The organism is Nakamurella alba (assembly GCF_009707545.1).
Lineage (GTDB): Bacteria > Actinomycetota > Actinomycetes > Mycobacteriales > Nakamurellaceae > Nakamurella > Nakamurella alba.
Genome location: NZ_WLYK01000001.1, coordinates 1203639 through 1317294, shown reverse-complemented (window position 1 = coordinate 1317294; position 113656 = coordinate 1203639). Strand labels below are relative to the sequence as shown.

The 113656-nt window shown below is 70.6% G+C and carries 111 protein-coding genes and 4 tRNA genes (2 of these 115 only partly in view); 51 read left to right on the top strand and 64 right to left on the bottom strand.

Annotation, left to right across the window (positions count from 1 at the left end):
* A protein-coding gene (gene pepN / locus GIS00_RS05910) for an aminopeptidase N (protein ID WP_154767333.1) crosses the window boundary here: on the top strand, nt 1-899 show its 3' portion. 1687 nt of this gene lie to the left of the window's left edge; the window shows 899 of its 2586 coding nt (coding positions 1688-2586); its start codon lies off the left edge, out of view; its stop codon occupies nt 897-899.
* 118 nt (nt 900-1017) lie between these two features.
* On the opposite strand, the gene GIS00_RS05905 is transcribed toward pepN, so the two are convergent.
* The 3 genes from GIS00_RS05905 to GIS00_RS05895 are packed head-to-tail and all read right to left on the bottom strand — an operon-like array spanning nt 1018 to nt 3072.
* Nucleotides 1018-1458, bottom strand: coding sequence for a DUF5130 family protein (locus GIS00_RS05905; RefSeq protein ID WP_322097560.1), 441 nt, complete (start codon nt 1456-1458; stop codon nt 1018-1020).
* A 4-nt stretch (nt 1459-1462) separates the two neighbouring features.
* Entirely contained in the window at nt 1463-1690 is a 228-nt protein-coding gene (gene ctaJ, locus GIS00_RS05900; protein WP_196073139.1) for an aa3-type cytochrome oxidase subunit CtaJ, read from the bottom strand.
* The gene (locus tag GIS00_RS05895) at nt 1687-3072 is read right to left on the bottom strand and encodes an MFS transporter (protein ID WP_322097726.1); all 1386 of its coding nucleotides are present in this window, start codon (nt 3070-3072) and stop codon (nt 1687-1689) included. The genes ctaJ and GIS00_RS05895 overlap by 4 nt, the downstream gene beginning before the upstream one ends.
* Nucleotides 3073-3695: 623 nt before the next feature.
* On the opposite strand from GIS00_RS05895, the gene GIS00_RS05890 reads away from it, so the two are divergent.
* The gene (locus tag GIS00_RS05890) at nt 3696-3848 is read left to right on the top strand and encodes a hypothetical protein (protein WP_154767331.1); all 153 of its coding nucleotides are present in this window, start codon (nt 3696-3698) and stop codon (nt 3846-3848) included.
* A 314-nt stretch (nt 3849-4162) separates the two neighbouring features.
* Here the strand turns inward: GIS00_RS05890 and GIS00_RS05885 are convergent, their stop codons facing one another.
* Nucleotides 4163-4747: an HNH endonuclease gene (locus GIS00_RS05885; protein ID WP_322097559.1), complete on the bottom strand. Its 585-nt coding sequence runs from the start codon at nt 4745-4747 to the stop codon at nt 4163-4165.
* Between the two features lie 164 nt (nt 4748-4911).
* Between GIS00_RS05885 and GIS00_RS05880 the strand changes: the two genes are divergently transcribed.
* From GIS00_RS05880 to GIS00_RS28830, 3 genes are all read left to right on the top strand, one after another.
* On the top strand, nt 4912-5301 hold the full coding sequence (locus GIS00_RS05880; RefSeq protein WP_322097558.1) for a globin: 390 nt from the start codon (nt 4912-4914) through the stop codon (nt 5299-5301).
* Nucleotides 5302-5436: 135 nt separating this feature from the next.
* Entirely contained in the window at nt 5437-6390 is a 954-nt protein-coding gene (locus GIS00_RS05875; protein WP_154767329.1) for an alpha-amylase family glycosyl hydrolase, read from the top strand.
* 367 nt (nt 6391-6757) lie between these two features.
* Nucleotides 6758-7861, top strand: a complete 1104-nt coding sequence (locus tag GIS00_RS28830; protein ID WP_154767328.1) for a polysaccharide deacetylase family protein — start codon at nt 6758-6760, stop codon at nt 7859-7861.
* Between the two features lie 21 nt (nt 7862-7882).
* On the opposite strand, the gene GIS00_RS05865 is transcribed toward GIS00_RS28830, so the two are convergent.
* From GIS00_RS05865 to GIS00_RS27310, 6 genes are all read right to left on the bottom strand, one after another.
* Nucleotides 7883-8518, bottom strand: a complete 636-nt coding sequence (locus GIS00_RS05865; protein ID WP_154767327.1) for a hypothetical protein — start codon at nt 8516-8518, stop codon at nt 7883-7885.
* A 3-nt stretch (nt 8519-8521) separates the two neighbouring features.
* The gene (locus GIS00_RS05860; RefSeq protein WP_322097557.1) at nt 8522-8938 is read right to left on the bottom strand and encodes an acyl-CoA thioesterase; all 417 of its coding nucleotides are present in this window, start codon (nt 8936-8938) and stop codon (nt 8522-8524) included.
* A 53-nt stretch (nt 8939-8991) separates the two neighbouring features.
* Nucleotides 8992-13992, bottom strand: coding sequence for an NAD-glutamate dehydrogenase (locus tag GIS00_RS05855; protein WP_154767326.1), 5001 nt, complete (start codon nt 13990-13992; stop codon nt 8992-8994).
* A gap of 389 nt (nt 13993-14381) precedes the next feature.
* Complete coding sequence (gene ettA / locus GIS00_RS05850; RefSeq protein WP_322097555.1) at nt 14382-16061, bottom strand: energy-dependent translational throttle protein EttA; 1680 nt, start codon at nt 16059-16061, stop codon at nt 14382-14384.
* A 220-nt stretch (nt 16062-16281) separates the two neighbouring features.
* Nucleotides 16282-16791, bottom strand: coding sequence for a single-stranded DNA-binding protein (locus GIS00_RS05845; RefSeq protein ID WP_196073138.1), 510 nt, complete (start codon nt 16789-16791; stop codon nt 16282-16284).
* Nucleotides 16792-16942: 151 nt separating this feature from the next.
* Nucleotides 16943-19060 (bottom strand): cytochrome c oxidase assembly protein, encoded by a 2118-nt coding sequence (locus tag GIS00_RS27310; RefSeq protein WP_154767324.1) that lies wholly within the window; start codon nt 19058-19060, stop codon nt 16943-16945.
* Nucleotides 19061-19164: 104 nt separating this feature from the next.
* Here GIS00_RS27310 and GIS00_RS05835 point away from each other — a divergent pair.
* Nucleotides 19165-19238, top strand: a tRNA-Arg gene (locus GIS00_RS05835).
* Between the two features lie 155 nt (nt 19239-19393).
* Here GIS00_RS05835 and GIS00_RS05830 read toward each other — a convergent pair.
* Nucleotides 19394-19663, bottom strand: coding sequence for a hypothetical protein (locus GIS00_RS05830; RefSeq protein ID WP_154767323.1), 270 nt, complete (start codon nt 19661-19663; stop codon nt 19394-19396).
* Between the two features lie 80 nt (nt 19664-19743).
* Between GIS00_RS05830 and GIS00_RS05825 the strand changes: the two genes are divergently transcribed.
* The 4 genes from GIS00_RS05825 (at nt 19744) to GIS00_RS05810 (ending at nt 21619) form a co-directional block, all read left to right on the top strand.
* Nucleotides 19744-20118 carry a hypothetical protein gene (locus GIS00_RS05825; protein ID WP_154767322.1) on the top strand — a complete coding sequence of 125 codons (375 nt, stop codon included), beginning with the start codon at nt 19744-19746 and terminating at the stop codon, nt 20116-20118.
* 17 nt (nt 20119-20135) lie between these two features.
* Nucleotides 20136-20528: a DUF7878 domain-containing protein gene (locus GIS00_RS05820; protein WP_154767321.1), complete on the top strand. Its 393-nt coding sequence runs from the start codon at nt 20136-20138 to the stop codon at nt 20526-20528.
* 188 nt (nt 20529-20716) lie between these two features.
* Nucleotides 20717-21088, top strand: a complete 372-nt coding sequence (locus tag GIS00_RS05815; RefSeq protein ID WP_154767320.1) for a hypothetical protein — start codon at nt 20717-20719, stop codon at nt 21086-21088.
* A gap of 189 nt (nt 21089-21277) precedes the next feature.
* Nucleotides 21278-21619 carry a hypothetical protein gene (locus GIS00_RS05810; RefSeq protein WP_154767319.1) on the top strand — a complete coding sequence of 114 codons (342 nt, stop codon included), beginning with the start codon at nt 21278-21280 and terminating at the stop codon, nt 21617-21619.
* Nucleotides 21620-21893: 274 nt separating this feature from the next.
* On the opposite strand, the gene GIS00_RS05805 is transcribed toward GIS00_RS05810, so the two are convergent.
* Entirely contained in the window at nt 21894-22349 is a 456-nt protein-coding gene (locus GIS00_RS05805) for a hypothetical protein (protein ID WP_154767318.1), read from the bottom strand.
* Between the two features lie 38 nt (nt 22350-22387).
* Between GIS00_RS05805 and GIS00_RS05800 the strand changes: the two genes are divergently transcribed.
* Nucleotides 22388-22699: a hypothetical protein gene (locus tag GIS00_RS05800; protein ID WP_154767317.1), complete on the top strand. Its 312-nt coding sequence runs from the start codon at nt 22388-22390 to the stop codon at nt 22697-22699.
* Between the two features lie 185 nt (nt 22700-22884).
* On the opposite strand, the gene GIS00_RS05795 is transcribed toward GIS00_RS05800, so the two are convergent.
* Both GIS00_RS05795 and GIS00_RS05790 read right to left on the bottom strand, forming a co-directional pair.
* Nucleotides 22885-23751 (bottom strand): EamA family transporter, encoded by an 867-nt coding sequence (locus tag GIS00_RS05795; protein WP_154767316.1) that lies wholly within the window; start codon nt 23749-23751, stop codon nt 22885-22887.
* Nucleotides 23751-24614, bottom strand: a complete 864-nt coding sequence (locus GIS00_RS05790) for a MurR/RpiR family transcriptional regulator (protein ID WP_154767315.1) — start codon at nt 24612-24614, stop codon at nt 23751-23753. Before GIS00_RS05790 ends, GIS00_RS05795 begins: the two co-directional genes overlap by 1 nt.
* A gap of 122 nt (nt 24615-24736) precedes the next feature.
* Between GIS00_RS05790 and GIS00_RS05785 the strand changes: the two genes are divergently transcribed.
* Nucleotides 24737-25156 carry an SMI1/KNR4 family protein gene (locus GIS00_RS05785; protein WP_196073137.1) on the top strand — a complete coding sequence of 140 codons (420 nt, stop codon included), beginning with the start codon at nt 24737-24739 and terminating at the stop codon, nt 25154-25156.
* 105 nt (nt 25157-25261) lie between these two features.
* On the opposite strand, the gene GIS00_RS05780 is transcribed toward GIS00_RS05785, so the two are convergent.
* Both GIS00_RS05780 and GIS00_RS05775 read right to left on the bottom strand, forming a co-directional pair.
* Nucleotides 25262-25843 (bottom strand): DinB family protein, encoded by a 582-nt coding sequence (locus GIS00_RS05780; protein ID WP_230312797.1) that lies wholly within the window; start codon nt 25841-25843, stop codon nt 25262-25264.
* A 51-nt stretch (nt 25844-25894) separates the two neighbouring features.
* Nucleotides 25895-26200: a hypothetical protein gene (locus GIS00_RS05775; protein ID WP_154767313.1), complete on the bottom strand. Its 306-nt coding sequence runs from the start codon at nt 26198-26200 to the stop codon at nt 25895-25897.
* 111 nt (nt 26201-26311) lie between these two features.
* On the opposite strand from GIS00_RS05775, the gene GIS00_RS05770 reads away from it, so the two are divergent.
* From GIS00_RS05770 to GIS00_RS05760, 3 genes are all read left to right on the top strand, one after another.
* On the top strand, nt 26312-26722 hold the full coding sequence (locus GIS00_RS05770) for a hypothetical protein (protein WP_154767312.1): 411 nt from the start codon (nt 26312-26314) through the stop codon (nt 26720-26722).
* Nucleotides 26723-26905: 183 nt separating this feature from the next.
* The gene (locus GIS00_RS05765) at nt 26906-27442 is read left to right on the top strand and encodes a DUF305 domain-containing protein (protein ID WP_230312795.1); all 537 of its coding nucleotides are present in this window, start codon (nt 26906-26908) and stop codon (nt 27440-27442) included.
* Between the two features lie 114 nt (nt 27443-27556).
* Nucleotides 27557-28720 carry an MFS transporter gene (locus GIS00_RS05760; RefSeq protein ID WP_322097553.1) on the top strand — a complete coding sequence of 388 codons (1164 nt, stop codon included), beginning with the start codon at nt 27557-27559 and terminating at the stop codon, nt 28718-28720.
* On the opposite strand, the gene GIS00_RS05755 is transcribed toward GIS00_RS05760, so the two are convergent.
* Nucleotides 28706-30346, bottom strand: coding sequence for an HNH endonuclease (locus tag GIS00_RS05755; RefSeq protein WP_154767309.1), 1641 nt, complete (start codon nt 30344-30346; stop codon nt 28706-28708). The genes GIS00_RS05760 and GIS00_RS05755 overlap by 15 nt on opposite strands.
* A 541-nt stretch (nt 30347-30887) precedes the next feature.
* A complete protein-coding gene (locus tag GIS00_RS05750) occupies nt 30888-31586 on the bottom strand; it encodes a TetR/AcrR family transcriptional regulator (protein ID WP_154767308.1) in 699 nt (232 codons plus the stop codon).
* 88 nt (nt 31587-31674) lie between these two features.
* Between GIS00_RS05750 and GIS00_RS28335 the strand changes: the two genes are divergently transcribed.
* Genes GIS00_RS28335 through GIS00_RS05730 form a run of 4 tightly spaced genes read left to right on the top strand, consistent with a single transcriptional unit; the run spans nt 31675 to nt 37434 of the window.
* The gene (locus GIS00_RS28335) at nt 31675-35037 is read left to right on the top strand and encodes an Ig-like domain-containing protein (RefSeq protein WP_196073136.1); all 3363 of its coding nucleotides are present in this window, start codon (nt 31675-31677) and stop codon (nt 35035-35037) included.
* A gap of 38 nt (nt 35038-35075) precedes the next feature.
* The gene (locus tag GIS00_RS05740; protein ID WP_154767306.1) at nt 35076-35891 is read left to right on the top strand and encodes a CoA transferase subunit A; all 816 of its coding nucleotides are present in this window, start codon (nt 35076-35078) and stop codon (nt 35889-35891) included.
* Nucleotides 35888-36664: a hypothetical protein gene (locus GIS00_RS05735; RefSeq protein ID WP_154767305.1), complete on the top strand. Its 777-nt coding sequence runs from the start codon at nt 35888-35890 to the stop codon at nt 36662-36664. The genes GIS00_RS05740 and GIS00_RS05735 overlap by 4 nt, the downstream gene beginning before the upstream one ends.
* On the top strand, nt 36661-37434 hold the full coding sequence (locus GIS00_RS05730) for an SDR family oxidoreductase (protein WP_154767304.1): 774 nt from the start codon (nt 36661-36663) through the stop codon (nt 37432-37434). The genes GIS00_RS05735 and GIS00_RS05730 overlap by 4 nt, the downstream gene beginning before the upstream one ends.
* Before the next feature lie 23 nt (nt 37435-37457).
* Here the strand turns inward: GIS00_RS05730 and GIS00_RS05725 are convergent, their stop codons facing one another.
* Nucleotides 37458-37910, bottom strand: coding sequence for a VOC family protein (locus tag GIS00_RS05725; protein ID WP_154767303.1), 453 nt, complete (start codon nt 37908-37910; stop codon nt 37458-37460).
* 156 nt (nt 37911-38066) lie between these two features.
* On the opposite strand from GIS00_RS05725, the gene GIS00_RS05720 reads away from it, so the two are divergent.
* The 5 genes from GIS00_RS05720 (at nt 38067) to GIS00_RS05700 (ending at nt 44391) form a co-directional block, all read left to right on the top strand.
* Entirely contained in the window at nt 38067-39761 is a 1695-nt protein-coding gene (locus GIS00_RS05720; protein ID WP_154767302.1) for an AMP-binding protein, read from the top strand.
* A 31-nt stretch (nt 39762-39792) separates the two neighbouring features.
* Nucleotides 39793-40851, top strand: coding sequence for an LLM class flavin-dependent oxidoreductase (locus tag GIS00_RS05715; RefSeq protein WP_154767301.1), 1059 nt, complete (start codon nt 39793-39795; stop codon nt 40849-40851).
* Complete coding sequence (locus GIS00_RS05710) at nt 40848-42035, top strand: acyl-CoA dehydrogenase family protein (protein WP_230312794.1); 1188 nt, start codon at nt 40848-40850, stop codon at nt 42033-42035. The genes GIS00_RS05715 and GIS00_RS05710 overlap by 4 nt, the downstream gene beginning before the upstream one ends.
* Before the next feature lie 72 nt (nt 42036-42107).
* On the top strand, nt 42108-43751 hold the full coding sequence (locus GIS00_RS05705) for a class I adenylate-forming enzyme family protein (protein WP_154767300.1): 1644 nt from the start codon (nt 42108-42110) through the stop codon (nt 43749-43751).
* Between the two features lie 28 nt (nt 43752-43779).
* Nucleotides 43780-44391 (top strand): TetR/AcrR family transcriptional regulator, encoded by a 612-nt coding sequence (locus GIS00_RS05700; protein ID WP_154767299.1) that lies wholly within the window; start codon nt 43780-43782, stop codon nt 44389-44391.
* On the opposite strand, the gene GIS00_RS05695 is transcribed toward GIS00_RS05700, so the two are convergent.
* Nucleotides 44388-45404 (bottom strand): MBL fold metallo-hydrolase, encoded by a 1017-nt coding sequence (locus GIS00_RS05695; RefSeq protein WP_154767298.1) that lies wholly within the window; start codon nt 45402-45404, stop codon nt 44388-44390. The two genes, GIS00_RS05700 and GIS00_RS05695, sit on opposite strands and share 4 nt — an antisense overlap.
* Entirely contained in the window at nt 45401-46204 is an 804-nt protein-coding gene (locus tag GIS00_RS05690) for a sugar phosphate isomerase/epimerase family protein (RefSeq protein WP_154767297.1), read from the bottom strand. Before GIS00_RS05690 ends, GIS00_RS05695 begins: the two co-directional genes overlap by 4 nt.
* 67 nt (nt 46205-46271) lie before the next feature.
* On the opposite strand from GIS00_RS05690, the gene GIS00_RS05685 reads away from it, so the two are divergent.
* Nucleotides 46272-47861: an AMP-binding protein gene (locus GIS00_RS05685; RefSeq protein ID WP_196073135.1), complete on the top strand. Its 1590-nt coding sequence runs from the start codon at nt 46272-46274 to the stop codon at nt 47859-47861.
* Nucleotides 47854-48618, top strand: a complete 765-nt coding sequence (locus GIS00_RS05680) for an enoyl-CoA hydratase/isomerase family protein (protein ID WP_154767295.1) — start codon at nt 47854-47856, stop codon at nt 48616-48618. Before GIS00_RS05685 ends, GIS00_RS05680 begins: the two co-directional genes overlap by 8 nt.
* On the opposite strand, the gene GIS00_RS05675 is transcribed toward GIS00_RS05680, so the two are convergent.
* A complete protein-coding gene (locus GIS00_RS05675; RefSeq protein ID WP_154767294.1) occupies nt 48593-48958 on the bottom strand; it encodes a DUF4286 family protein in 366 nt (121 codons plus the stop codon). The two genes, GIS00_RS05680 and GIS00_RS05675, sit on opposite strands and share 26 nt — an antisense overlap.
* On the bottom strand, nt 48955-50022 hold the full coding sequence (locus GIS00_RS05670; RefSeq protein WP_196073134.1) for a CaiB/BaiF CoA transferase family protein: 1068 nt from the start codon (nt 50020-50022) through the stop codon (nt 48955-48957). Before GIS00_RS05670 ends, GIS00_RS05675 begins: the two co-directional genes overlap by 4 nt.
* A gap of 199 nt (nt 50023-50221) precedes the next feature.
* Between GIS00_RS05670 and GIS00_RS05665 the strand changes: the two genes are divergently transcribed.
* Nucleotides 50222-50926, top strand: coding sequence for a TetR/AcrR family transcriptional regulator (locus tag GIS00_RS05665; RefSeq protein WP_196073133.1), 705 nt, complete (start codon nt 50222-50224; stop codon nt 50924-50926).
* 14 nt (nt 50927-50940) lie between these two features.
* Here the strand turns inward: GIS00_RS05665 and GIS00_RS05660 are convergent, their stop codons facing one another.
* Nucleotides 50941-51756, bottom strand: a complete 816-nt coding sequence (locus tag GIS00_RS05660; RefSeq protein ID WP_196073132.1) for an enoyl-CoA hydratase/isomerase family protein — start codon at nt 51754-51756, stop codon at nt 50941-50943.
* A 23-nt stretch (nt 51757-51779) separates the two neighbouring features.
* Nucleotides 51780-53336, bottom strand: coding sequence for an acyl-CoA carboxylase subunit beta (locus GIS00_RS05655; RefSeq protein WP_154767290.1), 1557 nt, complete (start codon nt 53334-53336; stop codon nt 51780-51782).
* Between the two features lie 104 nt (nt 53337-53440).
* Between GIS00_RS05655 and GIS00_RS05650 the strand changes: the two genes are divergently transcribed.
* The 5 genes from GIS00_RS05650 (at nt 53441) to GIS00_RS05630 (ending at nt 60685) form a co-directional block, all read left to right on the top strand.
* Nucleotides 53441-55210: an acetyl/propionyl/methylcrotonyl-CoA carboxylase subunit alpha gene (locus GIS00_RS05650; RefSeq protein WP_154767289.1), complete on the top strand. Its 1770-nt coding sequence runs from the start codon at nt 53441-53443 to the stop codon at nt 55208-55210.
* Nucleotides 55211-55292: 82 nt separating this feature from the next.
* Nucleotides 55293-56966 (top strand): class I adenylate-forming enzyme family protein, encoded by a 1674-nt coding sequence (locus tag GIS00_RS05645; RefSeq protein ID WP_154767288.1) that lies wholly within the window; start codon nt 55293-55295, stop codon nt 56964-56966.
* Nucleotides 56963-57337: a nuclear transport factor 2 family protein gene (locus tag GIS00_RS26820; RefSeq protein ID WP_196073131.1), complete on the top strand. Its 375-nt coding sequence runs from the start codon at nt 56963-56965 to the stop codon at nt 57335-57337. The genes GIS00_RS05645 and GIS00_RS26820 overlap by 4 nt, the downstream gene beginning before the upstream one ends.
* Before the next feature lie 55 nt (nt 57338-57392).
* Entirely contained in the window at nt 57393-58763 is a 1371-nt protein-coding gene (locus GIS00_RS05635) for a phytoene desaturase family protein (RefSeq protein ID WP_154767286.1), read from the top strand.
* A gap of 8 nt (nt 58764-58771) precedes the next feature.
* A complete protein-coding gene (locus GIS00_RS05630; protein ID WP_154767285.1) occupies nt 58772-60685 on the top strand; it encodes an oxidoreductase in 1914 nt (637 codons plus the stop codon).
* A gap of 35 nt (nt 60686-60720) precedes the next feature.
* Here GIS00_RS05630 and GIS00_RS05625 read toward each other — a convergent pair whose 3' ends face one another.
* Nucleotides 60721-61833 carry an LLM class flavin-dependent oxidoreductase gene (locus tag GIS00_RS05625; RefSeq protein ID WP_154767284.1) on the bottom strand — a complete coding sequence of 371 codons (1113 nt, stop codon included), beginning with the start codon at nt 61831-61833 and terminating at the stop codon, nt 60721-60723.
* 63 nt (nt 61834-61896) lie between these two features.
* Here GIS00_RS05625 and GIS00_RS05620 point away from each other — a divergent pair, with 63 nt between their 5' ends.
* Nucleotides 61897-62385 (top strand): VOC family protein, encoded by a 489-nt coding sequence (locus GIS00_RS05620; protein ID WP_196073130.1) that lies wholly within the window; start codon nt 61897-61899, stop codon nt 62383-62385.
* Here GIS00_RS05620 and GIS00_RS05615 read toward each other — a convergent pair.
* From GIS00_RS05615 to GIS00_RS05575, 9 genes are all read right to left on the bottom strand, one after another.
* A complete protein-coding gene (locus tag GIS00_RS05615) occupies nt 62382-63269 on the bottom strand; it encodes an alpha/beta fold hydrolase (RefSeq protein WP_154767282.1) in 888 nt (295 codons plus the stop codon). The two genes, GIS00_RS05620 and GIS00_RS05615, sit on opposite strands and share 4 nt — an antisense overlap.
* Nucleotides 63266-64345, bottom strand: a complete 1080-nt coding sequence (locus GIS00_RS05610) for an LLM class flavin-dependent oxidoreductase (RefSeq protein ID WP_154767281.1) — start codon at nt 64343-64345, stop codon at nt 63266-63268. The genes GIS00_RS05615 and GIS00_RS05610 overlap by 4 nt, the downstream gene beginning before the upstream one ends.
* A 13-nt stretch (nt 64346-64358) precedes the next feature.
* Complete coding sequence (locus GIS00_RS05605) at nt 64359-65081, bottom strand: ABC transporter ATP-binding protein (RefSeq protein ID WP_154767280.1); 723 nt, start codon at nt 65079-65081, stop codon at nt 64359-64361.
* Nucleotides 65065-65835: an ABC transporter ATP-binding protein gene (locus tag GIS00_RS05600; protein WP_154767279.1), complete on the bottom strand. Its 771-nt coding sequence runs from the start codon at nt 65833-65835 to the stop codon at nt 65065-65067. Before GIS00_RS05600 ends, GIS00_RS05605 begins: the two co-directional genes overlap by 17 nt.
* A complete protein-coding gene (locus GIS00_RS05595; RefSeq protein ID WP_322097551.1) occupies nt 65832-66770 on the bottom strand; it encodes a branched-chain amino acid ABC transporter permease in 939 nt (312 codons plus the stop codon). Before GIS00_RS05595 ends, GIS00_RS05600 begins: the two co-directional genes overlap by 4 nt.
* Complete coding sequence (locus GIS00_RS05590) at nt 66767-67657, bottom strand: branched-chain amino acid ABC transporter permease (RefSeq protein ID WP_322097550.1); 891 nt, start codon at nt 67655-67657, stop codon at nt 66767-66769. Before GIS00_RS05590 ends, GIS00_RS05595 begins: the two co-directional genes overlap by 4 nt.
* A gap of 64 nt (nt 67658-67721) precedes the next feature.
* A complete protein-coding gene (locus GIS00_RS05585; RefSeq protein WP_154767278.1) occupies nt 67722-68903 on the bottom strand; it encodes an ABC transporter substrate-binding protein in 1182 nt (393 codons plus the stop codon).
* 177 nt (nt 68904-69080) lie between these two features.
* On the bottom strand, nt 69081-69503 hold the full coding sequence (locus GIS00_RS05580) for a MaoC family dehydratase (RefSeq protein ID WP_154767277.1): 423 nt from the start codon (nt 69501-69503) through the stop codon (nt 69081-69083).
* Nucleotides 69500-69958: an FAS1-like dehydratase domain-containing protein gene (locus GIS00_RS05575; protein WP_154767276.1), complete on the bottom strand. Its 459-nt coding sequence runs from the start codon at nt 69956-69958 to the stop codon at nt 69500-69502. The genes GIS00_RS05580 and GIS00_RS05575 overlap by 4 nt, the downstream gene beginning before the upstream one ends.
* 65 nt (nt 69959-70023) lie before the next feature.
* Between GIS00_RS05575 and GIS00_RS05570 the strand changes: the two genes are divergently transcribed.
* On the top strand, nt 70024-70791 hold the full coding sequence (locus GIS00_RS05570; protein WP_154767275.1) for an SDR family NAD(P)-dependent oxidoreductase: 768 nt from the start codon (nt 70024-70026) through the stop codon (nt 70789-70791).
* Between the two features lie 22 nt (nt 70792-70813).
* Here the strand turns inward: GIS00_RS05570 and GIS00_RS05565 are convergent, their stop codons facing one another.
* Both GIS00_RS05565 and GIS00_RS05560 read right to left on the bottom strand, forming a co-directional pair.
* On the bottom strand, nt 70814-71956 hold the full coding sequence (locus tag GIS00_RS05565; protein ID WP_154767274.1) for an FG-GAP repeat domain-containing protein: 1143 nt from the start codon (nt 71954-71956) through the stop codon (nt 70814-70816).
* Between the two features lie 14 nt (nt 71957-71970).
* Entirely contained in the window at nt 71971-73167 is a 1197-nt protein-coding gene (locus GIS00_RS05560) for a low temperature requirement protein A (RefSeq protein ID WP_154767273.1), read from the bottom strand.
* A gap of 244 nt (nt 73168-73411) precedes the next feature.
* Here GIS00_RS05560 and GIS00_RS05555 point away from each other — a divergent pair, with 244 nt between their 5' ends.
* Nucleotides 73412-74179: an SDR family NAD(P)-dependent oxidoreductase gene (locus tag GIS00_RS05555; RefSeq protein WP_154767272.1), complete on the top strand. Its 768-nt coding sequence runs from the start codon at nt 73412-73414 to the stop codon at nt 74177-74179.
* Between the two features lie 14 nt (nt 74180-74193).
* Entirely contained in the window at nt 74194-74922 is a 729-nt protein-coding gene (locus GIS00_RS05550) for an SDR family oxidoreductase (RefSeq protein WP_322097549.1), read from the top strand.
* Nucleotides 74923-75285: 363 nt separating this feature from the next.
* Here GIS00_RS05550 and GIS00_RS05545 read toward each other — a convergent pair whose 3' ends face one another.
* Both GIS00_RS05545 and GIS00_RS05540 read right to left on the bottom strand, forming a co-directional pair.
* Nucleotides 75286-76101 (bottom strand): acetolactate synthase large subunit family protein, encoded by an 816-nt coding sequence (locus GIS00_RS05545; protein ID WP_322097548.1) that lies wholly within the window; start codon nt 76099-76101, stop codon nt 75286-75288.
* Nucleotides 76102-76192: 91 nt separating this feature from the next.
* Entirely contained in the window at nt 76193-77920 is a 1728-nt protein-coding gene (locus GIS00_RS05540) for a helicase HerA-like domain-containing protein (RefSeq protein WP_154767270.1), read from the bottom strand.
* An 88-nt stretch (nt 77921-78008) separates the two neighbouring features.
* Between GIS00_RS05540 and orn the strand changes: the two genes are divergently transcribed.
* The 3 genes from orn to GIS00_RS05525 are packed head-to-tail and all read left to right on the top strand — an operon-like array spanning nt 78009 to nt 80299.
* On the top strand, nt 78009-78602 hold the full coding sequence (gene orn / locus GIS00_RS05535; protein ID WP_322097547.1) for an oligoribonuclease: 594 nt from the start codon (nt 78009-78011) through the stop codon (nt 78600-78602).
* Between the two features lie 58 nt (nt 78603-78660).
* On the top strand, nt 78661-79290 hold the full coding sequence (locus tag GIS00_RS05530) for a HEAT repeat domain-containing protein (RefSeq protein ID WP_154767269.1): 630 nt from the start codon (nt 78661-78663) through the stop codon (nt 79288-79290).
* 7 nt (nt 79291-79297) lie between these two features.
* Nucleotides 79298-80299 (top strand): MerR family transcriptional regulator, encoded by a 1002-nt coding sequence (locus tag GIS00_RS05525; protein ID WP_322097546.1) that lies wholly within the window; start codon nt 79298-79300, stop codon nt 80297-80299.
* A gap of 3 nt (nt 80300-80302) precedes the next feature.
* Here GIS00_RS05525 and GIS00_RS05520 read toward each other — a convergent pair whose 3' ends face one another.
* From GIS00_RS05520 to trpS, 4 genes are all read right to left on the bottom strand, one after another.
* The gene (locus GIS00_RS05520) at nt 80303-81307 is read right to left on the bottom strand and encodes an LCP family protein (protein WP_154767268.1); all 1005 of its coding nucleotides are present in this window, start codon (nt 81305-81307) and stop codon (nt 80303-80305) included.
* 117 nt (nt 81308-81424) lie between these two features.
* Nucleotides 81425-82468: a hypothetical protein gene (locus GIS00_RS05515; protein WP_154767267.1), complete on the bottom strand. Its 1044-nt coding sequence runs from the start codon at nt 82466-82468 to the stop codon at nt 81425-81427.
* 386 nt (nt 82469-82854) lie between these two features.
* A tRNA-His gene (locus GIS00_RS05510) sits at nt 82855-82930 on the bottom strand.
* Nucleotides 82931-83009: 79 nt separating this feature from the next.
* Entirely contained in the window at nt 83010-84086 is a 1077-nt protein-coding gene (gene trpS / locus GIS00_RS05505) for a tryptophan--tRNA ligase (RefSeq protein WP_154767266.1), read from the bottom strand.
* Nucleotides 84087-84359: 273 nt separating this feature from the next.
* Here trpS and GIS00_RS05500 point away from each other — a divergent pair.
* The 6 genes from GIS00_RS05500 (at nt 84360) to GIS00_RS05475 (ending at nt 88977) form a co-directional block, all read left to right on the top strand.
* Nucleotides 84360-84432, top strand: a tRNA-Lys gene (locus GIS00_RS05500).
* An 88-nt stretch (nt 84433-84520) separates the two neighbouring features.
* Complete coding sequence (locus tag GIS00_RS28330; protein WP_196073129.1) at nt 84521-85285, top strand: VOC family protein; 765 nt, start codon at nt 84521-84523, stop codon at nt 85283-85285.
* Between the two features lie 206 nt (nt 85286-85491).
* Nucleotides 85492-85974 carry a DoxX family membrane protein gene (locus GIS00_RS05490; RefSeq protein WP_154767265.1) on the top strand — a complete coding sequence of 161 codons (483 nt, stop codon included), beginning with the start codon at nt 85492-85494 and terminating at the stop codon, nt 85972-85974.
* A gap of 108 nt (nt 85975-86082) precedes the next feature.
* Nucleotides 86083-87081 (top strand): META domain-containing protein, encoded by a 999-nt coding sequence (locus GIS00_RS05485; protein WP_154767264.1) that lies wholly within the window; start codon nt 86083-86085, stop codon nt 87079-87081.
* A gap of 75 nt (nt 87082-87156) precedes the next feature.
* The gene (locus tag GIS00_RS05480; RefSeq protein ID WP_154767263.1) at nt 87157-87918 is read left to right on the top strand and encodes a hypothetical protein; all 762 of its coding nucleotides are present in this window, start codon (nt 87157-87159) and stop codon (nt 87916-87918) included.
* Nucleotides 87919-87975: 57 nt separating this feature from the next.
* Entirely contained in the window at nt 87976-88977 is a 1002-nt protein-coding gene (locus GIS00_RS05475) for an META domain-containing protein (RefSeq protein WP_154767262.1), read from the top strand.
* A gap of 22 nt (nt 88978-88999) precedes the next feature.
* Here the strand turns inward: GIS00_RS05475 and GIS00_RS05470 are convergent, their stop codons facing one another.
* Nucleotides 89000-89251, bottom strand: coding sequence for a hypothetical protein (locus GIS00_RS05470; protein ID WP_154767261.1), 252 nt, complete (start codon nt 89249-89251; stop codon nt 89000-89002).
* Between the two features lie 50 nt (nt 89252-89301).
* Complete coding sequence (locus GIS00_RS05465) at nt 89302-92517, bottom strand: S8 family serine peptidase (RefSeq protein ID WP_154767260.1); 3216 nt, start codon at nt 92515-92517, stop codon at nt 89302-89304.
* A gap of 116 nt (nt 92518-92633) precedes the next feature.
* Between GIS00_RS05465 and GIS00_RS05460 the strand changes: the two genes are divergently transcribed.
* Nucleotides 92634-93455, top strand: coding sequence for a DUF1206 domain-containing protein (locus GIS00_RS05460; protein ID WP_154767259.1), 822 nt, complete (start codon nt 92634-92636; stop codon nt 93453-93455).
* A gap of 3 nt (nt 93456-93458) precedes the next feature.
* On the opposite strand, the gene GIS00_RS05455 is transcribed toward GIS00_RS05460, so the two are convergent.
* The 3 genes from GIS00_RS05455 to GIS00_RS05445 form a co-directional block, all read right to left on the bottom strand.
* Nucleotides 93459-94796, bottom strand: a complete 1338-nt coding sequence (locus GIS00_RS05455; protein WP_154767258.1) for an amidohydrolase family protein — start codon at nt 94794-94796, stop codon at nt 93459-93461.
* Nucleotide 94797: 1 nt separating this feature from the next.
* A complete protein-coding gene (locus GIS00_RS05450) occupies nt 94798-96183 on the bottom strand; it encodes an Ig-like domain-containing protein (RefSeq protein WP_154767257.1) in 1386 nt (461 codons plus the stop codon).
* Between the two features lie 181 nt (nt 96184-96364).
* Nucleotides 96365-96586 carry a DUF3618 domain-containing protein gene (locus tag GIS00_RS05445; protein WP_322097545.1) on the bottom strand — a complete coding sequence of 74 codons (222 nt, stop codon included), beginning with the start codon at nt 96584-96586 and terminating at the stop codon, nt 96365-96367.
* Between the two features lie 68 nt (nt 96587-96654).
* Between GIS00_RS05445 and bcp the strand changes: the two genes are divergently transcribed.
* Nucleotides 96655-97131, top strand: coding sequence for a thioredoxin-dependent thiol peroxidase (gene bcp, locus GIS00_RS05440; protein ID WP_154767256.1), 477 nt, complete (start codon nt 96655-96657; stop codon nt 97129-97131).
* A gap of 58 nt (nt 97132-97189) precedes the next feature.
* Nucleotides 97190-97263, top strand: a tRNA-Leu gene (locus GIS00_RS05435).
* A gap of 10 nt (nt 97264-97273) precedes the next feature.
* Here the strand turns inward: GIS00_RS05435 and GIS00_RS05430 are convergent.
* The 5 genes from GIS00_RS05430 to GIS00_RS26810 all read right to left on the bottom strand — a co-directional run bounded on the left by GIS00_RS05430 (nt 97274) and on the right by GIS00_RS26810 (nt 100162).
* Nucleotides 97274-97729, bottom strand: coding sequence for a hypothetical protein (locus GIS00_RS05430; RefSeq protein ID WP_154767255.1), 456 nt, complete (start codon nt 97727-97729; stop codon nt 97274-97276).
* An 81-nt stretch (nt 97730-97810) separates the two neighbouring features.
* Nucleotides 97811-98107 (bottom strand): hypothetical protein, encoded by a 297-nt coding sequence (locus GIS00_RS05425; RefSeq protein ID WP_154767254.1) that lies wholly within the window; start codon nt 98105-98107, stop codon nt 97811-97813.
* Between the two features lie 53 nt (nt 98108-98160).
* Complete coding sequence (locus GIS00_RS05420) at nt 98161-98487, bottom strand: hypothetical protein (RefSeq protein WP_154767253.1); 327 nt, start codon at nt 98485-98487, stop codon at nt 98161-98163.
* Between the two features lie 89 nt (nt 98488-98576).
* A complete protein-coding gene (locus tag GIS00_RS05415) occupies nt 98577-99656 on the bottom strand; it encodes a lipocalin-like domain-containing protein (protein ID WP_154767252.1) in 1080 nt (359 codons plus the stop codon).
* Complete coding sequence (locus GIS00_RS26810) at nt 99653-100162, bottom strand: sigma-70 family RNA polymerase sigma factor (RefSeq protein ID WP_196073128.1); 510 nt, start codon at nt 100160-100162, stop codon at nt 99653-99655. Before GIS00_RS26810 ends, GIS00_RS05415 begins: the two co-directional genes overlap by 4 nt.
* A gap of 130 nt (nt 100163-100292) precedes the next feature.
* On the opposite strand from GIS00_RS26810, the gene GIS00_RS05405 reads away from it, so the two are divergent.
* Complete coding sequence (locus GIS00_RS05405; RefSeq protein WP_196073127.1) at nt 100293-100955, top strand: hypothetical protein; 663 nt, start codon at nt 100293-100295, stop codon at nt 100953-100955.
* Between the two features lie 156 nt (nt 100956-101111).
* Complete coding sequence (locus GIS00_RS05400; RefSeq protein WP_154767249.1) at nt 101112-103640, top strand: DUF222 domain-containing protein; 2529 nt, start codon at nt 101112-101114, stop codon at nt 103638-103640.
* A 234-nt stretch (nt 103641-103874) separates the two neighbouring features.
* On the opposite strand, the gene GIS00_RS05395 is transcribed toward GIS00_RS05400, so the two are convergent.
* On the bottom strand, nt 103875-104843 hold the full coding sequence (locus GIS00_RS05395) for a 2-hydroxyacid dehydrogenase (RefSeq protein ID WP_154767248.1): 969 nt from the start codon (nt 104841-104843) through the stop codon (nt 103875-103877).
* Nucleotides 104844-104949: 106 nt separating this feature from the next.
* Here GIS00_RS05395 and GIS00_RS05390 point away from each other — a divergent pair, with 106 nt between their 5' ends.
* Nucleotides 104950-106005, top strand: coding sequence for an enolase C-terminal domain-like protein (locus tag GIS00_RS05390; RefSeq protein WP_154767247.1), 1056 nt, complete (start codon nt 104950-104952; stop codon nt 106003-106005).
* Here the strand turns inward: GIS00_RS05390 and GIS00_RS05385 are convergent.
* The 10 genes in view from GIS00_RS05385 to GIS00_RS26805 are tightly spaced (at most 51 nt apart) and all read right to left on the bottom strand, a layout consistent with a single transcriptional unit that may run on beyond the window.
* The gene (locus GIS00_RS05385; RefSeq protein ID WP_154767246.1) at nt 106002-106844 is read right to left on the bottom strand and encodes an amidohydrolase family protein; all 843 of its coding nucleotides are present in this window, start codon (nt 106842-106844) and stop codon (nt 106002-106004) included. The two genes, GIS00_RS05390 and GIS00_RS05385, sit on opposite strands and share 4 nt — an antisense overlap.
* Nucleotides 106837-107160 (bottom strand): L-rhamnose mutarotase, encoded by a 324-nt coding sequence (locus GIS00_RS05380; protein ID WP_322097544.1) that lies wholly within the window; start codon nt 107158-107160, stop codon nt 106837-106839. The genes GIS00_RS05385 and GIS00_RS05380 overlap by 8 nt, the downstream gene beginning before the upstream one ends.
* Before the next feature lie 4 nt (nt 107161-107164).
* On the bottom strand, nt 107165-107920 hold the full coding sequence (locus tag GIS00_RS05375) for an SDR family NAD(P)-dependent oxidoreductase (RefSeq protein WP_154767245.1): 756 nt from the start codon (nt 107918-107920) through the stop codon (nt 107165-107167).
* 1 nt (nt 107921) lies between these two features.
* Complete coding sequence (locus GIS00_RS05370) at nt 107922-108764, bottom strand: fumarylacetoacetate hydrolase family protein (protein WP_154767244.1); 843 nt, start codon at nt 108762-108764, stop codon at nt 107922-107924.
* Entirely contained in the window at nt 108761-109906 is a 1146-nt protein-coding gene (locus tag GIS00_RS05365) for a mandelate racemase/muconate lactonizing enzyme family protein (protein ID WP_322097543.1), read from the bottom strand. Before GIS00_RS05365 ends, GIS00_RS05370 begins: the two co-directional genes overlap by 4 nt.
* Entirely contained in the window at nt 109903-110976 is a 1074-nt protein-coding gene (locus tag GIS00_RS05360) for an aldose 1-epimerase family protein (protein WP_322097542.1), read from the bottom strand. The genes GIS00_RS05365 and GIS00_RS05360 overlap by 4 nt, the downstream gene beginning before the upstream one ends.
* Nucleotides 110973-111722, bottom strand: a complete 750-nt coding sequence (locus GIS00_RS05355; RefSeq protein ID WP_154767242.1) for an SDR family NAD(P)-dependent oxidoreductase — start codon at nt 111720-111722, stop codon at nt 110973-110975. Before GIS00_RS05355 ends, GIS00_RS05360 begins: the two co-directional genes overlap by 4 nt.
* Nucleotides 111719-112810: a type 2 periplasmic-binding domain-containing protein gene (locus GIS00_RS05350; protein WP_154767241.1), complete on the bottom strand. Its 1092-nt coding sequence runs from the start codon at nt 112808-112810 to the stop codon at nt 111719-111721. The genes GIS00_RS05355 and GIS00_RS05350 overlap by 4 nt, the downstream gene beginning before the upstream one ends.
* Nucleotides 112811-112821: 11 nt before the next feature.
* Nucleotides 112822-113553, bottom strand: coding sequence for a FadR/GntR family transcriptional regulator (locus GIS00_RS05345; protein WP_154767240.1), 732 nt, complete (start codon nt 113551-113553; stop codon nt 112822-112824).
* A 51-nt stretch (nt 113554-113604) separates the two neighbouring features.
* Nucleotides 113605-113656, bottom strand: partial view of a sugar phosphate isomerase/epimerase family protein gene (locus GIS00_RS26805; protein ID WP_196073126.1) — the final stretch only. 827 nt of this gene lie beyond the right edge of the window; the window shows 52 of its 879 coding nt (coding positions 828-879); its start codon lies beyond the right edge, outside the window — the gene reads right to left on this strand; it ends in the stop codon at nt 113605-113607.

Here is a 113656-nt window from a genome sequence, read left to right as displayed (position 1 = left end):
CTGCGATCGCCCGGGTCGGTGACGTGGCCGACTCGCTGCCGAGAACGCTGCTGTGGTCGGCGGTCTGGGAGATGGTGCGGGACGCGCGGATGCGGGCGCGGGACTTCGTGGCGATGGCCGTCGGCGGCCTGGGCACGGAGGACCTGATCGGCGTGGTGCAGCGGGTGTTGTCGCAGATCCACCTCGCCGTCGGCTCCTACGCCGACCCGGAGTGGTCCGCCGCCGAGGGCTGGCCGGCCTACACCTCGACCTTGCTGGAGATGGCCCGGACCGCCGAGGAGGGCAGCGATCTGCAGCTGGCCGCGGTGAACGCACTGGCCTCGGCGAAGCTGGACCCGGCGACGGTGGCGATCGTGCAGGGCTGGTGGGACGGCTCGGCGCCGCTGCCCGGCCTGACCGTGGACACCGACCTGTCGTGGACGCTGCTCGGCGCCCTGGTCGCGCACGGCGCGGCCGGCACCGCGGAGATCGACGCCGCGGAGCAGGCGGACTCCACCGCCTCCGGGCAGCGGCGGGCGACCACAGCCCGGGCGCTGGTGCCGACCGCGGAGAACAAGGAGGCCCTCTGGGAGCGGCTGATGCGCGACGACGGGATGGCCAACGCCCTGCAGGACGCCTCGATCGCCGGCTTCTCGCACCCGGCCCAGGGTGAACTGCTGGCGCCGTTCACCGAGCGGTACTTCGCGATCGTCGATGAGGTCTGGTCCCGCCGGAGCGTCGAGGTGGCGCAGAAGGTGGTGGTCGGCCTGTACCCGCGCTGGTCGGTCACCGACGCGACCGCGGCCGCGGCACTGGCGTGGGAGCAGGGCGAGCACCCGTCGGCGCTCCGCCGGCTGGTCTCCGAGGGCCGGTCCGGCACCGAGCGGGCCCTGCGCGCCCGGGCCGCCGACCGGGCCTGACACCCCGACGTACCGACCGAGGACTTCCACCGACAACGGCAAGGAGCCCGGCACCCCAGGTGGGGCGCCGGGCTCCTGTCGTCGTGTCGGCCGGGGGCGCGGGCCGGGAAGGCCGGTACTACCAGCCGGACCGTTCCGGCAGGATGCCGGCCTGGTCGGCGAGGGTGCGGATGCCGTTGGTCAGGGCACCGAGCAGGTCGCCGTCCGCGGCCCGGGAGACCACGTTGAGCACGGCCAGCCGGGAGCCCCGGTCGGTGAGCCGGCGGGCGGCGGCGGCACCGGTGACGATCTCCACGGCGCGCTGCCCGGGCGAGATCGCGACCAGCACGGCATACGGCGCGTCGGCGCCGAGCCCGTCCAGCAGCGACTCCGCGGTGGCCCGGGTGTCGGTGCCGAGATCGCCGAGGTAGGCCGAGAACCGCAGCCCGGTCGCGGTTTCCGCGGCGGCGATGACCTCGTCCAGCAGGACCAGGCCGTGCGACTCGAGCGGGAGGTCGGTGTACCCGACCGGCCCGACGGTTGCCGGCTTCCAGGGGGTGACGGCCTGGGTGGCGGCCACTACCTCACCATGTGCCACGTGCGCCTCCCTTGGCGTCGTCGGATCCGGGGGCGTCGACGGCGAGCACCGGGGTGTCGCCGGCCCACCACTGCGGCGGGTAGTCCCACGCCTGGCCGGGGGTGTAGCGGGGGCGGGCCTTGGCCCGGTTCGGCAGCACGGTGAAAGCCGCGATGCCGGCGTAGATGACCAGCGGGCCTCCCACGAAGACCGCGACCGTCTCGAGAATCGTCACCCGTGCACGCTATCGGACGGCGGCAACGGCCGGAAGAAGGACCGGCCCGCACACGCCGCCGTGACCAGCATCGCCCCGCCGGCCACCAGGAACACCGCCTGGACACCCCAGAGGTGCCCGATCACGCCGCCGAGGACGTTGCCGACCGGCGCCGCCCCGAACGCCACCACCCGGAACGCCGAGGACACCCGGGCTGCCATCTCGACCGGGGTGCGACGCTGCCGCCGGGTCGCCGACAGCACGTTCCAGGTCACCCCGGAGGCGCCGATCAGCAGGTAGCAGGCCCACCCGGTCACCGGGTGCGGGAGCAGACCCATCAGCACGATCCCGGACCCGGTGGCGACGATCGCGGTGACCATCAGCGGGCCCTGCCCGAACCGGTCGGCCCACCGGCCGACGAACGGGGCGGTGACGAGGATCCCGACCGACATCGCCACCAGCAGCGTCGGGTAGAGCTCCGGGGACAGTCCGAGGTCCTCGGTCGCGTAGAGCACCAGTACGCCGTCCTGGGCCGCGACCGCGGCGGCCAGCACCGCGACGGTGATCACCAGGGTGCGCAGCACCGGGTCGGCGAAGAGCCGGCGGAGTCCCTCGCGGATCTCCCCCGTGAGCGGCCCGCGCACCGGTGCCGCCCGCCGGTGCCGGGGGCCGGTCGGCAACCCCACGGGCAGATCGGTCGGTAGGTTCGTCGGTGGATCTGTGGGCGGGGCCGTGGGCACGGCGGTCGGCAGCGCCGCGGCCCGCTGCAGTGAGGACAGCACGCGGTCCTCGGCAGTGGTCCGGCCGGCCCGGATCCGCCCGACCACCACCGCCGCGACCGCGAACGCCGCGGCGGACAGCGCGAACGGGATCCACCCGGCGACCACGAAGGTCACACCGGCGACGAGCGGGCCCACCAGGTCCAGGGCCACGGTCTCCACGACGGCGAACCGGGTGTTCGCCTTCTCCAGCTGGGCCTGCGGGACGATCCGCACGATCATCGTCTGCGCCGCGCCGTCGGCGAAGGTCTCCGCGGCCGTCAGCACGAACCCGAAGGCGCACAGCACCGGGATGCCGTACCAACCGGTCTCCACGGCGACGACCAGGCCGAGGGTGCAGAGGGCGCGGACCACGTGCGCGACCCGGATCGCGACCACCGCCGACATCCGGTCCACCAGCGCCCCGGCCGGCACCGCGACCAGCAGCCAGGGCAGCGAGGTGAAGGCGGCGACCGCGGCCACCGCCCCGGGCGTCGGCGACACCCAGGCCGCGAGCAGCGGCAGGGCCACCATCCGCAGCCCGTCGCCGGTGAGCGAGGAGAACCAGGCGAGCAGCAGCCGCAGGAAGTCACCAGGCAGCGCCGCCGGCGGGGCGGTGGCCCCACCGGGACCGGTGAGCCGCACCGTCAAGGCCAGACCTCCACCGGGAAAGGGACTCGCTCGCGCGAACAGGACACTCGGGACGAAACGCTACCGGTGGATCTCACCCGGCCGGAATGTGCGTCCGAATGATCCTGGAACCTCGGCGCAGTTCCCGCGACACGCTTACCGCAACCGCGTCCGCCGATCAAGAGTGGGGCGCTGACCCTGCGACCGATGGTCTGCCCGGGACCACCGGAACGCCACACGGCGCGCGCACGCAGCGTCCACAGCGAAGCTTTGGACAGCTGTCAAAAAATCGTTCGGGTGAACTTGGCCGAAGATCTGGCGCGGCGTCAGAGTGATTCAAAACGAAGGCCAGGAATGGCAAGGGCGGCGCCACCGATTCGGCCTCAGAAACAATTACGTTCCGTGACAAACACCAGGCAGCACAAACGGAACCCCTGTCCCGAGCCACCTATGATTATGCCCGGAGCCGGCGGAAATCGCGCCGAATCGTCCACCAGGACAAGCATTCTGGTCAAGCCGGGGGTTCACCAGGACCAACGGCCACCGGCTCCGGGCCATCGAAGTCCAGCCTTGTCCTACTGGTCACTCTCCGCAACAGCGCTCGACCGCTGGTGCACCCCCACGACAGGAGTCCTCTCATGAACGCCGCCCGTAACCTCGTTTCCGCCGCCGCTTTCGATCTCGCTTCCGGCGAGGGCGTTCACTCGAAGGTGGATCGCGGGATCCGCATGGGCCGTGGCATCCGCATGGGCCGCGGGATCCGCATGGGCCGTGGCATCCGCATGGGCTGATCTCCCACCGGAGATCCTTACCGCCGGCTGATCGCGTCGCCGGCGGCACGGCAGAAGTGCGCCGTGCCAAGGGAACTGATCACGACGGCCGTCGGACGACCGGCGCCGCAACGGATTCCGACCCCTGACGCAGCGAGCACCACCGTCCCACCTCTGCTCCACCCTGTCTGCGCGCATGCCTCCCCGATGTCCTTCCGATCCCGGTCGGGCAGCTGCGGACCATGCGCCGGCATCGTCACGTTCCGCAGCCCGAGGGGTCCGCGAAAGCCGACGGCAGCGGTCCCCCGGCCCCGTCAGGCCGGGTCGTACAGCCCTCAGGCAGCGGTCTGCAGCCAGGGCTGCCAGGCCGGATCGGCCTCCTCGCCCCACCCGATGCGCAATGCCCCCACCCGACGCGGTGGCGCGGGCGGCATCGGCAGGGACCATCCCAGTTCGGCGAGCAAACGGTCGGCCTTGCGCGCATTGCACCGCACGCAGCAGGCGACGCAGTTCTCCCAGGAATGTGCACCGCCGCGGCTGCGCGGAACGACGTGATCGATCGTGTCCCCCGGCGCCCGGCAGTAGGCGCATCTCCGACGGTCCCTGCGTAGCACCCCGGCCCGGGTGACCGGGAACGTCGCGACGTAGGGCACGCGCACGTAGCGGTGCAGTCGTAGCACCGCCGGCACCGCCAGCGCGACCGACGGCGCCCGCACCGGCTCGGCACCGTCCCGCTCGAGCACGCACTCGGCCTTGCCGGCCAGCACCAGCACCAGGGCCCGCCGCCCCGCCACCACGGCGAGCGGCTCGTGCGTGGCGTTCAGCAGCAGTGCCCGCAACTCCGTGGAACGGACGCCGGCGCCCGGGGTCTCCGCAGACTCCACCGGCTCCACCGTCTTCGCGGCCACGTGTCCAGCCACCCCGCACCTCCAGCCTCGTGCCGGAACCACCAACGGCACCAGTAGACATGTCCACAGCCTCCGGGGCCAGACAATTGTGCTGTTCGGGACACGTGTCCGGGATGAGCGCCGCGACCGGGACAGGGGCGGGCGGCGCCCTCGTCCGCACGGGGGAGAATGGACGGGTGAGTGCAGCGCAGTCGTTCTACGACGAGATCGGTGGCCGACCCGCCTTCCACACCCTGGTGGCGAGGTTCTACGACGGCGTCCGGGCCGACCCGGTGCTGCGCGACCTCTACCCGGAGGAGGACCTCGGCCCGGCCGAGGTCCGGTTGCGGATGTTCCTCGAGCAGTACTGGGGCGGGCCACGCACCTACTCCGAGCAACGCGGACATCCGCGGCTGCGGATGCGGCACGCACCCTTCCGGATCGGCCTCGCCGAGCGCGACGCCTGGCTGAAGGCGATGGCCGACGCCATGGACTCCATCACGCTCTCCCCGGAGCAGCGCGCCACACTGTGGCAGTACTTCGTGATGGCCGCCGACAGCATGGTGAACTCGCTGCACGACGTCTGAGCATCGCAGGCCACACAGTCGGCCGTATCGGTTCACCCGCAACCGTTCTCGGTCGGGTGGCCCCGTCACCGACCGACGTTCGGGTCCGTCCGGAGTGGAACGGGCGACCTCGCTGCGGTGGCAGGATCGGATCCTGTGAACAGCACCGCACCCGTGACGCCGCATGGCGGAGCCGGGAGCGGGAACATTGCGCCACCGGAGTCCGACGCCCTGCTGGGGTACGTGGTGGTGCTCCCCGCGTTCCACGACGGCGACGGCGACGGCATCGGGGACGTCACCGGGCTGATCTCCCACCTCGGCTACCTCGAACTGCTCGGTGTCGACGGGGTCGATGTGATCGGCGCCCCCGACGACAGCTGGACCGCTGCCCTGCAGCGACACGGGCTGGTCGCGCTCACCGCCCCGGACCGCCCCGCCGACCTCGGGGCGCAACCCTTCGACGCCGACCGGTTGCGTGTGGCCATCCGCGCGGAGCTGGCCGGCGGCCCGGCGCCCACCTGGACGCTGAGTACCGCCGGTGACGGCAGGCTCGCGAGCCGCTGGGACGACCGGGATCTCGGGGAGCGGCGGGCCCGTGCCGGTCTGCTGGTCGTGCTCGCCCTGCCCGGCCGGGTGCGCCTGCTGCAGGGCGACGAACTCGGCCTGCCGGTGTTCGCGGTGCCGGACGGTCCGTACGCCGAGTCGGTGCGCCCCTTCGGCCGCCCCGACGTCCTGGTCCCGATGCCGTGGGACGACACCGAACCGGGCACCGGCTTTTCCGTGGCCGGCGGGCCCGCGCCGGCGTTCGGGCACCGGCACGTGGTGGCCGCCCAGCTGGAATCGCCGACCTCGACGCTGACCCTGCTGCGCCATGCCGTCGAGGAACGATCGCATCGGCCGTCCCTGCCGCCGGAGCGGATCGAGTGGTACGGGGCTCCGGACCACTGCTTCGCCTTCCGCGGTGCGGACGGCGGGATCATCTGCGTCCTGAACACCGGTCCGCACCCGGTCCCGCTGCCGCCCGGCGACCCGATCCTCACCTCCGTGCCGCTGGACGATCTCGGCCGGCTTCCCGGCGACGCCGCCGCCTGGCTGGCGCCCGTCCCCTGAGTCGACCTGATCGGCTCCGATGCGCCGCCGGTAGGCCCACTCCCCGATCCGCCGCCGGCCCGCCCGCGCCCCGATCGGCCGCCGACTGGCCCGCTGCCCGATCCGCCGCCGACTGGCCCCCTCTCCGATCCGCCGCCGGTAGCCACTCCCCGAACCGACGTCGGCCGGTTCTGCCCGCCGGTCCGGCCGCACCGTTCAAGACTCACCCGATCCAGCCCGACCCGATCCGGATGATCACCGATCCGGTTGATCACCGATCCCCGGTGATCAACATCGGCGCGGCAGCCCTACGGTCCACCAGTCCCTCCGTAGCCTGTGACCAACGGGACTGATGTGACAGAAGTGATTCCAGCGAAGGGTGTGACAGGTGAGACGAACCTCGGTGGTGCTCGCCGTGCTGGCCGCCGTCACCGCCGTTGTGCTCGGCAGCACCGTCACCGTGCTCGCGGTCGGCCGCACCGCGGACGCGCCGATCGTGCTGCCGCAGGTACTGGACAGCACGCCCGGCAGCAGCACCGAGGCCGGGGCGGGTACCGATCAACCTTCCAGCAGTGACCCGGCGGCGCCCACCTCGTCCGTCGTGGTCACCGTGCCCGCCCTGACCATCGGCACCGTCCCCACCGAGACCGACACCGAGACGTCCACACCTGTCACACCGTCCACCTCTGCACCCACCGCCACCCCGCCGTCCACCTCTGCGCCGTCCACCTCTGCGCCCACCACCACCGCACCGACCACCACCGCACCGGGCATGACCGCTCCGAAGACCACGACGACCGCTGCGCCGACGACCACCGCGCCGACGACCGCGAAGGCTCCCACCACCACGACCACCACCCCCGCCGGGCCGCTCCCCCGGCAGTACCAGCACCTGATGGGCTGGGTGGACGGCGGCAAGGTGGTCAGCCTGACGTTCGACGACGGACCCGGCCCGCAGACCGGGAAGGTGCTGGACATCCTGGAGCGGTACGGGATCACCGCGACGTTCTGCCAGATCGGCGAGCAGATCGCCGACTACCCGGGCACCGAGCAGCGGATCGCCCAAGCCGGGCACACCCTGTGCAACCACACGTGGGACCACGACATGCAGCTGCCCGGCAAGCCGGTGGCGGTGATCGACCGGGAGATCCAGCGGACCCAGGACGCCATCAAGGCGGCGACCGGCCAGGAGCCGGCCTACTACCGGGCACCGGGCGGCGACTGGGGGCACACCGATCTGCTGCGCCAGCGGCTCGCGCACTTCCGCACCCTGCCGCTGGCCTGGGCGGTCGACTCCGAGGACTGGCAGAAGCCGGGCGTCGCGCAGATCGTCGACAACGTGCTGAGCACGGTCACACCGGGGTCGATCATCCTGATGCACGACGCCGGCGGCGACCGGTCCCAGACCCTGGCCGCCCTGCCGAAGATCATCGAGAAGCTGCAGGCGCAGGGCTACACCTTCGTCGCGCTGCCGCAGGACCCGCGCCGCTGAGAGGTCAGGCCCTCGACGGTTTCAGAGCGCGAACAGCAGCGGCAGCGCCGCGTGCCGCCGCCGCACCACCGCCCCGAAGCGGGCGTCCAGCCGGACCCAGGCGTCGGTGGCGCTGATCCGGATGACCTCGCCGCGGGTGGGCGGCGCGAACCCCATGCCGGACAGCGCGAACAGCGTCCGCATGGTGATCACCACCGACATCCCGTTGCCCTGCACGGTCATCACCTCGCTGTCCAGCAGCGCGGTGCCGGCGCCGCCGGCCGGACCCGGGTTGGCCCGGGCGCGCGCCACCCCGTCGTCGGACAGCCGGCCGATCACCTCGGCGGGGATGGTGTCCACGGCGACCCAGCCGGCGACCGGCGGCAGCTGTGCCCGCCAGGCGGCGTCGACCGCAGGTCCGGGATCGACGGTGCCGTCCCGGACGACCGCGAGCGCGGACAGCAGGTTGCCGGCGTGCACGGTGACGTCGCGCGGCTCCAGCGTGCCGGTGACCGCGCGGGTGGCCAGGGTGTCGAACGGCGTGGTCGCCCACAGCCGGACCAGGTCGCCGTCGGCGCGCAGTCGCACCGGGCCCTGGTTGTCCCAGCGCGCGGCGCGTCCGGCGAAAGCGGCGGCGTCGTCGCGGTCGGCGGTGGTGGCGGGGGTGAACGCAGCCATGTCTCAGGTCCCCAGGTAGCCGGCGAGGAAGCCGCGCTCGTTCTCGTCCCAGCGCCGGGGCCGCATGCCCTCCAGGTCCATCGGCACCAGCTGGGTGGACGCGGTGACGGCGAGGACGTCGTCGGCGTGCACCAGGTAGTCGATGGTGGTGGACACGGCGCGCAGCTCGGTCACGCCCATCGAGACCGTGACGGTCTCGCCGAAGGTGATCGGCCGCAGGTAACGGATCTCCAGCCGTGACACCACGATCCCGTCGGTCAGCCGGTTCGCCCCCTGCTTCGACGCCTCGGTGAACAGCCAGTCCACCCGCGCCTCCTCCAGGAGGGTGGCGGTGCGGGCGTTGTTGACGTGCCCGAACGCGTCGAGATCGGACCACCGCACGCGCACGGTGGTGGAGTAGCGCAGGCCGGTGCTCGTCACGGGCGTTCATCCTGCCAGGTGCAGGCCACGGTGCCGGACCGCGCCGCCGGCGGTCAACCGATCAGCGTGCGCACCTCGCTCGCCGCCACCGACAGTGCGGCCAGGTCGCCGGCCGAGCCGGCCGCGATCTGACCGAGGGTGCTGCGCGCTCGCGCGAGTGCACCGGCCTTGCGCACCTCCCATTCCCGGATCCGCTCCAGGGTGTCGGCATCGTCCGGGGTGGCGGTCAACACGTCCGCGGTGAGCAGCCGCATGGACCGGTAGAGGTCGTCCCGCAGCGCCTGCCGGGCCAGCGCGTGCCAGCGGTCGCCGCGCTGCAGCGCGGTCACTGCGGACAGCAGCTGGTCGAAGTCCATCCGGGCGGACAGCTCGTAGTAGAGCTCGGCCGTCCGCACCAGGTCCCGGCCGCTGTCCCGGGCGACGTCCGCGATGTCCAGCGCCGAGTAGGTGTACAGCGAGTAGGCGATCCGGTTGGCCAGGTCGGCGGGCGCGTCCAGGGCGACCAGCTTCGCCGCCTCGGCGCGCACGTTCTCGTGCTCGACGCCACGGACCAGCCGCGGCATTTTCGGCGCCAGTTCGGCGACGGCGTCGCGGTAGCGATCGATCTCGGCCGGCACGTCCAGCGGTCGGGGTCGGTTCGCCAACAGCCAGCGCGCCGCCCGGTCCAGCAGCCGGCGCACCTCCAGGAACAGCGTGTCCTGGGAGGATGCCGGGATCCGGTTGTCCTCGGCCGCGATGTCCCGCCACAGCTCGCGCAGCCCGAACACCTCGGTGACGACGCGGTAGGCGCGAACCGCGTCGGTCGGGTCGGCCGCGATTTCCTCGCCCAGCCGGAAGGCATAGGTGATCCCGGCACCGTTGACCACCTCGTTGACGGTCATCGTGGTGACGATCTCCCGGGCCAGCGGGTGCGCCTCGATCGCCGCGGCCTCGTCCCCGCCGCGCATCGCGGTCGGGAAGTAGTCGGAGATGTCGCCGGCGAAGGCCGGGTCGTCGGGCAGGTCGGAGGCCAGCACCGCCTCGGACAGCGCCGACTTGACGTAGGCCAGCAGCACCGAGAGCTCCGGGGAGGTCAGCGATTCGCCGGCCGCCGTTCGCGCCTCGATCTGCGCCCGGCTGGGCAGGTACTCCAGCGCCCGGTCCAGCCGGCCGGCCGCCACCAGCGAGTCGATCAGCCGGGCGTGCACCGAGAGCATCGGCACCGCATGGTGTCTCGACACCCCGAGCACCCGGTTCTGCGCGGTGTTGTCGGCCAGCACCAGGTGGGCGACCTCGTCGGTCATCGACGCCAACAGCTCGTCGCGCTCTTCCATCCCGAGCTGCCCGGACGCCAAAGCCGGCTGCAGGGCGATCTTGATGTTCACCTCGTGGTCGGAGGTGTCGACACCGGCGGAGTTGTCGATGGCGTCGGTGTTGATCCGGCCACCGGCCCGGGCGAACTCGATCCGGCCGAGCTGGGTGACACCGAGGTTGCCGCCCTCCCCCACCACCTGCACACGGAGTTCGCCGCCGTTGACCCGGACGGCGTCGTTGGACTTGTCGCCGGCCGCGGTCTGCGGCTCGGTGGACGCCTTCACGTACGTGCCGATGCCGCCGTTCCACAGCAGCTGCACGGGGGCCAGCAGCACCCGGCGGATCAGGTCCACCGGGGCGAGAGAGGTGACATCGTCCTCGATCCCGAGCGCGGCGCGCATCTCACCGGTGATCGGGATCGACTTCGCGGTGCGCGGGAACACCCCGCCGCCGGCCGAGATCAGCGACGTGTCGTAGTCGGCCCATGACGAGCGTGGCAGGTCGAACAGCCGGCGCCGCTCGGCGTAGGACGTGCCCGCGTCCGGGGTCGGGTCGACGAAGACGTGCCGGTGGTCGAAGGCGGCGACCAGCCGGATGTGCTCGGAGAGCAGCACGCCGTTGCCGAACACGTCGCCGGACATGTCGCCGACACCGACGACGGTGAAATCCTGCTCCTGGGTGTTGATCCCGAGCTCGCGGAAATGGTGCTTGACCGACTCCCAGGCGCCGCGGGCGGTGATGCCCATCGCCTTGTGGTCGTACCCGACGCTGCCGCCGGAGGCGAAGGCATCGCCCAGCCAGAAGCCGTAGTCGGCGGCCACCCCGTTGGCGATGTCGGAGAAGGTGGCGGTGCCCTTGTCGGCGGCGACCACCAGGTACGGGTCGTCGGCGTCGTGCCGGACGGTCCGCTCCGGCGGCACGATCGCGCCGCCGACCCGGTTGTCGGTGAGGTTGAGCAGGCCGGCGATGAACTGCCGGTAGCAGGCGACACCCTCGGCCTGCAGCGCCTCCCGGTCTGCTGCCGGGTCGCCGGTGGTGGCCGGTGCCTGCTTCAGCACGAAACCGCCCTTCGCGCCGACCGGCACGATCACCGCGTTCTTCACCTCCTGCGCCTTGACCAGACCCAGGATCTCGGTGCGGAAGTCCTCCGGCCGGTCGGACCAGCGGAGCCCGCCGCGGGCGACCGGGCCGAACCGCAGGTGCACGCCCTCGATCCGCGGCGAGTACACCCAGATCTCAAATGCCGGAACAGGTTTCGGTACGCCGGGGATCAGCTGCGGGAGCAGTTTGAAGGTCAGGCAGGTCCGGGGTCCGCCGTCCTCGCCGACCCGGAACGCGTTGGTGCGGGCGGTGGCCGTGATGAGGGCCAGGAACTGGCGCATGATCCGGTCGGCGTCCAGGCTGGTCACCGCGTCCAGGGCGGCGGTGATCCGGTCGGTGACCTCGGAGGCAGCGGCGAGCCGCTGCGGCCCGGCGGTGGCGTTGCCGTCGTCGTCGGCGAACCGGTCCGGGTCGAACCGGATCGCGAACAGCTCGGCCAGGTCGGTGGCGATCTCCGGGTAGCCGGCCAGCACCTGCTCGAGATAACCCTGGGTCCAAGGGGTCCCGATCTGCCGCAGGTAGCGGGCGTAGGCCCGGAACACCGCAACCTGGTGCCAGTCCAGCCCCGCGGCCAGCACCAGGTTGTTGAACCCGTCGACCTCCGCCCGGTTCTGCCACGCGGCGATGAAGGCATCGGACAACCGGGCCCGCACCACGCCGATCTGGTCGCCGACCGGCAGCTTCGCCGCGTCGAAGCGCAGGCCGAAGTCGTAGATGCGGGCCTTGGTGCCGTCGGAACGCCGGACCTCGTAGGGCTTCTCGTCGATGACCTCGGCGCCCAGGCTCTGCAGCACCGGCAGCGCCCGGGACAGGGTGACCCGGGCACCGGCGACGTACAGCTTGAGCCGCCGCTCGTCCGGGGCACGGTCGCCGCCCTCGCGGACGGAGAACTGCAGGGCCAGGTCGTCCGGCCCGGTCAGCGCGTCCAGGCGCTCCAGGTCGGTGACCGCCTCATCGACGGAGTAGTCCTCCTTGTAGGACTCGTCGAAGGCCTCGGCGTAGCGGTTGAGAGCGCCTGCGGTGTCGAGCTCCTCGTCGCCACCGGCCGGTCCGCCGCCGACCACCGCGGCGACCAGCCGGTCCTCCCAGGTGCGGATGGTGGAGCGGAGCTTGCGGTGCAGGTCGGCCAGGCCGGCCTCGTCCAGGTGCACCGCGCGGTCGGGCTCGACGGTGACGGTGAAGTGCACGAAGGCCAGCAGCGACTCGCCGATCCGGGCGGTGTAGCGGATCCCGGTGCCGTGCAACACGTCCAGCAGCACCTGCTGCATGGCGAGCCGGGCGGCGGTGGTCCACCGGTCACGGGGCAGGTAGACGAGCACGGACACGAAGCGGCCGTAGGGGTCCGGCTGCAGGAAGGCGCGCAGCCGGCGCCGACTGGACAGCTGCAGCACGCCGCTGACGGCGGTGAGCAGCAGATCCGGGTCGGCCCAGAACAACTCGGCCCGCGGGTACACCGACAGCAGGTCCATCGCACGCTGGCCGGTGTAGGTGTCCGGGGCGGCGTCGAGCGCAGCCAGCACACGTTCGGCGATCCGGCGCAGCACCGGGGTGGCGCTGATCTCGGCGGTGAGGGCGCGCGGGGTGAGCACGCCGTAGAAGTGGTGCTCGCGATGCACGGAGCCGTCGGCACCGAGGGTGCGCACGGTGATGGCGAACGGCGGGATCTCCCGGTTGATCGGGGCGCCCTGGGACAGCTGGGTCAGGACGAGATGCCCGGCCTCCGGGCCGGCCTTCACCTCGTCCCGGATGACCGCCTCGGCGTAGGGCGACTCCTCGCGCAGCATGCCGAGGCCGGACCCGGGGACCTCCTCCCCCGCCTCGACCAGGCGGTAACCGAGGAAGGTGAGGTTGCCGGCGGTGAGCCAGTAGAGCAGGTCACCGGCCTCGGACACCTCCTGCACCGGGCGTGGGGAGGGCGAGTTGCGCAGCTCGGCGGCGGCCATGGTGGCGGCGCCGATGATCGTGGGGGTGTCCTGCACCACGGCGCGGACGGCGGCGAGGACGTCGACCAGCTCGGCCTCGATCGCCTCCGCACGCTCGGCGTCGGACAGCCGGTCGATGAGGACGTGCACCCACGACTCGCGCAGCGGGACCGTCGGCACCGGCGCGCCGGGTCGCAGGCCGGAGGTCATCGCGGTGAAGCCGTTGGACGGGCGCCGGGCCTCGCCGGTGACCTCGAGCAGGGAGCCGTCGGTGTCCCGGCGCACGGACAGGATCGGGTGCAGGACGCGATGCACCCGGACACCGGCGGCGGTGAGCGCGCCGATCACCGAGTCCACCAGGTAGGGCATGTCGTCGTTGACGATGTCGATGACGGTGGAGGTGGCGGACCAGCCGGTGGGGTGGGCGGTCTCCTCCTCGGTACGGTCCGGGACGGCGGCCGGTGGGTTGTGGATCCGGATCCGGGCCTCGCCGGGCAGCCGGCGGGCGGCGAGCCGGCGGTGACCCTCGACGACGGCGAGCACGTCCTGCGGTTCACGCGGGCGGTCCTCGGCCGGGACGTGCCGGTAGTAGACCTCGATCAGCCGGGCGAGATCCGGCCGCCGCCGGGCCGCCTCCGCAGTGGAGGACTTCGGTGCCGCTGAGGCTGACTGGCCGGCGCCGTCGCCCTCGGTGCTGCCGTCCGTGCTGCTGCCCGCGTCGTTCCGGGTCTGCGTCATCTGCTCCCTGCTCCGCTTCCCTGCTCGTCAGGGCGCCGTTGCCCTGTCCGACCCACGAGCCTAGTCCTGAACCACGACGTCGGCGTGGATTCGGAAAGTGGTTGCAGTCACGGCACTGTCGAGCGCAGCGTGGCGGCGGTGCGCCGCCGTCGCCGGTCACCGGACGTTCGCCGGATGGTTGCCCGTGCTTCGTTGCGGCGGGGCGGACGGTCGTTGCGCGGAGCGGGTCACGGATGCCCCCGACGTTGCGCAGATGCTCGACCGCTGCCCGGGTGACCCGCCGGTGCCCCGGGTCCGCGGCGGCCCACAGCCACTGCTCGCCGGTGAACGGCACCGGCCCCCGACCACCTGTGGTGGTCGGGGGCCGGCGGTCGGAGTGTCGGGCGGGCTCAGCCGTCGCGAGTCAGCTTGCGGTAGGTGACGCGGTGCGGCCGGGCGGCGTCGGCACCGAGCCGGGAGATCTTGTTCTTCTCGTAGTCGGAGAAGTTGCCCTCGAAGAAGAACCAGTTGGCCGGGTCCTCCTCGGTGCCTTCCCAGGCGAGGATGTGAGTGCAGGTCCGGTCGAGGAACCAGCGATCGTGGGAGATGACCACGGCGCAGCCGGGGAAGTTCTCCAGCGCGTTCTCCAGCGAGCCGAGGGTCTCGACGTCGAGGTCGTTGGTGGGCTCGTCGAGCAGGATCAGGTTCCCGCCCTCCTTGAGCGTCAGGGCCAGGTTCAGCCGGTTCCGCTCACCACCGGACAGCACGCCGGACGGCTTCTGCTGGTCCGGACCCTTGAAGCCGAACGCCGAGACGTAGGCGCGGGACGGCATCTCGGTGTTGCCCACCTTGATGTGGTCCAGGCCGTCGGAGACGACCTCCCAGACATTCTTCTTCGGGTCGATGCCGGCCCGGCTCTGATCGACGTAGGACAGCCGGACCGTCTCGCCGACCTTCACGTTGCCGGCGTCCGGGTCCTCGAGCCCGACGATGGTCTTGAACAGCGTCGTCTTGCCGACGCCGTTCGGGCCGATCACGCCGACGATGCCGTTGCGCGGCAGGGTGAAGGACAGCCCGTCGATGAGCACGCGGTCGCCGAAGCCCTTCCGCAGGTCGCCGACCTCCACCACGATGCTGCCCAGGCGCGGGCCCGGCGGGATCTGGATCTCCTCGAAGTCGAGCTTGCGGTTGCGGTCCGCCTCGGCCGCCATCTCCTCGTACCGGGCGAGCCGGGACTTGGACTTGGCCTGCCGGGCCTTGGCACCGGACCGGACCCACTCCAGCTCCTGCTGCAGCCGCTTGGCGAGCTTGGCGTCCTTCTTGCCCTGGACCGCCATCCGGTCGGCCTTCTTCTCCAGGTAGGTGGAGTAGTTGCCTTCGTACGGGATCAACCGGCCGCGGTCGACCTCGGCGATCCACTGCGCGACGTTGTCCAGGAAGTACCGGTCGTGGGTGACGGCCAGGACGGCGCCGGCGTAGCCGGACAGGAACTGCTCCAGCCAGAGCACGGACTCGGCGTCCAGGTGGTTGGTGGGCTCGTCGAGCAGCAACAGGTCGGGCGCGGACAGCAGCAGCTGGCACAGCGCGACGCGGCGACGCTCACCACCGGAGAGCACCGACACGTCGGCATCGCCCGGCGGGCAGCGCAACGCGTCCATCGCCTGCTCCAGCTGGGAGTCGAGGTCCCAGGCGTTGGCGTTGTCGATCTCCTCCTGCAGCTTGCCCATCTCCTCGATGAGCTCGTCGCTGTAGTCGGTGGCCAGCAGCTCGCCGATCTCGTTGTAGCGGGCCAGCTTCGCGTAGGTCTCGCCGAACGCCTCCTGCACGTTCTCCAGGACGTTCTTGCTCTCGTCGAGCTCCGGCTCCTGCATGAGGATGCCGACGCTGAAGCCCGGGGTGAGGAACGCCTCGCCGTTGGACGGGGTGTCCTTGCCGGCCATGATCTTCAGGATCGTCGACTTGCCCGCGCCGTTCGGCCCGACGACGCCGATCTTGGCGCCCGGGTAGAACGACATCGTGACGTCGTCCAGGATGAGCTTGTCGCCCACGGCCTTGCGGGCCTTCTTCATGGTGTAGATGAACTCGGGCACGTCAGTGCTTCCCTCTCGCGCAGCGTCACGCCCCCCGCCCGACGGGCGGGGAGACGGATGGACCAGCGACCAGTGTGCCCTACCGCCGGGAGCGGTTTCCCTGCCGCTTCCTACCGCTTCCGGCCGTACGGCCGGACGACCGGGTGCAACCACCTCGCCGTCCGGCCGTTCCCGGCCTCGCATCGCGACTGCTGTCGGTCAACGGCCCGTTCCGGGTCGGTCAGCGACCCGGCACGAGCGGGCGGGCCCGCTCGGTGAGTTCGTCCATCACCGCCTCGTCGACATCGACCTGGTCCTCGGAATCCACTCCCGCGACGGCGCCTTCCGCGTCGGCGTCGGCGTCCTCGGCCACCGGCGCAACCGCGCCGGCCGGCCCCTCCGGCGCCGGTGTCCGCTTGAACTTGCCGTTGACCCGCGCCACGTCGAGCGCGACCACGTCCGCCTTGACGTCGGTGAACCAGTCGGTGGCGCCGTTCTCCCGCTCGTACCGCCGGGTGCTGATCCGGCCGATCACCACGATCGGGTCGCCCTTGCGCAGGTGCTCGATCACACCCGTCGCGGTGCGGCGCCAGCTGACGACGTTGACGCCGAACTCGTCGCCGTCCACCCACTCGCCGTTCGCCTCGTCGAAGCGCCGCTCCGTCGACACCACCCGCATCGTCGACCGGTCGTTGCCGTTGGCCGCCAGACCGATCGTCGGGTTGCTCGCGACCCGTCCCACAATGGTCACGGTGGCTCCGTCGTTCCTCATGCCCTCGTCCTCCCCTTCAGCTGCTCCGGGGCCCGCTGCCACCGATCGCTGCTGACAACCGTGCCGGGATCTCGGCGCCTGCGGTGAACGGATCCGCCCGGGTGTGGACGGATCCGGGGATGTGGACAACTCAGGACGGACGGTCTCCTGGATCGCCGGTCGACTCACTGGCATCGGGCTTCGGGCTCCCGGCAGCGCTGCCCCTCCGGCCGCGCTCGGCCAGGCCGGCCAGCATCTGGTTGTAGGCGTCGAGCTCGGCGTCACCGCGCTCGTCCTTCTGCCGGTCGACGGTGCGGTTCTGCCGTTCCTCGGTGCGCGCCCACTGCGCGAGCAGGGCCACCAGCACGATCAGCATCGGCAGCTCGGTGATGCCCCAGGCGATGCCGCCGCCGAGGCGCTGGTCGGCGGCGAGGTCGCCGACCCACGGGATCTGCAGGGACTGGTAGTAGTTCGTGGCCATCGCGGTGCGCGAGTTCATGAGTGCGAGACCGAAGAAGGCGTGGAAGGGCAGGGCGGCGAGCAGGATGCCGAGCTTGACGATGTGCGGCCAGCGCCGCGGCGCCGGGTCGACGCCGATGATGACCCAGTAGTAGAGGTAGCCGACGACCAGGAAGTGCACGTTCATGAACACGTGCCCGAGGTGCGAGGACATCAGCGTCTCGAACAGGCCGGTGAAGTACACGGCGTAGAAGGAGCCGATGAACAGCGGCAGCACGAACAGCGGGTGGGTCAGCACCCGGGTGAGCCGGCTGTTCAGTACAGCGACCAGCGCCTCCCGCGCGCCGGGCGGACCGCCGCGCGGGGCGGTCGGCAACGCGCGCAGCGCGAGGGTCGTCGGCCCGCCGAGCACCAGCAGGATCGGCGCGAGCATGCCGAGGATCATGTGCGCGACCATGTGCAGCGAGAACTGGGTCTGCGCATACCGTCCGAGCCCGGACGAGGTGGCAATCAGCACCAGCAGGCAGCCGAGCAGCCAGGCGACTGTGCGGCCGGGCGGCCAGGCGATGCCCTTGCGGCGGATCCGGATGACAGCGAGCACGTAGACGACCGCGGCGACAACGGTCAGTCCGCCGACCAGCCAGTCGAAGCGCCAGGCCGTGATGAAGCGCCACAGGTCGGGCGGCCCGGGCATCGAGAAGCCGAGCTCCAGCTCGGTCTGGCTGGGCGCGGCGCCGCTGGGCGGCGGGGTGGCCGTCCGGGACAGCGCGGTCGCGACACCGACCGTCGCCGCCATGATCAGCACTTCGACGACGGCGAGCCGGACCAGCGGCCGGCGTTCCCCGGTGGCCAGGGCCGGCAGCGTGCGTTGCCGGTGGGCGTACCCGATGACGCCCAGCACGATCAGCAGCACCGTCTTGATGATCAACAGCCGACCGTAGGGCGTGGTCCAGAGGTCCTGGATGTAGGTGAGGCGCACCCAGGCGTTGCCCATGCCGGACAGCCCGACCAGGACGAACGCGACCAGCGCCGTCGCCGAGTAGCGGCGGGCGATGGTGGTCAGGAAGGGCACCTTCTGTCGGGCCAGTCCGAGGAAGGCGATGAGCCCGCCGATCCAGACCGTGATGCCGACCAGGTGGTAGAGCATCGTGTCGACAGCAACGTCGTGGTTGCTGTCCGAGGAGGCGTGACCGCCGGCGGCCTGCGGCAACAACGCGCAGAACGCGAGAATCAGCAGCAGGAACGCCCAGCCCGGCCGGAGCACGGACCATGCGATCACAGCGACCAGCACGACGAAGGCGGCCGAGATGACAAAGCCCCGGACGGTGTCGAGTTGCGCGATCGCGGTCAGCACCAGGTCGGCGTCGATGGCCTGGCCGAAGGGCCGGCCGAACTCGTCGGCGATGGTGATCGGGACCAGTGCGAGCGCCGAGACCAGCCAGACCAGTGCGGACAGGGCGGCGGCGCGCATCGCGCGGTACCCGCCGACATCGAGCAGGCCGGAGCGTTGCGGCGGGCAGAAGAAGACTGCGGCGACCAGCCAGCCGATGGTGAAGGCGGCGGCCATGTCGTAGATGCCGTGCACGATCGGGACGGAGAGCTGGACCGCCCGGCTGGCGTCGACGATGCCGGTGGCGGTGCCGCGGGTGGGCACGATCGCCGCGACCGCGCCGGCCACGCACATGGCCATGAGGACCGCGGCGATGGAGACGCTGGTGACCGTCCACGGGTCCCGTCGCCGGGTCGGTGCACTCCCCTCCGGCGCCCCGGCCGGGGGGTCGTCGGTACCGATGGAGGAGGATCCGGACACGACGTCGAGGTTACGGCCTGCTGTGCTGTGTCCTGGTTGCCCTGGTCGGCGTCACCGACGCCACCTGCACACCCCCGTCCGTTCGCTACGCTCTCACCGCACTAGCGCTCGTAGCTCAGCTGGACAGAGCAGCGGACTTCTAATCCGCCGGTCGCAGGTTCGAATCCTGCCGGGCGCGCTTTCCGCAGGTCAGCGGGCATTCTCGTGACCTTTTGGCGCGTGCGAAGGGCCGACTGCACGCTGCCTGCTCAGATTGAATCCGTGCAGGACTTCGACCCGCCGCCCTGCTTCGGTCGCTGAGCAGCCTGGAGCGCGCCGGCCGCCGATCTGAGGTCACTCCGGCCACTCCTCCCGAAGTAGGTCCAAGTAGCCCTCGCCGAAGGATCCGGTCAGGGATCCGCTCGTCCGCTGGATGGCGTCCAGTCGGGTGGCCTTCCGTAGCTCGGATTCGCCCAGAAGCGAGCGATGGCCGACTCCGATGAGCCGCAGCAGCAGCTTTGCCGGGCTTCCGCTGTCGGTGGGCCAGCGCAGTGCGGCGACCGCCAGAGCCGCAGCGACATCGTCGGTCGCCGTGACCTGGTAGTGGGCAGGGGGCGCGCGCATGCGTCTGAGTGTGAACAGACAGGAGCGCGATCGGAACCAATAATGATCTCAGCGCCGACTCAGGGCTGCACAATGCAGCGGTGACAGTCCCGCAGGGTCGCCGGTTGACCGGCTCGGAGCTGGCACTGCTGCAGCACCTGCTCCTCCCCCGCTTCCTCGGCGCATCCACACTTCGAGAGCAGATCCCATCCGCTCGCGTCACAGGAAGATGCACGTGCGGCTGCCCGTCGATCGACATCCTCACCACTGGTGGCGAATCAGCGGCCATCCCGGACGGACTCCTCCCCGTAGAGGGCGCCGCACGGCTCAACGGTCCAGTTGGTGACCCCGACGACCAGATCCTGTTGTTCGTCCAGGACGGCCGCCTGTCCGCGATGGAGTATGTGTGGAACGGTGACGCACCACCAAGGGATTGGCCGAGCACGGATCAGATCACTGTGATTCTCCGAACGTGATGAACCATCATCGACCCGTGCACCTCGACTTCACCGGTGCGGGCTACGACTTGCCCGCAGTCAGCGATTCGAACGATGTGCTCATCGGCGTTGTGGCCACGTTCCGGCTGTACGTTGCCGGCCGTCTCATCGTCTCCGAGCCGGAGTTCACCATCGTCGAGCTGAGGACGGAACTACTGCGCTGGCTCGCCGATCCGTCAGGGGACTTCGAGTTCCTGACGGTGGAGCATGACGAACCAGGCCTGGTCTGGATCCGACGACAACCGTCCGGTCAATGGAGGGTCGGATCGATCTGGCAGTCCGAGATCGGATCGGAGGAACTCGGATTCGAGGCAGTGTCGGAGGCTTGCTCAGCGTTCGCAGCGGCGGTCGAGTCATGGGTTTTCGGACACCTTGGTATCCAACTGTGAGCGATCCGGTCGTTTCGTCGACCCAGTAGCCGCCAGGCCCAACCGACGCCACGGCCGGCAAACGCAATCTGCACGGATCTGGCGGTTGATCCAAATGTGCTTGCGCCAGCAGCTACGATCATTTTCATACTGAGCGCCGTCAATTGAGGTCGTCAGCAAGTCCCGAGCCCACTTTCCGAGGAGACGGAATGACCGGCCATGAATATCCCTCGCCGGACAACCTGCGAGGTGCGCCACTCTGGCCCCTCTACGTCATTGCGCAGGCCGTCGACGCTTCCGTCGGCCAGATCCCCAAGCGAGCAATCGCCGTCACTGTCGAGGCAGTTGGAGCTGACATCACCCTGACCTTCCACATGGAAGAGGTGCGGTTGAGCGACATCGACGACATCCATAGCATCGAGAGCGATTTCGATGCCGCCCTTGGACCGAATGTCACCATCACCGTCAACACCGTGATCGGCTGGAGCGTCGAGTCGCGCCAACCATCATCGACCCGAGCCATAATCTTCGCTGTGCGACCGTCGGAGTGGGACGATGAGTACGAACCCGGTCAGTTCTAGTCCACAACCGCTCACTTGCCTAGGTTCGCCGCGGCGCGACGTGCTTTGAGATCCTGCCTCTCGAGATTCGCTTCGGCGGATTCCCGTACGTGCACCATCGGGTCCTGCAACAGCTGGTTGAGGACATGGCGCGGCGACTTTCGATTGAATGCCACCCGGCCACGCACACTCGAACACCCATCCGAAGCCATGGCCTCCAGCATCTCGGGCGTCGCCTTTCCCTTGGTCGCGACGATCCAGCGAACTTTTCTCGTCTGGATCATGCATCAGCAATTCAAGAATTTCCAGCGGGACTGTCTTGTTGTGCGAAACCCATTCACGGAATGCCGGGTATCGATGGATGACGTCCAGCCAGACCTCCACCCTGGCGTGATCATGCGCTGCTCGGTGGTACTCGGCCATCACCTCACTGCTACGAAGTTGGACGAACTCCTCGGCAGACTTGACCATCTGGTTGTTCCCAATTCGACGGGAGATGAGATGCTTATCCAACTCAAGGCGCAGGCCGAACTTGTGGCACCAGACTTCTGAAGCCATTCCGCCCTTCGCCGAGGATCACAGTGAGTGCTGATGCAACCAACAGGGTGGCTCGGAGTGTCATCCTGCTGTTGACGTCGATGGACAGGTCGCCCGCACCCCCCATGGCGAACTGGACGACGCAACGGCGGCTCCGACACCTGTCCGCTCATACCAGTCTCCTGTTCGTGGTCGGTGGCCCGATCGCCGCCCGCAAGCGAAGGCCACCTACGGACCCGGCCCGGCTCGAACGGGCAGCCACCCTCTCCATTGCGGGCAGGGCCCACCCTTACCGGGTAGGTGGACCTTGGGCGGGTTCGATACCGACCATAGACGCAGAGCTGCTCGGGCTCAGCGAATTTCCCACCTGGACGTACGAGGCCCTCCGCCGCTCGGGCAGCAGCACCCACGGCCAAGCGATGCATTCGAGATCACTCCGTGTGAGAGTCTCGATGAGTTCGTGACTACCACTCACCTTCGTAGCCATCAGGTCGTTGTCCGTCAACACGAACCAGCTCCTGTCGACGGCCCAGAAGTTCGACGGCGTGAAGTTGTGACGGCCGTCGTCCATGATCGAAGGCAGGGATGCTGTATCGCCTCGCCAGACTTCGAGGTCTTCGCCGAACGGCGCGGCCAGTTGGCCGAAGAAGGCGTAGCACCCACCGCGGTCGTAGCCCTGCGCTGCAAGGACCCCAAGCAGTTCGATCCATGACATCTCGTCAAGCGAGCCTTCCGGGGGCGCCATGACCGAAGCCGGGAAGGAAGCCCTGAACCAGCGGAAGCATGGGGGAACTCGTGCAGCTCGTCGATCGGACAACCGTTGTCACGGAGGAACTTGCGCCACAGCAACCGCTTCCATGCCTCCGGAGGCCGTGGAACGAACCCGAGTGGGATGCCGGTGTCCGTGGTGAGACTGTTGAGATCGGCGTCGTCGATGAGATCACGCTCGATCAAGCCCTCTGTCAGGAGAGACTGCCGGAAATCGTGGTGCGTCCCGAGACCGAGCCGATCGAACTCCGGATTTCGGTACATCGCGTGCAGCACCCAGGTGTGAGCGGGCCAGCCAGTCGCGTCGAATCCGGTGATCATGCCTGATCTCGAGCAGGAACTACGTAGCCAATCGATGGCGCGGTCGGCATCGAGTCCGACCAGTCGTTCCATGGCCGCCATGCTCGCACCCGGTGTCCCCAGTGGTCCAGCGGAATCTCCAGCGTCTACCGGCCCGATGAGACCCAAGTTCTCACCTTCCACCCGTTCTACATGACAACCCTTCGAACTCCTCACACGCTGATCGCCACGATCCCCGCCAGCACGACCACCGCCCCGACCACCCGACGAGCCGGATCGCGTTCACGGAACAGCCGCCAGGCGACTAGCGATCCCACGACGATGGACGACTCGCGGAGCGGCGCGACGAGCGCGACGGGCGCCGTCCGCATCGCAATCAGGACCAGGATGTAGGCCAGGGGAGACAGCACGGCGACCACCACGATCGGGATGCGATCCTTCCGGAGTGTGTCGGGTAAGAGTCGGCGCCGGCGCACGGCACCTGGCGCCAGCAGTACGCATTGCACCAGGAGCGTTCCTGCGTAATAGCTTTCGGGCGCGAGGCCCAGGTCCTTGATCGCGAATGCGTCCCACACGGTGTAGGCGGCGATCGTGAGTCCCGTTGCCGCTCCCCAGATCACGCCGCGCGAGGCCCGGCCACCCATTCCCTTGTTGCGCGCCGGGTTCCCGGTGACGACCAGGATGCCGGCCACCACGGCGAGCGCACCGACAACGGCGAGCCAGCCGGGTCGCTCGTGCAACAGGAGCACGGCGGTGAGCATGGTCAGCATCGGTCCGGTCCCACGGGCGACCGGGTACACGACACCGAGCTCGGCGCGGTCGTAGCCGGCCTGCAGCGTCAGCGAGTAGGCCAGGTGCAGCACGCCCGAGGCGACCGAGGCACCGACGAGGTGCCAGCTCAGGATGTGCGACACATCCGACGAGAGAAGGATTCCGAGCGGCAGGCACAGCAGCGCCGAAGCGCCGGTGTAGGCCCAGACGAACAGGAAGGTGTCGCCCCGCTTGTACTTCGACGCGAGGTTCCACGCAGCATGGGCGATGGCCGCGACGAGGATGATCGCGACCGTGCCACGATCCATCAGGTGAAGTCCGGGAGATCGAGCCCGGCACGCTCCGCCCGTCGCACGCGATCGGGTTCCCGCAACGCGAGACCCGCTGCCAGACAGTCGATCGTCACCAGGTGGGCCAACCGGCTGCCGGCGGCGGCCATCTGCGACGACAGCGGTGGCCCGCCGACGGTCAGGACGATGTCGGCGAGTGCGGACAGCGGCGTCCCGTCGCGGTTCGTGACGGCGATCAGGGTCGCGCCCGCGGCGACGGCGGCATCCGCGACCGCGACGGTCGTGGTCGTCCGGCCGGTCGAACTGACCGCGATGACGACATCACCAGGCCCCGACAGCCGGGTCGCGATCATCGCCGACTCGTGATCCGGGATCGACGCCGTCCGCACCCCGAGCGCCCGCAGGCGGAACACTGCGTCGGCGGCCACCGTCGCGGACGGACCGGCACCGTACGCGAGCATCTGCCCCGCGGAGCACAGTGCCTCGACCGCCTTCTCGATCTCCGCCGGATCGACGGCACCGCCGAGCGCGGTCAACGCCTCGGTGCCGGTGCGGACAGCCGACTCGAGCACCGTGGCCGTCGATGCATCGGCCGCGAGACTGCCTGGCGGGGCGAAGAACTCGGTCGCACCACGCGCCCGGGCGATCTCCAGTTTGAGTTCGCTGAAGCCTGCGAAGCCGACCGCGCGCGCCGCCCGCACCACGCTCGGCGCGGACACCCCGGCCCGTGCGGCAACCTGAGCTGTGGTGCTGGTCCCGACAAAGAACGGGTCCGCCAGCAGCAGGGCCACCACCTTGGCCTCGCTCGCCGCGAGGTCACCGCTGCGCGCCTCGACCGTTCCGAGCCATGCGGTAATTCCGTTACCGATATCCTGGATCATCGGTAACAGAGTAACACCCTGCGTGCCGAAGTTCTATTGCCGGCGAGACCGACCACTGCGGACACCAGCAGCCCTGTGCCATGCTCCAGACTCGTGGACGGCGCCGAGTAGTAGGTGGTGGGGTGAGCAAACACCGGTCCCTGGTTGACACCCTCCGGCAGCATCCGGACATCGGGCTCACGACGGGTGCTGACTCCGACCTCATGGCAGCGGCAGAATCCGAGCTCGAATGCCGACTCCCTGATGAACTCCGGCAGCTCTACCTGGCGTCCAACGGGGTGTTCGAGAAGCGCGGCGAATGGTTCGTTGTCTGGCCCTTGGCATCGGTGGTCGAACGCAATACGTTCGACTGGGACCTGTACCCCGATGACGAAGAGCGCGCTGATCTCGTCGGTTTCGGTGACGACGGGACCGGTGCTCCGTTCTGTGTCAGACGCAGCGGGATCATCACGGAATATCTACATGTGGAGCCCGATCGGCGGATCCGAGGTCACCCACCTCGCCGGGTCACTCAGCGAGTTCTGGTCGCTGTGGGATTCTAATCAGTTGCCGCCCTACTGAACTTGCGGCTCAAGGGGCTTGCGCAGGAGGGCGCCGTGAGCCCTTCCCGCCAACAGCGGAGCTACAACCGGCTGCAGACTTGCGGTTCACTGGCCCAAGCGCCCGTCGATGCACTCGCGCAGCAGGTCAACGTGCCCGAGGTGGCGGGCGTACTCGCCGAACATCCCGACCAGCAGCTCGCGGAGCGAGATGTCTCCCCCGCTGCTGCCTTTCGTGTTGTCCGGATCGCCGATCACCATGCCGAGATCGGTCACACCATCGAGCCAGCGTTCCGCGAAGTCGACCTCCGCGCGCCAGTCGGCCCAGGCCTGCTCCACGACCGCCGGATCCGCAACAGCGCCGTCGAAATCGGCGTCCCGGTCGTCCGGAGTGCAGTAGAGCGCTTGCACCGACTCCCCGGCCAGCATCTTCCGGAACAGGTTCTGCTCCATCTCGGCGAGGTGCCGGACGATGCCGAGCAGACTCATCGTCGACGGCGGCACCGCACGCCGCGCCATCTGCTCGGCATCCAGGTCGGCGCACTTGAGCTCGAGGGTCAGTCGGACGTGACGCAGCCCCTCGGCGAAGGTGGCGCGCTCGTCGCCGAGGTGCGGGCCGTTCTCCCGCGGGTCGGCGTCGGACGGGCGGCCGTCCTCGGTGAACATGTCCGCGCGACGATTCTTGGCCATGCGCGGATGGTCCGCCGGTCGCATCCTCCCGGCAAACAGATTTCCGCAGACTCAGATCCGCTCGGGTGCCAACTTCTCCCGGAAGAGAAACGCTCGCACCCCGGCGACCACAACGAGCAACACGCCGACGATCAGCAGACCCCATGCCCACCAGAAGCGCTGACCGAGGCCCTCCACTCCGCAGTAATCGGCCATGCCTCGCATGAAGTCGAGGCCGTAGGCGGGTCCGCAGGAGTAGGACCCGCCGACGGCGCCCTTGTCGTGGACCACCTCGGGCAGCCCGATCAGCGGCGAAGCCACCACCATGAGCACGCCGATCGCGAGCAGCCAGCGCTGCAGCAGTTGCTCGCGGCGCACCTGGGATCCCTCAATGCCACTGAGGGTAGGTACGCCAGGAACGCCACGTTGCGACTCCGGACGGGAACACCCGACCGGGTCGGACGTCATCACGCAGGGCACTATGGCTCCATGTCGCTCGTGCGCTGGCTGCTGGTCGCCCTGGTGGGCGCCGGCGTCATCGCCATGCACGTGCTGGCCGGGCACGACTCGGCCGGCCACAGCACCGCCGGACATGGCGTGGCGATGTCCGCCCTGCACCACAGCACGACGATCCCCGCGATCGACCGCAGCGCGGCACCCATGCCGTCCGACCACGAACAGGCCGGGCCCGCTGCAACCATCGACGGCGCCATGCCCGCGGCCTGCATCCTCTTCCTGACGGCCGGCATCGCCTTGGCCGCCCTGCTGCTCGCCGCGCTCCTCCGCTCCCGCCGAGGCGCCGAAGTCCGGCCGGGAACGAGCACCCGCATCGGGCCGCCATCGCGGAGCCCACCGCGGATTCGCCCCGATCCTCTCGTTCTCTGTGTGATGCGCACGTAGATCGCGCCCGCGCCGCCGACCGCACCCCTGCCGGCCGGCGGCACTGTCGCGTCCACCAAACGTGCACTTCACCCGGAAATGAGATCTCCCATGCCTTCTCGCATCACCAGAACCATCGCAGCGGCCGCAGCGCTCGCCCTGCTCGCCGCCTGCGGAAGCACCACCGATCACTCCGAGCACGCCATGACCACCACCGAGCAGACCGCGCAGGCATCCTCAGCAGCGGCAGGAACAACCGCCACGTACAACGACGCGGACGTGATGTTCGCGCAGATGATGGTCGTCCATCACCAGGGCGCCGTGGAGATGGCCGATCTGGCCGCCACCCGGGCCGAGGACCCGGCGGTGAAGGAGCTGGCCGCGACCATCAAGGCTGCGCAGGAGCCAGAGATCGCCCAGATGCAGGCCTGGCTCACCACTTGGACGCCCGGCTCGGATTCCACGTCGATGACGGACATGACCGGCATGGACCACGGCGGCATGGACATGCCCGGGATGATGAGCGATGAGCAGATGCAGCAGCTCACTGACGCCACCGGTGCGGAATTCGACCGGCTGTTCCTTGAGCTGATGATCGAACACCACCAGGGCGCGCTCGACATGGCCGAGTCCGAGAAGTCCGACGGAGCCAACCCGGATGCGCTGGCATTAGCGGATCGGATCATCGCCTCGCAGACGGTGGAGATCGCCACCATGCAGGACATGCTCGCCGGCATGTGAGCCCGACGGGGTAGCGTCGCCAGCCGCACCGGGGCACGCCGATGCACGACGGCGTGAGGCGGGGCAGACATGGAGCGGTCGGTACGGAGCAGTCGGCGCAGCGGAGCCGGGCTCGTGGTGCTGACGATCTTCCTGGTCGCGCTCTGTCTGCGGCCGGCGCTCACCTCGGTCGGCCCGCTGCTCCCCACGATCGGTGCCGACCTCGGCGTCGGCGAAGGCACTCTCGGCGGGCTCGGCACCCTGCCGCTGCTGGCCTTCGCCGCCGTGTCGCCCCTGGTGACACGGCTGACGTCGAGGATCGGCACCGACCGGGCGCTGTTGTTGGCACTGACGGTGCTGACCGTGGCGTTGCTCGCCCGTTCGTACACGGGGGTACCGGGACTGTGGGTCGGGACCGCGGTGATCGGTGCCGCGATCGCAGTGGGCAACGTGTTGGTCCCGGTGATCGTCAAGCGGGACTTCGGCGGCAATGTGTCCCTGGCGACCGGTGTGTACTCGGCCTTCATGACGGTGTCGGCCGCCGTCGCGTCGGCGGTGTCGGTGCCCATCGCCCTCGCGGTGGACTGGCGATTCGCCCTGGCCGTCTGGGCCGCCCTCACGCTGGTCGTCACCCTGGCCTGGCTGCCGCGCGCCCTCCGCTCCCGATCCGCACCGATGGCCCGCCCTGCCGACGAACACAAGGCGCCCATACGGCTCTGGCGCCGGCCGACGGCCTGGTTGGTGACCGGCGTGATGGGACTGCAGTCGACCACGTTCTACGTGATGGTCAACTGGCTGCCGTCCATCGAGGCGGCCCGCGGCGTCTCCGAGGAGGCGGCGGGCGTGCACCTGTTCGTCTACATCGGGGTCGGCGTGATCGGCGGGCTGGTGATCCCGCTGCTGTTCCGCTCGTCTGGCAACCAGGTGCTCGCCGGCGTGGTCGCGAGCATGCCGATGATCGTCGGCGTCATCGGCATCCTGCTGGCGCCAGGACTGTCGCTGCTGTGGGTGGTCATCGCCGGACTCGGATCCGGCGCTTCCCTCGTTGTGGCGCTGTCGCTGATCAGCATCCGCGGCCGGGACCAGCACGACGCCACCCGGCTTTCCGGCATGGCGCAGTCATTGGGCTACCTGCTGGCTGCGGCGGGCCCGATCGTCGCCGGATCACTCGCCGAGGCCACCGGCTCCTGGACCGCCACCTTGGTCGCGGTGCTCGTCGCGGCGGTCCTCCAACTCGGGGTCGCCATCGGCGCCGGCCGACCCGAACGGTCAGGAGTACAGCCGTCAGGAGGCTTGTGATCCGTCGATCAGGTCGCCCAGGTCGATCTCGATCGGGCTGTAGATGCGCCACGGACGCGAGCGCGGCGGCACCGGCTCGGGCGAGCGGTCCTCGTGCCCGTCCGGGGCGGTGGCGACGACGGTCCCGTCCGGCTCCACGTGGAACCGCATCACTGTGTCGATCTTCCCGAGGTTGCAGCACTTGCACTTGCCCTGGCCGTTCACGCGGTCGGTCGCGCCACCACGGCTGTACTCCTGGATGTGGTCGGCATCGCGGATCGGTGCATTGCACCACGGAGTGCGACACGTGCGATCGCGGAGCCGGAGGAACTGCTTCATCGACTCCGGGAAGAGGCGTCGATTCCGGTCCATGTCCCGCAGACGTAGCCGCGCGGGATCGGTGTACAGCCTGCGCACCCACGTGCGCGCACCGGAATCCTTGATGGCGGCAAGCTTTCGCGCCAGATCTGCCGGGATGGTCCCGTACCCGACCAGGTAAGCAGGCTCGTCGTCATCATCCATCAGTGCCCGATCGCTCATGATGATGTTCAGCACGACGCCGCCGGCCAGGGTGTCCGGCACCCCATCGGCGTCGCAACCCGTGGTGCCGCCGTTGGTCGCCCGCGCCACCAGTTCGTCGGCCATCTTCTGGTCCTGGGTTCGGGTGTCACCCTCCTCGAAGGACAGATCCGCGTGCTTCTTCAGCGACGCCAGGATTGAGACCGCCTGCGCCACCGGTAGAAACGCGGAAAGCCACGCCATCCCGTCGGGAGCCGGTCGCACGCTGACCCGACGGTCCGACACCGCCTTGCGGCGATGCTGCATCGCCATCTCCGGGTCGAGCTTGTAGGCGATCCCGTTTGCCCGGTCGGCACTGGTGCCGTCGCCGAGACCCGCCAGCTCGGGGCCGATCATGGCGTTGAGCTTCGTCCGGTCCGCCGATGACAGGCAGCCGGCCGCGCGCGCGACCAGCACGGCCCGGTACTCGGAGGTACGCCCCTCGTCCAGAGCGCCCAGCAGTTGCGGCATCTCGCTGCACAACGCCGCGGCGAGACCGACGTGCTGCCGTGCCTTCGCCGCCGATTCCCTGCGGGCAGCGGCGATCTCCGTCGCCACCGCAGTGCGGAGACGCGCCGACTCGGCCTTGGAGTTCGGCCGGATCTTCTCCGCCTCACGCGTCCGTCGATACGCATCGGTCAGCGTCGCCTGACCTGCCGCGCAGAAGGACTTCACATGCTCCAGCCAGCGGATGATCGTGATGCGGTCGGCATTGTCGTCCGCCGACCGCACCGCCGCCCGGGCCGATGCCAACACGTCGGCCAGTCGTTCGTCGAGTTCCTGCATGCTCTTCATTCTAGTGGACAGACGTTCGAACGGCAATGGATTCTCGTCCGTTCTGCTCCACATGTCATATGCCAACGTATGTTCCGTGCCGCCGGCCGACCACTCCTGCTGTCTACAAGCATCTTCGGTGATCCCCGACCAGGGCTGGCGGTAGGCGTCCGCCGCGCGCCAGCAGGCCCGGACGGCACCGGAGCCGAACCGGTTCAGCCGGCAACCGCCTTCTGCGACCGGGTCAACGACGTCGGCGATAGCTGTGCAACAACAGATGTCGTTCGCGGAACGGTGAGCAGCCGCTGAATCCACCACGTCCAACGTCCGCCCACAGCGAAGCCGCGAACGCACTTTTGGGCCCGCCCCCTACCCGCAGGCTGGTCCGGATGGCCCGGGAGTCGGTCCGGCCAACGACTTCCCCGACCGAGGCCCTACGTCAGTGGCCGTCCAGCCACAATGAAGGTAGCTCCGGGGACCGTGAAACGGCGGCTGCCTCTGCCACGCCCCTCGTCGGCCCTGCGTGTCGAACGGCGGTCGGGATCCATTGCCAATCATTGCTTCCCGGACCGTTCACCACCGCAGGCGGGTCCGGATGTCCCCGTAGCTGCACGCCGCTGCCCGCAGTCGTACCCCGCGATCGGACGGCTCGCGCCAGTGGCCGTCACGAACACGCCCTTCATGGACAGTTCCGTCCAGAGACAGTTCCGTCCAGAGACAGTTCCGTCCAGAGACAGTTCCACCCAGAGACAGTTCCACCCAGGGACCGAGCAGTCCAGAAGCGATGCCCTCCAAGGACATCGACGTCCCAAGACGGCACCATCCGGGCACAACGTGGTGTAGGTGCTGCACGCACTCAGTGCCCGGCGAGCAACCCGTCGATCAGCAACCCGACGGAGTAGCGGAACCGGCAGGGCGGCGGCCCGTCCGACGGGTCCAGGTGCTGCAGGACGTGCGCGTAGTGCGGCAGCCGCACCGGATCCATCGCCAGCAGCGCCCGCTCGCGCTGGGTCGGCCGCTCGCCCATGTCCGCGGGATGCCGGTCGAGGATCTCGCCGAGCATCAGGTGCCAGCAGACGCCGTGCGCGTGGATGGACTCCCCCGGCGTCAAGCCCGCCTCCAGCAGATCGCCGATGGAGCGATCGGCGAACGAGAACGAGTTCTCCGGCACCAGCTGGCCTTCGATCAGTACCTGCAGCACCCAGCTGTGCTCGACCAGCACGTCGTGGGTCCGTACCCAGCGCTCAATCATCCGCTCACGCGGCGCGGATCCCGGCACGTCCGTCGGCAGGTCCGCGGTGACGAACTCGGCCATCGCCACCAACAGGTCCTCGCGACCGGCGACATGGTTGTAGATCGCCATCGCCGACGACCCGAGCGCGGCGGCGAGCCCCCGGAAGGACAACGCCGGCAGCCCTTCGCGCTCGACGAGGGCAACGGCCGCGGCCACCACGTCGTCGCGGGTCAGGGTGTTGCGCGGCCGTCGGCCACCGGCAGACCGGCGACCCGCGCCCGCGGCTTCACCCGATGGGGGCACACTCTTGACAACGCCCATGACGTACACCGTACGTTACGTGGGCGGGGTGGCAGACGGGTTCACTTCGCACCACCCACTGCGCCTTTCGCGCGAACGAGGAGCCCAGGTGCGCCCCACCGCCACTCGCCCGATCCGTGTTCTCGCCGCTGTCGGCGCAGCCCTGCTGGTCGCCACCGCGGTGCCGACGTCCGCAGCAGCGGCGCCCGCACCAACTGCGGCCGCGGCCGCACCCCAGGCACCCGCACCCCAGGCCCCGACCGACGACGTGCTCGGCAGCGGGGTCCCGATCACCTCGAACCAGCTCACCATCACGCCGTACTACTGCGACCCCAAGAAGCCCACCCAGACCTGGACCGTCCCCGACGGGGTCCACTCGGTCTACATCGAGGCGGTCGGCGGCCAGGGCCAGACACCGAACCCGGACCAGACCGGCATCGGCGGACTGGGTGGTCAGGTGACCGGCGGGATGAACGTCACCCCGGGCCAGGTCTTCCAGGTGCAGGTCGGCTGCCACGGCACCTCCGAGGGCGGCGCCTCCGCCTACGCGAAGGGCGGCGCCAAGGGCGAGGGGTGGTCGGATCTCAACGATTTCGGCACCATCTACTCGCTCGGCATCGACGGCGGCGGCGGTGGCGGCGCTTCCGCGGTGAGCCTGGAAGGCGACGTGCTGGTGGTCGCCGCGGGTGGCGGCGGCGCGGCCGGCAGCGCCCCGGACTGCATCACCTCCCGCGGGCACGAGGACCACAGCTTCCCGTACTTCATCTTCTGCGGCGGCCGGCCCATCGAGCAGGGCGGCAACGGCGGTGACGGCACCAGTGGTACCGGTGACGGCTCGAGCCAGGGCACCAGCGGTGTCAACAACCCCGGTGGACCCACCTCCGGCGGCGAGGACTGCAATGCCGGCCGGAACGGCCACGACGGCAAGGACTTCCGGGTGGAGGGCGGCGGTGGGGCCGGTGGTGGTGGCGGCGGTGGCTATCTCGGCGGGTGCGGCGGCGACGCAGGCATCGAGAACGCCCCCGACGACCCGAAACAGGACCGCACCAAGGGATCTGCGGGCAACGGCGGAGGTGGCGGGCAGTCCTACGCCGCGAGCTCGCTCAACGATGCGACCATCACCGCGGCCGACGACGCCGGCGACGGCTACGTGCTGTTCCTGACGTCCGCAGCAGGTGTGGTGACCCAGGGGTTTCCGTATCGGTCCGACCATCGCACCCAGACCTACTGCGTGCCCGACGGTGTCGACGAGATCTTCGTCGACGCCCTGGGCGCGGCCGGCGGTGGTGGCGGCCACGACCTGCCGAACACCGGGGTCGGCGGGTCGGGCAGTGGCGTGCAGGCCGTTGTGAAGGTCACCGAGCGGACCCAGCTGGCGATCGTCGTCGGCGAGTACGGCGGACCGCACGGCGGTTTCGGTGACGGCAGCGGCGGTGCGCGCGGCGACGCCGGGAGCGACGACTTCGTCTTCGACGGAGCCGGCGGCGGCGGTTCCACTGCCGTCAAGCAGTCCACCTCGGACTGCTCGCCGGGCGGTCCGCCCGGCACCGTCGACGATCCCGGTTCCCTGGGCTCCACCAGCGATCTGGTGGTGGCGGCCGGCGGCGGCGGCGCCGGCGGCGAGGGCAACGGGAACCACGGCGGCGACGGCGGCGACGGTGGCAACCCGGCCCAGGAAGGCGACCCCGGTGGCGATCCCGACGGCGGTGATTCCGGCTGTGCCGGCGAGAGTCCCGGCAACGGTTGCCATTCCGACAAGAGCGGCCACGCCGGATCCGACGGTGGTGGGGACGGCGGGGCGGGTGGCGGCGGGGGTGGCGGCCTGAACGGAGGTGGCGGCGGCCACGGCACGCACAGTGCCGACCTGGGCGGCGGAGGCGGCGGTGGCGGCGGACGCTCCTACGTCCACGACTCCCCCGAATCCGTGCACTACTACCACGGCCCGAAGGGCGACCTGGCGAACGCCGACGGCCGCAACAACGGCAAGGTCGACCTGATCGTGCCGATCGCCTCGCACCGCAGCCAGGTGCAGATCGTCTCGGGCAACAACCAGACCGCCCTGCCCGGAGCCACTTTCGCAGAGCCGCTGGTCGTCCGCTACGTGGACGCCATCGACGGTGTGCAGCCCGGGAAGTCCCTGACTGTCACCGTGAACGGCAGCACCGGCGCCACCTTCGCCGACGGTTCCACCTCCGCCCAGCTCACCACCGACAGCAGCGGCGAGGCGAGCATCTCCGTGCTGTCCGGGACCGAGCGCGAGGCGGGTCAGTTCACCGTGACGGCGGCGTTCGCCGACGATCCGGCCCACCTGATCAGGACGAGCGAGTTCACCCTGCTCGACAGCCAGTACCCGACCGCGGTCACCGTCACCTCGGACACGACCGCCAGCACCTCCGCGGACGGGCAGGCCGTGACGTTCACCGCCACCGCCACCTCCCCGCAGCGGGGCAACGCCCCGTTGGTCGGCGCCTCCGTCCAGTTCGCCGTCGACGGCATCGACGTCGGAGATCCGGTGCCGACGGACGTGACGGGATCGGTGGTGTCCGATCCGATCACCACCCTGCTCCCGGGGCCGCACCGGATCACCGCCACGGTCACCCCGGCCACCCTGCAGCAGTCGACCGGCACCACCTCGATGACACAGGTGGTGACCGACCAGGTGGTCACCGAGCTGGTGCTCACCTCGGAAGACCCCGCGGCGATCGAGGGCGATCAGGTGTCCTTCACCGCGACCGTCGCCGCCCGCCCGGCGGCGTCACCCGCCGGCGTCGTGCCGGTGACTGCGCCCGTCACCGGGTCCGTGCAGTTCGCCGTGGCCGGCGTTCCGCTGGGTGGGCCGGTCCCCGTCACCGGCAACGGCACCGCCACCTCCGCACCGACCGTCCTGACGATGCCGCCGGGCGCGGTCGGCGGCCGGCAGCCGATCGAGGTCACCGCGACCTACGCCGGCACCGCCGCCTACGTGGCCTCCCAGGGGACGTACACCCAGTACCTGCGCTGGCAGACCACTCTGGACATCTCGTCCTCGGAGCCGTACGGGACCTGTTGCGGCACAGTGACCTTCCAGGCGACGATCGAAGGCACCTGGTGGGCGGAGCTCTACCCGGCACACACCGGTACCGTGCAGTTCTTCGACGGCGACCAGCCGCTGACCACGCCGATCCCGCTGCAGGAGAAGGCAGTGACGTCACCTCCGGTACCCGTCGGGACGCTGGGCACCGGCGTCTCCGACATCACCGCCCGGTACAGCGGGGACACGAACTACGGCGCGGCCACCAGCGAGGTGCTGCACCAGATCGTCATCGACGTGGGCGGCACCGACCCGGGCCTGGGCGATCCCCCGCCGCCCACCGGGCCGGAACTGGCCGCGACCGGAACGCCCGCCACCGATGGAACCGCCCTCGGTCTCGTCCTGCTGCTGACCGGTGGCCTCGCACTCGCGATCGCCCGGCGTCGCACCCGGTCCGACTGACCTTCATCTACCAAACGACCGTCTGCTACGGTGCGGGCATGCCGTCGAAGGTGGTCCCGCTCCAAGAGGTGGTGTCCACCGTCCCGGACGGCTGCGTGATCGGCATGGGCGGGGTGTTGAACAACCGGCGGCCGATCGTCCTGCTGGACGCCATCGGCCAGGCCGGCCGGCGGAACCTCAGCCTGTGGTCGATGCTCGGCGGCCTCGACGTCGAGATCCTCGCCGTGCACGACGCTCTCGCCGAGGTCGGCTCCATCTACGTCGGGTTCGAGGGCCTCGGCCCGGCGCCCGCCTTCGAGCGGGCAGTCGCGGACGGCCGGATCACCGCGAGGGACCACTCCGAGCTGACCCTGATCGGCGGGCTGCGCGCCGCCCAGGCCGGGCTGCCCTTCTGGCCCACTCGCGGGGCCACCGGTTCCGACATCGCCCGGGAGCTCGGACTGCGCGAGGTCGCCGACCCCTACACCGGCGAGTGCCTGCTCGCCGCCCCCGCCATCCGCCCGGACCTCACGCTGCTGCACGCCGAGGCGGCCACCACCGACGGCACGGTCCTGCTTCCCGCGGTTCACGACTTCCTCACCGACCATGACGCCACCATCGCCCGCGCTGCCACCCGCACTGTGGTTGGCGTCGAGCGGATCGCCGGGCCGGACGAGGCCCGTGACAGGGGTGTGCTGCTGCACGGTTTCGAGGTCGACGCCGTGGTCGTCCTGCCCGGCGGCGCCCGACCGACCGGCCTGCCGGGTGTCTACGACCCCGACCTGGCAGCGATCTCCGCCTACCTCGCAGCGGCGCAGCACCCGGACACGACACGGTCAGCACTCGACGAACTCCTGGCCGGAGCACGCAGATGACCGGCCCCGCCGACGCGGTGATCTGGAGCCTGGCCCGGCAGTGCCGGCCGGGCGACGTGCTGGTGGTCGGCGTCGGCACCCCGATCGCCCTGGCCGCCGGGCTGCTCGCCCGCGAACTCCTGGTCCCCGACCTGACCCTGATCGCCTCCTCCGCCGTGCAACCGCCGCTGCACGACATCGCCGTCAGCATGGTCGATCCCACCTACATCCCGCGGCAGGCAACGGCGGTGCTCGGCCACACCGAGGTACTCGACCTGATCGGCCGCGGCGGGATCACCCTGCAGTTCGTCTCCCCCGCCGAGGTGGACGGCACCGGCGCGCTCAACACCACCCGGGTGCGTGCGCCGGACGGCACCGACCGCCGACTGCCCGGCGCCCTCGCCCTGCCGGACGTGGCAGTCCTGGTCGGCCGGCTCGTCGCCTATCGGATCGGGCACTCGAAGAGGTTCCTGCCGGCGAAGGTCCACCACGTCACCGGCGCCGCCGGCCGGGTCACCCGGGTCGTCACCGAGGCCGCCGAGTTCGCAGTGGGCCCGGACCGCGCCCGGATCATCGCCCTGCAGCCGGGCCATGACCTCGACCAGGTCCGGGCCGCCACCGGCTTCGACTTCACCGGAATCCCTGACACGGCACCAGACCTCACGGCCGAGGCGCGACAACTGCTGGACACCGCGATCGACCGGCACCACCTGCGCGACCTCGAGTCGCGCGACGGCAGGCCCGCCGCCCGGGCCCGACTGCAGGCACTCACCGCACAGGAGACCACCAGATGACCGCCCGTACCGTCGTCGTGACCGGCAGCGCCTCCGGGATCGGGGCCGCCGTGGCCGCCGCCCACACCGCCGCCGGGGACACCGTCATCGGCATCGACCTGAAGGACGCCGACCTCTGCGTCGACCTGTCCACGCCGGAGGGGCGCAGCGCCGCCGTCAACGGCGTCACCGGTCGCACCGACGCCATCGACGTCGTGGTGGCCTGCGCCGGCATCTCCGCACCGATCCCGCTCACCCTGCGGATCAACTACTTCGGCACCGTGGCACTGCTGGACGGCCTGCGACCGCTGCTCGCCCGCAGCGCGGCACCGCGGGCGGTCGCCGTCACCTCCTTCGCCGCCACCTACCCGCCGCTGCGCCGGGTCGCCGAGGCCTGCGCCGCCGGTGACGAGGAGACCGCGATCGCCCAGGCCGAGGAGGCGGTCACCCGCGGCAAGGAGGCGGGCATCTACTCCACCTCGAAGTACTCACTGGTGCAATGGATCCGGCGAACCGCGGTGCTGGACGAGTGGGCAGGTGCCGGCATCACCCTCAACGGCGTCGGCCCCGGCATGGTGGACACCCCGATGATCCGGGAGCAGCTCGAGGACCCGGAACTGCGCGCGCAGATCTTCGCCCGGGTGCCGATGCCGCTGCACGGCCCGGTCGCCGCCGCCCAGATCGGTACCGTCATCGGCTGGCTCAGCTCACCGGAGAACTCCTTCGTCACCGGGCAGAACCTGTTCGCCGACGGCGGCGGGGACGCCGTCCGCCGCCCGGACCACGTCTGAACAAGTAGCGCACCCGACGCAACTCAGGCAGCCTGGAACAGCTCCACCGAGAAGCCGTTCGGGTCGAGCAGGTACACCGCGACCGCACCGGCGTGCGGGCCCACCTCGACCACGAACGGCGGCCGGATCGAGCCGTATCCGAGCTCCACCATGCGGGCGTGCATGGCCACGACATCTTCGATGTGCAGGCACATGTGGGCGAACCCGACATCGCACGGCCGCAGTGTCGAGCGGGCCCGGTCCACCCCGCGGTACTCGAACAGCTCGACCTGGGTCGAGCTCCCGGGCACCGTCAGGAACACCGAGCGCAGGTCGGTCGGCAGCACGCCGGTCACCGGCTCGACAGCGGGGCCGGGCCGGATCCCGTCGCTCAGCACGGTCATCCCCAACCCGTCCCGGTAGAACCGCAGCGACTCCTCCATGTCCCACACCGTCACCCCGACGTGGAAGAACCCCGCCACACCCGCCTCGTGCATCTCCGACCTCCATCGCGCAGCACCGACAGCACCCGACCGACGACCAGCATTCCACCAACCGATCGTTTGTCAAAAGTGCTCGCAGACCCTAGAGTCGAACAGACGGGCGTCGTCCGTGACGACGACGCGCGAACCGTCAGCCGGGAGGTGTCCGTCATGCCGAGTGTCCCGCAGGCCGCGGAGAACGGCTGGATCGCCGTCACCACCGTGGGCGACATGCTGGGCCGGCGCGCGGCTGCGGATCCCGCCGGCGAGGCGCTCGTCTTCCCCGACCACCGCTGCAGCTACCGTGATCTCGACGAGCGGGCCGATCGCTGGGCCCGCGGCCTGCTCGCCCTCGGCGTGCGGCGCGGGGATCGCGTCGGGCTGTTGCTGCCCGCTTCCGCCGACCTGGTCGCCGGCCTGTTCGCCACGGCCCGGATCGGCGCGATCGCGGTCCCGGTCAACGCGCGCTTCAAGCAGGTCGAGCTCGAGCAGATCGTCGTGCACTCCGGGATGCGGGTGCTGGTCACCGCTGTCGCCGCCCCCGGCACCCCGGACTTCGTCTCGCTGCTGACCGCCACCTTCCCGCCGACGGCGGGCCGGCTGTCCGGCGCGCCGGAGCTGGAGACCGTGGTAGTACTCGGCGCGACGCCGGGTGACACCTCCTGGGCCGCGCTGTCCACGGAGGAGTTCGAGGCGGCCGGCGAGACGATCGATATCGTCACTCTGGACACCCGTCGGGCCGGGGTGAAGGTCCGCGACCCGGCGCTGATGGTCTACACCTCCGGCACCACCTCGGCCCCGAAGGGCGCGCTGCTCAGTCACGAGGCGGTGGTGCGCACCGCGCAGGGCATCGGCACCCGGCTGCGGCTCACCGCGGACGACCGGGTCTGGACCGCGATCCCGCTCTTCCACGGCGGCGGGCTCACCTTCATGTTCAGCAGCATCGCGGCCGGCGCGCCGTTCGTCCACCCGGGGTTCTTCGACCCACTGACCACCCTGCCGTACCTGGAGGCCGAGCGGGTCACCATCGCCCTCGCAGCGTTCGAGACCATCTGGATGCCGGTACTGGACCGCCCGGACTTCGCCGACCACGACCTCTCCCGGATCCGGGTGGTGATGGCGGTCGGCGTGCCGGAACGTTTGCGCGTCATGGCATCCCGGCTGCCCGGCGTCACCCACGTGTCCTGCGTCGCGATGACCGAGTCCTGCGCCTTCCTCTCGCTGAACCGGCTGGACGACGACCCGGAGCACGCGATGACCACCGGCGGTCACCCGATGCCCGGCATGGAGGTCCGGGTGATCGACCCGGACACCGGCGCCGACCTCCCCACCGGCACCCCGGGCGAACTGCTGTTCCGCGGCCCCGGCGCCTTCGACGGCTACTTCCGCGACCCGCAGCTCACCGCCGCCGCGGTCGACGAGGGCGGCTGGTACCACTCCGGCGACCGGGTGGTGCTGGACGCCGACGGCCGGCTGACCTTCTTGTCCCGGATCAAGGACATGCTCAAGGTGGGTGGTGAGAACGTCGCAGCGGCGGAGGTCGAGGGCCACCTGATCGACCACCCCGCCGTTGCCCTGGTCGCGGTGGTCGCCGCCCCGGACGCCTACTACGGCGAGGTGCCCGCCGCTTTCGTGCAGACCGTGCCGGGCGCCGAGGTCACCGAGCAGGAGCTGATCGACCACTGCGTCGGCCGGATCGCCACCTACCGGGTGCCCCGCTACGTGAGATTCGTCCGGGAGTGGCCGATGTCGGGCACCAAGATCCGCAAGGTCGAACTCCGTGAGCGGATCGCCGACGAGCTGCGCGCCGCCGGCATCACCGAGGCGCCGCGGATCAGCACCCCGTCGACACCGACCAGAGCCTGATACCACCAAGCCTGAGACGAGAAGGAGAGCCATGCGTTTCGGCATCGTCCTGCCGATACAGTCCGCGGGCACCCCGCTGGACGAACACCTGGAGCAGCTGCGGGCCGAGGTCAGGGCCGCCGACGCGGCCGGCTTCGACGCGTTCTTCCTGCCGGAGTTCCACTCCACCCGGGCCGGCGGCGTGGTGTCCCCGCTGCTGGTCGGCGCCAACCTGGTGGCCGGCACCCGGCGGATCCGGGTGGGCCAGGCCGTCGTCGCCGGCCCGCTGCACCACCCGGTGCGGCTCGCCGAGGACGCGCTGATGCTCGGCCACCTCACCCGCGGCCGCGCCCTGCTCGGCATCGGCAGTGCACACGTGCCCGCCGACTTCCGGCTCTACGGCGTCGACCGGCCCGCGCGCTTCCGGATGACCCGGGAGTACCTCGAGGTGATCCGGGCCTGCTGGTCGGGCGAGCCGTTCGACATCGACGGCGAGTTCGGCCACTGGGCCGGCCAGGTGACACCGCTGCCCTACGACGGGATCCCGCCCGAGCTGTGGATGGGCGCGCACGGCGAGAAGGGCATGCGGCTGGCCGCCGAACAGGCCGACGTCTGGGTGGCCGACCCGCAGCGGCACATCGACGTGGTGGCCCGGCTCGCTGCCCGGTTCCGTGAGCAGGCCGCCACCCTCGGCCGCACCCCGCGGGTCGCGGCGTTCCGGGACGGCTGGATCGCGAACAGCCGGGCCGAGTGCGAGCAGCACTGGCTGCCCGGCGCGATGGCGGTGCACCGGCTCTACTACAACGTCGGCGTCTACCACCGCGAGTTCGAGCCGTGGGTGGACGACGTCGCCGACCGGGCCAACTTCACCCCCGACGTGCTCGCTCCCGGGCGTTTCCTCTTCGGCACCGGCGAGGACCTACGCGCCGAGCTCACCGACTGGCACGAACGGGCCGGACTGGACTACGTGGCCATCCGGATGCGCCAGCCCGGCGGCCCCGGCCACGCCGAGACCCTCGACGCCATCGCGATGATGGGCGAGCAGGTCATCGGGCCGCTCGCCGACCTGGGCGCCCCGGCGCCCGTCACCCACGCAGGAGCCACTCGATGACCGTCACCGCAGCACCCACCACCGGCATGTGGTTCGACCCGACCCCCGAGCAGCAGATGCTGCGGCAGATGGTCCGCGACTTCGTCGACCGGGAGTGCCCGAAGCTCAAGGCGCGAGACCTTGAGGCGAGCGAGGAGTTCCCGGCCGATCTGGCCGCCGCCATCGCCGCCGCCGGGCTCAACGGCATCGGCATCCCCGAGGAGTACGGCGGCCAGGGCGGCGACATCATCGACCAGGTCATCGTCTGCGAGGAGCTGTCCCGCTCGCTGGCCGGTCTGGCCTGGCTGTGGGGGATCAACGTCTGGTCCGCCGCGCACGCCGTGCTCGCCCACGGCACCCCGGAGCAGCGCGCCGAATACCTGCCGAGGATCGCCGACGGCACCATGCGGTTCGCCTTCGCCCTCACCGAGCCCGGCGGCGGCACCGACGTGCTGCGGGCCATGCGCTCCACCGCCACCCCGGTCGAGGGCGGGTACCTGTTGCGCGGCAACAAGATCTGGTCCACCACCGCGCACGTCGCGGACCGGATCATGGTCACCGTCCGGACCAGCCCGTCCGACAAGCCCTCCCGCGGCCTGTCGGTCTTCCTGGTCCGGCGCGACTCCTCCGGCCTCACCGCCACCCCGATCCCGAAGATCGGCATGCGCTCGCTCGGCTCCTGCGAGGTGTCCTTCGACGACGTCTTCGTGCCGGCCGAGGACCTGCTCGGCGAGGTCGACCAGGGCTGGCGGCAGATCACCGGATCGCTCAACAGCGAACGCATCATGGTCGCCGCCATGTGCACCGGCATCCTGCGCGCGGTGCTGGAGGACGCCCTGGAGTACGCCGGCCAGCGCCACGCCTTCGGCCGGCCGATCGGCCAGATGCAGAGCATCCAGCACTCGATCGCAGACATGGCGATGAAGCTGGACACCGCGACCCTGCACACCCACCGCGCCGCCTGGCTGGAGCAGCAGGGCCGGCCGTGCGGGGTGGAGGCGACCATGGCCAAGTGCCTGGCCTCGGAATACGCGGTCGAGGCCGCCGACCAGGGGATCCAGATCCTCGGCGGCTACGGCTACGCGCAGGAGTACAACATGCAGCGCTACTGGCGGGACGCCCGGCTGTACCGCATCGGGCCCATCACCAACGAGATGGCCCGCAACTACATCGGGGAGAATCTCGGCCTCCCCCGTTCGTTCTGACGGGCAGCACCCGCGAACACCCCGCACGAACACCAGCACCAGCCACCACGACGACGTGTCAGGAAGTTGCCGATGATCGCACCCGAAGGTCTGTCCGTCCCCGCCCTGCTCGACCTCGCCGCCGCCGACGACCACGAGGCACTCGCCTTCCCCACCGGCCGCTGGACCGTCACCGGACTCATCGACCTCAGCCGCTCCTACGCCCGCGCCTTCGTGGCCTGCGGGATCGGCCCGGGCGACCACGTCGGCGCCATACTGCCGAACGACATCCCGGTCGTGGCAATGATCCTCGGTGCCGCGTCCATCGGCGCCGTCGCGGTGCCGATCAACAACCGACTGCGGGCCCGCGAGATCGCCTACATCGTCGACCACTCCGACATGCGGCTGCTGCTGGCCGGTGCCGATCACGTCGAGCAGCTGGTCGAGGCGTTCCCCGGGCTGGCCGGCACCGACGGCAGCCGGGTGCGGGTACCGGCCGCCGCATCGCTGCGCCGGGTGGTCGCGGTCGGCGGTTCGGAGTCCGGCCTCACCGACTGGGAGACGGTGGTCGCCGCGGCCGACACCTCCGAGCTGGACGCAAGCGTCGCCGCGCTGACCGCGCAGGTCGGCCCGGAGGACGAGTTCATCATCCTGTACACCTCGGGCACCACCTCGAATCCGCGCGGCTGCGTGCACACCCACACCTCGATCGTCCGGCAAGGCGCCTCGCTCGCCACCCGGGTCGGACTCGTCCCCGGCGACCGGTTCTGGACCCCGCTCACCTTCTTCCACGTCGGCGGCTTCGACGTGCTCTTTGCCTCGCTCGCCGCCGGCGGCACCATGGTGCACTGCGGTCGCTTCGAGGCCGGATCCGCGCTGGCGCAACTGGAGTCGGAGCGGGTCACGGTGGCCTTCCCGGCCTTCGAGACCATCTGGATGCCGGTGCTCAACCACCCCGACTTCGCCGGCACCGACCTGTCCCGGCTGCGCACCGTGATCAACGTCGGCACCCCGGAGCGGATGCGGGCGATGCAGGACCGGTTGCCGGGCGCGACCCAGATCTCCTGCACCGGCAGCACCGAGGGTGCCGGCTTCATCTGCGTCGGCCACGCCGAGGACCCGGCGGAGGTGCGGGCGATCTGGGCCGGCCGACCGGTCGACGGCATGGAGGCGAAGATCATCGATCCCGAGACCGGCGTCGACCTACCGGATCTCACCCCGGGAGAGTTCGTGTTCCGCGGGGTGTCCCGGTTCCTGCGGTACTACCGCGACCCGAGGACCACCGCGGACCGGATCGACGCCGACGGCTGGTACCGCTCCGGCGACCTGCTGGAGCGCGACCCGGACGGCCGGTTCCGCTTCCACAGCCGGCTCGGCGACATGCTCAAGATCGGCGGCGAGAACGTCGCTGCGGCCGAGATCGAGGACACCGTCGCGGCCCTGCCGGAGGCCGCACTGGTGCAGGTGGTGGCCGCGCCCGACGCCCACTACGGCGAGGTGGCAGCGGCTTTCGTCCAACTCTCCCCCGGCGGCGTGCTGGAGGAGGCCGCCGTGATCGCCTACTGCCTGGACCGGATGGCCACCTTCAAGGTGCCGCGCTACGTGCGGTTCGTCGACGACTGGCCGATGTCCGGCACCAAGATCCAGAAGGCGAAGCTGCGCGAGCGGATCGCCGCCGAACTGGCCGCGGCCTCCATCACCGAGGCACCGCGGCTGCGGCGCCGGACCTCGGTCTGAGCCGGTGGCGACGCCGACAGGACCGGCTGTGACCGGCCCGCGGCTGCGGTTGACCCGGGAGGAACGCCGGAGCCAGATGCTCGAGGTCGCCACCGACGTGTTCTACGAGCGCGGCTACGACCAGGCGTCGCTGCAGGAGATCGCCACCCGGATGGGTCTGCTCAAGGGGAGCCTCTACTACTACATCGACTCCAAGGAGGACCTGCTCTTCGACGTCATCCGGACGGCGCACGACGAACTCTTCGACGAGGTCGCCGGTCTCGCCGCCGGTCCGGGCGATGCCTTCGAGCGGTTGGAGCGGGTCATCCACGGGCATGTCGGCTGGATCTGCGCGCACCTGCGGTGGACCCGGGTGTTCCTGCACGAGCTGCGGTCGCTGCCGGTCCCGCGCCGGCAGGAGGTGCTGGCCAGCCGGCACCCGTACCAGACCCTGCTCCGCACACTGATCCTCGAGGCGCAGCGCACCGGGCTGGCCCGGCCCGACGTGCACCCGCCGCTGGCCGCGCTGACCCTGCTCGGCGCCCTGAACTGGTCCTACCGCTGGTTCACCCCGAACGGCGAGTCGAAGCCCGCCGCCATCGCCGCCACCATCGCCGACCTGACCCTGCACGGCCTCCGGTTGCCGCCGCAACGCGCCTAGGCGTACCGGGAGATCCCTTCGTCCTCGGTGACCGTCAGCTCGCCGCGGTCGACGAGAAGGTCGAGGTGGGCCAGTGTCTCGCAGACCGCGAGCATCCGGTTGAAGACGGTCAGCTCGTCGAACCGCCGGAGGTGCCGGGTCCAGCCCAGCTGCGCCGCCACCTCCCGTGCCGACGAGGCCCCGCCGCGCACCGCCGCCGCGGTCTCGGCCAGCCGCACGTCGTGGTGCGCGACCAGCTCGTCGATCCGGTGGTGCACGCTGTCGGTCACCGGTCCGTGCGCCGGCAGCATCCGGTGGTCGGCACCGGACCGCACCAGGGCCAGCGAGGCCAGGAAGCTGCGCAGCGGCAGCACCGCGGGTGCGGCGTCGAATCCGATCGACGGGGTGATCCGCGGCAGCACGTGGTCGCCGGTGAACATCAGTCCCTGCCCCGGCAACGCGAACACGCTGTGCCCGGCGGTGTGGCCCGGCGTCGGGATCACCTGCAGCACCGCATCTCCGAGCGGAATGTCGGTCGGCCCGGTCCACCAGGTGTCCGGCGGCAGGTAGTCGGCCGGGTCGCTCTCCATGCCGGGGAAGCCGGCGAGGATCCCCTCCAGCACGTCGCCGGCGCCGCCGCGGCGCAGCTGCCGGTGCTGCTCGGACCACTGCGGGAAGTCCGGGTCACCGACCCGCTGGATGGTCGGCTGTTCCCCCGCACCCATCGCCACCTCCGCGCCGCTGATCCGCCGGATCGACGGGGCCAGCGAGTAGTGGTCGACGTGCACGTGGGTGACGAGAACCCGGCGCACGTCGGCGATCCCGGCACCGAGCGGCGCCAGGCCGGCGGCCAACCGGTCCAGCGCACCCGGCACGTGCTCGCCGCCGTCGATCAGGGTGATGCCGTCCGGGGCGATCAGCGCGTACACGTTCACCGTGTCCAGCCCGCCGTCCGACATCGGCATCGGGATGCGGTGCACCCCGGTCGCCACCTCGAAGGTCCCCGGCGTCCGCCAGTCCGTCGTCACTGTCATCCGATCCGCTCCAGCATCTCCGTCAGCCGGTCCATGGACAGCCTGATCGCCTCGGTGTCCGGCATCCCCTGGTCACCGTAGAGCTCGAGGTCGAACTGCCCGGCGTAGCCCTCGGCCAGGACCTGCCGCAACAGTCTCTCGATGGGGATGACCCCGTCGCCCGGCACCGCCCGGTCCATCGTGCGACACCCCGAGACGTAGTCGCTGACCTGCACCAGCCCGATCAGCGGTGCGGCCTCGGAGAGGGTGGCGCGCACCCCGTGCTCGGCCCAGCAGCCGTACAGGTCGACACACACCCCGATGCCGCAGCGCCGGGCGACGGCCAGGGTGTCGCGCAGCGTGTGCAGGATGTCGATGTCGCCGAAGTGGTCGTTGGTGGTCTCGAAGAGCAGCTGCACCCCGGCCGCCCGGGCGTGCTCGACCACCGGCGGGATCTCACCCACCAGCCGGTCCACCGCCTCGTCCGGGTCCAGGTCACCGGCCGTCCCGGTGGTCAGGTAGATCTGCGGCACACCCATGGCCACCGCCAGATCGACGGTGTGGCAGGCCATCCGGACCTGGTCCGGCCAGCGGGCGGGGTCCCGCAGGTCGAACAGGCTGCGGTGCAGCAGGTAGTCGACCATCAGCCCGGACCGCTCGATCATCGTCACCGCGGACTCGCCGCCGGCCCGGTGGATCTTGCCGCGGGACAGCCCGATCCGCCGCACGCCGAGATCGGCGAAGGTCGCCAGCTCGGACTCCAGCGAGCCGTCGACGGACAGCGAGATCGCGTTCACCACGATGCGTTCGGACCAGTTCACCAAACGACTGTATGGTAGAAACACCGGGTCCGGCAACGATGTCGTGAAAGGTGCAGGTGAGACAGCGGTGACCGAGTCGACGACCGCGACCACGATCGGGACCTGGTTGGACGAGGCGGCCGCCCGCGACCTGCCCGACAGTGCCTGGCGGATCGACGGTGTGGCGACGAGCGCCCGACGACTGGCGGCGGAGTCGGCGACCCTGGCCCCCGCCGTCGCCGCACTGGAACCCGAGCGCGGTGCCCCGGTCTGCCTGCTGATGCGCACCAGCACCACCATGCTGCGGCTGTGGTTCGCGCTGGCCCGGGCGGGCATCGTGGACGTTCCGCTGAACGTTGCGAGCGGGGCAGTGGTGCTGCGCTACCTGATCGCCGACGCCGGTGCGCGCGTGGTGGTCTGCGACGTGGAGTTCCTCGACCAGGTGCTGGCCGAGGCGCCGGAACTGCCGCTGCTCACCACGGTGCTGGTGCACGACCCGGAGCGGGCGGTCCCCACCACCACGGTCGCCGATGGCCGGGTCACCGTCCGGGATCTCGCCGGCCTGGCCGACGGGCCGACGGCGCCGCTACCGGAGGTCGCGCCGGACGACATCAGCACGGTGCTGTACACCTCGGGGACCACCGGGCCGCCGAAGGGCGTGCTGCTCACGCACCGGTTCAACCTGCACCTGATCCGGCACACCTCCGGCCTGATGGGCTACACCCCGGCCGACCGGCTCTACTCCGTCTTCCCGCTCTTCCACAGCAACGCCCGCTACACCAGCGTCGGCGCCGCGATCGAGACCGGGGCGGGACTCGTGATGCACCGGCGCTTCTCGGCGAGCCGGTTCTGGGACATCTGCCGGGACGAGGCGATCACCGCCTTCAACTACCAGGGCGCGATGATGGCGATCCTGTTCCAGCTGCCGGCCCGCGCGGACGACCGGGACCACGCCGTGCGGGTGGCCTTCGGCGCCCCCTGCCCGGCCGAGATCTTCGCCCCCTTCGAGGAACGGTTCGGCGTCACCCTCACCGAGGTGTACGGCAGCACCGAGGTGTCCAACGTCTGCAACAACCCGCCGCACGCCCGCCGGATCGGCGCCGGCGGCCGGCCGTCGCCGCAGTACTCGGTGCAGATCGTCGACGAGCACGACGATCCGGTGCCGGTCGGCGCCGACGGCGAGATCGTGGTGCGCCCCAACGCCGCCGGCTGGATCTTCCGCGGTTACCTGGGCAAGCCGGAGGCCACCGTGGCGGCCTGGCGGAACCTGTGGTTCCACACCGGGGACCGCGGCCGGATGGACGCGGACGGCTTCGTGCACTTCCTGGATCGCATGTCGGACACCATCCGGCGGCGCGGCGAGAACATCTCCACCTGGGAGATCGAGCGGGTGGTGCAGGGGCATCCGGCGGTGGAGCGGGTGGCCGCCTACGCGGTGCCCTCCGAGCTCTCCGAGAGCGAGGTGATGATCTCGGTGGTACCGGTGCCGGACGTCCCGCTGACACCGGCCGACGTGCTGGAGTACTGCACCGGCCGGCTCACCGCCCAGGCCTTGCCCCGGTACGTCCGACTGGTCGGCGAGTTGCCGCTCACCCCCAGCCAGCGGACCGAGAAGTTCCGGCTGCGGGCCACCGGCGTCACCGCCGACACCTGGGACCGGGAGGCCACCGGTGTCTGACCGCATCGTCCGCACCATGCCGCGCCCGGGTGTCGCCCTGCTGACCATGGACCGGCCGGAGAAGCTGAACGCCATGGACCCGCAGTTCTTCGCCGAGCTGGTCGCCGTCATGGCGGACCTGTCCGCCGACAAGGAGGTCAGGGCCGCGGTGATCACCGGTGCGGGGCGGGCGTTCTCGGCCGGGGGCGACATCGACAGCTTCCACCGGATCGCCGCCGGCGGGGACACCGATGACGTCCGGCGGCACAACCGGTCCGTCTACGACGCCTTCTGCGCCCTGGAGCGCTGCACGAAACCGGTGATCGGCGCGGTCAACGGCATCGCCTACGGCGGTGGCGCCGAACTCACCCTGGCCTGCGACATCGCCGTGGCCGGGACATCCGCCCGGTTCGCCTTCCGCGAGGTGTCCATCGGCCTCACCCCGGGATGGGGCATCGTCCGCGGCCCGCAGGTGCTCGGCCGGCAGTGGACCAACCTGCTGGTGAGCACCGGCCGCATCATCGATGCGGACACCGCGCGGACCGCCGGATTTGTCGTCGACGTCGTGCCCGACGCCGACCTGGTCGACGCGGCCCTGGACATCGCCGCCGAGATCGCGCAGCACCCGTCGGTGGCGGTGCAGGTCGGCAAGGCCTTCCTGCACCGCGACACCCACGACGGTTTCGCCGAGTCGGTCGAGGCGGTCACCCTGCTCTGGGGCACCGCCGAGCACCGGGCCGCGGTGGACGGCTTCAGGTCACGGCGTCGTAGAACGTGACGGTGATATCGGGCGCCAGCTCGGGCACGATCGACACCTTCGGCTTCCGGCCGGCGGCCAGCGCCTCCGCCCGTTCCTCCCGTTGGCCGATGATCGCGTCCCGCGCCTCCGCCACCCGGCCGGCCTCGATGCCGTAGAGCGCGAGGAACCGGAAACCCGGTGCGGCGCCGGGCATCTGCTCCGCGGACAGCTGGTACCGGCGGGCACAGGCCAGTGCGTCCAAGTTGGCCAGCACCTCCGGCACGTGCGTCTCGCTGTACCAGCGGCTGAAGTCCTCGGCGACCTCCGGCGAGGTCGCGTTGGCGAGGACCACCATCAGGTGCGGGTGTTCGGGTGTCACGGTGACGGGACCGCCTCTCTCTGCGTTGAATCACTCTGCGTGGACATTTCGGTGACCGGCGCCGGCGCGACCAGCCGCAGCGGCGGGGCCGGCTGCCAGACCGGGCCCGCGGGGGTGTCGTGCTGCACCAGCGACCGGCGCGCCGACAGGTGCGGGTCGGCCAGCAGGTCGGCCGCGGTGGCCACCCCGGTCACGCAGGTGTCCGGCCCGTCCAGCAACTCCACCCAGTGATCCAGTGGCCGGGTGGCGAACAGCACCGTGAGCTCGGTGATCAGGCCACCGTCGTCCTGTCGGTCCACCCAGTCCGGGCGGCCCAGCAGCTCGGTGATCCGCACCCAGAACTTCGGCTCGATCGCTCCGAGGCTGAGCAGCCGGCCGTCCTGGCAGCGGTACACCTGGTAACACGGGTGCGTGCCGTACAGCGGCGTGCGGATCTCCTCCCCGGTGGCCAGCTCGCCCAACCGTTCCGCGACCTGCTGCCCGGCCAGCACCAGGGCCGCGTCGGTGAGCGAGAGATCGATGTGCACACCGGTTCCCGAGTGCCGCGAGGCCATCACGCCGGACACGATGCCCAGCGCGGCGATCATCCCGCCGGCCACGTCGGCCGGCATGGTCGGGGTGATGCCCTCGGTGATCCCGGCCACCGACATGAAGTTGAGGTCGTGCCCGGCGAACCGCGACCGCGGCCCCTCCTGCCCGTACCCGGTGAGCGAGAGGAAGACGATCTGCGGGCGCACCGCCCGGATGTCGGCGTGCCCGATGCCGAGCCGGTCCGCCACGCCCGGCCGGAAGCTCTCGATCACGGCGTCGGCGTCCCGGCACAGGTCCAGCACCTGCTGCCGGCCGTGTGCGGTCTTGAGATCGACCCGTACCGAGGCCTTCCCACGGTCCAGGTACTGGTGCTGGACGGACGAGTCCGCGCCGACCCGCGGGTGCAGGTATCGGGTGTCGTCCCCGGTGGGGTGCTCGACCTTCACCACGTCGGCACCGAGATCGGCGAGCAGCAGCGTGGCCGTGCCACCGGGCAGCATCCGCGTCAGGTCGACGATTCTGATGCCGCGCAACGGTTTCCAGGTCAACCGGCCCACTCCCTTTCCGTCCCGGGTTACCTACCGACTGTATGGTAGATGCCAGACGGTGCGGACGCCAGCCGTGCGGCCGCCGTCACGGCGCTTCCGCGGGATCCACCAACCAATCGGTATAGTCTCCGCAGGCAAACGAGCACCACCAGGGCGTTCGTCCATCGCGACCCAGGGGGTTGGCATGGCCCAGTCCGGACGAGCCGGGGCGGCGAAACCCGTGGAGCGCAAGCCCCGCGAGGACCGCTGGCAGGAGATCGTCGCCGTGGCGACCCAGATCTTCTACGAGAAGGGCTACCAGGGCGCCTCTCTGCAGGATCTCGCCGACCGGGTCGGCATCCTCAAGGGCAGCGTGTACTACTACATCGCGTCCAAGCAGGACCTGCTGGTGGCGGTCATCGAGGAGGTGCACCGGGCCGGCATCGAGAACATCGAGAAGCTGGCCGCCACGGAGGGCAACGCGCTGACCCGGCTGCAGCGGGTGGTGATCGGTCACATCGAGCACGTCGCCCGGAACCTGATCTCCACCACCGTGTTCCTGCACGAGCTGAACTCGCTGTCCGACGAGAACCGCGCCCGGATCCTCGGCGACGCACACTCCTACCAGCAGGTGTTCCGCAACCTCATCGTCGAGGGCAAGCGGGAGGGCGTGGTCCGCGAGGAGATCGACGCCAAGATCGGCGCCCTGTCCATCCTGGGCTCGCTCAACTGGATCTACCGCTGGTACCGCGACGGCGGCGAGTTCCCGGCCCGCACCATCGGTCTGCAGTTCGCCGATCTGCACGTGCACTCGCTGGCCACCGCGAAGGGCCTGGCCGAGCTGGAGCCGCCGGACCCGGCCCCCAAGCCGGCCCGGCGCCGCCGCACCCCCGCGGCCGCCAAGGCCTGAGCGCAGCTTCCCGTTCAGCGACCGTGGAACTCCGGCGGGCGCTTCTCCAGGAAGGCCGCGAAGCCCTCCTTCGCGTCCTGGGTCGCGTGCAGCATGGACACCGCCTGGTTGGTGGTGGCGAAGTCGCCCTGGTCCCGGCCGCGGTTGACGTAGGACTTGCCGACCGACACCGCCAGCGGGGCGTTCGCCGCGATGGCGCGACCGATCTCCACCGCCCGGCCGACGACCCCGCCGACCGGGGCCACCTCCTGCACCAGTCCCAGCTTCTCCGCCTTCGCCGCGTCGATCCGGAACCCGGTCAGCGTCAGGTATTTCGTCCAGTGCCGCCCGAGCACCTGCGGCCCGCGCACCATGCCGAACCCGGGCACCAGGCCGATCGCCGCCTCCGGGATGCCGAACAGCGCGTTCTCCGCAGCGACCACGATGTCGCAGGCCAGGGCCAGCTCCATGCCTCCGCCGAGGGCCCAGCCGTTGACCGCCGCGATCACCGGCAGCGTGCTGTCCTCGATCGCCCCGAAGGTCAGCATGCAGGAGCGGATGAAGGCCTGCTGGTCGGACAGGGTGTGCACCGCGGCGAAGGACTCGATGTCACCGCCGGCCGAGAACGACCGGTCCCCCGCCCCGGTCAGCACCACCGCCCGCACCTCGGGGTCCTGCTCCAGCTCCGCGAGGGTGTCCCGCAGGTCGGCCCAGATGCCCGGGGTCAGCGCGTTGTGCTTCTTCTCCCGGTCGATGGTCAGCACCGCGACCCGGTCCTGCACCCGCAGCAGCAGGTCCTCGGACACCGGCGAGTCGACGGAACGGTCGGCACGGTCGGCAGCAACGTTCACAGTGCCCGTCTGTTTCACTTCGTTCACAGGTGGTCTCCGGTCACTCGGGTGGGATGCGAACCCCAGGCGATGGTGAGGCTGCGGGCGATCACCCGGCGGGTCTCGGCGGGCTCGATGATGTCGTCGAAGGACAGGTGCGCCGCCGCCTCCCAGGGCTCGGACTCGGCGCGCCACTCCTCGGTCAGCTCGGCGACCAGCCGGTCGTGCTCGGCCTGGCCCTGCTCGGCCCGGACCTTCTCCAGCCGGCGGCGGAAGACGGTGCGCACGCCGGTCTCCGGTGCCATGAAGCCCATCTCGGCGGTCGGCCATGCGAACAGGAAGTCGGGATGTGTCGGTCGCCCGCCCATCGCGAAATGACCGCCGCCGTAGGCCTTCCGCAGCACCACGCCGACCTTGGGCACCTGGGCCAGGGCGATCCGGGACACCAGCGCCTCGTACCCGCGCAGGATGCCGTCCCGCTCGGCCTGGGTGCCGATGAGCAGACCGGGCACGTCGTGCAGGAAGACCAGCGGCAGGTTGAAGGTGTCACACAGGTCGACGAAGTCGTGACCCTTGCGCAGCGCCGCCGGGTCCAGCGCACCGGCCCGCACCAGCGGCTGGTTGGCGATGACGCCGACCGGGTGTCCCTCGATCCGGGCCAGCCCGGTGAGCAGGCTGGCCCCCCACCCGGCACCCCACGGCAGGTAGCTGTCCTCGTCGACGATCGCGGTGATCGCGTCGTTCATGTCGTAGGCGGACCGGGTGCCGAACGGCACGATCCGCTCCAGCTCCGCCGGGTCCACCGCGGACGGCAGCGCGGGCGCCACCGGCGCCGGCAGTCGCGAGTTCGACGGCAGGTACGACAGGAACGCCGACATCGCCGCGAAGGCATCGTGTTCCGTCGCCACCGCCATGTGCGCGTTGCCCGACTCCTGGGCCTCGGCCGGGCCGGCCAGCTCGGTGTCCGACACGCTCTCACCGATGGCCGCCTCGATCACCGAGGGCCCGGACAGGGCCAGCGAGGAGGAGGCGGTCATCACCACGAAGTGCGCGGTAGAGGCGTGCAGCGCCGAGTCGCCGTAGGACGGCCCCAGCACGGCCGCCACCCGGGGCACCAGCGGCTGGCCGGGCCTGGGCTTGAGGAAGGTCTGGAAGTCCAGCGGCAGCCCGCTGAACCGCCAGCCCATGACGTCCGGGATCCGGCCGCCGTCGGCGTCGCAGAGCAGCACGATGGGCACGCCCTGGCGCTGGCACATCTCGATCAGCCGCCCCTGCTTGCGCATGCTGGTCGGCGCCGTGGTCCCGGCGACCGCGGTGGCGTCGATGCCGATCAACCCGACCGGGCGGGCGTCCACCGTGCCGAAGCCGGTGACCACCGCATCACCCGGGATGTTCTTCTCGGTCCGCCGCTCCGGCAGACCCAGGGCGCCGATCTCGAGCCAGCTGCCCTCGTCGACGACCAGCGCCACGCGCTCCCGGACCGGGATCCGCCCGGCATCCCGATGCCGTTGCAGCGCAACGGGACCACCCATCTCGAGGGACTTCGCCTTGACCGCCCGCAACTGCTCGATACGGCCGGCCATGGTCAGGGGATCGGTCACGACGGTTCAGGTCCGTTCTCTCGCTGGACACCACGCAGAGCGGCAGCCTACGCTGCTGCTAATCTACCATACGACCGATTGGTAAGAAGCTCGACGGGAGCCTGATGTTCACGAGACTGCTGGTGGCCAACCGAGGCGAGATCGCGGTCCGGGTGATGCGGGCCTGCCGCGAGCTCGGCATCTCCACGGTGGCGGTGCACAGTGCGGCAGAGGCACTCTCGCCGCACGTGCTCGCGGCGGACAGTGCGGTCTGCATCGGCGGCCCGACGGCGGCGGAGTCCTACCTGGACGCGGCGGCGGTGATCGCGGCGGCGGTGGCCCAGGGCGCGGACGCGGTCCATCCCGGCTACGGGTTCCTCAGCGAGAACGCCGACTTCGCCCAGGGCTGCGCCGACGCCGGCCTGGTGTTCGTCGGCCCCACCCCGGAGGCGATCCGGGTGATGGGCGACAAGACGACGGCCCGCGCGGCCGCTGCGGCGGCCGGCGTGCCGATGCTGCCGGGCTCCGACGGCGCGGTGGATCCGGCCGACATCCCGGACGTGGCCGACCGGATCGGCTTCCCGGTGGTGGTCAAGGCGGCCTTCGGCGGCGGCGGTCGCGGGATGCGGGTGGTCACCGACCCGGACCGGCTCGTCGAGGCGGCCGCCAGCGCAGCGCGCGAGGCCACCGGCGCGTTCGGCCGGCCCGAGGTCTTCGTCGAGCGGTACCTGCCGGACGCCCGCCACCTGGAGGTGCAGGTGCTGGGCGACGCGCACGGCACGGTGATCGCCGTCGGCGACCGGGACTGCACCGTGCAGCGCCGGCACCAGAAGCTGATGGAGGAGGCGCCGGCGCCCGACCTGCCGGACGCGGTGCGGAACGGCATCCGGGACGCCTCGGTGGCGCTGGCCACGGCCGTCGGCTACCGGGGGGCGGGCACCGTCGAGTTCCTCTACTCCCCCGGCACGGAGGAGTTCTTCTTCCTCGAGATGAACACCCGACTCCAGGTGGAGCACGGGGTCACCGAGCTGGTGACCGGCATCGACCTGGTGCACGAGCAGCTCCGGATCGGGGCCGGCGAGCCGCTGCGGTACGCCCAGGCGGACGTCCGGGTCACCGGACACGCGATCCAGGCCCGCATCTCGGCCGAGGACCCGTGGGCCGGCTTCCTGCCGCGCACCGGCCTGATCGAGCGCTGCGTGCTGCCGGTGGCCCCCTGGGTGCGGACCGACTTCGGCGTGGTCACCGGCAGCACGGTGCACCCGTACTACGACTCGATGATCGGCAAGGTGATGGCCTGGGGCCCGACCCGGGCCGAGGCGGCCGACCGGCTGCGGCTGGCGCTGGGCGACCTGGTCGTCGAGGGGGTCGCCACCACCGCCCCCTACCTGGCCGCACTGCTCGCGCTGCCGGATCATCGGGACATGAACTACTCGACCGACACCGTGGGTGAACGCTGGGATCCCGCCGGCTTCCCGCCTCCCGCCGCGGCGCCGGCCGGCCCGGCGGCCCCGGTGACACCGGCACCTGCCGGTCCGGTACGCCGCGACGTGGTCATCGAGACCGACCGCGGACCGCTCACCCTGACCGTCTGGGGCGCCGCCGGCCGGGCGGGCACGGACACCACGGCACGGTCCGGCAGCGGCCGCAAGGCCGGCGGCGGGACCTCGGCGGGTGGCGGCAAGGAGCCGCTGGCCCCGATGGACGCCACCGTCATCCGGGTCGACGTGGCCGCCGGCGACGAGGTCGAGCAGGGCGCCGTGCTCGCGGTGCTGGAGGCGATGAAGATGGAGATGCCGGTGACCGCCGGGCGGTCCGGCACGGTCGCCGAGATCCTGGTGACCGTCGGCCAGACGGTGGCCACCGGTCAGCGCATCGCCGTGCTCGCGGGATGATGTCACCAAACGACTGTATGGTAGATTCAGCCTCGCGTGTCCTCGCGGCGACACTGCTGTCCGCCCTCTCCAGGAGTACCCGTTGACCACAGGTTCCGTGCACCGGCCGTCGGCCATGGTGACCATGGGCGATGCGCTCGACCACTACGCGCGGACCGACCCGGCGGCCACCGCGATCGCCTTCCCGACGGAGCGGGCGACCGCCGCAGAGTTCGCCGACCTGGTGCGACGGCACGCCCGCAGCCTGCACGGGCTCGGGGTGCGGCACGGTGACCGGGTCGGCACCCTGCTGCCGAACGACCTCGACCAGCTCGCGCTGATCTTCGCCGCCGTCACCCTCGGCGCGGTGGCCACCCCGGTGAACACCCGGTTCAAGAGCCGCGAGCTGCGCCAGGTGGTCACCCACTCCGGCATGTGCGTGCTGGTCACCGGCAACGGCACCGGGGATCCGCAGCCCGGCGCGCCGGACTTCGCGGCGCTCGTCCGGGAGACCTTCCCGGACCGGTCGCTCACCCCGGAGCTCCGCACCGTGGTCTGCCTCGACGGGGACGCCGGCCCGGACACCCTGGACCGGGCGGCTTTCGCCGCCGCCGGCGCCGCCGTCGGTGAGGCCGGCATCGATGAGGCCGCAGCGGCTGTCGGCCTGACCGACACCGCGCTGCTGGTCTACACCTCCGGCACCACCTCGATGCCCAAGGGCGCACTGATCAGCCACCAGGCGATCTGCCGGATGGCCGATGCGATCGTGCACGACCGGTTCTCACTCACCCCGCAGGACAGCCTCTGGACGTCGATCCCGCTGTTCCACGCCGGCGCGATCACCTATGCCCTGACCGCGTTCCGGGCCGGGTGCCGGTACGTGCACTGCGGGCACTTCGACGCCGCCCGCACGCCGGAACAGCTGGAGCGGGAGCAGGTCTCGGTCGCCATCCCGGGGTTCGAGACGATCTGGCTGCCCACCCTGGACCGCCCCGACCTGCCCGGCCGTGACCTGTCCCGGTTGCGCGTCGTGGTGGTCACCGGGGTGCCGGAGCGGCTGCGCCAGATGGCGGCGCGGCTGCCGCACGTCACCCAGCTGTCGACCGTCGGTATGACCGAGGCCTGCGCCTTCGTGGCGGTCGGCCGCACCGACGACCCGTTCGAGTCGCGGATGACCACCGGCGGGCACCCGATGACCGGCATGCAGGCCCGGATCGTCGATCCGGAGACCGGCGCCGACCTGCCCGACAACACCCCGGGCGAGCTGCTGGTCAAGGGCGAGAGCCTGTTCGACGGCTACTTCCGCGATCCGGAGGTGACGGCGGCGGTGTTCGACGACGAGGGCTGGTTCCACACCGGCGACGTGTGCTCGCGCGACACCGACGGGCGGCTCACCTTCCTGACCCGGCTCAAGGACATGCTCAAGGTCGGCGGGGAGAACGTGTCCGCCGCCGAGGTGGAGAACTACCTGGTCACCCACCCGGCGGTGCTGTTCGCCCAGGTGGTCTCCGCCCCCGACGCCTACTACACCGAGGTGCCGGCCGCCTTCGTCCAGCTGGTGCCGGGCACGACGCTGGACGAGCAGCAGCTGATCGACTTCTGCATCGGCGAGCTGGCCACCTACCGGATCCCGCGGTACGTGCGGTTCGTCGACGACTGGCCGATGTCCGGCACCAAGATCAAGAAGGTGGTGCTGCGGCAGGTGATCGCCGACGAGCTGGCGGCCGCCGGCATCACCGAGGCCCCGCGCATCCGATCCCGGAAGGACACCCCGTGAGTGATCTGCTGGACCGCTACTTCGAGTCGGTCAACACCGAGAACTGGTCGCTGATGGCCGATCTCTGGAATGCCGACGGCGTGCTCACCGCGGTCGGCGTGGGCGTGGTCGACGGCCGGGACGCGGTACTGGAGTACTTCCCGCGGGTGCTGTCCGGGTACGCCGAGCACGTCGACACCCCGACCCGGGTGATCGGCGACGGCGACACCCTCGTGGTGGAGATTGATTTCGTCGGCAAGCTGCACGGCGGCACGCCGATCCTCTTCACCGCCGTCGACGTCTTCGACCTGGTCGACGGCCGGATCAGCCGGCTGTCCACCTGGTACGACTCGCACGCCGTCATCAAGCAGGTCAAGGCCGCCCGCGCCTGAGCCCCGAAGCTGCACCAGCACCGACCCCGACAGACTCCCGAAAGGCAGCTGCACCTTGTCCAACGACGTCATCGTGATCGGCGCCGGCACCTCCGGCCTCGTCACCGCCGCCATCCTGGCCGGCCAGGGCATGAACGTGACCATCCTGGAGAAGAACACCTTCCTCGGCGGCCGCGCCATGGAGTACGAGTACAAGGGCCACCAGATCGGCCTGGGCTCGCACCTCGTCGAGGACCCGGGCGACAGCCTGACCGCGGTGTGCCAGGAGATCGGCGTGAAGCTGGTGCACAGCGAGCGCAGCGACTCGATGCCGTTCTGGGACAACGGCCGCTGGCAGCACATCCAGGACTACTACGGCACCGAGGGCAAGGCCGGTCTCAAGCGCTGCATCAACGCGCTCATGGAGATGGAGTACTCGGAGATCGACAACCTGGACCACCTCTCGCTGCGCGAGTGGATGTCCCGGTACACCGACGAGGAGGGCGCCTTCCTGGTGTGGGAGGCGATCTCGGTGCTCGAGCAGATCACCACCAAGCACTGGGAGCACTCCGCCTCGGAGAACCTGTACGCCCGCAAGCTGCACTACAGCCTCAAGCGCACGGCCGGGTACTCGTTCTGGCCGATGGGCGGCTGGAACAAGGTCTGGGACGAGATGGTCGCCGCCTACTCCGGTCTCGGCGGGCAGATCCGGCTCGGCGCCAAGGTCGACAAGGTCGTCGTGGAGAACCGGCAGGTGCGCGGGGTGCTGCTGAAGCCCGAGAAGGGCCACTCCCGGGGGGAGTTCATCCCGGCCGACCACGTGGTCAACAGCGTCCCCGTCTGGAACCTGCCGAAGATGTTCGAGCCCGGCGTGCTGCCCTGGGACCTGGAGGCGCGGATCAACTTCCTCGCGGAGAACAAGAACCGGGCCTGCTGGATCGGCTACTGGATCGCCGCCAAGGAGCCGGTGATCGGGATGACCGAGCGGGAGATGGCGTCGTTCATGTCGACCCCGCGCTGCGGGCTGCCCGGGTTCACGCTGAACTTCACCGGCTACGACCCGTCGGTCTCCCCCGAGGGCGAGTACCTCACCTGCGTCGGTGCCTCCTTCGACGCCACCGAGAGCTACGGCGACCGGGCCTGGCTGGACCGCAAGTACGCCGAGCTGTGGGCCGACATCGAGGAGATGATGCCCGCCGCGAAGAACGCGCTGCTATGGAAGAAGCCGCACACCGTCACCAACTACGGCGTCATCTGCAAGCCCGGTACCGTCGGCGCGTCCCGGCCGGACGCCTTGGTCCGCGGCCTCGAGGGGCTGTGGCTGACCGGCGACACCACCCGGGCCCGCGGCATCGGCATCGACAAGGCCGCCCGCTCCGGCATCACCACCGCCGAGGCGGTGCTGGGTCGCCGGCTGCCGGCCTACGCCGACACCGTGCACTACTGAGCCGCGGGATGACCGACACCGCCGTACTTTTCGAACCCGTCCGGCTCGGCCCGCTCACCCTGCGCAACCGGCTGGTGATGGCGCCGATGGGCACCTGCCTGGACGAGGACGGGTACATCACCGACGACACCATCGCCTACTACGTGCGCCGCGCGCAGGGCGGCGTCGGCAGCATCGCGGTCGAGGGCTGTCTGGTGTCCGCCGACACCGTCGGGCCGGAACCCCGGCTGTCCGACGACCGCTACCTCGACGGCTTCGTCCGGCTGCTGGCGGCGCTGGCACCGTACGACGTCACCGTCGGGGTGCAGCTGATGCACCCCGGCCGGCAGGTGGTGCACGGACCGGTGGTGGCGCCGTCGGCGGTCCCGCTGAACTCGCACGCCCCGGTGCCGCACGCTCTCACCGAGGACGAGATCGCGGTGATCATCAGTGATTTCGCCGATGCGGCGGAGCGGGCGGTGCGGGCCGGCTTCACCTTCGTCGAGGTGCACGGTGCGCACGGCTACCTGCCGTCGAACTTCCTCTCGCCCACCGCGAACGTGCGGACCGACGGCTACGGCGGCGATCTCGCCGGCCGGGCCCGGTTCAGCCGGGAGATCGCCCGCGCCATCACCGCCCGGGTGGGGCCCGGGGTGCCGCTGGTCTGGCGGATCAACGGCGCCGACGAGCTGCCCGGCGGCTCCGGCATCGAGGACGCCGTCCAGGTCAGCCGCTGGCTGGAGAGCGACGGGGTGTCGGCGATCAGCGTGTCGGCCGGCACCTGGCAGAGCCTGCAGTACACCCTGGCCCCGATGTTCATGGACCGCGGCTACATGGTCCCGTACGCGGCCCAGGTGCGGGCCGCGGTGGACATCCCGGTGATCACCGTCGGCCGGCTCGACGACCCGGAGCTCGCCGCCCGTGCCGTGACCGAGGGTGCCGCCGACATCGTCCTGCTGGGGCGCACTCTCATCGCCGAGCCGGACTGGCCGGAGAAGGTCCGCACCGGACGGCTGGACGACCTGCGCCCGTGCATCGCCTGCAACGCCTGTGTCGACCTGGTCGGCCGCGGCGAGCGGGCCCGGTGCTCGGTCAACCCCGAGGCCGGGCGGGAACGCACCTGGACCATGCTGCCCACCCCGGCCCCGCGCCGGGTGATGGTCGTCGGCAGCGGGCCGTCCGGGATGGAGGCCGCCCGGATCGCCCGGCTGCGTGGCCACCGGGTATCGCTCTTCGAACGCTCCGGCCTGCTCGGCGGCAAGCTCGACGTGGCCGGCACCGCCCCCAGCAAGCGGGAGGTGTTGCGGTTCCGGGACTTCCAGGCGGCGCAGATGCACCGGCTCGGCGTCGACGTGCACCTGGACGCCCCGGTGGACGCCGCGGTGGTGCAGCAGCAGGACCCGGACGTGGTGATCGTCGCGACCGGGGCCGACCCGGTGGTGCCGCCCATCCCGGGCATCTCGGCGGCCCACGTGCACGACGCCCAGCTGGTGCTGCGCGAGCAGGTGCCGATCCCGGCGGGCAGCAGCGTCGTGGTCGTCGGCGGCAGCGCCACCGGCTGCGAGACGGCCGAGTCGGTCGTCGAGCGCGGTGGCACCGCCACGATCATCGAGATGCGGCCGACCATCGGGCAGGGCATCGAGGCGATCACCCGCCGGTACCTGCTCAAAGCCCTGCGGGCCTCCGGGGTGCGGGTGCTGACCTCGTCCAAGGTGGTCGCGATCGAGGCCGATGCGGTGCACTACGAGGACGCCGACGGGGTGCTGCACGCCGTGCCGGCGGACCTGGTGGCGCTGGCCATCGGCTGGCGGCCGGGTGGGAACCTGCTCGCCGACGCCCTGACCGGCGATGCCCGCGAGGTGCTGGTGCTGGGCGACGCCCACCGTCCGGCCGACTTCGTCTCCGCGATCAACGCCGGTGCCGACGCGGGCCTGCAGGTCTGACACCGCCGGTGCGGGGCCCGGGCGGCCCTGTGGTCTCAGGACTGCAGGGCCGCCCGGATCTGATTGGAGGCGCGGAAGCTGTAGCCGGCCAGCGACGGATCACCGAACGCGGTGATGTTCCACATGATCAGGTGCCGCAGGCCGGCCGCCTTGTACCCCTGGATCTGCTCGACGATCTGCTCGGGCGTGCCGCAGAAGGCGTAGTGCCGCACCACCTCCGGCGGGATGCGGTCGATCGCGGCGAGCATCTTCTCCCGCCCCCACTCGGTCGGGATGAAGTCGTGGAAGCCGGACCCGGCCCCCTCCAGCGGCGGCTCGTAGCCGAGGTTCCGGAACACCTCTCCGGGCAGCAGGATGCACAGCGCGCGGACCAACGGATGCTCGGTGAGCCGCTGCAGGGTGGCCTCGTCCGGAGCGACCAGGAAGTAGCCGAGCATGCCCGGGGTGAAGTGCTCCACGTCCCGGCCGGCGTCCTTCGCCGCGGCCCGGATCGTCGCCAGGTGCGTGCGGTACTCGTCGGTGGTGATCTTGGTGGGCAACCAGCCGTCGGCCTTGCGACCGGTCAGCTGCAGCATCCGGGGGCCGTGTGCCGCGGTCCAGATCTCCGGCATCCGGTCGCCGTAGGGGCGGAGGCCGACCACGGCATTGCGCAGCCGGTGGAACTTCCCCTCGTAGTTCACCGGGCCGTCGTTCTCCATCAACAGCCGGAGCACGTCCAGCCCCTCGGACAGTCGGGCCACCGGCTTGTCCCACGGCAGCCCGTACGGGCCGATGTTGAGCTGCTCTCCCGACCCGAGGCCGAGGATCGCCTTGCCACGCGTGACGTGGTCGAGCGTCAGCAGCTGGTTGGCCAGCTGTGCCGGGTGCCGCCGGATGAGATCGGTGACCACCACACCCACCCGGGCGCGCTCCAGCTGCGCGCCGACGGCGGCCATCATGGTCAGCGGGTCGAGCCAGGTGTTCGGATTCGGCTGCGTCGCCGCCAGCGGGGTCAGGTCCTCGGTCCACACCGACTCCGGGTGCCAGCCCATGAGGTGGCACGGCCACCAGACGGCGTCGTACCCGTCGGCCTCGGCCTTCTTCGCGTACTTCACGGCGGCGTCCGCCGGCGGCATGATCTGACCCGGGAGACCGACCTGGAAATCCATGTCGGTATTCTACCAACCAATAGGTAGAGAATGACCAGCGGAGCACCAGCACCGGGAGCCAACATGAAGATCCTGTCCTTCGACCACGTCGGCATCGTCGTACGGTCCCTGCCGGACGCGGTCCGGCTGTACATCGACGTGCTGGGCGGTGAGTTCGTGCACGGCGCCGACGACGACGACCGCGGGATGCGCACCATCCAGCTGATGCTGGGCGGCCGGCGGCTGGAGCTGCTCACCCCGGTGACGCCGGAATGCCACCTGCACCACTTCCTCGACCGGTTCGGCGAGGGCTTCCACCACATGACGCTGCTGGTGCCGGATGTCGAGCAGGCAGCCGCCGAGCTCACCGGGCTGGGCTACGAGGTCGTCGACCCGAACCTCACCGACCCGGAGTGGCGGGAGGTCTACATCCGGCCGCGCAGCGGGTTCGGCACGCTGATCCAGCTCGCCGAGACCGTGCACGACTGGAACCGCCCGCGCGGCACCGAGACCCTCGAGGACGTGCTGGCCGGGCGGGTGCACTGGGACGGTCAGCGGACCGTGGTCCGTTAGGCCCGCCAGGCCTCGAGCACGCGCTCGATCTCGGCGAGCAGCTCGGCCGGCCGGTCGAACATGAGATGGTGCCCGCCGTCCTCGATCCGGCGCACGGTCATCGGACCGTGGTCGGCCTGGCGGTCGACCGCCGCGGCCAGGAACCGGCGGTGCGCGTCGTCGTCGACCACGGCCGACCGGCCGGCGTTGATCACCGCGAGCCGGCACCGGACCAGTGCCAGGGTGGCCAGCAGTTCGTCCGGCCGGTCCGCCGGGTGGTGGGAGAACATCCGCTGGTCGTACTTCCAGCCCCAGCCGTCGCCGCGGTCCCGCACACTGCGCTCGGCGATGAACCGCACCGCCCAGTCCAGGTTGTCCTCCTGCGGCGGCACCGGCCGGAACCGGGACACCGCGACTTCCACGCTGGGATACCGCTTCTCGCGGGCCAGCAGCGCGTCGGAATCGCGGGTGGCGGACTGTGCGACGGGGCCCAGCGGGCTCTCGATCACCACCAGACCGTCGAGCGGGACGTCGGCCACCGCGGCGGCCAGTGCGGTGACCAGACCGCCCATGGAGTGGCCGACCAGCACCGGTGGCCGCCCGCCTCCGGCGACCGCGGCCACCGTCAGCACCTCCTGCGCCCAGAGGTGGAACGTGTAGTCCGGCCGGTGGTCCGAGTCGCCGTGCCCGGTCAGGTCGAGGGCGATCACGTGGAACCGGTCGGCCAGCTGCGGCACGGTCCAGCTCCACCACCAGGCGTGCGCCGCGCCGCCGTGCACGAACACGACCGGCGGCAGGGACGTCTCGCCCCAGGACATCCACCGCACCCGGGCACCGGCCACCGTCGTCGTGTGCTGCCGGTCCGGCTCGGTGATCAGCGACGTCCCCGAACCTGTGGGGCTCACCAGCGGGCACCGATCGGCACCGCCGGGTGGTCGGGGGCCGGGAACCGCTCCTGCACCGGGCGCACCACCTCTGCGCCCAGGCGGGCGATCTGCTCCAGCACCCTGGTCCGGTCCGGACCCCCGGGGAACCGCGGCCGCAGGATCACCTGGTCCACCCCGAACTCGGTGCGGAAGCGCTCGATCTGGTCCCGGCACCGCTGCGGATCGCCGACAACAACATGGTCGAAGAGGTTCTCGACGGTGGCGTCGTCCGGCTCGGTGAAACCCGGGTGGTGCGCGTAGGTGCCCTTCCGCAGGTAGAAGCGCACCTCCTTGAGCAGGTGCCCGCCGAACTCGGCCATGGCCTGTTCGTTCGTATCGGCGACCCAGGCGTCCCGCAGCAGCACCACGTACGGCCGTTTGCCCAGGGCCTCCGCCCGCTCCCGGTAGACACCGACGTGCCGGTTCCAGGTGGCCAGGTCCAGCGGCCCGTTGTCGCACGTCCACGCATCGCCGAGGTCCGCGGCCCGGGCGATCGCCGCCGGGGAGACGTTGCCGCCGCCCCAGATCGGCCAGCCACCGGGCTGGTACGGCGGTGGGGCCAGCAGTCCGTTCGTGGTGTCCCAGTAGCGGCCGTGGAAGTCGAACCGCTCCCCCGGCATCGCCGCCCGCCACAGCGCGAGCGCCTCGGTGTACCGGCCCAGCAGGTGGTCCTGCGGCGCGCCGAACTGGTCCCAGAAGGACGGCAGGAAGCCACGCGAGGCGGTGACGAACAGCCGACCCCGCGACAGCTGGTCGACCACCGCCAGCTGTTCGGCGACCTTGAGCGGATGGGTCAGCGTCGACACCAGGGTGAACGACCCGATGGCCACCCGCTCGGTCTCCCTGGCGAGCACGGTGAGCAGCTGTTCCGGCCCGGGGAAGGCGCAGTCCGCGATGCCGTGCCGGTCCGGGACGGCCAGGGTGTGGAAGCCGGCCTGCTCGGCGGCGACCGCCTCGGCGATCATCCCCTCCATCGCGAGCACCGCGTCCTGCGCGGAACCCCTGGCACCGTAGGCGATCCGGTCGTCGGTGTCGACCAGGAAACCGAGTCTCATGTCGGGAACCGGCTCACGAGTGCTCGGTGAGCGCGCCCTCGCCGAGGAACGCCAGCAGCACCGCGGAGTTGTCCCGCGCGGTGTCCACCGACCCGCTGAAGCTCACCTCGCCACGGGTCATCGCCACCACGTCGTCGGCCACCTCGAGGCCGGCCTCCGCGTTCTGCTCGACCATCAGCACACCGATGCCCTCGTCGGCGAACACCCGGACGCTGCTCAGCACCGTCTCGACCATGGTCGGGGCCAGCCCCATCGACGGCTCGTCCAGCAGCATGTACTTCGGCTTCGAGATGAAGGCCCGGCCGAAGGCGAGCATCTGCTGCTCGCCGCCGGACAGCAGGCCGGCCGGGCCGTTGCGCCGCTCGCGCAGGATCGGGAACATCGAGTACACCCGCTCGAGTCCGCCGGCCACCTCGCTCTTCGGCGCGGTGAAGGCGCCGAGCTGCAGGTTCTCCTCGACCGAGAGCGAGCCGAACACCCGGCGGCCCTCCGGGACCAGCACCAGACCGGCCTGGGCCACCTTGTGCACCGGCCGGGTCTGGATCTCCTGACCCTCCAGCACCACCCGGCCACCGGCCGGCGGGTGCAGCCCGGCCACCGAACGCAGGGTCGTCGTCTTGCCCGCCCCGTTCGCGCCGAGCACCAGGGTGACCCGGCCCGGGGTGACGGTCATGCTCACCCCGCGCACGGCCTCGACCCGGCCGTAGCAGACCGACAGTTCAGCGATCTCCAGCATTGTCCCGCCACTTCCGGCCCAGATACGCGTCCTGGACGGCCTCGTTGCGGACCACCTGACCGGGCGTGCCCTCGGCGATCAGCTTGCCGAAGTTCATCGCCAGGATGTGGTCGCAGGTCTCCACCATCATCTGCACGTCGTGCTCCACCAGCAGCTGTGTCAGTCCCTCCGCGCGGAGTTCCCGCAGCAGTGTGGAGATCTCGGCCCGCTCGGTCTTGTTCATCCCGGCGGTCGGCTCGTCGAGCAGCAGCAGCCGCGGCGACATCGCCAGTGCCCGGGCGATCTCCACGCGCCGCTGGGTGCCGTAGGACAGCTCACCCGGCAGGTGCTCCTCCAGACCCTGCAGACCGGTCCGCGCGATCGCCTCGTCCACGCCCGTGCGTACGCTGCCCGCGCGGGTCGACCGACTGTCGGCACCGAGCTGGATGTTCTCCCGCACGGTGAGTTCCTGCTGCAGCCGCACGGTCTGGAAGGTCCGGGCGACACCCAGTCCGGCCAGCTTCGCCGGTTTGAGCGCTCCGAGGTCCTGGCCGTCGATCTCCAGCCGGCCGCGGGTCAGCGGGATCAGCCGGGTGATGGCCGCCAACAGCGTGCTCTTGCCGGACCCGTTCGGGCCGAGGATGCCGAAGATGCGGCCGGTCTCGAGCGCGAAGGACAGCCCGTCGACCGCCTTCACGCCGCCGAAGTGCACGGCGACGTCGGTGCCGCGCAGCACCACGTCGGTGCGCTGCGGCGCCTCGGTGGTGGCACTCATTTCTCACCTGCCTGGTCCGGGACGAGCTGGGGTACCGCGGCGTCGCCGGCGGCGTCCGCCAGGGCTGCGGGTGCGGTCGTCGCCGCCCGGCGCCGCTGCCCGCGGCGCAGGGCCGCGTCCACGAACAGGCCGTAGATGCCGCGCGGGAACCAGATGACCGCGATCGCCACGACGAAACCGTAGATGACCGCCTGCCACTCGCCGACGAAGGTGAGGATCTCCGGCAGCCAGGTGAAGATCACCGCTCCGATCACCGCCCCCTTCCAGGAGCGGGCGCCACCGACGATGATCATCGTCAGGGCGAGGACCACCAGCGGGAAACCGATCTCGGCCGGACTGACGGTGGTGCGGACCAGCACGCTCAGCGTGCCGGCGCAGCCGCCGAGGGCGCCGCTCACGCCGAAGGCCAGCAGCCGGTAGAAGCCGTTGCTGATGCCGATCGAGGAGGCCAGCTCCGGGTCGTCGCGGACCACGGCGATCCGCCGGGCCAGCTTGCCGTGCTCGGTCGCGGCGACCAGCGCGACGACAACCACCACCAGCGACCACATCTCGACCACACCGAAGGTGGTGATCACGCCGAACAGGCCGTTGGCGCCGCCGGTGAGCGTGCCGCCGTTGGTGGCCAGCACGGTGATGATGAGACAGAAGGCGACGGTCGACATCGCCAGGTAGAGGCCCCGCAATCGTTGCACCAGCACCCCGAGGGCCAGGCTCACCACCGCGCCGACCAGGGTCGCGGCGGCCACCGCCAGGAACGGCGACACGTCCTGGTGGATGATCAGCAGCGCGCCGGTATAGGCACCGAGGCCGAACGCCCCGATGCCGCCGAAGGAGAACACCCCGCAGCGCATCGGGAACTGCACGCTCAGCGCCAGCACGATGGAGACCGCGGTGGTCTGGATCAGGATGATATTGGCGTCGAACCACTGGATCACGTGCGCCGCACCACCTTCCGGCCGAACAGGCCGTTGGGCCGCAGCAGCAGCACGACCAGGATGAGTCCGAAGGACACCGCGTCCACCCAGGTGCCACCGGTGTAGGTCAGGATGCCGGTCTCGGCGAACGCGAGGAAGTAGGCGCCGACCACCACGCCGAGCGTGCTGCCGACACCGCCCAGGATGATCACGGCGAAGGCCTTGATCATCAGGGTGTCGCCGCTCTCCGGGATCATCGCGCCGAGGTTGAAGGTGAAGAGCACCGCGGCCAGCCCGGCCATGCCGCCGGCGACGGCCATGGTCAGGATCGCGAACCGGCGGCGGTCGATCCCCATCATCCCGGCCACCTCGGCGTCGACGCCGATCCCGCGCAGGGCCAGGCCTGCCCGGGCCCGGCGCAGCCACAGGGCCACGCCGGTGCCCAGCACCAGGGCGGTGAGCAGGATGATGATCTGCACGTCGGTGATCCGGACGTCGCCGAGCACGAACAGCTTGACCTGGTGGGTGGTCCCGGTGAAGCCGAACGGGTTGCTCTCCGTCTCCCGCTGGGCCAGGGCCAGCGGGATGCTGGCGATGCCGATGCCGCCGATCAGGATCTGCATCTCGGCGGCCTGCATGTCCTTGGCGCGCTTGATGATCTGCTCGTAGGCGATCACGTGCACACCGACGGACATCACCGCGCCGACCGCCACTCCGATCAGCACCAGCACGATCATCGGCAGCGCAACATGGCTGACCAGCAGGTAGCCGGTGAACGCGGAGAACATGAAGATCGCGCCGTGCGCGAAGTTCAGGATGCCGATGGTGCCCCACGCCAGGCTCAGGCCCAGCGCGAACAGCAGGTAGACGGAGCCGAGGGTGAGGGCACTGATCAGATCGGTGAGCACGGTCGGTTCCCTCCTTCGCCGGTGGTGGTGTGGTCGGAGTGGCGGTGCGGCAACGGCTGTCGGGTCACTTGCCCGCGGCCTCCGCGGCCGTGTAGAGGATCTCGTCCGAGGTCCCGTTCCACTTCACGACCAGCCCGGGGATCTCCAGCGAGTGGTCGACCCAAGGGATGTCGGAACCGAGCACACCGGACCACGGGGTCTTCTCCAGCTCCAGGATGGCGTTCTCGATCGCCTGCCGATCGGCACTGTTCGCGGCCTTGAGCGCCTTCGCGAACATCCACATGGCGTCGTAGGCCTCGGCCGAGTTGTGCAGCGGGTTCGACCGGCCGTACGCGGCGTCGAAGTCCTTGACGAACTTCTGGTTGGCCTCGCTCTTCTCGGCCCAGTTGTACTCGATCGGCCACACCATTCCGGCGCCGGCCTCACCGGCGGGGGCCAGGGTGTCGGTGGCCGCCGGGTTGCCGACCACCTCGCCGGTGTAGCCGGCCTGGCGGAGCTGGGTCATCGCGGTCGCGTTCTGCGCGCCGGTGAGCAGGATGGCGACGCCGTCCGGGTTCCCGCCGAGGATCTGCGAGATCGGGGCACTGAAGTCCTGGGTGGTGGCCTGGGTGGTCACCGAACCGGTGACGGTCATCCCGGCATCGGCTGCCAGCTTGGGCAGCACGTTCTCGCCGACCTCGACGATGCTGGCGGACGCGGCGGTGTAGATGATGCCGATCGACTTCCAGCCGCTGTCCTTGAGGTACTTGCCGATCGCCTGGTAGTAGCTGCCCATCAGCGGGTTCATCCGGTGGGTGTAGTCACCGATGACGACGCCCGGCACACCGGCCTGGGTGAAGATGATCGGGATCTTGCCCTGCTGCGCGACCGGCGCCTGGGCCTGCGCCGAGGAGCCCTCCGGCGCGCCGAAGATCGCCGAGATCTCCTTGTTCGCCACGGCCTGGGAGACGAAGGTGGCCGCGATCTGCGACTTGGCCTGGGTGTCCTGCAGGGTGAGGTCGATCGTGGTGTCACCGAGGAACTTCTGCTCGTTGATCTCCTTGACCGCCATCTCGAAGCCCTGGTTGGCGGCGACGCCCGCGTAGGCGATGACCCCGGTGGACGGTGTGGTGGCGACGACCTTGACCACCGAGGGCAGGCCCGTCGCCGGAGCTGCGGAGGCGCCACCGCCCGACTCGGCCGAGCTCCCGGTCCCGCAGGCCGTGAGGCCCACCATTGCTGCGATGACCACTGCACCCCAACGCATGTGCTGTCGGGAAGCGGGCGATCCGATCACTGTTCCTCCTGAGGTCGGCTCTGACCAGACTGTTGACCAACAACACTTATCTACCGGTTGTTTGGTGGTTCACTGTAGCGACGCAGACCACACCGGGCAAGGGGGCGCAGGGAAACCCGGGACGGCCGGCAGGTGATCCGGCGGGGCTCAGCCGGGCAGCAGGACCTCGGCCGTGCCGGTCACCAGCACCGCACCGGTGTCCTCACTGCGGAGCTCGACGGCACACCCGGCGACCCGCAGGTCGCCCTCGGCCGCGATCCGGGTGACGACGCCGGTGGCGACCAGCACATCGCCGGCCAGCACCCGGCCGGCGAAGCGCACCGTCAGTCGCCGGACGGCGGCGGCGTCACCGGTCCAGGCGAGCAGCAGGTTGTGGACGTAGGAGAGATTGAGCGGGCCCTGGTTGACCACCCGGTCGCCGATCCCCAGCTCCCGGCAGACCTCCGGGTCGAAGTGGATCGGGTTGGGGTCGCGCAGCAGTGCGGCCATCGTCTTCATCCGCTCCGCGGAGACCAGGCCGGGGCGCCACTCCGGCAGCCGGGTGCCGACCGCGACCTCTCCGTCGATCACCGGGCACCGCCGCGCGGGCACATCAGGGTGTCGACGAGGGTGCCGACCGGTTCGCCGTCGGCGGCGGTGATGCCGTGCTCGACGGTGAGCAGGTCGAAGGTGCCGCTGCGGCCGGACTTCCGGTCCACCGCGGTGATCCGGCTGGACACGGTCACCGTCTCCCCCACCCGCAGCCCCCGGAGCTGTCGCACGTCCGTGCCGGCGATCATCGGACCGTCCTCCATGGCGCAATGGGCGAGGGCGAACAGCCCCTCGACGGTGTAGCCGACCCCGCGCATCCCGGCGACGAACATCAGCATCGGATGCGCCGTGCCGGGGGCCAGCGCGGACCGCACGTCCGGAGTGGCAGCCGTGCAGTCGGTGAACAGCCACGACTCGTAGCCCTCGATCCGGAACTCGCCGTCCGGCAGCTCGGTGGCGAGCAGTTCGGCCCGCAGCTCGTCGATCCCGATCATGGGGTTAAGCTACCAACCGATCGGCAGATTGGCACCGTCGCCCCACGATCCGAGAGCGGAGTCCCATGAACATCTTTCCCGGCAGGTTCACCGACCGCGTGCTGTTCGCCACCGGAGCCGCCTCCGGTATCGCGCAGGCCGCGGCGACCCGTTGGACCGCCGAGGGCGGCCGGGTCGCGGTGGTCGACCTGGACCAGGCCCGTGCCGACGCCGCGGCCGCGGAGCTGCCGGGCGCGATCGGCCTCGCCGCGGACGTCTCCGACCAGGACTCGGTGCGTGCCGCCGTCGACGCGGCCGTGGCGCAGCTGGGCCGGATCGACGGCGTGCTGAACGCCGCCGGGCACGTCGACTTCGGCGACTTCGACACCTACGGCTACGACACCTGGCGCCGCACCATGGATGTGCACGCGGGCGGGGCCTTCCTGGTGACCCAGGCCGCGGCCCCGGCGCTGCGGGCGTCCGGCTCCGGGGCGGTGGTGAACGTGGCCTCGATCGCGGCGCTCACCGCACAGCCGGGCAACTTCGCCTACGGCGCCGCCAAGGCCGCCGTCATCGGCTTCACCCAGCAGATCGCCCTGGACCTGGCGCCGGACATCCGGGTCAACGTGGTGATCCCCGGCCGCACCCGCAGCGGAATGACCACCCCGCTGTACACGGCGCGTGGCAACGGCGACTACGCCGCCGGCGCCGCGATGTCCGCCGACCGGAACATGCAGGGCCGGGTCGCCGAGCCCGAGGAGCTCGCCGCCGCCATCCTCTTCCTGCTCTCCACCGACGCCTCCTTCGTCACCGGCTCCGGCCTCGTCGTCGACGGCGGCGAGATCCTGATGTGACGGTGGGTGCGCCGGTCTGAGATCAGCTGCGCCCGAGGAACATCCGCTCGGGGGTGCTGCCCGGCGCCCACCACAGCACCGACGACACCGTGCCGTTGCCGGTGAAGGCGCCGATCGCGGCGCGGTACGGCGACGGCTTGGCGGCGTTGCCCGTCGGCACCACGGTCGACCCGCCGTTGAACCGCCACAGCCCGACGGCGCCGGCGTCGTCGCGGGTGAGCAGGACGTCGCTGCCGGTGGTGTGCAGCACGCCCTCGATGAAGGCGTCGGGCTGCCGGGCCTTGCGGGAGGTGTGGCTGCCGTCGGTGGCGAAGGTCCAGACGTTGGCGGTGGTCCCGCTGCCGAGGAACAGGACGTCGTCGGCCGCGCCGTCGTCGAGATCCCCGGCGATCGCCACGTAGTTGCCGATGATCGGCGCCGGGTCGGCGCGGAACCGGGTGGAGCCGGTGGAGGTGGGGATGCCCAACCAGATGAGATCGCCGGTGCCGGGCCCGGTCCAGAGGATGTCGGCGCGGCCGTTGCCGTCGAAGTCACCGGCCGTCGGCGAGAGCCCGGCCGGGCGGGTCACGGTCCGGCTCGCCACGGTCAGCGCTCCACCGGCCGGCCAGGTGTAGCTCAGGATGCGGCTGGTGCCGGCCGATCCGCCGTCGAGGAACAGGTCGGTCTTGATCCCGGCCCGGTTCCCGGTGATCGGACGCGGCGTGCTGGTCCAGCCGGTGGTGTCGACACGGGTGGTGGCGTAGGTCCGGCCGGCGATGTCGAACCGCCACATCGACGCCGCCGCGCCCTTCTTCGGCGGGGTCCAGATGATCTCGTCCCGGCCGTCGCCGACGAAGTCGCCGACCGAGATGCCGTACCCGGCACCGGCGATCGGGATCGACGTCGAGGTGAACGCACCGTTGCCGAGCGAGCGCCACAGGTGGCTGGTGCCGCCGGCGTAGGCGTACCAGAGGATGTCGTCGGTCGGTCCGCCACCGAAGTCGCCGATGATCGGCACGTACCCGGAGCCGTTGACCTGGGTGGCGGGGACCTCGGTGAAGTACCCCGCCGCCGCCTGTGCCGGCGCCGGTGTCGCGGCCGCCGCAATCGGTGGCAGCAGTGCGGCGACCAGCGACACGGACGCGGCGACGACTGCGCGGATCGGGCGGCGAAGGCGAGATGTCATGCGGGACTCCGGATTCAGGACGGGACTCGGGTACGGGTGAGTGCGACCTCCGCCACCACGGTGAGCAGCAGGACGCCGGCGGCGAGATGGACCGGTGCACCGGTGAAGGTGCAGGCGAGGACGATCACGGCGGCGACCGGGACGACGATCCGGACCCGCCGGTCCTGCAGCGCGCCGAGCCGTAGCGCGGCCAGCGACAGCAGGTAGACGGCGATCGGCACGGTCACCGCGCCGGCCGCGATGGCGGAGGTGAGCAGGTGCTCCCCCTCCGCCGCGGGCGCGGCGTGCTCGAGGTCGTAGGTCACCGAGAGGGCCAGACCCGCCCCGACGGCCGCGCCGGCGGCGTAGACGAAGTAGTGGCCGTAGCCCCAGAGCAGGGAGCTGCCGAGCCCGGCCAGCCGGTGGGTGTCGGTGTCCTGGTCGAAGTACAGCCACCAGAGCGCGAACAGGATGACCAGCGCCGCGGCGCCGAGACCGATGAACGAGCCGGGCGAGTCGCTCTCGTCGATCCCCGTGCGGACGGCGACGGTCGCCGCCAGCACGGCCTCCCCCAGCACGATCACCGTCAGCAGTCCGTACCGCTCGGCGATGTGGTGCGGGTGGTAGCGCGTGGTGTTGCCCCGTTCGGCGAACGCCGGAACGGCCAGGTCCAGCGCCACCAGCACCAGGAACGAGGCCACGCCCAGCGAGTCGGGCAGCAACAACCGCAGCATCCAGCCTGCTTGCACCACGGTGATCCCGGCCGCGTACTTCAGTGCCGTCGAGCGGTGCACCGGGTCGCCGGCCGCCGCGCGCAGCCACTGGGCCACCGTGCCGAGCCGCATCACCAGGTAGCCGAAGGTGATCACGGTGAAATCGCCGTTCTCCACCGCGTTCCCCACGCCTGCGGCGAGCACCAGCGACCCGGCGATCTGCACCAGCACGACGACCCGGTAGGGCACGTCGTCGGTGTCGTAAGCGGAGGCGAACCAGGTGAAGTTCATCCACGCCCACCAGATGGCGAAGAAGACCATCAGGAAGGACCCGATGCCGTACCAGACATGCGCGTGGTGCAGCTGGCCCTCGAGCGCGAGCGCCGCCTGGGCCACCGCGACCACCGTGCAGAGGTCGAACAGCAGCTCCAGCGGGGTGGACACCCGGTGCGACTCGTCCGGGCGCCGCCCGTTCATCGGCCGGTACCAGGACCTCCGTGCCGTCGCGTGATCGCTCATCGTCCGCCCATCAGCTCCTCGTCACGGTGGGCACCCACCTGATCACCCGTCCCGGCCAACCTAACCGCCGAGGCCCGCCGCGCCCCGGAGGCCGCACCCCGACACTTCCGCCGCTGTGGTCGGACCACTAGGGTTCGCTGTGGTCGGACCACGCAATCCGTTGCAGGCCCCGACCCCGTGCGCACCGCACACCAGAGCACCGGCGGACCCCCGCCGGCCCGGCCGAGCTAAGGAAGAGAACGGCATGTACGAGGACCTCAAGGGCAAGGTCGCCATGGTCACCGGTGGGGCCCGCGGGCTCGGCCTGCAGATGGCCACGGCGCTGGCGTCGCAGGGCGTGGACGTCGCCCTGCTGGACCTGCTGCCCCAGGTGTCGGAGAGCGCGACCGCGCTGGCCGCCGAGAAGGGCGTCCGCAGCATCGGTCTCGTCACCGATGTGACCTCCGAGGACTCCCTGAAGTCCGTCACCGACACCGTGGTCGCCGAGCTCGGCACCCCGTCGATCCTGGTCAACGCCGCCGGCATCACCATCTGGGGCGACTCGGTCGACGTGTCCGCCGCCGAGTGGCGCAAGGTGCTCGACGTCAACCTGACCGGCACCTTCCTGACCAGCCAGGCCTTCGCCCGCGCCGTCTTCGCCGCCGAGGGCTCGGGGGCGATCGTCAACATCTCGTCGATGTCGGCGATCGTGGTCAACATCCCGCAGCGGCAGGCCTCCTACAACGTGTCCAAGGCCGGTGTCGACCACCTGACCCGTTCGCTCGCCGTCGAATGGATCGGGAAGGGCATCCGGGTCAACGCCATCTCCCCCGGCTACTTCCGCTCCGACATGACCAAGCAGTTCCTGGAGACCAACGAGGATCTCGGCAAGTACTGGAACTCGCTGGTGCCCGCGGGCCGCATGGGCGAGCCCGCCGACCTCGACGGCCTGGTCACCTTCCTGGCCTCGGACGTGTCCAAGTACATCGTGGGTGAGTCCGTCGTCATCGACGGCGGCTACTCGATCGTCTGAGGGAGATTCTCGCTGTGCAGGAAGATCTCTCGGGCAAGGTCGCGCTCGTCACCGGCGGCGGTTCGGGCATCGGGCTGGCCTCGGCCCGCTCGCTGTCCGAGGCCGGCGCGACCGTGGTGCTCGCCGGGCGCACCGAGTCGAAGCTGCGGGACGCGGCCGCCGGTCTTCCCGGACCGACACACGTCGTGGTGCAGGACATCTCGGCCAGCGACGCGGGTGACAAGCTGGTCGCCGCGGCGATCGGTGCGGCGGGGAGCCTGGACATCGTGCTGGCGAACGCCGGACTGTACCTGCCCGGGGACATCTGGGACAGCGCGCCGGATGACATCGACCGGCTGATCTCGACCAACGTCTCCGGCCTGATCCAGACCGTGCGGGCCGCGGTCATCGCGCTGCGCGCCGCCGGGACCGGCGACATCGTCGTGACCAGCTCGGTGTCCGGGTACCAGGCCATCCACTGGGAGCCGGTCTACTCCGCCTCGAAGCACGCGGTGCAGGCCTTCGTGCACGGGGTGCGCCGCCAGCTGCAAGGATCCGGGGTCCGGATCGGTTCCGTGGCACCGGGTGTCGTGCTCAACGACCTCTGGCAGGTGACCTCCGAGGAGGAGATCGCCGCGAAGGTGGCCTCCGGTGACGGCGTCCGCTCCGAGGACGTGGCCGACGCGGTCCTCTTCATGCTCACCCGTCCCCGTCACGTCCAGATCCGCGACCTGGTCATCCTCCCGGTGAACCAGCCGATCTGAGGTCGGGTCCGCCGCCGACTGGACCGCGGTTGCTCCGTTCGTTGGCCGAAAATCCGTGCGACAGACGGATTTCCGGCCAACGAATGGTCCGGGTCAGCCGAGGTTCTCTTCCGTCACGGTCCTTTCAGCTACACGGACTGTAGGCAGAAGGCCCGGGAACTCGAGAACTGCCGCCCAACAACGCAAGCGGCCGACTCCGCACGCCTCGTCCCTGCGCAGTTCCCGGTCCTGCCAGGGAACTACAGCTTGGGCACCCCACACCCGCCAACGGCGCAGGTCCCCGCCTTCTGGTCGCGGCTTCCCGATCGTGGACCGCGAACCGTAACCCACACCCACCAACGGCCGGAGCGGCGGCTCCGGGGATCAGAAGTCCCCGAAGTCCCCGCCGCCGAAGTCCCCACCGAAGTCGGAGCCCCCGCCGAAGTCGCCGCCGTAGTCCCCGCCGCTGTAGTCCCCACCCTGGTCGCCGTAGTCACCGGAGCCGTCGCCGGATCCGTAGTCCCCCGACCCGTCGCCACCGGCGTCCTGCAGGCCCTGGTCGTAGCCGGCGTCGTAGGCCCAGGCGCCGCCCATCCCGGCCATGCCGGCGAAGAGGGTGGAGGCGACGAGGTAGGTGCCGACGCCCCAGGCGCCGGCGACCAGCGCCGGCTTCCACCAGGGCTCGGAGTACCAGCCGCGAGGCACCGGCTTTCCGGCGACCATGCCACCCGGGTAGTAGTTCGGGGTCCGGTCGGACGGCTGCGGGGAGGCCTCGTAGCCGTGACCCTCGACCTCGACGCTGCGGTCCTCGGTGACCTGGCCGGCCTGCTGCTGGCCGGGGATCGGCGGCAGGGCCGGGCCGGGGTCCATACCGAGCGCCGTGCGCGCGGCGCCGATGAAGTAGAGCCCTTCGTAGGCGGTCTGCTGGGCCAACCGGTACTGCTGCACCGAGGTGGCCTGGTCCACCTGCGATCCGGCAGCGGTGTAGCGCTCGGACGCGTCGGCCAGCGCCTGCCGGGCGGCCTTGTCGTCGCCCGGGTCGATGGCATAGACCTGCCCGCCGAGCCGCTCGACCCAGCGGCGCGCCTCGGCCTGGGCATCCGCCAGTTCCTGGGCACGGTTGGTCCCGCCCCGCCGCACCGTGTAGAGGATGCCCAGCACGATCAGCACACCCAGCACGATCCAGATCACCGTGGACACCGTTATCAGCACCTTCCGTGTCGCGTCGTCCGTTCGTGTCGTGAACGAACGAGGACCCGATGGTGTTCCGCGGGCGTGAAGTACCGGTCGTTCAGCGGCGACGGCGACGCCGCCGGGTGCCGTTCACCGAGCGGCCGATCGCCCCGCCGAGCGCCGCTCCGAAGGCACCGACGAACGCGCTGACCGCCGGACTGCCGAGCAGCCCGCCCAACCCACCGCCACCGGCCGACGGCACCGGAGGAGCCACGTACGGATCAGGCGCGACCGGGTAGAAGGTCGTCGCGTTGGGGTTGTCCCAGGTCGGCGACGGCAGCTCCACCGGGGGCAGCGCATCTCCCGAGATCGCCGGCCCAGGGGCCGCGACCGCGGGAACTGGAGCAGCAGGCACCGGAACAGGGGCTGGGGCAGGGGCAGGGGCAGCAACCGGAGCAACAACAGCCTCGGGTTCCGTTGCCGCAGCAGCGATCCGGCCGGTCAGCATCTCGTAGGCCGACTCCCGGTCGACGGCGGTGCCGTAGGTCGCCAGCAGCGGGGACGCGGCCACGGTGGCGTCGATCGCGGCGGTGTCGGTGGGTGCCATCCTGGAGCGTGGCGGCCGGATCCGGGTCCAGGCGACCGGCGTCGGCGCGCCACGTTCGTCGAGCACGGTGACGATCGCCTCGCCGATGCCCAGGGAGGTCAGCGCGCTGCTCAGGTCGTAGTCGTCGGTGACCGGATAGGTCCGCACGGTCGCGGCCAGCGCCTTCTGGTCGTCCGGGGTGAACGCGCGCAGCGCGTGCTGGACCCGGGCGCCGAGCTGGGACAGCACCGGCCCGGGCACGTCGGTGGGCTGCTGGGTGCAGAAGAAGACGCCGACCCCCTTGGACCGGATCAGCTTCACCGTCTGCGCGATCGCCGTCAGGAACGCCTTCGACGCGTCCGCGAACAGCAGGTGCGCCTCGTCGAACAGGAACACCAGCTTCGGCTTGTCCAGGTCACCGGCCTCCGGGAGCTCCTCGAAGAGCTCGGCGAGCAGCCACATCAGGAACGTCGAGTACAGCTGCGGCCGGGTCTGCAGTTCGGCCACCTCCAGCAGCGACACCACGCCGCGACCGTCCGGACCCACCCGGAGCAGATCGGCCACCTTCAGCTCCGGCTCGCCGAAGAAGGTGTCGCCGCCCTGGGCCTCCAGGTTCGTCACCGCACGCAGGATGACGCCGGCCGTCGAGCGGGACACCCCGCCCAGTTCCTGCAGGTCGGCCTTCCCCTCGTCGCTGGTCAGGTGCATGATCACCGACCGCAGGTCCTTGATGTCCAGTAGCGGCAGCCCGCGCTGGTCGGCCCAGTGGAAGATCAGGCCGAGGGTGGACTCCTGGGTGTCGTTGAGCTCGAGCACCTTGGACAGCAGCAGCGGACCGAACGAGTCGATGGTCGCCCGGATCGGCACACCGGGGCCCTGGCCGGCCAGGCAGAAGTACTCCACCGGGTAGGCGGCGGCGCTCCAGTCGGCCCCGGTCTCGGCCGCCCGGGCGGTGATCTTCGCGCCGGGCTCGCCGGCGGTGGCGAGCCCGGTCAGGTCGCCCTTGATGTCCGGCAGCAGCACCGGTACGCCGGCGTCGGCCAGCTGCTCCGCGATCACCTGGAGTGTCTTGGTCTTGCCCGTGCCGGTCGCCCCGGCCACCAGCCCGTGCCGGTTCATCATCGCCAGCGGGATCCGCACCCGGGCTTGCGGGTCGACCTGACCTCCGAGCACCACCGTCCCCAGCTCGACCGCCGGGGTGTCGGTCCGGTAGCCCGCGGCGATCTCCGCGGCGCGCCCAGGTGCAGCAGGTTCGGTCATCGTCCGGCCTTCCGAGGAGGGGATGCTGGGCTCACCCTAAGCACGCGTCGGTGCCCGGGGGAGGTCCGCGCGGCGATAGGGTCGCGGGGTGACGGACAGACTGGTGTGGATCGACTGCGAGATGACCGGCCTCGATCTGGGGAACGACGCGCTCATCGAGATCGCCGCGCTGGTGACCGACGGGAACCTCAACATCCTCGGCGAGGGCGTCGACGTGGTGGTGCACGCCTCGGACGAGAAGCTCGCTGCGATGCCGCCGGTGGTCGAGGAGATGCACGCGAAGTCGGGCCTGACCGAGGAGGTGCGGGCGTCGGCCGTGACCCTGCAGGAGGCCGAGCAACTGGTCCTGGCGTATGTGAAGCAGCACGTCCCGGACGCGAGAAGTGCGCCGCTGGCAGGGAACTCGATCGGCACCGACCGTGGGTTCATCTCGCGGGACATGCCGGAGCTGGACGGCTACCTGCACTACCGGATGATCGACGTCTCCTCCATCAAGGAGCTCACCCGGCGCTGGTACCCGAAGGTCTACTTCTCCCAGCCGGCCAAGGGCATGGCGCACCGTGCGCTGGCGGACATCAAGGAGTCGATCCGCGAGCTCGCCTACTACCGCGGCACCGTCTTCGTGCCGCAGCCCGGCCCGACCTCGGAGCAGGCGGTCGCGGTCGCCACCTCCCTGGGCTGATCCGGGCTTGACCCTGACACGGTGACAAGGCCTTCACTGCCGGTGGAGGTGGTCAACGATGTCGGACAGGACCCAGGAAACAGCCCTGCACCACGGCGACCCGTCGGTGCGGCTGCGCGCGGCGCTGGCGATCGGTACCGTCGCGGATCCGTCGGCGGCCGGCGAGCTGCTTGCCCGGTGTGCCGTCGAACCCGATTTCCAGGTGCGCGAGATGCTCACCTGGGCGTTGACCCGACTGCCCGCCGATGTCACCCTGCCCGGACTGCTCACCGCGCTCCGGTCGCCGACCTCCCAGGAACGCAGCCAGGCGCTGCACACCTTCGGCAAGATCGGTGACCGCCGGGCCTGGCCGGCGATCACCAAGGAACTGCTCACCGATCCGGACGACGCCGTCGCGACCGCGGCCTGGCGGACCGCTGTGCTCCTGGTCCCCGACGACGGCCGTTCCGCACTGGCCACGATCCTGGGCGGCCGACTCGGACGCGGCGAGCTGTCGACCCGGCGCAGTCTGAGTCGGGCGCTGGTCGTGCTCGGCGAGGATGCCGACGCAGCAATCGATCTCGCCCTGACCGACCAGGACCCAGCCGTACGGGAGCACGCCGCGGCGACCCGGGCCCTGCATCGGGACCCGGAGTCCGGGTTCGCGGTCTCGGAGGCGCAGCGGGTGCACCTGACCGGCGGAGGATGATCGTCCGGTGTTGATCGGTGATGTCGCCCGCAGGTCCGGGGTCAGCGCGCGCATGCTCCGCCACTACGAGTCGCTGGGCCTGCTGCGTCCGGACGGCCGGACCGGCGCCGGGTATCGCGAGTACACCGAGGGCGACCTGGCCCGGATCCTGCACATCGAGGGGCTGCGGTCGCTGGGGCTGTCGCTGCGCGAGGTCGGGCGGGCGATGGACGATCCGGGGTTCGTCCCGTCGGAGCTGGTGGAGTCACTGCTCCGACGGACCCGCGACCGGATCGCCGCGGAGACCGAGTTGCTCACCCGCCTGGAGCGGATCCGAGCCAGCGGTCCGGCCGAGTGGGACGACGTGCTGCGGACCGTGGCCCTGCTGCGGTCGTTGGGATCCGAGCGCCCCGACGACCGGCTCCGCGCCGCGCTGTCCGTGTCCGATTCCGACGCCGGGAGCGCCGGGGCACTGACCGAGGCGGTGCTCGCCGAGCAGGAGCCGAACGTGGCCGGAGCGCTCCGCTGGGCGCTCGCCCGTTCCGGCGACGGCGGTCTGGCCGCCCTGGCCACTGCACTCGACGCCGACAACCCCGCAGTCGCGGGCAGAGCCGTGGAAGCCCTTGCCGCACTGCCCGACGGCATCGCCGACGACCCGCTGCGGCAGGCGCTGCACCACGACGAGGCCGACATCCGCCGGCGGGCCGCCCTCGCTCTCGGCAGTCGCGGCGGACCCGCGGTGGTCGGCATTCTCGTCGGCATGGTGCTCGACGGGATCGACGACGTCGACGCCGCCGATGTCCTGGCCGCGCTGGCGGCAGATCCGGGCATCGCGGGGAAGGTGACGACGGCGTTCGAGCACGCGATCCCCGCCGGCGACAGCACGGTGAAGCGCCGCATCGCCCAGGCGCTCACCGAGATCCCCGGTCATGCGGCCGACCGGATCTTGAACGGTCTGGCGGCCGACGACGATCACGGGGTCGCCGTCACCGCCGGCTATGCGCTCCGACTGCGCGCCGGATCGGGCTGAGCCCTATGCCGGAGGCGTGCAGCCGCCGGAGATCCCGGCCGCCTCCAGAGTGGCCATGGTGGCGTCGGTGATCACCTGCCCGAGCTGCGCGCCCTTCAGCGGCGCGGACGGCAGGTCGACAGGCGACCCCGTCGACCCGGCCAGCGACGCGAGATCCCAGACCCCGGTGCCGTCGTCGGTGGTCAGCACGCCGGCGCCGGTCCAGGCCAGCTGCTGCAGGCGGAGCGGGTTGGTCCGGGCGTTCCGGGCGGACTGCTGCAGCGCGTCGAACACCACGCCGGCCCAGCGGGTCCGCTCCCCCGCCCCTGCCGCCTCGCTGTCGGCCACCCAGGTCCCGTCGATCAGCTGCTCACCGTGCCGCGAACGCACCAGGGCGAGAGCCTGGACGCCGCTGAGCGTCTGCCGGCCGGCGGTGTCGAGCTGCAGACCGGACCACTTGTCCCGCAACGGGTACGGGATGTCGACGGTGACCCCACCGACGGCGTCGACCACGGCGGCGAACCCGGCGAAGTCGATGATCGCGAGGTGGTCGATGCCGATGCCGAGGGAGCGGCAGAGCGCGTCGGTGAGCGCCTGCGGTCCGCTGTCCAGGGTGAGGGCGAGCCGGATCGGGCCGCCGGTGGCGCTGCGCAGGATCAGGTCGCGCGGTACCGACAGCGTGGTGGACCGGCCGTCCGCGGTGGTGTGCACGACCAGGACGACATCGGCGCGCTCACCCGGCACCTCGACCGTCCCGCCGAAGGAGTCCTGCGCCGTGCCGGCCGGGATGTCGGCCCGCGAGTCGGACCCGACGATGACGAAGGTGGTGCCGGAGGCGGGCGGGACCAGACGGACGGCGACGTGCTGGACCCGGCCGAGGATCAGCAGGCCGTCGACGACCAGCGCCAGCACCAGCACGGCGACGACCAGCCCGGCCCGTTTCCACCACTTCGCCGGCGACGAGACCATCCGGACGTACCAGGGTCGGCCGGCGCGGTGCCGCCCGTGCTTCCTGGTGCTTTCGGTCACCGGCCCACTCTGTCATCCCGGTCCGTGATCCCGGGTCAACGAGAACGGCGGGGCACCGGAGATCCGGTGCCCCGCCGTTGCGAGGGCCTTGCTGTCGGTCAGATCAGCGGGTCGAGGTCAGCTGACGGACCGACGGCGGGCCAGAGCCAGAGCGGCGCCGCCGACGAGCACCAGGCCGACACCCCAGGAGGCGATGCCGAGCGAGTCGACGCCGGTCGCGGCCAGGTCAGGTCCGCTGCCGCCGCCGGAGCTACCGCCACCGCCGGTGCCACCGCCGCCGGCGGATGCGGCCAGCACGTAGATGTCGGCCGAGACGGACAGTCCACTGGTCACACCGTCGAGGGTGATGGTGTGCGCACCGACCTCGGCATCCGTCGGGATGGTGACGGTGCCGGCCACGGCGCCCGAGGCGTCGGCGATGAACGAGCCGAGCACGATCGGGGTGCTGTGCAGGGTGACCGTCACGGTCTCGTCCGGGTAGAAGCCGGCGGCCGTGATGTCGAGGGCGCCGCCCTGCGAGACCTCGTCACCGGACAGGTAGATCGTCATGTCGCCGGCTTCCGCACAGGCATCCGCGGCCGAGGCCGGGTACTCGTACGGGTCGACCGAGTCCAGGGACTCCCCGTCCGGGCCGGTCAGGTAGAAGCCCACGCCCGGGGCCTCTTCCCGCGCCGGCTCGGTGATCACCCAGGTGACGACCGTGGTCTTGTCGGCCGCGGTCGGCGTGAACGTGATGGTGTCGACCACGTCGCCGTCGTCGTAGACGTCGAGCTTGTAGGTCACCGGATCGCCGGTGGCGATCGGGATGTCGACCTTGCAGCCGGCCCGGGTGATGTCGCCGATGGTGCCGCTCGGGGTGAGCTGCACGACGGTGAGCGTCGCCGGGGTGTACTCGTAGGAGTCCGTGTAGCGGTCACAGGCGGCGACCACGATGTAGCTGCCGGCCGTGGCGGAGGCGGTGGTCGTGGTGCTCCACGAACCGTCCGCGGCGGGTTCGACGGCGATGAGGTCCGAACCGTCGCCCGGGTCGACGATGACCTGGGTGACGCCCGGGCCGCTCGCCGTACAGCCGGTGCCCGAGACCTCGTACGAGGCACCGGGAGCCAGCGTGCTGGGCGTGAGTGTGATGGTCCCCGGGGCCGCCGCTGAGGCAGTACCCACGAGACCGAACATTCCGATGAGGCTGGCGGCAGCGACCGCTGCCAACCGGCGGGACATGTGCACTGAAGTCCTCCTGGTGGGACCGGGAGAGCAGCACTGCACCCGGCCGAATTCCCCGACACCTTGTGAACGCGCTGAGACTATGGGGCTTTCGTTCGGCCCGTCAAGAATGTGTGAAATCTGCTCACCGGCGTGTCTCGCGAGGTTCCGAAGTCGATCTTCGCAGATCAGGGCATACGGGTGAAACAGGACGGAATCCGTGCGGCGGAGGCGTGACGGCGTGACGGAACGTGTCCCTTTACCTCGCGGTTGCGGCGCCGGATCGTCGCGGCGTCAGGCCGTGGAACGGCAACAGGGCCCCGGATCTCTCCGGGGCCCTGTCGACGTGGGGCGAGCGACGGGACTCGAACCCGCGACCACCGGCACCACAAGCCAGTGCTCTACCAGCTGAGCTACGCCCGCCATGACTGTCACCAGCCACCCGGATTTCCGGGCGGCCAATACTAACCCGAGCGGCGGCCTGCTCCCGACCACTTTGCGGTCAGGTGAAGTAGTCCATGCCCATCGCGCGCCGCACCTGCCCGAGGATGTCGTTGGCCGTGGCGTTGGCCTCGGCCGTCCCGGCCAGCAGCACCCCGGTGAGGTAGGCCGGGTCCGCGGCGAGCTCGGCCCGGCGCGCCCGGATCGGCGCGAGCAGATCGTTCACCGCGTCGGTGACGGTGTCCTTGAGCACCTTCGACCCGCCCGTCCCGATGGTGGCCGCGAGCACCTCCGGCGTGATCCCCAGCGCGCAGGCGCCGATCGCCAGGAGTGCCGACACCCCGGGCCGCTCCTCCGGTTCGAAGGTGATGTCGCGCCGGGCGTCGGTCACCGAGCGACGCAGGATCGCGGCCGTCTCGTCGGCGGTGGCGCCGAGCGGCACGGTGTTGCCACGGGACTTCGACATCTTCTCCCCGTCGGTGCCGAGCAGCAGCGGGACCTCGGACAGCAGGGCATCCGGTTCGGCGAACACCGGCCCGTACCGCTCGGTGAAGCGACGGGCGATGACCCGGGTGATCTCCAGGTGCGGCAGCTGATCGCGGCCCACGGGCACGAGAGTGCCTCCGCTGCCGAGGATGTCGGCAGCCTGATGGATCGGGTAGGTGAGCAGCAGCCCGGACAGCGCGCGGCCGGACGCGGCCAGCTCGGCCTTGACCGTCGGGTTACGCCGGATCTCCGCATCACTGACCAGGGACAGGAACGGGACCAGCAGCTGGTTCAGCGCCGGCACCGCGGAGTGCGGGAAGATCACCGTGCGGTCCGGGTCGAGCCCGACCGCCAGGTAGTCGGCGACCAGGCCGAGGACACGCTCGCCGACGGGGCCGGGCAGATCGCGGTCGGTGATCACCTGGTAGTCGGCGACCACGATCGTGATCGGCACGCCCAGCTGCTGCAGCCGGACCCGGTTGAGCAGGCTGCCGAAGAGGTGCCCCAGGTGCAGCGGACCGGTCGGCCGGTCGCCGGTGAGTACCCGGAACTCCTGTGGTGCCACGGCGATCCGGGCATCGATCTCCGCAGATCGGCGGACCGCGGTGTCGATGCCGTCGTGGTCCGCGGCGGGGCTGTGGGTGAGGCTCATGGTGTGCTCCTGGGGGTTCACCGCTCACCGAGAGACGACAGCACAACACCGGCCACTGGGAGAGCGGCCGGGGGTGGGGTGGGTTCGACGAAGGGCGGCCGCGTCAGGCGGTCCGCCACCAGTTCCGCAATGCGGTGGTCGTCGTGTTCATGATGTCTGCACGCTAGCACCGCGACCGTCCGCGCGGCCCCGCACCGCCCCTGACCAGACGATTTCCTCCCGACCTCCCCCACCCTGTAAAGTTCTCTCCCGTCGCCCGCACGCGGTCGGCAGGCGCCATTAGCTCAATTGGCAGAGCAGCTGACTCTTAATCAGCGGGTTCGGGGTTCGAGTCCCTGATGGCGCACGCAGCCAGTACAGCCCCCGTCCGGATCACGGACGGGGGCTGTTCCCGTTCCGGGTCCGCCAGGCTGCCGTCCTCGTAGGCTCCGCCGGTGACGACCTTCGTGCGCTTCCAGAGCGCGAGCCCGAACCGGCACGGCCGGTGGCCCGGGATCTTCGCGATGGCCAACGGTCTCGCGCAGGAGGGCATGCTGTCCCCCGCCGACGCCACCTGGCTGCGCGAGGCGAACGACAGCGCCAACGAGGCCTACCCGGACCCGACGACGGTCGCGCCGGACTGCTACGACCGCACCACGAACCCGGGTGCCCGTTCCTGGTTCCGCGCCTACGCGACACTCCTGCTCGACATGGTGCCGCCGTACCTGGACCTCCTCGACCGGTACGGGATCGGCTGGACCGAGCTCCGGACGAGCAGTCCGGGGCGGATCACCTACCAGGACGAGGTCCAGGTGGTCGCCGTCCCGCAGTCCCACCCGGCCGACTGGCCGTTCCCGACCTCCACTCCGGCGACCGACATCGCGACGCTGGTCATCGAGTGCACGGACGCGGCACCGATGGTCGACTTCTACGCAGCACTCGGCGCGGTCCCGCACGCCCGGTTCCCCAACGCCTTCCTGCTGGGCGGGTTGACCCTGTCCTTCCAGGAGCGCCCGGACCACCGACGACCGAGCTGGCCGGACCCGGCGGTGCAGCCGCAGTTGCATCTGGACTTCTTCGCCGACGACATCGAGGCGACCGCCGCAGACCTGGTGAGCCACGGCGGACAACTGCCCGAGCACCAGCCGCACCGCACGGACGGACTGATCGTCATCCTCGATCCCGCCGGCCACCCCTGCTGCATCGGCACCCGCCTCTGACGGCCAGCACAGCACTTTCGAGTAAGGCAACCCTTCATCAGACATCTCACATCGCCGCACTTCGCCGCATGTCGATCTTTCAAATGACTAAGGGCGTCCTTACTCTTTCACTCGTTCGTGTCCCCACAGAAAGGTCACAGATGAGTGCAACCCTGTCCGCCGGACAGCGCCCGGACTCCTAAGCAGCTCCGCAGACCACCACGGCAATGGCGGTCTTCTGGGCCGCGGCGCGGGTGATCGTCGGCTTCGTTTTCCTCTGGTCGTTCCTCGACAAACTGTTCGGCCTCGGCTTCAGCGCGACCGCCGGGTGGCTGGACGGCCGCTCCCCCACGTCCGGCTTCCTGCAGCACGGCGCCAGCAACGGACCCGGGGTCTTCTTCCGGGACCTCACCGGTGGTGGCGGTGGCTGGCTGGACTGGGTCTTCATGATCACGATGGCCGCAGTGGGCCTCGGCCTGGTGCTCGGGATCATGACCCGGCTCGCCGCCCTCGGCGGGATCGTCTGGATGGGCCTGTTCTACCTGTCCACCTACGCGCCGACCGACAACCCGGTCGTCGACATCCATGTCGTGGTCGTGCTCGTCCTCGTCGGCATCATGCTGTCCGGCGCCGGCCGTGCCTACGGTCTCGGCCGCTGGTGGGAGAGCCGCTGGACCTCCGGACGCGCGCCCTGGCTGCTCGGCGGCTGATCCTCGTGGTGGCGCTGCAGTGCTCAGGTCGGAGAGAGTACTGCAGCGCCCGCGAAGGAGATGCAACGGATGGCTCGCTCGATCCGTCCACACAGGATGCGGATCCGCGTGCCGGTACTCGGCCTCCTCCTGCTCGCCACGTTCTCCGCGGGATGCACGACAACCCCGGTCAGCGGGCCTGCCACCAGTGGTCCAGGTATCGCGAGCAGTTCCGCGGCCCCCCAGCCGACCACCAGCGCCTCCGGCCAGCCGCCGATTCGATCCGCCGAGGTCGTTGCCGACGTCAGCGAGTACTCCGAGATCGACCTGAAGGACTGGGATCTCGTGGCCGAGACCGTCGACGGGAAGAACGTCTTCGTCCCGGACACCGTCGCTCCCGTCATGAAGCTTCGCGGCGAGAACGTGTGGGGCGACGACGGCTGCAACTCCTTCGGTGGACTGCGCGTGTCGTTCGGCGCCGGATCCATGACCTTCTCCGGTCCGTACAGCACATCCCTGGTGGCGTGCGGCTACCCGGTCGCGGACACCATCGCACCGACGATCCTGGCCTTCCCGCCGTCCGGCACGTACGACTGGACGTTGTCCGGCGACGATCTCCGCCTCACCCGGCCCGGCGCGACCTTGGACTTCGAGCTCTCCGCGGACAACTACGCGAGCAGCCTCACCGGCACACCGCCCAACATCATCGACGAGGGCGGCGGCACCAGCGATCACCGCCTCACCTGGACCCACCAGGCCGGATCGGACACCTGGACCTTGCTGCTCGAGTTCCGGCGGGCCACCGGTGAGCCGGATCCGCCGGTCGAGACGATGACCTGGTCGGCCTCGACGTCATGGCCGCCGGCGGAGGGCACCTGCCGGGCGATCCGCCGGGGCCACTCCTGGGACGTCTACGGGTTCGCCGCACCCGACGCCGCCTCGATCAAGGGCACCGCGAACGGTGTCACCGCCATGAGTCACCTGCGGCTGCACCAGCCCGACTGGGATTCCGACCTGCAGGTCTTCACCGGCTCGGTCACTGCTCCGCGCGGAAAGCCGGAGGTCCGCACCTACGACGCGGACGGGCAACTACTCCCTCCGGTCTGCGATCTGTCGGTGTTTCGCTGATCGTTCCGGGGTAACGGAACACCGTCCTGATTCGAAGGACCGCGTGCACCGTCGGGCAGCAGAGAGGTCCCCGCCATGGCCGTCGTCACCCACATCCGCAGAGGGTTCGCCGCTCTCGGCATCGTCACCGCCCTGGCCCTCGGATCGAGCATCCCCGCATCGGCTGCCCCTGTTCCGGACGCGTCGACCTCAGCGGCGCGGGCCTCCGCCGTGAGCCTCACCATGACGCGGACCTCGGCGAACATCGGCACCGAGGTGATCGGCAAGGGCACGCTGACGGCCGCCGGCTCCGACGTCCGGCTCGCGGACCGGCCCGTCGAGGTGTGGGTGCGCACCCCCGGCTACCTCAACTGGGTGCACACCCAGAACACCCGCACCAACGCCCTCGGTCACTACGCCTTCGCACAGAGCTTCAAGCAGGCGACGATCATCGAGGTGCGGTTCCCGGGCGGTTACGGCTGGGCGCCGGCGTCCTCGCCGACCACGCAGATGGCGATCTCGGTCGGCTTCTTCGCCGTCGCCTTCAAGGGCTGCTCCGGCACCAACATCATCAACGGCGAGCTCGTCGCGGCCGGCCGGATCACCCCGCCTCAGTACTCGTTGTCCGCCGAACTCCAGATCCGCACTGCGCCGGGCAACCCGTGGATCCCTGCCAACAGCATGACGGTCGGTCCGGACGGGATCTTCTCGCTCTCCAACCCCCGTCGGCCCGGCGTCTACGACACCCGCTGGGTCGTCGGTGGCCAGTACGTCGTCCCCACCGCCTCGCCGGTGTTCTCCGGAACTCTCCCCGAGCCCGGCTCGTCGTCCTGCAACCAGTTCACCCGCCTGGGCTGACCTCGCGGATCCGCTCGGTCGTGCAACCGGCGCGGCCGGGTGGTACGTCTGCTGACCATGCGCCCCCGGATCGCGATCCTCGCCGCCGCTGCTGCCCTGCTGCTCGCCGGTTGCGGTGCCCGCACACCTGCAGCCGGCCCCAACGGCACCGACGCCACGTCGTCGCCTGTGTCGTCGCCGGAGCCGACAGCGGAGTCGTCGAGTGCCACCAGCAGCGCATCCCCGAGCACCAGCAGTGCCGCCCTCGAGCGGATCACCGATCCGGCAGCGATCGAGCTGATCGAGTGGTTGCTGAGCAGCGGAACGCTCGACGGCCAGAAGGTCCGCGTGGACTCGCTACGGCACCCCTTGGTGCGCTTCAACGCAGGTGCGGTGACGGGGAACGACGGATGCAACCACTACGGCGGCGAAGGAACCCTGGACACCGGGACGGCAGACCTGGAGGGCGGCTGGACCACCTTAATGGCCTGCGGGTACCCGGAGGACGGACTTGTCGATCCGCAGCGGGTGATGCCGATGCAGGGGAAGTACGAGTGGTACCTGGAGGGCACCGAACTCCACTTCACCAAGCCCGGTGTCGAGTTGATCTTCACCGAGGCACCCAGCATCTGGCCGTCCGACCGGGGCCAGGCCGCGCCGAACGTGCTCTACGAAGGCGCCCGCGGTGACGGCGATCTCCGGCTCACCTGGTCCGAGGGCCCGGATTCCCGCTCGCTACAGATGGAATACCGCAGCGAGCCCGGCACCGACATCGGACAGACGGGATGGTCGCTCATGGATGGCGAGTGGCCGCCGTCGATCTGGGCCTGCACCAGCACCACGATCGGTGACGACGTCTACATCGCCGGCTTCGCCCTCCCGGAGACGGCGTCCGTCACCGTCACCGGCAAGGACTTCGTCGAGGTCGGCGAGCTGGAGATCATGCGCCCGGACTGGGATTCCGATCTGCTCGTCTATGCCGGTTGGCTGGATTCCCCGGGCAAGGGCCTTGCCGTTCACACCTACGATGCGGCCGGCACCGAGATCGACCCGTCCTGCAAGGGCCCTTGGGTCGGCTGAGCAGCCGGGCATCGCACCCACCTCACCACGCGGCCCCGACGACCTCCCAGGTCCCCGGGTCGAGGCGGTCGGTGATCAACAACGACTGACCGGGCCGGATCCGCAGGGTCACCTCGCCGGCCCGGATGGACCCCACCGGCCGCCGGCCGCCGGTCGAGGTGGCATCGACCCGGGGACCGTGCGGCAGGCTGTTGACCGCCGCGGCGACCCCGTTGCAGAACACCTGCCACCCCACTCGCCCGCCCCGGTCCCAGGTAATCCGCTTCTCTCCCATGGATCGGAGCCTAGCACCTGTTCGAACATTCGTTCGATCGCTCGAACGGATCAGTGCATGGACCGCCACTTCGCGCGCATCGCCGCGAGTGCCAGCACAAGCCCGCCGGCCAGCACGATGACCCACCCACCGAGGGCCAGCCCACCGACGTCCGCGCCGGTCGCCGACAGCTGCGGAGGCGTCGAGGTCGTCGGCGGCACAGCACTTGTCGATCCCGATGTCGGGGCCGAGGACGTGGGGGCAGATGTCGACGGCGATGTGGGAGCCGAGGACGAGGAGGTCGACGGAGCCACCACCTCGTACCGGTAGGGGAACACCGCCACCACATCCCCGGTGGTCGATCCCAACTGCCAACCGTCACCCGCGCCGCCGGCAGCCCTGGCCGGCACCCGGAGTGCCAGGAACCCACTGACGTCACCGACCGTGGACGGCGCATGCAGGGTGACTTCCGTCCGAACGGTGGCGCCCGGCGCGACCGTCAGGAATGCCGGGTCCGCTGCCACCCCCGCCTCGGTCACCAGCGCAGTCCCCGACGCGTCCGTCACCGTCGCGTCGAAGGCGGCCGAGACCGCCTGCACGGAGACCACCGCGGAGCCCGACGGACTGCCGCTCACCCCGACCGGCCCCGGAGGCCCGAGCAGCACGGACCACGGACCCGGGATCGCGTCATCGCCGACGAACGAGAGTGACGGTGCGGTCGACGGCGCGCTGACCGCACCGGGAACCCCTGCGGGACCGGCGGTGTCGATCAGCACGGGAACCGTCGACCGCACCCCGACCCGCACGGTGTCGGTGAACGGCGGCACGATGAAGATCGGCGGGACACCCTGCTGGTCGGTGATCGGCAAGGACACGTCCGCCGAGCCAGGCGTCACCGGGCGGAGCTCGACGGGTCGGACGTCGTCCAGCCGCGGATCCACCATCACCACCATCGGGTCAACTGTCGTATTGGTGAACGACACTGCCACCGAGCGCTTCTCGCCGACGGTGAGCCGTTCGGGCAGGCCCTCGACCGCGGCGGGGAGGGCATCGGTCGAGACCCGGACACGGAACGTCCCACCCGTGTACGGAGCGGTGAAGCGGGTCTCCTGCATCACCAACCGGTACTGCCACCGCCCCGGTTCGGGCGACAACACCGTCTGCTGCACGGATCCGGCCGGGTCGTCGGTGGCGAGATTGTCGCCGAGGGACCGGACCGTGCCACTGGGATCGATGAGCACCCCGGCCACGGCGGCGTCCACCGGTCCGTCCAGCCCGGCATCAACGGTCACAGCCGCCGCACCCTCCGGCACGTCCATGTCCCAGGTGGCCGTCTGGGCCGCGGCGCCACCCCGACCGTTGCCCGGCAACACCTCTCCGGTCACCTCCAGCGGGCCGGCGTCGAGGTCGGCCACCGTGCGCAGCACCACCGGGAGCGCGATGGCGTCCCCGACCCGCAAGGTGGCGGCGAGATCACCGGGATCGACGGCCAAGTCGACCGGTACCCGCACGGTCGTGCTCTCCCCCGGCTCCAGCACCGGCTGGTCCGCAGCGCCCACCGCCACCACCTGCCGCGCGCCGTGGGCCACGGTGAGCCGGCCCGTCCAGCTGAGACCCTGCGCGCCTTGCAGCACCACCGTCCACCGACCGGCGGCGGGCTGCGGCAGCCACACCTGCAACCCACCGGCGAACGCCGAACCGAAGGCGGCCACGGAGCCGTCGGGGCCGATCACCACTGCCTGCGCGATGTACGGGAACTCCGGAACCGCCGACGCCGCGGTCAGTGTCAACTTCGCCCACGGAAGCCCGGCCGGCAGGTCCACCGGCTCGGACGAGAAGACCATCGGATCACCGGTGAGCCCGTCGACAAAGGCCGGACCGGCGGCGTCCGGTGCCACGATCCGACTCCCGACGACGGTCGGCGTGTCGGAGGTCAGCACGACATCACCGACCGGCAACGGGATGTCGCCGGTGTTCCGCACAGTCGCCGCCACCTCCGCCGCACCCCGGCCCGCGACGAACACACCGGGGTCGGCGACCAGCGCCGCCCCGCCACCGGCCGCCAGCACCGCCGCGTGCGCATCGACGAGCCCGTGCCCTTGCAGGTCCGACGGCAGCCCGAGGTCGGTGGCGGTCGCGGTGAGGAACTCCTGCACCTGCGCGGGTGTCGGGTCGGCGCCGCCGTGACCCTCGCGGTAGGCCTGGATGATCAGGCCGACCACCCCGGCGACGAACGGGGCGGACTGGCTGGTGCCACCGAAGGCGAACAGATCGGACTGCTGCGACGGGTTCCCGGGCATGCTGCACTCCTGGAACCGCGGGTCCGCGCTGCAGGTTGCCCAGTCGGTGTCACCGGGGGCGAGCACGTCGATCGTGGTGCCGGCCCCGGTGATCCCGGAGGACGAGACCTGCGCCGAGGTGCCGGTTCCCGGGGACCAGTCCCCATTCCCGAACCGGGTGGTCCCGGCAGCACCGGTCTGGGCGTAGATACGGGAGTCGGTGCTCGCACCGACTCCGATCACCCGGGGATCGGCCGCCGGGCTGCCGATCGTGGAGTTGGCTCCGGCATCCCCGGCGGAGGCGACCACGGTGACTCCGGCATCGATGGCGGCCGACGTCGCCGCCAGCACCGCGGCCCGGTCGGAGACGTCGGGAAAAGTCGTCCAGTTGAACGAGAAGCTGAGCACGTCGACCCCGGCTTCGACAGAGTCCTCGATGGCCTGCACGGCGGCCGCAGCGGTGAGAGTGCCGCCGTCGTAGGCATTGGAGGCGATGATGTCGGCACCGGGCGCCACACCCACCACCCGGATCCAGCAGTGCCCGTCCGGCAGGGTGACCGCCTGCGCGTTCGTGTGGTCCGCCAGGTCGTAGGTGACGGTGCCCTGGGCGCCGATCGAGGAGACGTCACCGAAGGCCTCCGACCCCTCACCGGCTCCGTTCGGTCCGTCGTGGGTGTAGCTGCGGTAGTCGACCACCACCGGGGTGCCGTCCGCGCGAAGGAAGTTCGGCGCCGCCGGGTCGAGGTAGGTCGACACAACGCCGATGCTCACGCCGCTGCCGTCGAACCCGAGCGAGGCCGCGGTCTCGACAGCCGGGTCGTCGGACCGCACGTTCAACGTGCCGAGCGCCTCCGGCTCGAGCTGCGGTTCCTCCTCGGTGCCCGTACACACCCCCGCCGGTGCCGCCACCGGCGGGAGCGGCGGGTCCCCTGGTGCCGCGCCGGCCATCGGCGCCGGCCCGACAAGGGTCAGCAACAGGGCAGCCAGCAGCACCCGGGTGATCTTCACCCACCGGACGCTAGACGAGCAGTCCCGCCGAACACCTCCGTCACTACACGTGTCCGGAGAATGTCACACGGTCACCGGATGCTTGACAGCTGCAGAGGGCGGGCACCAAGGACGTCATGACCGGACCAGCTTCGAAGGCACGTGCCGCCGCCGGATCGGGCCGAAGGGCCGAACAGTCCCCTGCCTTCGGCGTCCTGGTGATGGTGGGGCTGATCGCCTACGGCGTGGTCCACCTGCTGATCGCCTGGATCGCGGTGCAGGTGGCATGGGGCGGCAGCGGCGAGGAGGCCTCCCAGACCGGTGCGTTGCAGGAGATGGCAGAGACACCCGTCGGGGTGCCGCTGCTCTGGATCACCGCCCTCGGTCTCTTCGCTCTCGCCGTCTGGATGGTCGCCTCCGCGATCTGGGGCTACGCCGACGACAACGGCGCCACCAAGGTCGGGAAGCGACTCGGCGCCGCGGCGAAGGCGGTCATCTATGCCGCGCTCGGGGTGTCGGCGATAGGGACGGCCACCGGATCCGGTGGCGGGTCCGGCGACCAGGGCCAGCAGACGATGACCGCGAAACTACTGGGGCTGCCCTTCGGCCCCGTCCTGGTCATCATCGTCGGCGTGGTCATCGTGGTCATCGGCGGCCGCCTCGTCTACCGCGGCGTCAAGGCCAAGTTCCTCGACGACCTGCAGGACCACCCCGGCAAGGCGGCCGAGATGTTCGGCCGGGTCGGCTATGTCGCCAAGGGGATCGCGCTCGGTGTGGTCGGGATCCTCTTCGCCGTCGCCGGGTTCACCTATGACCCGGAGAAGGCCGGCGGCCTGGACGATGCGCTGAAGACGTTGCGGGACCAGCCATTCGGCGCGGTGCTGCTCACCCTGGTGGCACTGGGCATCGCGAGCTTCGGCGTCTACTGCTTCTACTGGTCACGCCACGCGAAGCGCTGAGCCTCAGCTGCGCACCGGCCGCGGGTCGCCGTCCGCCAGTTCCCCGCGCAGCCGGGTCGCGCGTTCGGTCACCTCGGCCCGCACCGCGTCCTCGTCGATGGTCAGGCACCGACCGCCGGACACCACGACCCGACCGGCGATCACCACATCGGTGACATCGGAGCCGCGGGCGGCGTAGCAGGCGAAGGACACCGCGTCGGTGAACGGCGCGGCGGTCGTCCCGGACACGTCCAGCACCTGGAGGTCGGCCTGCTCACCGATCGCCAGCACCCCGGACAGCCCCTGGTCCAATGCCTTCGCACTTCCGGCGGTGGCCATCTTCAGCACCGACCTGCCGGTGATCACCTGCGGGTCGTTGGCCACGCCACGCGGCAGCAGGATCGCGGTCTTTAGTTCCTCGTACATGTCGAGAGTGTTGTTCGACGCCACCGAATCGGTACCGAGGCCGAGCGCCACGTCGCCGGCGAGATACTCCGGCACTGGCGCGATCCCGGCGCCCAGCTTCAGGTTCGACACCGGGTTGTGCGAGACGGTCACGCCGGGACCGGCCAGCAGCCCGAGGTCACCCGGCTCGGGGTGCACGGCGTGCGCGACGTGCAAACGGCCCGGCAGCAGGCCGAGGTCGGCGACGTGCCGGATCGGCGAGACCCCCCACTGCTCCAGGGATTCCGCCACCTCCCGCCGCGTCTCCGACAGGTGGATCTGGATGCCGATCCCGTTGTCCGCACGCCGGGCGGCGACGTCGGACAGCATCTCCGGCGGGCAGGTGTACGGGGCGTGCAGGCCGTAGGTCACGGTGATCCGCTGTTCGCCGGCGAACTCGGCGGCCAGACCCGGGGTGGCGTCCAGTACCTGGGCGCCGGTGGCGGTCGCCGCGGACGGGAACGCCACGGCGTCGTAGGCGAACACCGTCGGCGCCGCGTTGACCCGCAAGCCGGCGTCGACCACGGCACCGAGCAGCGGGGTCGTCCACTCGAACATGTCGACGAAACCGACGGTGCCGCTGCGCAGCATCTCGGCCATCGCGAGCCGCAGCCCGGCCAGGATGTCGTCGGCCGTCATCCGGAGCTCGATGGCCCGGACATGGCCGAGCCAGGTGTGCAGGTGGACGTCGTCGGAGTAGCCGCGCAGCACGCCCATCCCGGCGTGGGTGTGCCCGTTGACGAACCCGGGCAGCACCAGCCGTCCGGTGCCGTCGATGTCCCCGTCGCCGGCCGGACCGCGGGACGGCCCGACGTACTCGATCGTGCCGGTCTCCACGGACCAGACGATCTCGGCGTCGTGCAGCGTGTGCTCGCCGGTCCAGACGGTGGCGCCGACGATCCTGTTGGCAGCAGTCACGTCAGGAGGCCGACAGGCTCTGCCACTCGCCCCACGACACGGTCCAGTCGAAGATGTCGCCGTCCGCGGCGGACAACTGCACGCTGGTACCGGTCACCTCGACCGGGTCGCCGATCAGTGCCGACTTGAAGTAGGCCTCGGCGTTCTCCGCGGACAGGTTGATGCAGCCGTGGCTCACGTTCACCACGCCCTGATCGCCGACGGTGCCGGAGTTCTGGTGGATGAACTCGCCGTTGTTGCTGATCCGGACGTCCCAGTACTCGGTGACGTTCTCGTAGCCGTACTCCGGGTTGCTCATCTTGTGCACCGGCAGCAGCTCGTTGACCACGTGGATGCCGGAGCGGGTCACCCGGTTCACGTCGCCGATGTCGTCACCGGAGCCGTAGGAGGCCGGGTAGGTCGCAGTGGTGCTGGTGCAGGAGTCGGGGTCGTTGGCCTTGGTACAGCCCTGCTTGACCACGATCTGGAACGTGGTGGCGTCGGCGTAGACGACCTGCGCGCGACCGATGGTGAAGTCGGTGGTCAGGTCGGTGGAGCCGTACATGCCGTCGGCGTACTTCAGGCCGTAGAGATCAGCTTCGACGTGCACCTTGGTGTTCGCCGGCCAGTAGTCCTTCGGCCGCCAGTCGATGCCCCAGGCGTCGTCGTGGTGGATCCAGCCCCAGGAGCCCTCGACCTCGGGCTCGGTGGTGATCTTCAGGTGCTTCTCGATCTCGGCCTTGTTCTCCGGCTCGGTCGGGAAGCGGATGATGATCGGCTGCGCGATGCCGACGACCTCGCCGTCGCCGGGGGTGATGTTGGAGTCGGCCTTGTTGTCCTCGGAGAGCATCCCGTAGGTGCCCTTGATCGCAACGGCCTTGCCGTCCTCGCCGGTCGCGGTGCCCTTGACGGTGTAGGTCTTGCCGAAACCGAGCACCTCGCCCAGCACCCACGACTTCTTGTCCGCCGCGACGGTGCCCTTGATGACCTTCCCGTCCGGGTTGGTCATGGTCAGGTCCTTGATGGTGCCGTTGGCCACCTTGATGGTGATCGCGCCGGACGGCGAGAGATCGGTGGTGCCGAACTTCGGCGAGGCGGTGACCTCGGCGGACGGCAGCACCGGGGTGCTCGAGCTGGTGGTGCTGGAGGTGGTCAGCGACGACGCGGAGCTGGGCAGCTGGCCGTTGCTCGTGCCCTCGCCGGAACTGCTGACGGTGACCTGGGAGCTCGAAGTGGCCGCCGGGCTGGTCGCCGCGGAATCGGTGGTGACGGTGACGACCGCACCCTGCTCGGACCCGCTCGTGCACCCCGCCACCAGGGCGAGAACACCGGCGACACCGAGCACGACGGGCAGGACCCGTGTGCGCCGCTCGTGTGCCGACCCCCGGACGAACCGCGTGAACCGCATGCTGTGCAACCGCCTCATCCCGACCCTGAGCACACCCCAGGGGCGCGGGCACACCGGAGGGGACGTCGGCGAGCACGCCGACCGGACGAGACTACCGAATCCGGCGGTAGGACCGGTGTGAACGAACAGCCGTCCGCCTTGGTTCCCGGCCTGGTGCGGCCCCGGGTGGATTCCGGGGCGGTCAGCGGAAGATGCGCCGGACGATCAGCACGGCGACCAGGGTGCCGGCGGCGGCGAGCGCGATCTTGACCTTCGGGTCGTTCAGCGTCGCCTGCAGCCGGGCCTTGCCCTGGTCCACGACGCGCTTGGGATTCGCGCGCACGGTGAGCTGGTCGACGGTGATGGCGAGGGCGTCGCGGGCGCGCTCGATCTCGGCCTGGATGGTGTCCGGGTCGCGGGCCACGTGACCTCCTGGTGCGATGGGTACGAACCGCTCACGGGCGGCCGCAGACTGGTCATTACCCTAGCGCCATGCAGACCGAACTCCCGGACGTCGGGGACCCCGCGCCCACCTTCACCCTGCCCGACGCCGACGGTTCACCGGTGAGCCTGGCGGACTTCGCCGGCCAGCGGGTGATCGTGTACTTCTACCCGGCCGCGATGACGCCGGGCTGCACCACGCAGGCCTGCGACTTCAGCGCGGCCAAGGGTGAGCTGGACACCGCCGGCTACACGGTGCTCGGCATCTCGCCCGACGCGCCGGCCAAGCTCGCGACGTTCGCCGAGAAGAGCGACCTGTCCATCACCCTGCTGTCCGACGCCGACCGCTCGGTCATGCAGGCCTACGGGGCCTTCGGCGAGAAGAAGAACTACGGCAAGATCGTCCAGGGCGTCATCCGCTCCACCTTCGTCGTCGGGCCGGACGGCCGGATCGAGCAGGCCTGGCGCAACGTCAAGGCCACCGGCCACGTCGCCCGGGTCCTCAAGGAGCTCGGTCTGGCCGCCTGATCGGCTGTCCGATCGGTTGTCCGTTTCCGGGGGTCGGACCGGTAAGTTCGACCCTCACGGGGCCGTAGCCCAATTGGCAGAGGCACACGGTTTAGGTCCGTGCCAGTGTGGGTTCGAGTCCCACCGGCCCCACTCGTCCGCCCTATCCGGTCCCTGCCGCTCGTTCGGGCGGTCCATCGTCCGGCCCGAGCACCTGGTACTTCTTCCTCCGAGCTTCGAGCATCTCCGTGATCCGTTCCTGGGGCACCGGTCCCAGCGTCGCCCACCCGGTGAGGACCACCCACTTCCGTGGGCGGGTGACCAGGCCGATCCCCTTCACGCCGCGCTCTTCGAACCGGTCGATCTCGGACCACGACCACCTCCGCCGGCGGCCGATCTCCGTCACCAGGACGACGCCCGACGGTCCGCAGCGAAGGTTCGACCGCAGAATCGTGCAGGCGAGGGTCGCGAAGACGACGACGCCGATCGCCCCGACTACCTTCTGCGAGCCGGGCCGAATGACCAGCAGCACGACGCTCAGCGCGAGCATCAGGCACACGATGACCACGGAGAACTTCCGCGCAGGGTTCCGGAGGATCAATTCCTCGTTGTCGGCCAAGCCATCTCCCGTCGTCGCGCATGCTGATCATGATGTCCGGCGCCGCCGCCGGCACCTCGCCCGGGTCGTGGCCGGTCCTGGTTACGAACCCACGTGGACGAATCCGTAGAACACCAGCAGCGGCCCAAGAACGATGTTGATGAGCCCGACGACGCGGAAGAAGGTCGTCGTCCCCGGCTTTCCGAGCAGATAGGGCCGACGCCGCAGCAGGTCCACCCAGACGGAGTGGAAGTTCCGGACGGATCCATCGACGTTGAACAACAGGACCACCCCGACCACTGCGGACGCAACGCCAAAGGCGCCGATTCCGACCGACCGTCCGAGGCCGGGCGGGAGGACGATGCAGACGCCGCCCACCACCGTCAGCGCCGCATACACGGTGAAGGTCCATCGCAGCCAGCGCCGGAAGCGCACTCGCTCCGGGCGCCGGGTCAACTGCGAGATGGCGTGGCTCGGCGCTCCCGTTGGGCGAAGGCCCAACCACCGGCGACGAGGACGAGCAGCACGCCCGCTCCCACCCCTGAGCGGTAGAGCGTCCTACCCGGCTCCAGCCGGGCCGAGTCGCATTCGCCGCTGCCGTCGCCGCTGAGGAACATGAGGTCGATCGCCGGACCGCAGCGGATCGTGGTCACCTCCAGCATGTCGAACTCGACCGGCCGCAGGCCGAAGGTCAGCGATACCGCGATCAGCAGCAGCCCGGCCACGACCATCCACCGCCGGATGATCATGTTCCGGCGGTGCGCCGATCCTGTCGCCATGCACTCCCCTACCCGGTCTCTTCGGCCGGATGCTGCCAGACCTGCGGCCGGTCGGTGTCGGAACCGAACACATCGTCGGGGTGATTCGTTCAGCCACCGGAAGACGCTGTCGGAGCGGACGACTGCGGCAACAAGGGTGGCATCGACTCGGAGAGATCGTTCGGCACCGGCGACGGGGAAAGATCAGCCGCCCGGACGGCCCGCAGTGACGACTCGGGACCTTCCTTGACCAGGGTGAGTACCAGCGTGTTCGCGTCCGGCATCGAGACCTCCGCAGCAGCGAGGTCGAACTGCGTCACGAACTCCTGGCCGGGCTCGGTCAGCGCGATGCAATGCTGCTTGCTGTAGTCCAACCTTCCGTGAAGCAAGCGAGTCCCGTCCAATTGCCAGGTCGTAGACGCCGGCGGACAGCTCACGAAGATCGTCATGGTCGGCATCATCAGACGGACGCCGGCACTGAACACGAGATTCCCGAGTAGGTCGGAGGGGCCATCGGTCACCTGCCCGTCCACCGTCATCTCCGTGATCGACCACGTGCCGGCCATCCGGTCCTCGGTGGGCGAAACATCGGCGCGTACGGCAAGTAGTGACATTCCCGCGCTCGGAAGCACCAAGGTGAGGCTGTCGGGATCCTTGAGCTCGAGTTGAGCCTCGGAGTTCGCGAACTCGTCCGCGAACTGTCGCCATGGGGTCGGAGCAGTCGACGTCGGGCAGTCTTCCGGAAGCTTCGAGTGGTTCGAGTATCGCAGGTTGCTCCCGTCCAGAGTCCACGTTCCCGAATCACGCACGCACATCCCGGTGAGCGCGAGCTGATCTTGCGAGAACTCGATCCGCCCGAGCGGAGCGCCCGGTTCGGTGACGGACCCATAGCCTTCGACGGTCAACTCCGTCACGTTCCACTGGCCGAAGAGTTCCGCCTGTGCCGGACCGGTCGCGCCCCGGTCCCCAGGCTGTCGCACGACCACGACCACTGCGATGACGAGGAGAGCAACCGCAACGGCTGCTACGACCGGCAAGACCCGACGAGGGGACCACGCCGGCCCTCGCTGCACGGCTTCCGCCAGCGCCCGGGTCACCGAGGGCGCAGCCGACTCCGCCCGCAGCAACAGCACACCTCGCACCTCCGAGGCTTCCTCGTCGGTCAGCCCATGATCCTCGGGATCGGTCATCGCGCAGCCTCCTGGGCGAGTACCGCGGCCAACTTGGCGTGACCGCGGCTGAGATGGGTCCGGGCAGCCGCGGGCGAGCAGTTCAGCTCGCGGGCGATGTCCTCGGAGGTGAGATCGAGGTAGTGGCGCAGCACGACGGCGGCCCGCTGACTCGCCGGCAGTTCGTCGAGGCACCGATTGATCAGGTCGGCGTTGTCCACCTGACGGAAGGTCTCGCCGCCGGACTCGGGCACCGGCAGCGCCGAGAGCCGTTTACGGATACGCAGCTGCGCGGTCCGGCTCCGGCCCAGCCGCAGATGTGTCGCCACGACCACCCGCCGCGCGTACGCGACCGGCCGGTCGGCGGCGACGACCTTCCCCCAGTTCTTCCAGATCGCCACCAGCGCTTCGGACAACAGGTCCTGGGCATCGTCGCGATCGCCGGCCAACGCACCGGACAGACCTGCGAGCGCAGCGCCGTTCTCCACGACGAATGCCGTGTACGCGCGCTCCCGACCCCGGTCCATGTCCCTACAGAGTCGCGCACAGCACCGGAACGCAACAGCCGTCTGTGGGAAGTTGTCCACATCCCGCGGGTTGTCCACAGCCCGCCGACTTTTCTGCCCGCACGGTGTCGAGCCTGCCGACACTGCACCCATGAACACGACCGAACAGTTGCCCATCGACGACGAGCCCCTGACGCCGTACCAGCTGCCGTGGAGCGAGATCGACCCCGGACGGCATCCTTTCGACCCGAGCACTGCTGCGGCGGCGGTCCGCGGCCTGGAACCTGCTCGGCGGGTACCGGGCCCGGTCCCCGACGACTTCGACGGCCGGAACAGGTGGCGGACGGAGGAAGCGTGGCCCTGGGCGGATGACATGAGCGATGCCCTCGTCGCCGCCTACGGCCCGTGGGCACGCGGTTGGCGGTTCAGCGTGGACGACGGCGAGTTCTCCACCGGTCCGGTGACGTCGTGGTGCTGCACCTACCACTCGATCGCCTCCCCCGAGGTGACGCTGGTCAGGGTGTCCCTCGCGCTGGTGGAATGGCGCAGCTGGCTCGAGCACATCCGGCGCACCTTCGACGCCCGCCCGCCCTTCAGCATCCGGGATTCCGAGACGGCAAGGTTCCAGCTGTGGCAGCTGATGACCCTGGGCAGAAGGATCGATCCTGCGGGGCGACCGGACAACGACCGGCCGTGGTGCGGGCGCGCCCGGGATGTCCTCCGGTGGTTCATGTCCGGGACCGACGTTCCGGCCGAGGTCCAGGAGGACCTGCTGTACGACGTGGTCGGCGACGAACCCGACGAGGACTGGTGATGCAACGGCGGCACTCCGACGGACCGGCGTTGCCGCCGAACATCAGAACATCCAGGGTCCGTCGTGAACATCTGTTCGACAAATGCTGACTTCCTGGTATCTTGGAGTCAGCACGTAGGGGAAGCGTTGCAGTACATAGGTTGTGAAGGGGGTCGCGTGTCCCGTCATCGGAAGTCGAAGAAGGCCGCCGCGGGTGTGCGCCCCTTGCAGGCCTCCGTCTCGGTCGAGGAGAGAGCCGCCGCGGCTCTGGCCTTGATCTCCGGCACGGACCCCGCGAAGCTGCGCGGTCGACAGGTCATCGAGGGCATCGTGTCCGGCTTCGCAGCGGTGTCGTTCCTGCAGGCCGAGTTGCAGTCCTGGATCCTCGCGCTGACGCTGCCCGGCAAGATCACCTCTGCCAAAGGTCTTCTCAAGTACCCGGCCAAGCACGCCGGCGAAGAGACCTCCCAGATCCGGGCGGCACGGCGAAGTATGGCGGGTGCGGAAATCTCCGCAGCCCTGGTGTACGCCCCGATCACCGGCGGGATGAAAGTCGATCGGGCCCGGCTGTTGCGCGAGGTCATGACCGACACCCTGGCGGCACAGCGCGAAGGCCGGGTGGATCAGGTCCGGGTCACCATGATCGGCAACCACGCCGAGCGTCTCGCCGATCAGGATCTCATCCCAGAGTTCGAACGCCGCGCTCTCAAGGTCGCGCCGGGCCTCCCGCCGGCGAAGCTGGAGCAGATGCTCGACCGGATCCGGATGGATCTCGAACCCGAGGATGCCGCCGGCGCCGAGCGTCTCGCCTTCCACGACCGGAAGACGGGGACTACACCTCCGGTGCATGCGATGGCCAGGTTCTTCGCCGACCTCCGCGCCGAGGATGCGGCCGTGGTGAACGACGTCATCGATCGGGTCGCCCGCTCGCTGGACATGTTCGACGGCCGGACACTGGAACAGCGCCGGGCTGACGTCTTCGCCATGATCTTCGAGGAGCTCTCCGAGCACCACATCCTCGATCTGCGCGAGGTCCTCGCCACCGCCGCCTATCTCGCCGATGACCCTGACCTCGCGAACGCCGCTCGTGAGGCGGAGAACGGGGAGGAGCAAGCGACCTCAGCAGGCTCCGACGGCGACACGACCCCGGACAACCCGACGGCGACCGACGCCGGTCCTGAGTCCGACTCCTACTCCCAGGGCGATGGCGCGCCTTTGGGCGAGGAGTCCGGAACTACCGGCGAACAGGAAGCGCCGGAAGGCGCCGAAGGGGCCGGAACTCGAACCGCCGACCAGGAATCGCCGACATCGAGCTCTCCCACGAGCGAACGCCCCGCGAACGATGAGACCACCCATACCAGCGGGGATCCCGTTCCCGCCGGGACCGAGCACCCTGCAGCAGGGCCCACCAGCGAACGACACGAGCAGACCTCCGACCTCGACGAGGCCGGTTCCTACGAGGACGCAATGGTCAGCGAGGACGCGGAAGACCGGCCCAGAGGACACGGCGAAGAAGCTGACGCGCCCGAGCAGGGCTCCGGTTCACATGACAGCGACGTCGTGGAACCGGACGACGGACCGGCCGACGACCCCGGGACTGCCGATGGCCCCACCACACCGAACAGCGGCCCAGGCGATCTCGGCGACGTGTCCGAGACTCCCGACCTGAGCACCAACCTCTCCGCCGACGGAGCCACCGATCCGATCGGCGACACCGGCGACCTCGTCGACGACTCGGAGACTCCCGACCTGAGCCCCGAAGCCTCCATGGACGGCGCGTCCGAGCCGAGCAACACCGCAGATCCCGGGGACGGCGGCGGGAGCACATCTCCGGACTCGCAGGATCACCACTCCTCGGCGAACCGCACGGCCGACGAGGGCGGCGCGGAGTCGGCGACCGACGAGATGCCCGCAGACGGCGATGTTCTCACCGACGAGGACGACTGGGCGATCCACGCCGCGAACCACCCGTCAGGGGCGCACTACAGGTCGTGCCGGTCCAGACGGTCAGGGGCACAGGACCGCCTCCACAACTTCCACCTGGCCTGTCTGCAGCACAACATCGACCCGAATTGGGATCCTCGACCACTGTCCCAACAGCTCAGATACGTGAACGGTGTCCTGGTCGACGGCACCGGCCACCCCGTCATGTCCGGAGCAGCCGGCCCCCGCACCGTCAGCCCCTACCGGCGCGTGCACCTGGTCGTCACCGTGTCCCTGGACACCCTGCTGGGAAAGGCGAACCACCCCGGCGACCTCGACGGCCACACGATCTCAGCAGAGCTCGCCCGTTCGATCGCCGACTCCGCGCGCACCGTCACGATGCTGGCCGCCGATCCGGCGACCGGCGCGCCGGCCGGGGTGTCCGAGCGCCACTACGTGCCCGGTGCCGCGCTGCGCCGCAAGGTCCTGCTGCTCTCGCAGACCTGCTCCTGGCACGGGTGCAACAAGAAGGCCGAACGCTGCGATGTGGATCATGGCGTGCCGTTCGACCACGACGACCCCGCGAACGGCGGGAAGACGAGCCTGTGCAACCTGCGGCCCTTCTGCCGGTTCCATCACCGGCTGAAGACCCACACCGACTGGACCGTCACCGAGAACCCCAACCGCACGGCGTCCGTCGTCAGCGCGCTCGGTCGCCGCACCATCCGGCCCGCACCGGCCATTACCCACCCTGCCGAGTGGGACGAGCCTGCGCCGTTCTGAGGATGCTGCGAACCCCGCTCGGTCAGCGCGCAGCGTGGCGCGGCACGTAACGATCTGCAGACCCGGTAGCCCGCAGCCTGCGGACATTCGCGATCACGGCACCGACCCACACCGGTACCAGCACCCACGACGCCGGAGCCATCATCACTCCCGCCGCCAGCAGTAATCCGCCACCGACCGTTGCACCCACGAATCGACGATCCATGACCACGCCTTCCCCTCGGTACGTCCAGTCTAGCCAGTGACCAGGTTCAACAGCGGCCGGCCGGTGCGCAGGCGCTCGATGTTCTCGACGATGTCGTCGAGCCGGGCGAGGTGGGTTTCGCGGGTGGCGCCGGAGACGTGCGGGGTCATCAGGACGTTGGGCAGGGCACCGAAGTCGTGATCGGCGGGCGCCACCACCTCGGAACCTGCCGGGTAGTGGTACCAGACGTCGATCGCCGCTCCCTTGATCGCGCCGGACGACAGTGCCTCGTACAACGCATCTTGGGAGACCACCGGCCCGCGACCGACGTTGACCAGGATGCCGTCCGGACCGAGCGCCTCGAGCTGCGCGGCACCGATCAGGTCGAGGGTGCCTTGCTCGGCGGGCAGGCTGAGGATGATCACGTCCGATGCTGCGCACAGGTCGTCAAGGCGGTCCAGGTCGTCCCACCACTCCAACCCATCGAGGGGACGGCCGGAGGCGCCGGACAGGGAGACCGCGGCGCCAGCAGCAACTCCGGCAGCGCGGAACAGGTTCCAGCACGTCCGGCCGATGTGACCGAACCCGATGAACCCGACCCGGGCGGATCTCAGATCGCGGCCGTGCTGCATCCCAGGCGAACGGGACGGGGTCAGCCAGCGGCCATCGCGCAGCCCGCGGTCCTGGACCAGCAGGTCGCGGCGCAGCAGCACCGTCGCGGCCAGGGCGTACTCGGCGATGGAGTGTTCGTGACGGTAGAGGTTGGCACAGGCCGCACCCGGCGGTAGCGCCGAGAGGTCGATGGCGTCGAGGCCGGCGCCGGCGACCTGGACCAGGCGGAGACGGTCGGCGGTACCCGCGTCGGCGGCGGTGAACCTCGGACCGATGAAGACCTCGGCACCGGTCAGGGGTGCGGGAGTGTCGGGGTCGACCCAGTGCAGCTCGTCGTCGGGGAGTCGGTCCTCCAGCATCGTCCGGAAGTACTTCCCGAGCTCCCGGTCCCGCACCTGGATCCTCACGACATCCTGTCCTCTCGCCGCTGAGTGGTTGTGCATCGCGTGCACTTCATAAGATAATCGCTTAAGTTCATACGATGAAGTAGGACAGCCACCAGATGGGACGGCCATGCGTATCACCGATGTCGAGGTCCACCGGTACACCATCCCCGCCGCCACACCCTTCGACTGGCGGGACGGCCTCCCCGGCTCCGAACCCGCGCAGACCGCCGCCTGGCTCCGCATCACCACCGACGAAGGCATCGACGGCATCGCCTGGACCCTGCGCGGCGTCATCGTCGCCGACATCGTCGAGCGCCGGCTCCGCCACGAGCTCATCGGCGCCGACCCGCTCCGCCGGGAATGGCTCTGGCACCGCGTCTGGGAGATCGACCGCATCGAGGAGATGCCCATCTATGCCCTCGGTCTCGTCGACATCGCCCTCTGGGACATCGCCGCCAAGCAGGCCCGGCTCCCCCTGCACCAGTTCCTCGGCGGCTACCGCGACTCCCTCCCCGCCTACGCCAGCACAGTCACCTACGGCTCCATCGAGCAGTACCTCGACATCGCCGACCAGTGCCGGGAACTCGGCTACCCCGCCATCAAGCTGCACGCCTGGGGCGACGCGAAGCGCGACTCCGCCCTCATCACCGCGCTACGCGACCACGTCGGCGACGACTACGCCCTGATGTACGACGGCAGCGCCGGTTTCGACCTCCCGGACGCCGTCTACGTCGGTCACGCCCTCGCCGACGCCGGCTACCTCTGGTACGAGGAGCCGATGCGCGAGTTCAACGTCACCGCGCACCGCTGGCTCGCCGACCAGGTCCGCGTCCCGCTGCTCGTGGCCGAGACCAGCGACGGCGCGCACATGAACACCGCCGACTTCATCACCACCGGCTGCGCGCAGTACGTCCGCACCGACGCGATGATGAAGGGCGGCATCACCGGCGCCCTGCGCATAGCCCACCTCGCCGATGCCTTCCGGCTGCGCGCCGAGGTGCACGGCGGCGGCCTCGCCCACGCCCACCTCTGCCTCGCCATCCCCAACACCACCTACTACGAGTCGCTCATCCCCGACGTCCCCGTCGTCCGGGAACCGCTGGTCGGGGCCGACGGGCACGTGCGTGTGTCCGACGCTGTCGGCATCGGATGGGAGGAGGGGGCGGAGCTGCCGTGGGCCTAGATCTGGTACCAGTCGTGTGCGACAGTGCCGAGGACCGCTGATCTTTCGCCAGCTGAGAGGGAGGCGAGGGCCAGGGCGGTGGCGTTCCACATGTCCTGGTAGGTACCGGCGAGCAGGCAGACCGGCCAGTCGGAGCCGTACATCGTGCGGGACGGGCCGAAGGCATCCAAAAGATGGTCGGTCCACGGGCGCAGGTCATCGGCGGTCCACCCCGGTGCGGCTTCCACCGCGAGGCCGGAGAGTTTGGCGGCGCACCTCTCGGTGGCGGCGATGGCGGCGATGTGGCCGGCCCACGGCTCCTGCAGTCCTTCCCGGATCGCCGGTTTGCCGCCGTGGTCGAGCACGAACCGGAGATCCTCCATCGCCTGCACCGTCTCGACGACGGCAGGCAATTGGTGGTGCCAGACCAGCAGGTCGTACACCAGCCCGGCGTCCGCCACCGCCTGCAGTCCGCGTCGCACATCGGGCCGGCAGAGCCACTCCGGATCGGGCTCGTTCGAGACGAGGTGCCGGATGCCGACGAGCTTCTCGGCACCGGGTGCCTCGCGCAGGGCGTCGAGGCGGTGGCTGACATCGGGCGCGGTGAGGTCGACCCAGCCGACGACGCCGGCGATCCGCGGGTTGGCTGCTGCGGCGGCGAGCATCTCGGGGGTCTCGTCGGGATCGGGGACCGTCTGGACCAGGACGGTTCCGGTGACGCCATTGACGTCGAGGGCCGGTGCCAGGTCGGAATAGTGGTACGTGCGGCGGAGGAGGGGGAGGTCGGCGGTCCAGGGTTGGTCGCGGGCGGCGAGATCCCAGACATGATGGTGCGAGTCGATGACCGGAGTCTCAGTCAAGGTGGAACACCTCCTCGGCATCCACCCAGCGCTCGCCCGGTCCCGCCGAGTCGAGGGGCTGCTGGCACGGGTCGGTCAGCGCCCACCATTCCTGCGTCACCGGGTCCGCGGCGATCCGTGCGCTGTCCGCCGCCCAGTCCTCCCCCAGGTACTCGAAGTAGGCGAACAGCAACCCGTCCCGCAGGAAGATCGAGTAATTGGTGATCCGCGCCGCCGTCAACGTCGCCAGCACGCCCTCGGGCACCGCGGCGTGCAGCTCGCGGTAGCGCTGCTCCCACTCCGGTCGGACCCGGATCACCGACGCGATGCGGCGCACCGGGTCAGCCTCGCGGTCGCAGGCGCAGGGTCTGCATGCCGCCGTCCACCGCGACGTAGGTGCCGGTGGTGGAGCCTGCGGCCGGGCCGGCCAGGTAGAGCACGGCGGCGGCGACCTCCTCGGCCGCGACCAGGCGGCCGTGGGGTTGTCTCGCCTCCAGTGCCGTGCGCTCGGCGGCGGGGTCGTCGGCCTGGGCGAGCAGCCGCTGCACCCAGGGGGTGTCGGCGGTGCCGGGGTTGACCACGTTGACCCGGATGCCCTCCGGCAGCAGGTCGGCGGCCATCGCCTGGCTCAGCGACAGCGTTGCCCCCTTCGCGGCGGAGTACAGCGCCCGTTGCGGGAGACCGACCGTGGCGGCGACGGAGCCGATGTTCACGATCGCGGCCGCGGCCGATGCGCGCAGGGCGGGGAGGGCGGCGCGGCAGACGCGGACGGTGCCGACCACATTGATGTCCAGCACCCGGTGCCACTCCTCGTCGGAGTTCGTCTCCACCCCGCCGACCGCACCGATCGCGGCGTTGTTCACCAGGATGTCCAGTCCGCGCATGGTCTCCACCGCCGTGTCGACCGCCGCTGCGACGCCGGCACTGTCGGAGATGTCGGCGTGCACGAAGGCCAGGCCGTCGGGCAGGTCCGGATCGTCGGCGCGGTCCAGCACGGTGACGGTGGCGCCGGCGGCCTGCAGGGCCACGGCGGTGGCCAGGCCGATGCCGGACGCACCGCCGGTGACCAGGGCGCGGAGCCCGTCGAAGTCGCCCATCTCAGGCCTGCCCGAAGGTCTGCCGCTGCCGGCCCAGGCCGTCGATCTCCAGCTCCACCACGTCACCGGCCCGCAGGTACGGATGATCGGGCCGACCCAGTGCCACCCCCGCCGGCGTCCCGGTGTTGATCACGTCGCCCGGCCGCAGCACCATGAACTGGCTCAGGTAGTGCACGAGATGGGTGACGCCGAAGATCATGTCGGCGGTGGTGCCGTCCTGCATCGTCGTGCCGTTGACGCTCAACCGCAATCCCAGCGCCTGCGGGTCGGGCACCTCGTCGGCGGTGACCAGCCACGGGCCGAGCGGGTTGAACGTCTCGCAGTTCTTGCCCTTGTCCCATTGCCCGCCACGCTCGATCTGGAACTCGCGCTCCGAGACGTCGTGCGAGATGGCGTATCCCGCGATGCAGGCCGCCGCCTCCTCCTCGGACTCCAGGTACCGCGCGGTCGCACCGATCACCACCGCCAGTTCCACCTCCCAGTCGGTCTTCACCGACTTCCGCGGCACCAGCACCGTGTCGTCGGGGCCGACCACGGTGTCCGGGGTCTTCAGGAACAGGATCGGCTCGGAGGGTGGCGTGGCACCGGTCTCGGCAGCATGGTCCCGGTAGTTCAGCCCGATGCAGATGATCTTGCCGATGCCGGCGACGGGTGGGCCGAACCTCGTGGGCTCGGTGACAGGGAGGGTGTGGGCGGCGAGGGCGGCGGTGATGGTGGGGAGCGCCGTCTCCAGCGTCGGGCCGTTGAGATCACCGATCAGGTCGGCGATGTCGTACCAGGTGAGGCCGTCGGTGGAAGCGGCCGGGCGTTCCTGGCCGGGGGCGCCGATGCGGGCGAGCTTCATGAGGTGCCTTTCAGGTGAAGGTGCTTGCCGGCGGAGTCTGGGCGGAGGTGGGAGGCCCAGGGTTGCGCCCAGGGACCTGTGCTGCGTCGTTGTTCGATGGCCGTCTCGTCCAGCACGATGCCGAGGCCGGGGGTGGTGCCGAGGATCACGGCGCCGTCGTCGAACCGCTGGTCCACGGTCAGACCCACCGGCATGATCAGGTCCTGGATCTCGGTGGTCAGGTGGTTGGGGATCGCGCTGGCCGCCGCGGCCAACGGGTTGCAGTGGTACCCGACCGGGCTGACCGGCAGGTCACGCGCGTGCGCAGCGGCAGCCACCCGCAGGAAATGCGTGATTCCCCAGACGCTCCCGGTCTGCACGATGTCCACCGCACCCGCGTCCAGCAACGGCCGGAACATCTCGGACCCGGTCAGGTTCTCCCCCGTCGCGATCGGCGTGCCCACCGACGCCCGCAGCCGCGCCATACCGTCCGCGTCCCAGCGGCGCAGCGGCTCCTCGACCCAGGCCAGATCCAGCTCCTGCTCCGCCTGCCGCAGGTACCGCCGGGCCTGGCCGCCGTTCCACACCTCGTTGACGTCGAGTGCGCACCAGGCGGGCCGGCCGGGCCGCGACAGCAGGTCGGTCACCAGCCGGATCCGGTGCAGGTCGACCTCGACGTCCAGCCCGCCCTTCACCTTCGCACCGGTGAAACCGGCGGCGGCGAAACGGGTGTGCAGTGCCTCGAGGCCGGCATCGTCCAGGCCGGCGTCCAGGCCAGAGGCGTAACCGGGGACCACCGGGTCGCGGCCACCGAGCGTGCGCCACAGCGGCTCACCGGCCATCTTCGCCTTCAGATCCCACAGCGCCATGTCGATCGCCGCGATCGCGCCGTAGGTACTTCCCTGGTGCCCCGACTTGAACACCGCCGACAGCATCCGGTCGTAGAGCGCCGGCACCGCGCGCGGGTCCTCGCCGTCCACCACCGGGAACACCCGGCCGATCTCCGCGTGCTGGCCGAGACCGATGCCCACCAGCTCGCTGTCGGTGGTCAGCACCAGCACCGGCACCTCGGTGATCCCGCCGGGCACCACGCCGTTGACGTCACCGATCGGCCGGCCCCAGTCGTGCACCGTCACCAGGCTCCGGTAGCCGGTGATCCTCACGCCGACGTGCTCCTGGAGAACCGGAAGACCGTGTCGTAGCGGCGGCTCTCGCCGTGCTCCAGCCAGATCATCGAGCCGTCCTCCCGGGCGGCGGCATCGCCCGCGACGTGGTGCGTCGACGGCTCCAGCCCCAGCGCCCACGCCCCCTCGCGCAGGTTCAGCCACTCGAAGAAGCACGGGAACGCCGCCGGGTCCAGCACCAGTTCGAAGGCCAGGCCCAGCGTGTCGTTGTGCAGGCCGACCACGAACCGGCCGTCGGCGTCCGGCACCAGCCGGTGCTCGTAGACTTGCTCGATCGCGCTGCGCACGGGCGCGTCGAACACCAGATGATCGATCCCCTGCTCCGCGACACTGTCCGTCTGCCAGAGTGTCTCGGCGATGTCCGCGACGAACCGGACACCCCGGTCCAGCAGCGGCCAGCCGACGTTCACGTGGTAGAGGAACATGTGCGGGGTCCGCTCGAACCCGGCGTTGCGCACCTCGTCGGTCAGCCGGATCTCGGTGCCACCCAGGTCCACCTCGATCCGCCGGTGCAGCACCAGGTGCTCGCCGAAATTGGTCGCCTGGCGCACCTCTCCCTCGGCCCAGAGCACCGCGCGGCCGTCGACCCACTCCTGCCCGTAGCCGATCAGCCGCGCCGGGATGTTGCCGACCCGGCCGTGCAGGCCGTGCCGCACCGTCGGCCTCGGCGGGTAGGCGTAGTGGCTCGCGTCCACCTCGCCGCCGAACAGGGTGTGGTCCAGGCCGCCGGTCACCACCAACCCGGACATGCTGCGCAGCCAGGACAGTCCGTCCTCGTCGGCGTTCTCGTGCAGTCCCGGGTGCACGAACCCGGTGGCCGACCGCCAGCCGACCGACACGTCGTCGAACTCGGCGAGCCCGATGTCCATCGCGCGGTCCACCAGCACGTCGAACCGCAGGCCGCCGCCGGTGCGGAACTCCAGCACCCGGATGCCGCGTTCGCTGCCGTCGTCCAGCACCACCGACCGCACGCCGCCGTACGCGGCACCGTCGCCCGCGTACCTGGCCAGTGTCAACCGGTCCGGTACCGGCACCCTCGGATCGCTCACGTCATCACCCATCCACCGTTGACCTCGATCGTCTGCCCGGTCACGAAGGCGGAGTCCGGTCCGGTCAGGAACGAGACCACCGCCGCCAGCTCGGCCGGGGTACCCCTGCGCTTGAGCGACTGCCGCTCGATCACCTGCCGGCTGTACGCCTCCGGGTCGTCGTAGATCTCCTCGGCGGCCGTCGGGAAGGCGCCCGGCGACACCGCGTTGACCCGGATCCCCTGCGGGCCCAGCTCTCTGGCCAGCGCGCGGGTCAGCGACGTGGCCGCGCCCTTCGTCGCCACGTACGCCGCCAGGTCGGCCCAGCCGCCGTGCATGGTGATCGAGGCGATGTTGACCATCGTCCGCTGCTCGTCGGCGACCGCCGGGTCGAGCATCTGCCGCCCGGCCAGCTGCGCACACCGCCAGTACCCGCGCTGGTTCACCCGGTGCACCTCGTCGTACTTCTCGACGGGCATCTCCAGGAACGCCACCGTCGGGTAGATCGCGGCGTTGTTGACCAGGGTGGTGACGGGGGCGAGTTCATCGGCGACCCGGGTGAAGAACGTATCCAGTTCCGCATCGTCGGTGAGGTCGAGGGGGGCGGCAATCACCTGCGCGCCGTGGGAGCGGACCAGGGCGGCGGTCTCGTCCAGAGCGTCGCCGGGGAGGTCGGTGAGGGCGAGGGCGCAGCCGTCGGCCGCGAGCCGCTGCGCGATGGCCCGGCCCAGGGAGCCGCCGGCGCCGGTGACGACGGCGGTCCTCATACGCGTTCCTTCGCGGCGGCGGACCGGGTCGCGACGATGCCGGCCAGGATCAGCTCGGGGGGCTGTCGCTCCATCAGGCCCTGCCGGATCACCTCGGACGCCCGGTGCTGGAAGTGCGGGTAGCCCGGGTTCCTGGGGCGCACCCAGGCGTGGTCCAGGGTGGTCCGGGTGCGGGAGTAGAAGCCATGGGCGCGGTCGCTCTCCCACGCGGCCCGCAGGCTGCTCTGGCCGCCGAGTTCGTCGTAGAGGTCGAGCTGGACCTCGTCGGACAGCAGGGTGCTGATCGCCTGCCGGAGGGTCGCGCGGCCGTGCTCGGTGTCCGTCGGGGCGGAGGAGGTCAGGGCGAGACCGGTGCCGCCGAGCACACTTCCGATGCCGGCCGGGCCGCGGGGGGCATCGGCCACCTGCAGGGCGCGACGCCCGCCGGCGGCCTCCTGGTAGGTGATGTAGCCGTAGAGCAGGGGGCAGTACACCGCCGCGTCCGGGTCCCTCGCCATCCGTTCGAGGATGCCGATGGGGTTGTGGTCGGCCTCCTCCGGGTCGCCGGTCGCCAGCAGCTCGGCCATGATCGTCAACGCCTCGACGGAGTCCATCGACACCCGGTCCTCCTGCTCCGGCCACGGGCTGCCGAGCGACGCGCAGACCGCGGCGAACATCAGGAAGGCGTGGGCGCCGCCGAGGCAGAGGACGGTGCGGTGGTGGTGCGCGAAGGTGAGGACCTGGTCCCAGGTTGGTGGCACCTCGCCGGCCGGCAGGAGGTCGGGGCGGTACGCGGCGACCTGGGTGGCGGTGTCCAGCGGGAGGGCCCACTGGCGGCCGTCGAGGGTGTAGCTGTCGAAGGACGGGCCCGCGCAACGGTCGCGCAGCGCGGCGAGTTCCGGCTCGGCGAACAGGGTGTCGAGGGGCTGCAGGGCGTCGTCGGCGATGCAGGTGCCGAGGTTCGGGTGGTCGACGACGGCCAGCTGGTGTGTCGCCGCGAACTCCCGGACCGGGCGGGACTCGAAGTCCTCCAGGCTCTGCCGGTCCCAGGCGATCCCGAGGTCCAGCCGGTCGAGCACCCGGTAGCCGCGCGGGTGGTCCCAGGTCATGCCACGCAGGGTCACGGCTGCCCCGGGGTGTCGGGCACACCGATCAGCGCGTCCTCGCGGGCCACCTCGACGATGTCGCGCATCGCGCTCTCCGCCCGCCGGTGGTGACCGCGCACGATGCTGGTGGCCACGATCTCGTGGTTCGGCAGCGTCTCCTTGTTGTGCCCCACCGACAGCGTGTGGATCGGCCGGATCGCGCTCAGCGCCCCGGACACCACGTCGTGCACGTACAGCAGCAGGTCATTCCCGGATGCCACGAAGATCGACCGGTGGAAGGCGAGATCGGCCTCGATGAACGACTCCGGGTCGTCGGCCGTGGCCCACAGGTCGGCCATCGCCAGCGACACCGCCCGCCGGGCGGCGATGTTCTTCGACTCGGCCGCCAGCCGGGCGGCGCCGGGCTCCAGCGCGACACGCAGGTCGGCGAGCACCTTGATGTCCGCCGGCGAGGCCTGCGGGGTGAACCGCCAGCGCAGCACGTCCGGGTCGAGCAGGTTCCAGGACTGGCGTGGCCGCACCCGGGTGCCGGCACTCGTCCGGCTCTCCAACAGCCCCTTGCCGGACAGCACCTTCACGCCCTCGCGCAGCGCGGACCGGCCCACCTGGTAGTGCTCGACCAGGTCCTCCTCGGTCGGGATCACCACGCCGGGTTCCAGTGCCCCGCGGACGATCTCGGCGCCGAGCTCGTGCACGACCCGGACGTGCCGCGCCCGTCCGCCCTGCTGTTCCGGAGCTTCCGTCACGGTGTCACCCCTGCCTGGTCATTCATCGGATCTTCTCCCGACCGGATCGGATCAAGAGCATAGCGACCGCCGCTCCGCCAGGCCGGTCAGCTGACCGGTCACG

Excerpts from the sequence above, each read along its gene's own strand:
- GIS00_RS05720 (WP_154767302.1), top strand. The coding sequence starts at position 38,067 with ATGCCGAGTGTCCCGCAGGCCGCGGAGAACGGCTGGATCGCCGTCACC.
- GIS00_RS05370 (WP_154767244.1), bottom strand. The coding sequence starts at position 108,764 with ATGAAGCTCGCCCGCATCGGCGCCCCCGGCCAGGAACGCCCGGCCGCT.
- GIS00_RS05710 (WP_230312794.1), top strand. The coding sequence starts at position 40,848 with ATGACCGTCACCGCAGCACCCACCACCGGCATGTGGTTCGACCCGACC.
- bcp (WP_154767256.1), top strand. The coding sequence starts at position 96,655 with ATGCAGACCGAACTCCCGGACGTCGGGGACCCCGCGCCCACCTTCACC.
- GIS00_RS05470 (WP_154767261.1), bottom strand. The coding sequence starts at position 89,251 with ATGGGAGAGAAGCGGATTACCTGGGACCGGGGCGGGCGAGTGGGGTGG.
- GIS00_RS05460 (WP_154767259.1), top strand. The coding sequence starts at position 92,634 with ATGACCGGACCAGCTTCGAAGGCACGTGCCGCCGCCGGATCGGGCCGA.
- GIS00_RS05630 (WP_154767285.1), top strand. The coding sequence starts at position 58,772 with ATGACCGACACCGCCGTACTTTTCGAACCCGTCCGGCTCGGCCCGCTC.
- GIS00_RS05765 (WP_230312795.1), top strand. The coding sequence starts at position 26,906 with ATGACCACCACCGAGCAGACCGCGCAGGCATCCTCAGCAGCGGCAGGA.
- GIS00_RS05770 (WP_154767312.1), top strand. The coding sequence starts at position 26,312 with ATGTCGCTCGTGCGCTGGCTGCTGGTCGCCCTGGTGGGCGCCGGCGTC.
- GIS00_RS05450 (WP_154767257.1), bottom strand. The coding sequence starts at position 96,183 with ATGCGGTTCACGCGGTTCGTCCGGGGGTCGGCACACGAGCGGCGCACA.
- GIS00_RS05375 (WP_154767245.1), bottom strand. The coding sequence starts at position 107,920 with ATGGGCGACTTCGACGGGCTCCGCGCCCTGGTCACCGGCGGTGCGTCC.
- GIS00_RS05865 (WP_154767327.1), bottom strand. The coding sequence starts at position 8,518 with ATGGCTGCGTTCACCCCCGCCACCACCGCCGACCGCGACGACGCCGCC.
- GIS00_RS05625 (WP_154767284.1), bottom strand. The coding sequence starts at position 61,833 with ATGGATTTCCAGGTCGGTCTCCCGGGTCAGATCATGCCGCCGGCGGAC.
- GIS00_RS05695 (WP_154767298.1), bottom strand. The coding sequence starts at position 45,404 with ATGACAGTGACGACGGACTGGCGGACGCCGGGGACCTTCGAGGTGGCG.
- GIS00_RS05620 (WP_196073130.1), top strand. The coding sequence starts at position 61,897 with ATGAAGATCCTGTCCTTCGACCACGTCGGCATCGTCGTACGGTCCCTG.
- GIS00_RS05715 (WP_154767301.1), top strand. The coding sequence starts at position 39,793 with ATGCGTTTCGGCATCGTCCTGCCGATACAGTCCGCGGGCACCCCGCTG.
- GIS00_RS05575 (WP_154767276.1), bottom strand. The coding sequence starts at position 69,958 with ATGATCGGGATCGACGAGCTGCGGGCCGAACTGCTCGCCACCGAGCTG.
- GIS00_RS05405 (WP_196073127.1), top strand. The coding sequence starts at position 100,293 with ATGAACACGACCGAACAGTTGCCCATCGACGACGAGCCCCTGACGCCG.
- GIS00_RS05560 (WP_154767273.1), bottom strand. The coding sequence starts at position 73,167 with ATGAGCGATCACGCGACGGCACGGAGGTCCTGGTACCGGCCGATGAAC.
- GIS00_RS05605 (WP_154767280.1), bottom strand. The coding sequence starts at position 65,081 with ATGCTGGAGATCGCTGAACTGTCGGTCTGCTACGGCCGGGTCGAGGCC.
- GIS00_RS05855 (WP_154767326.1), bottom strand. The coding sequence starts at position 13,992 with ATGACGCAGACCCGGAACGACGCGGGCAGCAGCACGGACGGCAGCACC.
- GIS00_RS05490 (WP_154767265.1), top strand. The coding sequence starts at position 85,492 with ATGGCGGTCTTCTGGGCCGCGGCGCGGGTGATCGTCGGCTTCGTTTTC.
- GIS00_RS26810 (WP_196073128.1), bottom strand. The coding sequence starts at position 100,162 with ATGGACCGGGGTCGGGAGCGCGCGTACACGGCATTCGTCGTGGAGAAC.
- GIS00_RS05390 (WP_154767247.1), top strand. The coding sequence starts at position 104,950 with ATGCGTATCACCGATGTCGAGGTCCACCGGTACACCATCCCCGCCGCC.
- GIS00_RS05420 (WP_154767253.1), bottom strand. The coding sequence starts at position 98,487 with ATGGCGACAGGATCGGCGCACCGCCGGAACATGATCATCCGGCGGTGG.
- GIS00_RS05555 (WP_154767272.1), top strand. The coding sequence starts at position 73,412 with ATGTACGAGGACCTCAAGGGCAAGGTCGCCATGGTCACCGGTGGGGCC.
- GIS00_RS05830 (WP_154767323.1), bottom strand. The coding sequence starts at position 19,663 with ATGCGCGCGCCCCCTGCCCACTACCAGGTCACGGCGACCGACGATGTC.
- GIS00_RS05705 (WP_154767300.1), top strand. The coding sequence starts at position 42,108 with ATGATCGCACCCGAAGGTCTGTCCGTCCCCGCCCTGCTCGACCTCGCC.
- GIS00_RS05415 (WP_154767252.1), bottom strand. The coding sequence starts at position 99,656 with ATGACCGATCCCGAGGATCATGGGCTGACCGACGAGGAAGCCTCGGAG.
- trpS (WP_154767266.1), bottom strand. The coding sequence starts at position 84,086 with ATGAGCCTCACCCACAGCCCCGCCGCGGACCACGACGGCATCGACACC.
- GIS00_RS05800 (WP_154767317.1), top strand. The coding sequence starts at position 22,388 with ATGGGGGAACTCGTGCAGCTCGTCGATCGGACAACCGTTGTCACGGAG.
- GIS00_RS05540 (WP_154767270.1), bottom strand. The coding sequence starts at position 77,920 with ATGACCGAACCTGCTGCACCTGGGCGCGCCGCGGAGATCGCCGCGGGC.
- GIS00_RS05650 (WP_154767289.1), top strand. The coding sequence starts at position 53,441 with ATGTTCACGAGACTGCTGGTGGCCAACCGAGGCGAGATCGCGGTCCGG.
- GIS00_RS05530 (WP_154767269.1), top strand. The coding sequence starts at position 78,661 with ATGTCGGACAGGACCCAGGAAACAGCCCTGCACCACGGCGACCCGTCG.
- GIS00_RS05790 (WP_154767315.1), bottom strand. The coding sequence starts at position 24,614 with ATGATCCAGGATATCGGTAACGGAATTACCGCATGGCTCGGAACGGTC.
- GIS00_RS05735 (WP_154767305.1), top strand. The coding sequence starts at position 35,888 with ATGACCGGCCCCGCCGACGCGGTGATCTGGAGCCTGGCCCGGCAGTGC.
- GIS00_RS05475 (WP_154767262.1), top strand. The coding sequence starts at position 87,976 with ATGCGCCCCCGGATCGCGATCCTCGCCGCCGCTGCTGCCCTGCTGCTC.
- GIS00_RS05730 (WP_154767304.1), top strand. The coding sequence starts at position 36,661 with ATGACCGCCCGTACCGTCGTCGTGACCGGCAGCGCCTCCGGGATCGGG.
- GIS00_RS05725 (WP_154767303.1), bottom strand. The coding sequence starts at position 37,910 with ATGCACGAGGCGGGTGTGGCGGGGTTCTTCCACGTCGGGGTGACGGTG.
- GIS00_RS05780 (WP_230312797.1), bottom strand. The coding sequence starts at position 25,843 with ATGGCCAAGAATCGTCGCGCGGACATGTTCACCGAGGACGGCCGCCCG.
- GIS00_RS05610 (WP_154767281.1), bottom strand. The coding sequence starts at position 64,345 with ATGAGACTCGGTTTCCTGGTCGACACCGACGACCGGATCGCCTACGGT.
- GIS00_RS05350 (WP_154767241.1), bottom strand. The coding sequence starts at position 112,810 with ATGACCTGGGACCACCCGCGCGGCTACCGGGTGCTCGACCGGCTGGAC.
- GIS00_RS05585 (WP_154767278.1), bottom strand. The coding sequence starts at position 68,903 with ATGCGTTGGGGTGCAGTGGTCATCGCAGCAATGGTGGGCCTCACGGCC.
- GIS00_RS05810 (WP_154767319.1), top strand. The coding sequence starts at position 21,278 with ATGGCCTCCAGCATCTCGGGCGTCGCCTTTCCCTTGGTCGCGACGATC.
- GIS00_RS05795 (WP_154767316.1), bottom strand. The coding sequence starts at position 23,751 with ATGGATCGTGGCACGGTCGCGATCATCCTCGTCGCGGCCATCGCCCAT.
- GIS00_RS05565 (WP_154767274.1), bottom strand. The coding sequence starts at position 71,956 with ATGACATCTCGCCTTCGCCGCCCGATCCGCGCAGTCGTCGCCGCGTCC.
- GIS00_RS05750 (WP_154767308.1), bottom strand. The coding sequence starts at position 31,586 with ATGGGCGTTGTCAAGAGTGTGCCCCCATCGGGTGAAGCCGCGGGCGCG.
- GIS00_RS05480 (WP_154767263.1), top strand. The coding sequence starts at position 87,157 with ATGGCCGTCGTCACCCACATCCGCAGAGGGTTCGCCGCTCTCGGCATC.
- GIS00_RS05815 (WP_154767320.1), top strand. The coding sequence starts at position 20,717 with ATGACCGGCCATGAATATCCCTCGCCGGACAACCTGCGAGGTGCGCCA.
- GIS00_RS05665 (WP_196073133.1), top strand. The coding sequence starts at position 50,222 with ATGGCCCAGTCCGGACGAGCCGGGGCGGCGAAACCCGTGGAGCGCAAG.
- GIS00_RS05600 (WP_154767279.1), bottom strand. The coding sequence starts at position 65,835 with ATGAGTGCCACCACCGAGGCGCCGCAGCGCACCGACGTGGTGCTGCGC.
- GIS00_RS05355 (WP_154767242.1), bottom strand. The coding sequence starts at position 111,722 with ATGAGGACCGCCGTCGTCACCGGCGCCGGCGGCTCCCTGGGCCGGGCC.
- GIS00_RS05570 (WP_154767275.1), top strand. The coding sequence starts at position 70,024 with ATGAACATCTTTCCCGGCAGGTTCACCGACCGCGTGCTGTTCGCCACC.
- GIS00_RS05890 (WP_154767331.1), top strand. The coding sequence starts at position 3,696 with ATGAACGCCGCCCGTAACCTCGTTTCCGCCGCCGCTTTCGATCTCGCT.
- GIS00_RS05805 (WP_154767318.1), bottom strand. The coding sequence starts at position 22,349 with ATGGCGCCCCCGGAAGGCTCGCTTGACGAGATGTCATGGATCGAACTG.
- GIS00_RS05740 (WP_154767306.1), top strand. The coding sequence starts at position 35,076 with ATGCCGTCGAAGGTGGTCCCGCTCCAAGAGGTGGTGTCCACCGTCCCG.